This window comes from Acidicapsa dinghuensis (genome assembly GCF_025685685.1).
GTDB lineage: Bacteria > Acidobacteriota > Terriglobia > Terriglobales > Acidobacteriaceae > Acidicapsa > Acidicapsa dinghuensis.
Genome location: NZ_JAGSYH010000002.1, coordinates 863823 through 979165 on the forward strand (window position 1 = coordinate 863823; position 115343 = coordinate 979165).

The 115343-nt window shown below is 58.1% G+C and carries 96 protein-coding genes, 1 pseudogene and 1 riboswitch (2 of these 98 cut by a window edge); of the genes and pseudogenes, 36 read left to right on the forward strand and 61 right to left on the reverse strand.

What is annotated here, in order from left to right:
• On the reverse strand, nucleotides 1-1324 hold the 5' portion of the coding sequence (locus OHL22_RS07265; protein ID WP_263334890.1) for an OPT family oligopeptide transporter. The gene continues 851 nt to the left of window position 1, outside the view; only the first 1324 of its 2175 coding nucleotides appear in the window; it begins with the start codon at nucleotides 1322-1324; its stop codon lies beyond the left edge, outside the window.
• Between the two features lie 168 nt (nucleotides 1325-1492).
• On the opposite strand from OHL22_RS07265, the gene OHL22_RS07270 reads away from it, so the two are divergent.
• Complete coding sequence (locus tag OHL22_RS07270) at nucleotides 1493-2860, forward strand: serine hydrolase (RefSeq protein ID WP_263334892.1); 1368 nt, start codon at nucleotides 1493-1495, stop codon at nucleotides 2858-2860.
• A 14-nt stretch (nucleotides 2861-2874) separates the two neighbouring features.
• Here OHL22_RS07270 and OHL22_RS07275 read toward each other — a convergent pair whose 3' ends face one another.
• Entirely contained in the window at nucleotides 2875-3909 is a 1035-nt protein-coding gene (locus OHL22_RS07275) for a phosphorylase family protein (protein WP_263334894.1), read from the reverse strand.
• Between the two features lie 17 nt (nucleotides 3910-3926).
• Complete coding sequence (locus OHL22_RS07280; RefSeq protein WP_263334896.1) at nucleotides 3927-5531, reverse strand: adenosine deaminase family protein; 1605 nt, start codon at nucleotides 5529-5531, stop codon at nucleotides 3927-3929.
• 243 nt (nucleotides 5532-5774) lie between these two features.
• Between OHL22_RS07280 and OHL22_RS24990 the strand changes: the two are divergent.
• The 3 genes and pseudogenes from OHL22_RS24990 to OHL22_RS07290 form a co-directional block, all read left to right on the forward strand.
• Nucleotides 5775-6164: pseudogene (locus OHL22_RS24990) on the forward strand (double zinc ribbon domain-containing protein); the annotation flags it as partial.
• A gap of 66 nt (nucleotides 6165-6230) precedes the next feature.
• A complete protein-coding gene (locus tag OHL22_RS07285) occupies nucleotides 6231-6827 on the forward strand; it encodes a ComF family protein (RefSeq protein WP_263334898.1) in 597 nt (198 codons plus the stop codon).
• A 106-nt stretch (nucleotides 6828-6933) separates the two neighbouring features.
• On the forward strand, nucleotides 6934-7557 hold the full coding sequence (locus OHL22_RS07290; protein WP_263334901.1) for an HNH endonuclease: 624 nt from the start codon (nucleotides 6934-6936) through the stop codon (nucleotides 7555-7557).
• A gap of 88 nt (nucleotides 7558-7645) precedes the next feature.
• Here OHL22_RS07290 and OHL22_RS07295 read toward each other — a convergent pair whose 3' ends face one another.
• The 3 genes from OHL22_RS07295 to OHL22_RS07305 all read right to left on the reverse strand — a co-directional run bounded on the left by OHL22_RS07295 (nucleotide 7646) and on the right by OHL22_RS07305 (nucleotide 13214).
• Nucleotides 7646-9421 carry a S53 family peptidase gene (locus OHL22_RS07295; protein WP_263334903.1) on the reverse strand — a complete coding sequence of 592 codons (1776 nt, stop codon included), beginning with the start codon at nucleotides 9419-9421 and terminating at the stop codon, nucleotides 7646-7648.
• 143 nt (nucleotides 9422-9564) lie between these two features.
• On the reverse strand, nucleotides 9565-11205 hold the full coding sequence (gene pgi / locus OHL22_RS07300) for a glucose-6-phosphate isomerase (protein ID WP_263334904.1): 1641 nt from the start codon (nucleotides 11203-11205) through the stop codon (nucleotides 9565-9567).
• 224 nt (nucleotides 11206-11429) lie between these two features.
• Nucleotides 11430-13214 (reverse strand): M20/M25/M40 family metallo-hydrolase, encoded by a 1785-nt coding sequence (locus OHL22_RS07305; protein WP_263334906.1) that lies wholly within the window; start codon nucleotides 13212-13214, stop codon nucleotides 11430-11432.
• A gap of 186 nt (nucleotides 13215-13400) precedes the next feature.
• On the opposite strand from OHL22_RS07305, the gene OHL22_RS07310 reads away from it, so the two are divergent.
• Both OHL22_RS07310 and OHL22_RS07315 read left to right on the forward strand, forming a co-directional pair.
• Complete coding sequence (locus OHL22_RS07310; RefSeq protein ID WP_263334907.1) at nucleotides 13401-14570, forward strand: MBOAT family O-acyltransferase; 1170 nt, start codon at nucleotides 13401-13403, stop codon at nucleotides 14568-14570.
• A 196-nt stretch (nucleotides 14571-14766) separates the two neighbouring features.
• On the forward strand, nucleotides 14767-15768 hold the full coding sequence (locus tag OHL22_RS07315; RefSeq protein ID WP_263334910.1) for an SGNH/GDSL hydrolase family protein: 1002 nt from the start codon (nucleotides 14767-14769) through the stop codon (nucleotides 15766-15768).
• A gap of 15 nt (nucleotides 15769-15783) precedes the next feature.
• On the opposite strand, the gene OHL22_RS07320 is transcribed toward OHL22_RS07315, so the two are convergent.
• Complete coding sequence (locus OHL22_RS07320) at nucleotides 15784-16047, reverse strand: hypothetical protein (RefSeq protein WP_263334912.1); 264 nt, start codon at nucleotides 16045-16047, stop codon at nucleotides 15784-15786.
• 115 nt (nucleotides 16048-16162) lie between these two features.
• Between OHL22_RS07320 and folP the strand changes: the two genes are divergently transcribed.
• From folP to OHL22_RS07335, 3 genes are all read left to right on the forward strand, one after another.
• Complete coding sequence (folP, locus tag OHL22_RS07325) at nucleotides 16163-17110, forward strand: dihydropteroate synthase (protein ID WP_263334914.1); 948 nt, start codon at nucleotides 16163-16165, stop codon at nucleotides 17108-17110.
• A 124-nt stretch (nucleotides 17111-17234) separates the two neighbouring features.
• On the forward strand, nucleotides 17235-18572 hold the full coding sequence (locus OHL22_RS07330) for an amidohydrolase (protein WP_263334917.1): 1338 nt from the start codon (nucleotides 17235-17237) through the stop codon (nucleotides 18570-18572).
• Entirely contained in the window at nucleotides 18572-19951 is a 1380-nt protein-coding gene (locus OHL22_RS07335) for an amidohydrolase family protein (protein WP_263334919.1), read from the forward strand. Before OHL22_RS07330 ends, OHL22_RS07335 begins: the two co-directional genes overlap by 1 nt.
• A gap of 617 nt (nucleotides 19952-20568) precedes the next feature.
• Here the strand turns inward: OHL22_RS07335 and OHL22_RS07340 are convergent.
• From OHL22_RS07340 to OHL22_RS07360, 5 genes are all read right to left on the reverse strand, one after another.
• A complete protein-coding gene (locus OHL22_RS07340; RefSeq protein ID WP_263335434.1) occupies nucleotides 20569-20970 on the reverse strand; it encodes a response regulator in 402 nt (133 codons plus the stop codon).
• A gap of 1044 nt (nucleotides 20971-22014) precedes the next feature.
• Nucleotides 22015-22353 carry a hypothetical protein gene (locus OHL22_RS07345; protein ID WP_263334922.1) on the reverse strand — a complete coding sequence of 113 codons (339 nt, stop codon included), beginning with the start codon at nucleotides 22351-22353 and terminating at the stop codon, nucleotides 22015-22017.
• Between the two features lie 269 nt (nucleotides 22354-22622).
• Nucleotides 22623-23153, reverse strand: a complete 531-nt coding sequence (locus OHL22_RS07350) for a nuclear transport factor 2 family protein (protein ID WP_263334924.1) — start codon at nucleotides 23151-23153, stop codon at nucleotides 22623-22625.
• Nucleotides 23154-23257: 104 nt separating this feature from the next.
• On the reverse strand, nucleotides 23258-23545 hold the full coding sequence (locus OHL22_RS07355; RefSeq protein ID WP_263334927.1) for a putative quinol monooxygenase: 288 nt from the start codon (nucleotides 23543-23545) through the stop codon (nucleotides 23258-23260).
• Nucleotides 23546-23586: 41 nt separating this feature from the next.
• Nucleotides 23587-24903, reverse strand: a complete 1317-nt coding sequence (locus OHL22_RS07360) for an adenylosuccinate synthase (RefSeq protein WP_263334929.1) — start codon at nucleotides 24901-24903, stop codon at nucleotides 23587-23589.
• A gap of 256 nt (nucleotides 24904-25159) precedes the next feature.
• Here OHL22_RS07360 and OHL22_RS24995 point away from each other — a divergent pair, with 256 nt between their 5' ends.
• The 4 genes from OHL22_RS24995 (at nucleotide 25160) to OHL22_RS07375 (ending at nucleotide 29003) form a co-directional block, all read left to right on the forward strand.
• The gene (locus tag OHL22_RS24995) at nucleotides 25160-25504 is read left to right on the forward strand and encodes an ArsR/SmtB family transcription factor (RefSeq protein ID WP_377818967.1); all 345 of its coding nucleotides are present in this window, start codon (nucleotides 25160-25162) and stop codon (nucleotides 25502-25504) included.
• A complete protein-coding gene (locus OHL22_RS07365; protein WP_263334931.1) occupies nucleotides 25501-25968 on the forward strand; it encodes an SRPBCC family protein in 468 nt (155 codons plus the stop codon). The genes OHL22_RS24995 and OHL22_RS07365 overlap by 4 nt, the downstream gene beginning before the upstream one ends.
• Nucleotides 25969-26047: 79 nt before the next feature.
• Entirely contained in the window at nucleotides 26048-26884 is an 837-nt protein-coding gene (mutM, locus tag OHL22_RS07370) for a bifunctional DNA-formamidopyrimidine glycosylase/DNA-(apurinic or apyrimidinic site) lyase (protein WP_263334934.1), read from the forward strand.
• 1174 nt (nucleotides 26885-28058) lie between these two features.
• Nucleotides 28059-29003, forward strand: a complete 945-nt coding sequence (locus OHL22_RS07375; protein WP_263334936.1) for a response regulator — start codon at nucleotides 28059-28061, stop codon at nucleotides 29001-29003.
• 72 nt (nucleotides 29004-29075) lie between these two features.
• Here the strand turns inward: OHL22_RS07375 and OHL22_RS07380 are convergent, their stop codons facing one another.
• Together OHL22_RS07380 and OHL22_RS07385 are read right to left on the reverse strand one after the other, a co-directional pair.
• Nucleotides 29076-29414 (reverse strand): histidine triad nucleotide-binding protein, encoded by a 339-nt coding sequence (locus OHL22_RS07380; protein ID WP_263334939.1) that lies wholly within the window; start codon nucleotides 29412-29414, stop codon nucleotides 29076-29078.
• A 27-nt stretch (nucleotides 29415-29441) separates the two neighbouring features.
• On the reverse strand, nucleotides 29442-30848 hold the full coding sequence (locus tag OHL22_RS07385; RefSeq protein ID WP_263334941.1) for a M48 family metallopeptidase: 1407 nt from the start codon (nucleotides 30846-30848) through the stop codon (nucleotides 29442-29444).
• A 101-nt stretch (nucleotides 30849-30949) separates the two neighbouring features.
• On the opposite strand from OHL22_RS07385, the gene OHL22_RS07390 reads away from it, so the two are divergent.
• The 4 genes from OHL22_RS07390 (at nucleotide 30950) to crcB (ending at nucleotide 35406) form a co-directional block, all read left to right on the forward strand.
• Nucleotides 30950-32668, forward strand: coding sequence for a metallopeptidase TldD-related protein (locus OHL22_RS07390; RefSeq protein WP_263334943.1), 1719 nt, complete (start codon nucleotides 30950-30952; stop codon nucleotides 32666-32668).
• The gene (locus OHL22_RS07395) at nucleotides 32668-34335 is read left to right on the forward strand and encodes a metallopeptidase TldD-related protein (RefSeq protein WP_263334945.1); all 1668 of its coding nucleotides are present in this window, start codon (nucleotides 32668-32670) and stop codon (nucleotides 34333-34335) included. Before OHL22_RS07390 ends, OHL22_RS07395 begins: the two co-directional genes overlap by 1 nt.
• A 70-nt stretch (nucleotides 34336-34405) precedes the next feature.
• A complete protein-coding gene (locus tag OHL22_RS07400; protein ID WP_263334948.1) occupies nucleotides 34406-34840 on the forward strand; it encodes a universal stress protein in 435 nt (144 codons plus the stop codon).
• Nucleotides 34841-34883: 43 nt separating this feature from the next.
• Nucleotides 34884-34948: riboswitch (Fluoride riboswitch) on the forward strand.
• 35 nt (nucleotides 34949-34983) lie between these two features.
• On the forward strand, nucleotides 34984-35406 hold the full coding sequence (crcB, locus tag OHL22_RS07405; RefSeq protein WP_263334950.1) for a fluoride efflux transporter CrcB: 423 nt from the start codon (nucleotides 34984-34986) through the stop codon (nucleotides 35404-35406).
• Nucleotides 35407-35408: 2 nt separating this feature from the next.
• On the opposite strand, the gene OHL22_RS07410 is transcribed toward crcB, so the two are convergent.
• The 3 genes from OHL22_RS07410 to OHL22_RS07420 form a co-directional block, all read right to left on the reverse strand.
• Nucleotides 35409-35813 (reverse strand): VOC family protein, encoded by a 405-nt coding sequence (locus tag OHL22_RS07410; RefSeq protein ID WP_263334951.1) that lies wholly within the window; start codon nucleotides 35811-35813, stop codon nucleotides 35409-35411.
• Between the two features lie 75 nt (nucleotides 35814-35888).
• Nucleotides 35889-36779, reverse strand: a complete 891-nt coding sequence (locus OHL22_RS07415; RefSeq protein WP_263334954.1) for a septal ring lytic transglycosylase RlpA family protein — start codon at nucleotides 36777-36779, stop codon at nucleotides 35889-35891.
• Entirely contained in the window at nucleotides 36776-37033 is a 258-nt protein-coding gene (locus OHL22_RS07420) for a hypothetical protein (RefSeq protein WP_263334956.1), read from the reverse strand. The genes OHL22_RS07415 and OHL22_RS07420 overlap by 4 nt, the downstream gene beginning before the upstream one ends.
• Nucleotides 37034-37057: 24 nt before the next feature.
• On the opposite strand from OHL22_RS07420, the gene OHL22_RS07425 reads away from it, so the two are divergent.
• Nucleotides 37058-38197, forward strand: coding sequence for a hypothetical protein (locus OHL22_RS07425; protein WP_263334958.1), 1140 nt, complete (start codon nucleotides 37058-37060; stop codon nucleotides 38195-38197).
• 267 nt (nucleotides 38198-38464) lie between these two features.
• On the opposite strand, the gene hemH is transcribed toward OHL22_RS07425, so the two are convergent.
• From hemH to OHL22_RS07450, 5 genes are all read right to left on the reverse strand, one after another.
• Nucleotides 38465-39478, reverse strand: a complete 1014-nt coding sequence (gene hemH, locus OHL22_RS07430) for a ferrochelatase (protein WP_263334961.1) — start codon at nucleotides 39476-39478, stop codon at nucleotides 38465-38467.
• Nucleotides 39471-40595 (reverse strand): uroporphyrinogen decarboxylase, encoded by a 1125-nt coding sequence (gene hemE, locus OHL22_RS07435; protein ID WP_263334963.1) that lies wholly within the window; start codon nucleotides 40593-40595, stop codon nucleotides 39471-39473. Before hemE ends, hemH begins: the two co-directional genes overlap by 8 nt.
• Before the next feature lie 59 nt (nucleotides 40596-40654).
• Nucleotides 40655-41410, reverse strand: coding sequence for a phytanoyl-CoA dioxygenase family protein (locus OHL22_RS07440; protein ID WP_263334965.1), 756 nt, complete (start codon nucleotides 41408-41410; stop codon nucleotides 40655-40657).
• Complete coding sequence (locus OHL22_RS07445) at nucleotides 41407-42030, reverse strand: energy transducer TonB (protein WP_263334968.1); 624 nt, start codon at nucleotides 42028-42030, stop codon at nucleotides 41407-41409. Before OHL22_RS07445 ends, OHL22_RS07440 begins: the two co-directional genes overlap by 4 nt.
• A gap of 139 nt (nucleotides 42031-42169) precedes the next feature.
• The gene (locus tag OHL22_RS07450; RefSeq protein ID WP_263334970.1) at nucleotides 42170-43294 is read right to left on the reverse strand and encodes a hypothetical protein; all 1125 of its coding nucleotides are present in this window, start codon (nucleotides 43292-43294) and stop codon (nucleotides 42170-42172) included.
• A gap of 140 nt (nucleotides 43295-43434) precedes the next feature.
• Here OHL22_RS07450 and OHL22_RS07455 point away from each other — a divergent pair, with 140 nt between their 5' ends.
• Entirely contained in the window at nucleotides 43435-43788 is a 354-nt protein-coding gene (locus OHL22_RS07455) for a VOC family protein (RefSeq protein ID WP_263334973.1), read from the forward strand.
• A 64-nt stretch (nucleotides 43789-43852) separates the two neighbouring features.
• Here the strand turns inward: OHL22_RS07455 and rfbB are convergent, their stop codons facing one another.
• From rfbB to gatC, 14 genes are all read right to left on the reverse strand, one after another.
• Nucleotides 43853-44938 (reverse strand): dTDP-glucose 4,6-dehydratase, encoded by a 1086-nt coding sequence (gene rfbB, locus OHL22_RS07460; protein WP_377818963.1) that lies wholly within the window; start codon nucleotides 44936-44938, stop codon nucleotides 43853-43855.
• 123 nt (nucleotides 44939-45061) lie between these two features.
• Entirely contained in the window at nucleotides 45062-45892 is an 831-nt protein-coding gene (locus OHL22_RS07465; protein WP_263334975.1) for a tetratricopeptide repeat protein, read from the reverse strand.
• A gap of 205 nt (nucleotides 45893-46097) precedes the next feature.
• The gene (locus OHL22_RS07470) at nucleotides 46098-46532 is read right to left on the reverse strand and encodes an ExbD/TolR family protein (RefSeq protein WP_263334977.1); all 435 of its coding nucleotides are present in this window, start codon (nucleotides 46530-46532) and stop codon (nucleotides 46098-46100) included.
• 36 nt (nucleotides 46533-46568) lie between these two features.
• Entirely contained in the window at nucleotides 46569-47009 is a 441-nt protein-coding gene (locus OHL22_RS07475) for an ExbD/TolR family protein (protein ID WP_263334979.1), read from the reverse strand.
• 216 nt (nucleotides 47010-47225) lie between these two features.
• The gene (locus OHL22_RS07480; protein WP_263334980.1) at nucleotides 47226-47966 is read right to left on the reverse strand and encodes a MotA/TolQ/ExbB proton channel family protein; all 741 of its coding nucleotides are present in this window, start codon (nucleotides 47964-47966) and stop codon (nucleotides 47226-47228) included.
• Between the two features lie 160 nt (nucleotides 47967-48126).
• Entirely contained in the window at nucleotides 48127-48846 is a 720-nt protein-coding gene (locus OHL22_RS07485) for an energy transducer TonB (protein WP_263334981.1), read from the reverse strand.
• Nucleotides 48847-49187: 341 nt separating this feature from the next.
• Nucleotides 49188-50147, reverse strand: coding sequence for a protein translocase subunit SecF (gene secF / locus OHL22_RS07490; protein WP_263334982.1), 960 nt, complete (start codon nucleotides 50145-50147; stop codon nucleotides 49188-49190).
• Nucleotides 50148-50266: 119 nt separating this feature from the next.
• Nucleotides 50267-51883, reverse strand: coding sequence for a protein translocase subunit SecD (gene secD, locus OHL22_RS07495; RefSeq protein ID WP_263334983.1), 1617 nt, complete (start codon nucleotides 51881-51883; stop codon nucleotides 50267-50269).
• A gap of 91 nt (nucleotides 51884-51974) precedes the next feature.
• Nucleotides 51975-52274, reverse strand: a complete 300-nt coding sequence (gene yajC / locus OHL22_RS07500) for a preprotein translocase subunit YajC (protein ID WP_263334984.1) — start codon at nucleotides 52272-52274, stop codon at nucleotides 51975-51977.
• 405 nt (nucleotides 52275-52679) lie between these two features.
• Entirely contained in the window at nucleotides 52680-53306 is a 627-nt protein-coding gene (locus tag OHL22_RS07505) for a formylmethanofuran dehydrogenase subunit E family protein (protein WP_263334985.1), read from the reverse strand.
• A gap of 39 nt (nucleotides 53307-53345) precedes the next feature.
• A complete protein-coding gene (locus tag OHL22_RS07510) occupies nucleotides 53346-53972 on the reverse strand; it encodes a class I SAM-dependent methyltransferase (protein WP_263334986.1) in 627 nt (208 codons plus the stop codon).
• A gap of 93 nt (nucleotides 53973-54065) precedes the next feature.
• The gene (locus OHL22_RS07515; RefSeq protein WP_263334987.1) at nucleotides 54066-54827 is read right to left on the reverse strand and encodes a hypothetical protein; all 762 of its coding nucleotides are present in this window, start codon (nucleotides 54825-54827) and stop codon (nucleotides 54066-54068) included.
• 47 nt (nucleotides 54828-54874) lie between these two features.
• Entirely contained in the window at nucleotides 54875-56344 is a 1470-nt protein-coding gene (gene gatA, locus OHL22_RS07520; RefSeq protein WP_263334988.1) for an Asp-tRNA(Asn)/Glu-tRNA(Gln) amidotransferase subunit GatA, read from the reverse strand.
• Between the two features lie 108 nt (nucleotides 56345-56452).
• Nucleotides 56453-56776 (reverse strand): Asp-tRNA(Asn)/Glu-tRNA(Gln) amidotransferase subunit GatC, encoded by a 324-nt coding sequence (gene gatC / locus OHL22_RS07525; protein WP_263334989.1) that lies wholly within the window; start codon nucleotides 56774-56776, stop codon nucleotides 56453-56455.
• A 624-nt stretch (nucleotides 56777-57400) separates the two neighbouring features.
• On the opposite strand from gatC, the gene OHL22_RS07530 reads away from it, so the two are divergent.
• Genes OHL22_RS07530 through OHL22_RS07540 form a run of 3 tightly spaced genes read left to right on the forward strand, consistent with a single transcriptional unit; the run spans nucleotide 57401 to nucleotide 59749 of the window.
• Entirely contained in the window at nucleotides 57401-58711 is a 1311-nt protein-coding gene (locus OHL22_RS07530) for a Tad domain-containing protein (protein WP_263334990.1), read from the forward strand.
• Nucleotides 58712-58714: 3 nt separating this feature from the next.
• Nucleotides 58715-59176, forward strand: coding sequence for a TadE/TadG family type IV pilus assembly protein (locus OHL22_RS07535; RefSeq protein WP_263334991.1), 462 nt, complete (start codon nucleotides 58715-58717; stop codon nucleotides 59174-59176).
• Nucleotides 59177-59179: 3 nt separating this feature from the next.
• Nucleotides 59180-59749 carry a TadE/TadG family type IV pilus assembly protein gene (locus OHL22_RS07540; RefSeq protein WP_263334992.1) on the forward strand — a complete coding sequence of 190 codons (570 nt, stop codon included), beginning with the start codon at nucleotides 59180-59182 and terminating at the stop codon, nucleotides 59747-59749.
• A gap of 129 nt (nucleotides 59750-59878) precedes the next feature.
• Here the strand turns inward: OHL22_RS07540 and OHL22_RS07545 are convergent, their stop codons facing one another.
• From OHL22_RS07545 to nadD, 10 genes are all read right to left on the reverse strand, one after another.
• Nucleotides 59879-61504, reverse strand: a complete 1626-nt coding sequence (locus tag OHL22_RS07545) for a class I adenylate-forming enzyme family protein (RefSeq protein ID WP_263334993.1) — start codon at nucleotides 61502-61504, stop codon at nucleotides 59879-59881.
• An 11-nt stretch (nucleotides 61505-61515) separates the two neighbouring features.
• Nucleotides 61516-62667: an SDR family oxidoreductase gene (locus tag OHL22_RS07550; RefSeq protein ID WP_263334994.1), complete on the reverse strand. Its 1152-nt coding sequence runs from the start codon at nucleotides 62665-62667 to the stop codon at nucleotides 61516-61518.
• 76 nt (nucleotides 62668-62743) lie between these two features.
• A complete protein-coding gene (locus OHL22_RS07555) occupies nucleotides 62744-63529 on the reverse strand; it encodes a DeoR/GlpR family DNA-binding transcription regulator (protein ID WP_263334995.1) in 786 nt (261 codons plus the stop codon).
• Nucleotides 63530-63638: 109 nt separating this feature from the next.
• Complete coding sequence (locus tag OHL22_RS07560; RefSeq protein ID WP_263334996.1) at nucleotides 63639-64532, reverse strand: copper homeostasis protein CutC; 894 nt, start codon at nucleotides 64530-64532, stop codon at nucleotides 63639-63641.
• Between the two features lie 41 nt (nucleotides 64533-64573).
• Nucleotides 64574-67972, reverse strand: a complete 3399-nt coding sequence (locus OHL22_RS07565) for a TonB-dependent receptor (RefSeq protein ID WP_263334997.1) — start codon at nucleotides 67970-67972, stop codon at nucleotides 64574-64576.
• 393 nt (nucleotides 67973-68365) lie between these two features.
• On the reverse strand, nucleotides 68366-70708 hold the full coding sequence (locus OHL22_RS07570) for a GH92 family glycosyl hydrolase (RefSeq protein ID WP_263334998.1): 2343 nt from the start codon (nucleotides 70706-70708) through the stop codon (nucleotides 68366-68368).
• A 306-nt stretch (nucleotides 70709-71014) separates the two neighbouring features.
• Nucleotides 71015-71740, reverse strand: coding sequence for a copper homeostasis protein CutC (locus OHL22_RS07575; protein WP_263334999.1), 726 nt, complete (start codon nucleotides 71738-71740; stop codon nucleotides 71015-71017).
• A gap of 190 nt (nucleotides 71741-71930) precedes the next feature.
• Entirely contained in the window at nucleotides 71931-72452 is a 522-nt protein-coding gene (locus OHL22_RS07580; RefSeq protein ID WP_263335000.1) for a 23S rRNA (pseudouridine(1915)-N(3))-methyltransferase RlmH, read from the reverse strand.
• A 113-nt stretch (nucleotides 72453-72565) separates the two neighbouring features.
• Nucleotides 72566-73483, reverse strand: coding sequence for a ribosome silencing factor (gene rsfS, locus OHL22_RS07585; protein ID WP_263335001.1), 918 nt, complete (start codon nucleotides 73481-73483; stop codon nucleotides 72566-72568).
• 139 nt (nucleotides 73484-73622) lie between these two features.
• Nucleotides 73623-74360: a nicotinate (nicotinamide) nucleotide adenylyltransferase gene (gene nadD / locus OHL22_RS07590; protein ID WP_263335002.1), complete on the reverse strand. Its 738-nt coding sequence runs from the start codon at nucleotides 74358-74360 to the stop codon at nucleotides 73623-73625.
• Nucleotides 74361-74554: 194 nt separating this feature from the next.
• Between nadD and OHL22_RS07595 the strand changes: the two genes are divergently transcribed.
• From OHL22_RS07595 to OHL22_RS07605, 3 genes are read left to right on the forward strand one after another with little or no spacing between them, the layout of a single operon-like run.
• Entirely contained in the window at nucleotides 74555-75850 is a 1296-nt protein-coding gene (locus OHL22_RS07595) for a GGDEF domain-containing protein (protein ID WP_263335003.1), read from the forward strand.
• Between the two features lie 50 nt (nucleotides 75851-75900).
• Entirely contained in the window at nucleotides 75901-76302 is a 402-nt protein-coding gene (locus OHL22_RS07600) for a vitamin K epoxide reductase family protein (RefSeq protein ID WP_263335005.1), read from the forward strand.
• Nucleotides 76299-76745 (forward strand): DinB family protein, encoded by a 447-nt coding sequence (locus tag OHL22_RS07605; protein WP_263335007.1) that lies wholly within the window; start codon nucleotides 76299-76301, stop codon nucleotides 76743-76745. Before OHL22_RS07600 ends, OHL22_RS07605 begins: the two co-directional genes overlap by 4 nt.
• Before the next feature lie 7 nt (nucleotides 76746-76752).
• Here the strand turns inward: OHL22_RS07605 and OHL22_RS07610 are convergent, their stop codons facing one another.
• The 4 genes from OHL22_RS07610 to OHL22_RS07625 form a co-directional block, all read right to left on the reverse strand.
• On the reverse strand, nucleotides 76753-79458 hold the full coding sequence (locus tag OHL22_RS07610; RefSeq protein ID WP_263335010.1) for an ABC transporter permease: 2706 nt from the start codon (nucleotides 79456-79458) through the stop codon (nucleotides 76753-76755).
• Between the two features lie 51 nt (nucleotides 79459-79509).
• Nucleotides 79510-82206: an ABC transporter permease gene (locus OHL22_RS07615; protein ID WP_263335012.1), complete on the reverse strand. Its 2697-nt coding sequence runs from the start codon at nucleotides 82204-82206 to the stop codon at nucleotides 79510-79512.
• A 15-nt stretch (nucleotides 82207-82221) separates the two neighbouring features.
• Nucleotides 82222-82578 (reverse strand): PadR family transcriptional regulator, encoded by a 357-nt coding sequence (locus tag OHL22_RS07620; protein WP_263335014.1) that lies wholly within the window; start codon nucleotides 82576-82578, stop codon nucleotides 82222-82224.
• Nucleotides 82579-82830: 252 nt separating this feature from the next.
• Complete coding sequence (locus OHL22_RS07625) at nucleotides 82831-83964, reverse strand: esterase/lipase family protein (RefSeq protein WP_263335017.1); 1134 nt, start codon at nucleotides 83962-83964, stop codon at nucleotides 82831-82833.
• 162 nt (nucleotides 83965-84126) lie between these two features.
• Here OHL22_RS07625 and pabB point away from each other — a divergent pair, with 162 nt between their 5' ends.
• Complete coding sequence (gene pabB, locus OHL22_RS07630) at nucleotides 84127-86016, forward strand: aminodeoxychorismate synthase component I (protein WP_263335019.1); 1890 nt, start codon at nucleotides 84127-84129, stop codon at nucleotides 86014-86016.
• A 4-nt stretch (nucleotides 86017-86020) separates the two neighbouring features.
• Here pabB and OHL22_RS07635 read toward each other — a convergent pair whose 3' ends face one another.
• Together OHL22_RS07635 and OHL22_RS07640 are read right to left on the reverse strand one after the other, a co-directional pair.
• The gene (locus tag OHL22_RS07635; RefSeq protein ID WP_263335021.1) at nucleotides 86021-86938 is read right to left on the reverse strand and encodes an undecaprenyl-diphosphate phosphatase; all 918 of its coding nucleotides are present in this window, start codon (nucleotides 86936-86938) and stop codon (nucleotides 86021-86023) included.
• A 75-nt stretch (nucleotides 86939-87013) separates the two neighbouring features.
• Complete coding sequence (locus OHL22_RS07640; RefSeq protein ID WP_263335024.1) at nucleotides 87014-87535, reverse strand: GNAT family N-acetyltransferase; 522 nt, start codon at nucleotides 87533-87535, stop codon at nucleotides 87014-87016.
• Between the two features lie 192 nt (nucleotides 87536-87727).
• Between OHL22_RS07640 and OHL22_RS07645 the strand changes: the two genes are divergently transcribed.
• Entirely contained in the window at nucleotides 87728-92635 is a 4908-nt protein-coding gene (locus tag OHL22_RS07645) for a beta strand repeat-containing protein (RefSeq protein WP_263335026.1), read from the forward strand.
• A 323-nt stretch (nucleotides 92636-92958) separates the two neighbouring features.
• Nucleotides 92959-93207 carry a hypothetical protein gene (locus OHL22_RS07650; RefSeq protein ID WP_263335028.1) on the forward strand — a complete coding sequence of 83 codons (249 nt, stop codon included), beginning with the start codon at nucleotides 92959-92961 and terminating at the stop codon, nucleotides 93205-93207.
• 302 nt (nucleotides 93208-93509) lie between these two features.
• Here OHL22_RS07650 and OHL22_RS07655 read toward each other — a convergent pair whose 3' ends face one another.
• A complete protein-coding gene (locus OHL22_RS07655) occupies nucleotides 93510-94877 on the reverse strand; it encodes a hypothetical protein (RefSeq protein ID WP_263335031.1) in 1368 nt (455 codons plus the stop codon).
• 946 nt (nucleotides 94878-95823) lie between these two features.
• Here OHL22_RS07655 and OHL22_RS07660 point away from each other — a divergent pair.
• Nucleotides 95824-96678, forward strand: coding sequence for a gamma-glutamyl-gamma-aminobutyrate hydrolase family protein (locus tag OHL22_RS07660; protein ID WP_263335034.1), 855 nt, complete (start codon nucleotides 95824-95826; stop codon nucleotides 96676-96678).
• A gap of 11 nt (nucleotides 96679-96689) precedes the next feature.
• Here OHL22_RS07660 and OHL22_RS07665 read toward each other — a convergent pair whose 3' ends face one another.
• Nucleotides 96690-97115, reverse strand: a complete 426-nt coding sequence (locus OHL22_RS07665; protein ID WP_263335036.1) for a hypothetical protein — start codon at nucleotides 97113-97115, stop codon at nucleotides 96690-96692.
• 156 nt (nucleotides 97116-97271) lie between these two features.
• Here OHL22_RS07665 and OHL22_RS07670 point away from each other — a divergent pair, with 156 nt between their 5' ends.
• Entirely contained in the window at nucleotides 97272-97814 is a 543-nt protein-coding gene (locus OHL22_RS07670; protein ID WP_263335038.1) for a TfoX/Sxy family protein, read from the forward strand.
• Nucleotides 97815-97836: 22 nt separating this feature from the next.
• Here OHL22_RS07670 and OHL22_RS07675 read toward each other — a convergent pair whose 3' ends face one another.
• Complete coding sequence (locus tag OHL22_RS07675) at nucleotides 97837-98742, reverse strand: hypothetical protein (RefSeq protein ID WP_263335040.1); 906 nt, start codon at nucleotides 98740-98742, stop codon at nucleotides 97837-97839.
• 63 nt (nucleotides 98743-98805) lie between these two features.
• The gene (locus OHL22_RS07680; RefSeq protein ID WP_263335042.1) at nucleotides 98806-99720 is read right to left on the reverse strand and encodes a LysR family transcriptional regulator; all 915 of its coding nucleotides are present in this window, start codon (nucleotides 99718-99720) and stop codon (nucleotides 98806-98808) included.
• A gap of 106 nt (nucleotides 99721-99826) precedes the next feature.
• Between OHL22_RS07680 and OHL22_RS07685 the strand changes: the two genes are divergently transcribed.
• From OHL22_RS07685 to OHL22_RS07695, 3 genes are all read left to right on the forward strand, one after another.
• Complete coding sequence (locus OHL22_RS07685) at nucleotides 99827-100555, forward strand: SDR family oxidoreductase (protein WP_263335045.1); 729 nt, start codon at nucleotides 99827-99829, stop codon at nucleotides 100553-100555.
• Nucleotides 100556-100605: 50 nt separating this feature from the next.
• Nucleotides 100606-101505 (forward strand): SDR family oxidoreductase, encoded by a 900-nt coding sequence (locus OHL22_RS07690; protein WP_263335047.1) that lies wholly within the window; start codon nucleotides 100606-100608, stop codon nucleotides 101503-101505.
• A gap of 118 nt (nucleotides 101506-101623) precedes the next feature.
• Nucleotides 101624-103993 carry a formylglycine-generating enzyme family protein gene (locus tag OHL22_RS07695; RefSeq protein WP_263335049.1) on the forward strand — a complete coding sequence of 790 codons (2370 nt, stop codon included), beginning with the start codon at nucleotides 101624-101626 and terminating at the stop codon, nucleotides 103991-103993.
• Between the two features lie 27 nt (nucleotides 103994-104020).
• On the opposite strand, the gene OHL22_RS07700 is transcribed toward OHL22_RS07695, so the two are convergent.
• Nucleotides 104021-105895 (reverse strand): sensor domain-containing diguanylate cyclase, encoded by a 1875-nt coding sequence (locus OHL22_RS07700; protein ID WP_263335051.1) that lies wholly within the window; start codon nucleotides 105893-105895, stop codon nucleotides 104021-104023.
• A 324-nt stretch (nucleotides 105896-106219) separates the two neighbouring features.
• Between OHL22_RS07700 and OHL22_RS07705 the strand changes: the two genes are divergently transcribed.
• On the forward strand, nucleotides 106220-108481 hold the full coding sequence (locus OHL22_RS07705) for a xanthine dehydrogenase family protein molybdopterin-binding subunit (protein WP_263335054.1): 2262 nt from the start codon (nucleotides 106220-106222) through the stop codon (nucleotides 108479-108481).
• Nucleotides 108482-108903: 422 nt separating this feature from the next.
• Complete coding sequence (locus OHL22_RS07710; RefSeq protein WP_263335056.1) at nucleotides 108904-109926, forward strand: YncE family protein; 1023 nt, start codon at nucleotides 108904-108906, stop codon at nucleotides 109924-109926.
• Nucleotides 109927-109977: 51 nt separating this feature from the next.
• Here OHL22_RS07710 and OHL22_RS07715 read toward each other — a convergent pair whose 3' ends face one another.
• Entirely contained in the window at nucleotides 109978-110373 is a 396-nt protein-coding gene (locus tag OHL22_RS07715; RefSeq protein ID WP_263335058.1) for a group III truncated hemoglobin, read from the reverse strand.
• Between the two features lie 534 nt (nucleotides 110374-110907).
• Between OHL22_RS07715 and OHL22_RS07720 the strand changes: the two genes are divergently transcribed.
• Complete coding sequence (locus OHL22_RS07720) at nucleotides 110908-112086, forward strand: RtcB family protein (protein ID WP_263335061.1); 1179 nt, start codon at nucleotides 110908-110910, stop codon at nucleotides 112084-112086.
• 93 nt (nucleotides 112087-112179) lie between these two features.
• Here the strand turns inward: OHL22_RS07720 and OHL22_RS07725 are convergent, their stop codons facing one another.
• From OHL22_RS07725 to OHL22_RS07735, 3 genes are all read right to left on the reverse strand, one after another.
• Complete coding sequence (locus tag OHL22_RS07725) at nucleotides 112180-113445, reverse strand: NAD(P)-binding domain-containing protein (protein ID WP_263335063.1); 1266 nt, start codon at nucleotides 113443-113445, stop codon at nucleotides 112180-112182.
• Between the two features lie 126 nt (nucleotides 113446-113571).
• The gene (locus OHL22_RS07730) at nucleotides 113572-115323 is read right to left on the reverse strand and encodes a tetratricopeptide repeat protein (RefSeq protein ID WP_263335066.1); all 1752 of its coding nucleotides are present in this window, start codon (nucleotides 115321-115323) and stop codon (nucleotides 113572-113574) included.
• A 3-nt stretch (nucleotides 115324-115326) separates the two neighbouring features.
• Nucleotides 115327-115343, reverse strand: the end of a protein-coding gene (locus tag OHL22_RS07735; RefSeq protein ID WP_263335068.1) for a tetratricopeptide repeat protein. It continues 1009 nt past the right edge of the window; only the last 17 of its 1026 coding nucleotides appear in the window; the start codon falls outside the window, past its right edge — the gene reads right to left on this strand; it ends in the stop codon at nucleotides 115327-115329.

The window sequence follows — 115343 nt, forward strand, 5'->3', positions numbered from 1 at the left end:
CCTGGCTTGTGTCGCCCGAGTTTGAAGCCGCAATACAAACCGCGCCACCCACCGTGATCGCAAGCGCGCCGTAGGCCGGCGCTGTCCAGCCCTTCACCAGAAACACCGCGGCAGTCGCCATCAGTGTCGCAATCGTCATTCCGCTTACCGGGCTCGCCGAGCTGCCAATCAGGCCCACAATCCGCGAGCTGACCGTCACAAAGAGGAATCCAAAAACCACGATAAGCAGCGATGCCGCGAGATTCGCCATCGGTCCCACGAATGTTCCCGGCACCGGTTTGAACTCAAGAAAGAGAAACATCATGACCACTAGCGCAAGCGAGCCGAGCACAACCACGCGCATCGATAGGTCATCTTCCGTACGAATTGGTTTCGCCGCGCCCGCCTTGTTGCCGCGCATTTTGCTGAAACCGCTACTCAGCGCACTGACAATCGTCGGAATCGTCTTGAGCAGCGTGATCAGCCCCGAAGCAGCGACCGCGCCTGCGCCCATAGGCCGGATATAGCTCGACCACAGCTGACTCGGTCCCATCTGCGCAATCGGAACAGTGCCGGGATAGATAGGATGGTCGATTGTCTTACCGAAGAAGTAGATCAGTGGCATGATCACGAGCCACGACAGCACGCCGCCAGCAAAGATCGTTCCCGCTACGCGCGCACCGATGATGTATCCCACCCCCAGATACTCCGGTGTCGCATCCGCGCGAATGGCCGCGCCCTTCATGATGTGCTGCGGACCGAAATCCGGCTGCCAGTCCGGCGTTCCGGGCCACGCGGCAAAGAGGTTTTCATTCTGAAAGAGCGTATAAAGTCCGCCCAGCCCCAAACCATAAAAGACACGGCTTGCAAAGCTGCCACCGCGGTCGCCGGCAATCAGCACGTCTGCGCAGGCAGTTCCCTCGGGATAGGTCAACGTCCCGTGCTCCTCCACAATCAGCTGTCGCCGCAGCGGAATCATGAACAGTACACCCAGCCATCCGCCAATCAGCGCCAGCATGAAGATCCGTGAATATTCGAGATCGAATCCCAGAAAGATCAACGCGGGCAGCGTAAAGATGACGCCCGAGGCAATAGACTGGCCCGCATTGCCTGTCGTCTGCACGATATTGTTCTCGAGAATCGACGACTTACCGAAGACACGCAGAATACTGATCGACAACACCGAGATCGGTATCGACGCAGCCACCGTCAATCCAGCGCGCAGCCCTACGTACACTGTGACCGCACCGAAGACAATGCCAAAGAACGAGCCAAGCAGCAACGCACGTGCGGTAAATTCAGGGCGCTGCTCCTGGGGAGAAACATACGGTTGAAACTCAGCCAAGCGACGGCCTCCGGCGATTTGGATACTGCGACTATACGGGATCGGTGCGGAAAGTGAGAACGCAATACCCTTCAGCTTTCACCTGGGCCACTTTTTCTGCGATTTTGCTCTCCACCTCTGCTAAGCTTCTCCGGTCCTTCTCAGCTTTGTTTCATTTGGAGGCTATCCATGAAACGATGGACTGCTTGCATTCTCTCTATCCTCGTCAGCGTCCCTTTGATTGCCAAGACTCAGGCCCCCGACGAAGCTGCACGCAACGCGCGCCTCGATCAGATAGCTAGCTCGTACACCAAAGACAATGCCTTCATGGGTACCGTCCTCGTCGCTGAGGGAGACAAGATTGTCCTCGACAAAGGCTATGGAATGGCCAGCCTCGAATGGAATATCCCGGACGCACCAGATGCCAAGTTCCGTCTCGGTTCGCTCACCAAACAATTCACCGCTACGCTGATCCTGCTACTGCAGCAGGATGGCAAGCTTTATATTCAGGACCCCATCGGCCAATACCTCACCGATACGCCGAAAGCGTGGTCTAAGATCACCATCGCCGAACTTCTCGGCCACACTTCCGGAATCCCTAACTTCACGAGCCTCAAAGAATTCGGCAAGTGGAGAATGCCTCCACACACGCCCGATGAAATCCTCGACTTCTTCCGTGATAAACCGCTCGATTTCGAGCCCGGCAGTCAGTTCTCCTACAGCAACTCCGGCTACGAAGTTCTTGGTGCTGTCATTCAGAAAGTCAGCGGAAAGCGATACGGCAACCTGCTGCGCGAGCAAATCTTCGATCCGCTTGGCATGAAAGACACAGGCCTCGATAACGATGAACTGGTCCTACCCAAACGCGCCGAAGGCTATCTGCCGTCGGAACACGGTCTTGAGGTCGCGCGCTCCGAATCCATGACTGTGCCCTGGGCAGCCGGCTCCATTTATTCCACCACGCACGACCTGCTCACATGGGAGCACGCACTCTTCAGCGGCAAGATCCTCTCAGCCGATTCGCTCAAGCTCATGACCACCCCCGGCAAAGGCGACTATGGCATGGGACTCGGCATACAAACCAAAGATGGCGTGCGCATCATCTCCCACAACGGCGGCATCGAGGGATTCAACACCAGCCTGACCTGGGTTCCGGATCACAGCCTTTGCGTTGTGGTGCTCAGCAACGTAAACGGCGGCGCACCAGACCAGATGTCGAGCCAGCTCATCGACGTCATGCTCGGCAAAACCGTGACCCTGGCCGATGAGAGAAAAGCCGTTCCCATCGCGAAGAGTGAGCTATCGGAATTCACCGGCGTCTACGACCTCGCGCCAACCTTCGCCCTGACCGTCGCAGTCTCAGGCGACGGACTCACCGTGCAAGGCACAAACCAGGGCGCGCTTCCCATGATGTATCAGGGAGTAAAAGACGGTCACGCACGATTCTTCATTGCACAGGTGAACGCTGAGATCGAATTTATCCCCGGCCCCAGCGGCTCCATCGATTCACTCATCTTGCACCAGAACGGCCACGACATTCCTGGCAAACGCCATTGAAGCAATGCCTGCTTTCATGAAGTCGTGTACGGAAAGATCGCACGATAGCGCTCTTCTTCGAGCTTGAAGCAGTCGCACGCATGCTTGAAACCTTTGAGTGACGCAACCGTCTCCAGCAGCGTCTCTCGCATTGACTTCGCGCAACGCTGCATATCCAGCTCCGGGATCATGGGCACATCCAACGGCCGCAATCCCTCGCCGTAATTCATCACCATCAGCAGCGTCGCATAGTGAATGCCTGCCTGCTTGGCATACACAATATAGGTCCCATCTAGCGTGCACGTCAGGTCCGCGCCTAGTGTGCGCAGCATGCGAATCTCCGCTGGAGTCTCCCATCGGTCGGTGTGCGTCTGCGCCAGCGTACCTCCGTAATGCACGCGCGCAAAATGATGCGTCAGTGACTGGTCATACATCGCCCTTCGCAGGTCCGGACACATCACCGGATTCATCCGCGTACCCCAGCGCTTCCACGCCACATCCGGCTTGCCTTTGAAGAAGTAAGGCAGTACCGATTGCGGATGATTCGGCTTGAAATCGATGAAATCGTCCGGCAGCGCAGCATCCGCCAGCGCATAGTCCGTGTTCACTGCGCCAATCAGATTGCCATGCAGCACGTTGCGCACGCCCAGCGTCATCAGCGTGACCCATATCTGCACCGAGCGCTGCCCCGGAAATTCCTCATCATCCGTCGCCGCAATCTCACCACTGCCTGCGTCGCCATAGCGCGGCAGGTAGTAAAACGGAACATCCTTGTACCGCAGCTTGCGAATCAGCGGACTCTTGCCGATCGGAGTATCGATGTTGAAGCTGCGCTCCAGCGTCGCCATTGATTCCAGATCAAGCCATTTGCGGTCGCGGTTGATGATGGCCAGATCAACCCGCTCTCCATCGACTCCCGATTCCACAGGTTTCCCCGTGCTTTGCGTCTCGGCTGGCGCAGGAGAACCGACGGCGTTGCGTGCCGATGCCGCCATCATCGCAGTCCCCGTCAGCCCCATCGCTAACACCTCGCGCCGCGTCAGCTTACGCCCCACACCCGATTCCTTCATCGCCGCATCCTCATCCCTCATCGCGCAAACATTGGCGGATTCACCTCGAAGGCGGCAAATCTCCGCTCGAGTTCCCACTGTTCTGTGGCTTTCTCGCTGGTCCTCAAGAATGCAGCGCACTTTGCATCCGGTTTGCTGTTTGCCTCTATCGACGCGGCGCACGCAGCAATGCGATGCGTGAAGACATCGTTCTGCGTCCACAAACTCGCGCCCGGCAGAAACGCGTGCTCAAACGACGTCCGTGCCATCTGCTTCATATCCAGATAACCGAGCCCCTGCTCTTCCGCGCCCTTCACATACTCGTGTGTGAGATCAATGCGCGAGTTGCCCTCATCATCGGTATTCAGCGCCACAGGCACGCCCATTGCGCGATATCCGGCAAGCGGATGGTCACGCCCTTTGACGCCCAGAATGACATCGTTGGAAGTCAGATTAATCTCGACCATGATGTGCTTCGCCGCCATCTCTTTCACGAGGCCCGGCGCATCATCTTCATAAAAGACATCCACACCGTGCCCGATGCGTTCCGCATGGCCCAGCTCAATCGCCTCGCGGATATGGAAGCGTAGCCCTTCCGGCGGCACTAATCCCGGCGCAAGCTCACCTGCATGCAGCGACAGATGCACCTGCGGATACAGCGAATGCAGATAGTCCAGCATCTGCATGTGCAGATGATAATCCCGCATCGCTATTCGGCCATCTTCGGGAGCAGCGATGTTGATGCCTACAAAACGTGGGTCAGCCGCGCACAGCGCAAACCCGATCAGCGCTTGCGCGAACACGTTCGCAGGCGGCTGACCGCGGCCGATGGTGAAGATGTAGCGCAGCTTGATGTCACACGCTGCATCCGGCTGCGCGGTGCGGCACTGCTCGATTTGCCGCTGCGTTGCTTCGGCCTCGTCCATCTGCCTGCGGCCATCCGGGATGCCATTCAACACGCCCGCCGCAACCAACTCGTCGCGCATCTTTGCCAACCGAGCGCGATCCATACCCTCGCCGGAATCTCCAGGCCACGCTACCTGCGAGCTGAGGGCTATCCATTTCCTGAAGTCCGGCGAGGTCATCACTTCGAGATACAGCTCGTTCTGGTCCGCCGCGCGCACGGCTACCTCAGTCAGCCACTCGCCCGTCCAGCCCGATGGTCCATTGGTTCTGTTTCCCGAGAAAAACTGATCATGCCCGGTAAACCCATCGCTCGGCACAAAGCTCCGCATCGAGAGCGCATCCACCAGCCGGTCATAGAGCTTCTGGTCTTCGACCGCTTTGGCTACCGAAATCGTCCCTTCAGGACATGGCTCCGTCGGCAAAGTTGTCGATCCCGCTGGAGGCTTCGCGTAGCGCGCTGTGACCGGATCGATACATAAGTGCTGCTTCACCGCATCCTGAAGAAATGTTTCGGCATAGATGCCGCCGGAGAGGTGATAGTGCAGCTCCGCACCCTTCGGCATCGCTTTCAGAAAGGCATATAGCACCGGCGTGCCTAGCTTTTGCGCAGTTTCAAAAGCTCGCACCGCGCGCGCCTCACCTGCGCTTTGCGGAACCTCCGCCATAACCGCCGTTGCCGCCAGCAAAGACACCACCGCACATCGAGCCGCAATCCGGCCCGCAATCCGCATATCCATGGGAAAGCTCCGTTCTTCGCAGAAACGATCACGCCGCGGCCCACGCACACCGCAACAACTGTGGGGATACTGCGAATATACGGAAGTTGTCCAGCGCTGCTTCTCTTTTTGTGAAACGCATACTCCTCATTCGGAAACTGCCGAATCTTTCGATCAGCATATTCGCGTCATCCCAAAGGCCCCTTCGATTCAGTGCCTTACAGGTACGTTGCCAAATGTTGACCAGATCGTAACCTTCCTCCTGTGGATTCTGCGGAAAACTCTGCGTATACTGAAGCCACGGCAGCGTATCCGTTCGCCCCCTTGCTGCCAGGCTGGAGGTGCGACTTCAGTAGCGACCCTCGTTCCGGGCAAGCACGTCATCCGCAGGACAGCTCCGCTGCGGTAGCATCTCCCTGGAGCCTCGCGGGCCATGCGTCCGCGATCCTGTTCGGACGAATAGGTCACGCTCTAAGTTGCGTCTTTCTCCCCTCCGTATGTGTACTCTGCGACTCGCCACTTCCTGAAATTTCCAGTTCACCCGTCTGCCGCGCCTGCTGGTTAGAGATCCCTCCCCCGCGCGAACACACCTGTACCCGCTGCGGAGAAGACCTGTTCACGCCCGAGGCGGCATCAGGCGGTCAGGTTCTTTGCCGCGCCTGCCGGCTCGCGTCACCCGCATTCCTCCGCGCAGTCAGTTTTGGCGAATACGACGGCTCCTTGCGCCGCGCCATCCACGCCCTTAAGTTTGAGCGGATTACGGCCCTCACGAGCGAACTTGGCGCACGCCTTGCCACCGCCATATCGCAAATGGCGCCGCAAGTTGATGAAACAACACCCTCTGAGCTGCTCATCGTGCCTGTGCCGCTGCACCGTGCACGCCAGGCTGAGCGCGGCTTCAACCAGGCACGCAATCTCGCGATCGAAGCCATTCGCGTGCTGCATCAGTCCCATCCGGAGTGGAGACTCGAACTATCGCCCAGTTCTCTCATGCGGCAAAGGGCTACGGAGAGTCAATCCGGACTGACTCCCCGCCAGCGCCGCCAGAATCTGCGCGGCGCTTTTTTTGTCTCTGATACCCAAGCAATCAAAGACCGTCACATTCTGCTCATCGACGACATCTTCACCACCGGCGCTACAGTCCGCGCCTGCAGCAAGATTCTGATGGACGCAGGCGCAGCCTCGGTTCGCGTCGCAACTCTGGCGCGCGCACAGCTCCGCTTTCCGGCACGCATACCGAACCCGCAGGAAAACAAAGCAACGAACACTGACGGCAGAGCTCAGCGCCAGCCGTCGAAATCCGCAAGCATTCAATAACCAGACGCAGCGAGGCAACAACGAACAGAAATAAGCCGGCAACCAAAGACAGATAACAGGGATTGGAACTCTAGAAAATCAGGATGGAATTCCAAGAGGGGAAGCGATGTCGCTGGGAAAAGCCATGATCCACGCACGTAAGCAAAAGTCTCTCGCCAAGGCAGCGGCGCATGCGGCTCATGCAGATAGCCAAAGCTGGACGCAATCCAACCAGGTTATGCAGATGCCGGTACTGGTGCTCAACGCCTCGTATGAGCCGATCAATATCTGTGGCGCACGGCGCGCACTGGTGCTGGTGCTCAAAGGTGTCGCCAAGACCGAAGAAGAGCACGGTATGATGCTCCACGCGCAGCGCAGCCGCATGGCCATGCCTTCGGTTATCCGTCTGCTCGAATACCGCCGCATCCCCCATCAGACCCGCGCCCTCTCGCGCAAAAATATTCTGCTGCGTGACCGCAACACCTGCCAGTACTGCGGCGTTGTGTTGCCCTCAAGCGAGCTCACGCTGGATCACGTCATGCCTCGCTCCCGCGGCGGCAACTCCACTTGGGAAAACCTCGTGGCCTGCTGCCATGGATGCAACCGGCGCAAGGGCAATCGTCTGCTGCATGAGCTTGACGACATGAAGCTGCTGCGCGAGCCTCGCTCATTCAGCCTGCACACCAGCCGTCAGATCATGCGTATGCTCGGGCGCGGTGACGACCGCTGGCGAAAATACCTCTTCTATTGATTTCGTTTTGTATCAAAATCAAAAGCCCCGGCCACCATCGGCCAGGGCTTTTTTGCGTATCTACTTCGTTCTGGATTTCGCGAGTGATCTAATCGGCTTCTTCCACGCCGATCACGACATATACTTGTCCTTCTCCATGATGGTGCTTGTGATGCTTTCCGCCTCCAGATCCTGTGCCGCCGCTGCCGCCTGAACCACCAGTTCCTCCTGATCCACCAGTTCCGCCCGAACCGCCAGTTCCCCCTGACCCGCCAGTGCCACCGGTACCACCTGAACCGGTGCCTCCACCACCACCACTTCCGCCAGTACTGGACGAACCCCCAAGCAGTGAAGCCAGAGCAGTTCCGATCGGCGATCCCAGACCAGTGCAGGGATCCCATCCCGCGCCCGCAGAATAGGTTCCGTTGTTGCCCTGCGTGATGTCGTTAAAGGCTTGCGTTTCATTCAGAGCATAGAGCGTCGGATTCAAGTAACCGACACGTTTGCCAAGCTGCTGATTCAGCAAAGCTACAAGCCCCGCCCACAAGGGCGCCACCGCGCTCGTGCCGCCGACCACCTCTTGAGTGCCATCTACCAGAATGTTGTATCCGGTATTGGGATCAGCCACGCCCGCCACGTCCGGCACGCCACGTCCTGTCTGGCTTGCATATTGTGATGGGATATTCGACTGATAGCTCGGCTTTGAAAACTGCGTACTAAATCCGCCGCCCGTCGCGCCGCCTTGAGAGCCATCATTCCAAACTGTTTCGCTCGTAATCTGTCCGTTGGAAGAATTCAGCGTCGTTCCGCCACAACCGAGAACATTCGGGCTCGACGCAGGAAAATCAACCTGATCCGATCCGTCACTCGAACCATCGCTCGATCCGTTGTCACCCGAGGCCACCGTAATCGTCACCCCCAGCGCAGCCCCCTCCTGTGCAACCTGATCCATGCTGGTCATCAACTGCGACGTCCAGCTATCTTCCGGGCCGCCCCAACTGATCGAGATCACCGAAGGATTATTAGTCGTGTCATGAATCGCCTGGCTCAACGCATCCTGAAAACCCTGCGATGAGTTGTCCGCAAAATACACAACGATATTCGCACCCGGCGCAACGCCGCCAGCTACCTCGATATCCAGCAACACTTCGCCATCCGCGCTATCTGGCGTCGATGGACTGTTCGTGCCGCCATCTACCGAAACCGCTGTAACGGTTGGCGGCGTCAAACCAAGTTGCTGGAAGTAGGTCGTAATATCTGATTCCTCATACCCGCCACCCAGCTCAATAATGCCGATGGTTTGCCCCGCGCCATTGACGCCTGTCGGAAAGCTGTAAAGTTGTGCAACCTGCGGCGGCGTATACGTCACACCCTCCGCTGCTGCCCGCGGGGTCAGGTTCGACGTGCCTCTATATCGAAAGTGAGCCCTCGCTTGCGGCCGGTTATCCAGGCCAAACACTCCCTGGACAACATCCGCCAGTTCGGCAGGAACATAAATCGATCCCGTACGGCCGCGATATTTGCAAGTCGGATGGCTATAGTCTTCGAGCTTTACCGAAAAGGCATTTTCCATCTGGGCAACAGTGCCGCGCACACGCACTGTACGCCGCGCCAATGCATCTGGCGTCTCAATGACAGTGAGGCCTTGCTCCGAGACAAAAGCCTGCACCCGCTCGATGTGGTTAGGATCCGCCCCATAGGTCGCGGCAAATTCGTCATGACTCAACGTCCGCCCCTGCAAATCGTCGAGATTCAGCTCCCGGCGCTGCTTCAGCAGAATCGAAACCTCAACAACCTGGTTCGGATCGGTAGGGCCGGTTGCCACGGCTCCCGTCATCGGCTGGCGTTCGCTGCCGGGTATCGCAATTCTGGGGGACTCTGCCATCGGTACACTCCTCGGTGAAGTCTTTCCCACATAAGATGCCCGGGCGAGTTTGCGGGACCGTCTCGCCCGGTGCTTCTTTGTGCAGAGGAGCAGTGTACCGTTTCCTGGTCAGGATTGCTTGTGCTTATTGATGCTCTCTTCTGTTAAGACTTGCGCTTGTGCGCGCGGTACCGCCGGATCAGCGCATTCGTCGAGCTGTCATGCTTCAGCGCGGGCTCGTCGGTGTTTTCCAGCTCCGGAATGATTCGCACCGCCAGCACCTTGCCCAGTTCCACGCCCCACTGATCGAAGGAATCGATCTGCCACACCGCGCCCTGCGTAAAGACACTGTGTTCATACAAAGCGACCAGCTTACCAAGCGTCGCGGGCGTGATCTTCTCCGTCAGAATCACTGAGGAGGGACGATTGCCCTCAAAGGTCTTGTGCGGTACCAGCCACTCCGCGATACCTTCGGCGCGAAGTTCCTCCGCCGTCTTTCCAAACGCCAGCGCCTCGGCTTGCGCAAAGACATTCGACATCAGCAGATCGTGGTGCCGTCCCAGCGGATTCAGAGACTTGAAAAACCCAATGAAATCACACGGAATCAGCTTCGTGCCCTGATGAATGAGCTGATAGAAGCTGTGCTGCCCATTCGTGCCCGGCTCACCCCAGAAAATCGGCCCGGTTTCGTACGTCACATGCCGCCCATCCAACGTGACGTGCTTGCCGTTCGACTCCATCGTCAACTGCTGCAGGTAAGCAGGGAAGCGCTTCAGGTACTGGTCATACGGCAGCACCCCTACGGTCTGCGCGTCAAAGAAGTCGTTGTACCAGACCGCCAACAATCCCATCAGCACCGGCAGATTCTTTTCGAATGGCGTCGTGCGGAAGTGCTCATCCATCTCGTGAAAACCCGCCAGCAGCGCACGGAAGTTCTCCGGCCCAATCGCCACCATCGTCGACAACCCGATAGCAGAATCCATCGAGTAGCGGCCACCGACCCAATCCCAGAAGCCAAACATGTTCGCCGTATCGATGCCGAACTTCGATACTTCCGCTGCGTTGGTCGAGACGGCAACAAAGTGCTTCGCAATCGCTGCTTGGTGCTCAAGCTTACCCAGCACCCATGCCCGAGCGGTGTGCGCGTTGGTCATCGTCTCAAGCGTTGTGAAGGTCTTCGACGAAATGATGAACAGCGTCTCTTCCGGATCGAGATCGTGCGTGGCTTCCGCAAAATCCGTTCCATCCACGTTCGATACAAAGCGGAAGGTCAGATCACGGTCTGAATAATGCCGCAACGCCTCGTATGCCATCACCGGACCGAGATCAGAACCACCGATGCCCACGTTCACGATGTTCTTGATCGGCTTATCGGTATAGCCCAGCCACTTGCCCGACCGGATGCTGTCAGCAAAGACCGACATCCTGTCCAGCACCTCATGCACCTCGGGCACGACATCCTTGCCATCGACGAAGATCTTTTCGCTCTTGGGCGCGCGCAGCGCTACATGCAGCACAGCGCGGTTCTCGGTGATGTTGATCTTGTCGCCACGGAACATCGCATCGATCTTCGCGCGCAGCCCTGACTCCTCGGCCAGTTGCAGCAGCAGCTTCAGCGTCTCGTCCGTCACGCGATGCTTCGAATAATCGAGAAATATGCCGGCAGCCTCAGCCGTCAGTCGCTCGCCACGCTTCGGGTCACTCGTAAACAGTTCGCGAAGATGGGTCTCCTTCAGGCTCGCGGCATTCGTTTCCAGCGCCTTCCATGCCGACAGTTGTTCCAGTGGGGTAACGCTCTCGCTCATCGCTCTCTCTCCTGCGCAAATTTCAATTCATCCAAACTTTTTGAATTACCGGAAACGCCGCCAGATCAGCGCATTCCGCCGCATCTCATCGGGGATTATACGCTCCGCGATGACCGGCTTAGGTCAACAGCAGAGACAGCCGGGGCTCCGCAAAAACGAAGCGCCCGCATGAAAGTAGGATTCACGCGGGCGCTCTTTCGCTACATCTGAGTTTGCAATTTGTCTTACTTCGTGGGCTCTTCCACTGCCCCAGGCATAATCTCCAGCGGCTTACGCTTCTCCTGCTCTTCCACCGGGTTCGGCAGCGGCTTGCGCGGTAGCATCTGATCGCGCATCGCCGCGTTATAGACAAAAATCGCCTCCACCGTAGCAATCTGCTTCAGGTCGGCAGGCTGCAGGCGTTCATACGTATCCTCGTTCGAGTGGTGCGTGCGAGTCTCGTAATCCAGATCGTCCTGAATGAACTGGAAGCCGGGAACGCCGACTGCATCGAAGCTCAAATGATCCGTACCGCCGGTGTTGCGGTTGGTAATCGTCGTGACGCCGAGATCTTTCAACGGCGCAATCCACTGCGCAAAGATAGGCGCAATCGCCGAGTTGCCCTGCGTGTATATGCCGCGAATCTTGCCGCTTCCATTATCCACATTGAAGTATCCGGAGATCAGCTTCTGTTCCGGCTTCACCTCCAGCGGGCCCGTCGCACGCCGCATAAACTCCGGCAACGCCATCTGGTCAGGAGCCGTCGAAGTCTTCGCCGAACCAAAGTGCTGTGTGCAATAGCCCTTCGATCCAAAGATGCCCTCCTCCTCACCCGTCCACAGCGCAATGCGAATCGTACGCCGCGGCTTCACGCCCAGCGCCTTCAGAATGCGCACCGCCTCCATCGCAACGACCGTACCTGCGCCATTGTCCGTCGCGCCTTCGCCGGCAATCCAGCTATCGAGGTGACCACCCAACATCACAACCTGATCTTTCAGCGCAGGATCGGTACCCGGAATCTCTGCAACGGTGTTATACCCATGCTCATGCTCGCCCGTGAACTTGGTCTCTACATCAATCTGGACTGACACCGGCACATGCGCGTCAACAAGGCGATACAGACGGCCATAGCTTTCAATCGCCGCTACCGCAACAGGAATTTTTACTTGCTTATCGGCAAGATAGGGAGTGCGTCCCAGCGTCACGCCATTGTCATCGAAGAATGTGCCGCCAGATCCGCCGCCATTTTTCGCATCACGGCTCGGCTCAATCACGGCCGCCACTTTCTCGTCGGCAAAGAACTGCGCAATCTTATCGATCAACCGCAGCCGCTCCATGCGTGCCTTCATTCGCGCCTGCATATCCGGCGGCAGGCCGCCCGCACTGGCGCTTACCGGATATTCAGCTTCCTTGGCGAGTTCCTCGTCGGTAGCACGGTCGAACAGCGGCTTATCCACCGGCGGCACATCGCGCATCGCTCCAAACAACACAACCTTGCCCGCCAGCTTGCCGCGATAGGTGTCGAAGTCCTTATCGCTCTGAATACTCACATACACCACATCGCCAGTCACCGGCCCCGGCGTCGAAGGAGACCACGGCGTAGCCTGCAATATCAGCACAGCTGTATCCGGCGTTACCATGCGCGCCCAGGTGTTGAGCTGCTGCCAGCCAAGGCCGAACTCACCCCAGTCTTCCAGATGCGCATTTTCCAGGCCAATCTTCGTCAACGTATCGCGCGTCCACTCATTCGCCTTCTTTAGATTCGGCGATCCTGTCAACCGCGGCCCGATACCATCCACCAACGCTGAGGCAAAATCCATCACGTGTGAGTGATTCAAACCTTCCTCGCGAATCTGCTGATACATAGCCAGATCCAGCTTCTCCGTCTCCGGCTGTATCTCTGTATACGGATCCGTTGCTGCTGCTGTGGCAACCTTTGCTTTTTGCGGCTTGTCTCCAGGGGCAGCGTAAAGCGTGAATGAGGTTGCCATTACAAGAGGCAACAAACAATGGTGAAATTTATTCGGCATCAATCCTGGCTCCGTCCAAAGTGATTCGATTACATGCAGGCATTGTAGGACACGCCCGCCACTTGACGGTCGACAGAGCAAAGAAACATGGCTTTCTTCATGTGCTCATGCCCGACTCAAACGTAACCTGCTCAAAACCTGAGCATGATACATTGAAACCATTCGAGGGCAGGAGAGCTTGATCGATTGATCTTCAATACTTTCAGCTACTACATTTTCTTTCTCTTGCCAGCAGCGATTCTTTTCCGATTTGCATCGCAGCGTTTTCGACCCTGGGTCATCGTTGTATTTGGCAGCGGCTTCTTTTTCTACTTTGCCTACGGTATGGCTGGAGCCTTTGGTGCGGCCTGCCTTCTCATCTTTCTATGGGAATCGATTGTCAGCCGCCTCTATAAGCCGGGCTCACTCTGGTGTGTGCTGGGGCTTGTTCAGAGCGTGGCGCTGCTCGGTGTCTTCAAGTACTGGAATTTCTTTACCGGTCTCTTCTTTTGGCATGCCGCCAACCCTTTACGATGGCAGGGCGCGTTTCTTCCTCTCGGTATTTCTTTCTTCACCTTCGAGTTCTATCACTACGCGTGGGACAGACGTGCCGGCAAAACCGAGTCCGGTTCGCTGGGTGAATATCTTGCCTTCATCCTATTCTTCCCTACCATGGTCGCCGGGCCTATCAAGCGCTATCAGGACTTTCTCCCTAAACTTCGCAAGGAACTCGGCGCATGGAACGTCGACTGGGAGTGCGGCCTCACACGCATCCTCACTGGCCTCGCGAAGAAATTCGCAATTGCTGATCTGTTAACCGCGTGGACAGATCATCTCAATGCACACGATGTAATGCAGGCACATCGGCCTGTGCTGCTGCTCTGGGGCTTCGCCTACGGCATCAAGATATACGCCGATTTCTCCGGCTACTCGGATATCGCGATCGGCTCCGCACGGCTCTTCGGTATCAAAGTGCCCGAGAACTTCGACTGGCCCTACGGCCGCCGCAATATCCAGCAGTTCTGGCAGGCGTGGCACATCTCGCTCACGCGCTGGCTCATCGACTACGTATACATTCCCCTGGGGGGCTCGCGCGTCTCTAAGCTGCGCATTTATGCCAATATCATGACGGTCATGCTGGTCAGCGGCCTCTGGCATGGCGCCGGGCTCAACTTCATAGTGTGGGGTTTGTGGCACGGACTATTACTCACAGGACATCGGCTCTGGCGTCAGTTCCGCGGCAAACCGAGCAACCACCCAGCTGCCGTATTTTCAAGCCGTGTCCTCACCTTTTTGCTTGCCAATGCGGGTTGGCCCTTCTTCTGTATGAATCTGCATACTGCTATTCTTTTTTATAGGAGGCTTCTGTTCGGCTGATGCTGGCGAATCTGTGTGCGGTGATTGAATACCTATGCGGCGAGCGTGATGATGCCCCTCCTCTTTTGAGTGGGCGTTGGACATGGCTTGCCCGTTGTGCAGTCTGGGCTGTCGCGATACTTCTTATCTACGCCTTCTCTGGCCAGTCATCCAAGTTCATCTACATCGATTTCTAGCGATGATGAGAAAACCTTTGTTGCCGGTCGTGACTGCTGCTATTGCAGTCCTGTTGCTATTGAATTGTGCGCTGATTCAGTGGAGTCACCGGCTGCCATACTACAAGAAACTTGAACAGATTCGCATCGCGCAGAATCCAAATCTTCTGTTCGTCGGCAACTCCCTTCTCGATCATCACGTCAATGAAACAGCTTTTGAACAAGCTGCGGCAGCGCATGGAGCAAACTGGATCGCACTGAACTCCGCGCTCGGAGCATCCCTGGCCCCAGAGCAGCGCTTGCTGTTTCAATACGCCGAAACATGTCATCCAACCATCACTACGGTTGTTATTGGTTTTTATGATTTTCAGTTGACAGATACCGATCATTCACACGTTGCAGATTTAGTTGGCAATCGAATAATCGGCGTCGATCATCGCTTTCCGCTTTCTGAAACGGCTGCGGCATATAACTTCGGTATGATCAGTCGCGCCGAGCTGGAGCTAGTCCGGTCAGTACCCATGGCAGCCTATCGTGCCAATGCGTGGAAAGATGTAGAGATTTTACGCCGCCGCATGGCTGCCGTCGGTATGCCACAGGTAGCCATCAACAGCATGGGCAGAGTCGATGATTTCACCGCCCTTGAAGCTGATTCCACGCAACGCTTTGATGAGGAAGCACAGACGTTTCTCGCTGCCCCCGAACGCTTCAACGTGAGCTTTGAAGCGATTCTTGCGGAAGCACGGCAGGCAAACATGCATGTGGTCCTCTTGGCGATGCCGATGTCGCCGTACCATCTCAAACGGTTTTATTCGCGACCCTCATGGTCTGCTTATTTTTCGGCCCTGAAACGACTCGCATCTACTCGAAACATTCAGATTGTAGATGCAAGCACATGGATGCCAGACGAGAGCGATTTCGCCGATCATTTGCATCTAAGTCCGCAGGCTGTATCTGAGTTTTCAATGCGATTGGGGATATCTCTAGCACACGCAGAAATACCACAGGCGAAACAAAGCGCCGCCATTCATTCGCCTTCTTGAGATTCGGCGAACTAATCACCGTGTACCAATGCCGTCCGCCTGCGCAGAAACAAACTCCCTCTCATACGAGTGGTTCATTCCTTTATCTTGAATCCACCGATACATGGCCAGATCGAACTTCTCTGTCTCCGGCTGCATTTCCGTATACGGATCAGCTTCCGCCGGAGCCGCTTTCGGCTTCTCAGTTTTGTTCTTGTACGCCGCATATAAAGACAACGAAAAGCCAAACGTCGCGGCGGTGCAGCCCGCCAAGACAAAACTCAACAACTTTGTGCGCATCTGGCAGTTTCCTAAATCAGAATTGATCGTGCTTGTGATTGTGCACGATTGTAGCTGTATCTCCGACGGCTTCACTAGTTCGCGAACTCCCGCTATAAAACCGTACGATGGAGAGATGGCGCACTCGCTTTCGAAAACCTCGCAATTGCCAGCGCAGTGGCGTTTACGCAGCCATATCCTCGATCTCAGCCCATCTCCACTCATCATGGGCATCGTCAACATCACGCCCGATTCCTTCTCCGACGGTGGCCTCTATCTCGCCTCCGAACAGGCCATCGCTCACGGCTTGCAACTTCTCGACGAAGGCGCGGACATCCTCGATCTCGGAGCTGAAAGCACTCGTCCTGGCTCTCACGCAGGCGATCCGTCGCATGCAACCGTCTCTGCGAATGAAGAACAGACCCGCCTGCTTCCCGTCATCGAAGGCATCCTCAAAGGCCGCCCCGAGGCCATCCTCTCCATCGATACCTACAAGGCGTCCACGGCCCGCGCGGTCATTACCGCCGGAGCGGAGATCGTCAACGACGTAAGCGGTCTCCTTTGGGATCAACAAATGGCGGAAGTATGTGCCGAGCTGAACTGCGGCGTCGTCCTCATGCACACCCGAGGCAAGCCGGATGAGTGGCGTTCTCTGCCAGCACTTGCCGATGACGAGGTCTTGCCTATCGTCCGCGATGGCCTCGCAGCAAGCCTCGCAATCGCGCGCCAGGCCGGCATCGCAGAAGAAGCCATTGTCCTCGACCCCGGCTACGGATTCGGCAAACGTATGAATGAAAATTACGCTCTGCTCGCGCGACAGGCCGAACTGCTCTCACTTGGCCGCCCACTGCTCGCCGGCCTCTCGCGGAAGTCCTTCCTCATACGCGCATTAACGACCCTGCCTATCTACGCAGATCGCGAGATAACCCTCGACTCTCGCGATAATGCAGGCATCGCCGCTCTCACGGCGGCCATCCTCAACGGAGCCTCCATCATCCGTGTACACAGCGTGCGTCCCGCTCTGGAAGCCGCAGCCATCGCAACAGCCATCCTGGCCCACGCGCCCCACCCTGAATCTCTCTAGCTCCTGCCTCATACCCTGCCTTATGTTGTGATACGATCTCCGCACACTGCATTCCAGTAAAACGTCGTCCGGCACGATCGCACGACATACCTTTCCTTTACATTTCCGACTTTGGAGGCTAATTGTGAAGCTGTCTCTATCGCCACATGTGCTCGCGCTGACCATACTCTGCGCGGCGCTGCCGGTGGTAGCGCAATCTACTGCGCCACCGCCAGACATTCTCATCAAGAACGCCACCGTCATGACCGCTAGCCACGGCACCATCCCGAATGGTTCCGTATGGGTCCACGAAGGCAAGATCGCTGGCGTGGGCACGTCCGTCGATGCACCCGCATCCGCCGTTGTAATTGATGCCTCCGGCAAATACCTGACGCCCGGCATCATCGATCCACACTCGCACTCGGCATTGGATGGCGACGTGAACGAAGCTACCAGCCCCGTCACACCCAGCATGATGATGATCGACGCCTTCGATAATCGCGACGCAGCGCTCTATCGCGCACTCGCCGGTGGCGTAACCACCGAACTGCTTCTGCACGGCTCGGCCAACATGATCGGCGGCCAGGCCGTGGTTATCAAAAACAAGTTCGGCCTCTCGCGTGACGAAATGCTTTTCCCCAACGCACCGCGCTCCATTAAGTTCGCCTCCGGAGAAAATCCGAAGCGCGTCTACGGCAGCCGCAATCAGCTTCCCTCCACGCGCATGGGCAACTTCGAAGTCATGCGCCAGAGCTTTGAAGACGCCAAAGCCTATATGGCAAGCTGGGACGCCTACAACGTCAAAGTTAAGAAAGACCCCACCGCCATCGCGCCCAAGGTCGATCTCAAGCTCGAAGCGCTCGCCGATGTTCTGCGCGGCAAGCTTTATGTGCAAATCCACTGCTACCGCGCCGATGAGTTTCTCACAGAAGAAGCCATCGCCAAGCAGTACGGTTACAAGATCCGCGCCTTCCATCATGCGCTTGAGATGTATAAAGTCGCGCCCGAGATCGCCAAGGACGGCACCGGCATCGCCACCTTCACCGACTGGTGGGGATTCAAAGACGAAGCCTGGGATGCCATTCCGTGGAACGCCGTCATGAGCATGCGCGCCGGCGTTCGCGTCGCACTCAAGAGCGACTCCAACGACCACATCCGCCGCCTCAATCAGGAAGCGGGCAAGATGGTTCACTACGGCGGAGCAACCGAAGACGAAGCCATCCGCATGGTCACGCTCAACCCCGCGTGGATCATCGGCGTCGATGACCATACCGGATCGATCGACGTCGGCAAAGACGCCGACCTCGTCATCTGGAACATGGATCCGCTCTCCACCTACGCACGCGCCGAAAAGGTGTACATTGACGGCGACCTGTTCTTCGACAGCTCGTTACCCGGTCTCGGCGCCACGCATTTCAAAGGCGCCATGCATGACGCAGGCGGCTTCGGCGGTGAAGACGACAGCGAGGGGGGAATGAACTAATGCGATACCAGACTCACTCCATCCTGCTCCTCGCCCTTGCTGCAGCAACAGTACTCTGTGGCTCCAACATCGCGCTCGCAGCCGGACCAACCTCCGTACATCAGACCGGCACAATCGCCATCGTAGGCGGCAAGCTGCTCACCGTCAGCCACGGCGTCATCGAAAACGGCACCGTGATCATCCAATACGGCAGGATCCAGGCCGTCGGCGATCCCAGCAGCGTCAAGATTCCCACCGACGCAACCATCATCGATGCCAAAGGCCTCACCGTCTATCCCGGCCTCATCGATCCCGACACCACACTCGGTCTTACCGAGGTCGCCGCCGATGAAGAGAGCAACGATCTCTCAGAACCTTCCGACGAGATCATGCCCCACATGCACGTCGCTGACGCCTTCCACGCCGAAACAGAGCTCATTCCCGTCGCGCGTCTCAATGGCGTCACCAACGCAGTTGTCGCTCCCGGCACGGCCGACTCCATCGCCGGGCAGGATATCTTCATCCAGCTTGGCGGCGAAAACCGCGACGAGATGATCGTGGGCCGTGACGTAGCGCTCGCCATGAACTACGGTGCAGAACAACGCCGCCGTGGCGGAAGAGGTGGTGGTGGCTCATTCCCTTCAACACGCATGGGCCTCATCACCCAGCTTCGCCAGAGCCTGCTCGATGCTCAGCACTACGAAGCCGAACAGAAGGCAGCGGAAAAGAAGACCGATGCCAAACCCGGCGACGACGCGAAAAGCGGCGACAAGGGTCCTGGCAAATCCGACAAGCGAGATCTCAAGCTTGAGGCTCTGCTGCCCTACCTGCACGGCGAAAAGCCGGTAGTCATTGGCGTCTACGAGGGCTATGACATTGAGAGCATCATGAAGGTGGCTCAGGAATTCCACCTCAAGGTCATCCTCAATCACGTCACTCACTCGCAGGAAGTCCTCGACGAAATCGCAGCGTATAAAGTGCCCGTCATCGTCGGTCCCATCTACGACTTTCCCCGAGCCGACGAACGCTACGACGCCGTCTACACCCTTCCCGCCGAACTCGCGAAACGCGGCATCAAGATCGCCATCTCTTCCGGCGAAGCCGGTGGCCCCGGCGGCGCTCACACTGTTCGCAACCTGCCTTACTCCGCAGGCTTCGCTGTCGCCTACGGACTGCCCTACGATGAAGCCCTCAAAGCCATCACTCTCAATGTCGCCGAGATGTTCGGCTTCGGGGACAAACTCGGCTCGCTTGACGTAGGCAAACTCGGCAACGTCGTCATCGCCAACGGCGACCCGCTCGATGTCCGCACCGATGTCAAGCAGGTCTTCATCGAAGGCGTCTCGCAACCCATGGTCAGCCGCCAGACCAAGCTGCGCGACGAATACAGCAAACCCTAATAGCTTGAACAACAGTGGCTTCAAAGGTAGTTGCTTTTAAAGGGAGTGCCGGGGATTTATCCCCGGCACTAAACCAACAAAGTGACCGGCGCTTCAGCGCGGGCTGCCTGACAGCTATTCAAATAGACTGCGCACCGATGTGAGCAGAAGAGCTTTCCTGCCCAATTCCATGAGCCGATTGGCTGTGAACGATCCTCAAGATTCTTCGGAATGTTTTCGCTTCCGAGCCGGAATGACCAGCACATCCGCGACTCTGCGAGTAAGTTCGAACAGACTGGAGAAGTGTCTTGTTGAAGTGTTCCGCTTGCGGAAGCCGGCACCTACGTCCTTCGCGCTGGCAATTCACGGATGTTCCACTCTTCCTAACTCTTCGCCTGCCCATCCGATGTGTATCTTGCGGGGAACGAGAATATCGGGGAGTCTTGGAGGTCATACGGCTGCGAGGATTGCAGCAAAGGCATCTGACTCGCTAAAACTTCATCTCATCAACACAACGATGCAAAGAGGACTCGTATGAAACCCGCAATCAAAGCGGGTTTCAAGCAGCATCCAGGAACGGCAACTGCATATATGAGATGAGTTCTAACATGGTATCCCATTGAAGCACCGGACCGGTTTCAGGCAACACCAACAAAAATGCCCGACGTAGCAGGCCTCTTCTCGGGGGCTCTTCGCGCAATGCAACCTGTGACTACGCTCATCAATTGATTGATTCCAACCGGGTACGTCAGAAACGCATCGCCGCCATGCAGTATTCCGGGCATCTCGCCCGTTCCGGTGTAGTAGATGAATGCCACACGGTCAAACTTCGGCGTTGCTCTTATACGACGGCAGAACTCGTAACCGTCCATGCCTGGCAGCGATACATCCGAAAGAATGACGTCAACATTGACCAAGTCCAGATCGCGCAACGCCGCTTCTGCACTCGAAACATGCCAGGCCGCATAGCCTCGTATCGATAACAATTCGGCAAGACCTTGAGCCTGAGCCCCATGATCATCGACGATTAAAACCCTCATTTCGGTCACGGCTACGCCCCCTCCTGGGGCTTAACGAATCTCAAAATGATGGCGGAACGGTTAATGGGAACTTAGATATACAGCGGCAACGCGAAAAGTATCCTGCGAAGAATTGCCCTGAATCAAGATCAAAATTGAACACATTTTGGGCTAATCAAAGAGGCTTTCCATTAGCGGTAAATCAACGCTTTTTGTTTTTCTTCTTCGCAGTCTTCGCCGCTGGCTCACGCGCAATGCGCTCCTCATCCGTCTTCGTCACAACCAGTTTCTCCGGGCTCAATCGAATGGACAAGCTCTCGAAAGATCACAGCCACGCGCCTGCTTTGCGCCTGCTTTTGTTCTTGCTTTTGTAGCTGCTTTTAAAGGTAGGCCAGGGATTTATCCCTGGCACAAACCAGCAAAGTGACCGGCGCTTCAGCGCCTGAGGCGAGCTTTTCTGCCTCGTCAGCAATCTGACTCTACAAACGCCGTGTGCCGGCAATTCTCCTGGCTGATCCCACCATAACTCTCAGGGTGCCTCATCCTTCGCGCATTTTGCGAAGGGTGGGAACGCAACAGCCCGCGCCATCCGTGCACATTCGCGCGCAGCACTAATCAATCCTTATTCGGGGTGCGTTCCAGATCTAGACTCAAGCCACCGGCATCGTCCTACCTGTCCATTCCCTAAATCAAAATCTATCCCCGCTTTGCGTTGAATTACCCCCGCATCAGGCACACTGAAAGCAAAGGAAAGCCATGTCACAACACACGGATCAACTCACCCCGTCCTTTACCGTAAAATAAACAGCAACACAAAACCTGTTGCCCGGAAAAATAATCACCCCCTCCCTCTCCCCCTCCCGCTCGCTATCTTCTGTGTTTTCAGTCATCGCGTCGGGTGAAACGCGAGTTGGCAAGCGGCAGCACAACGCAAAAATGCAGGCTTCTCCACGGATGACTCCCCGGAAACACGAGCCTAAAACCTGCACACCGCAACCATGCAACAAAGCAAAAGGCCCGCGAATACACCGCAGGCCTTTGCTGTTTGCTTCGAAGGAAGAGCCGCTAAGCTTCCGCCTCTTCCAGCAGGTCCGACTCCATCTCGGCCTGCCGCACCACAGACCACTTCTCCAGATACACCACACCCAGCACCAGACCCACCAGGAAGATCGAAACCGACCCATACTCCAGCGCCGACAACCGCTCGTCTTCCTTCACCGTCTGGTAGATCACGATGCCATGCACATTGCGCGGCGTCATCCGCTGTTCGCTCGGAGTTGGTGACTTCGGCAGATTTTCCAGGTAATCAGTCGATACCATCGCGCTGAAGACCAGCCCCGCCAAACCCGGCAGCAGGAAAAGCAAAGCGAAAAACTTCAAAATAGCCAGATTCTTATGACGCATCTCAAACTCCTGTCTCGATGAATGGCCGCGCGTCAATAAGGCAGACTGGCGAAACCTGCGATGCCTATGGGGGAGACGCTGCGGCGCGGATTAGAAATCCACTCGATCCCTGGAGAGAAAAAGGGGAAGTTAGTCTGCCTTTAGGAGACTCCAGTCGTTACTCAAGTGTCAATCATTCAAAAAGTAATTGGCAAAACGCCCAAAGGTAACTGTACTTGATGCGGATTTCACCAATTTCGGTGCATTGAAAGCCCGTTGGCTAATAGTGTCTATTTTCGTTCTTCCGTATCTTCAACTCTGCTTGCTTCAAAGCTCACGATCTTCCATTGCCCTGCCGAATTACGCACATACACCCGCGTATACCGGTAGCGCCCTTTCAGCGTCTGATCGTTTCTCGTTCCATCAATATCGGCAACCGAAGTTACCACCGCTGTTGAATGATAGATGCGAACTTTCTTGTCCGAGACTTCCAGGCTGGTCAGCTTGAACTTGCCGGAGCGGACACCGTCCACAGCTTCGTCCTTGGTCTCGATCGTACCCGTCGACGAGATCGCCGTGTAGTCATCGGCCAACAGACTTGCCAGTTCCGTGCTGTTGCCGTTCAGCATGGCTGTTCGCCACGCCTCTTCGCATTTTTCTATCTCATGCTTGTATTCGTGTCGTTGCGCGCGCGGCATGCCGCGCTTCGGCGTCTGGCCTATGCCTTGTGGCATGACGATCGTAAAGACCACAGCCAGCCATGCGGCCCATAGCAGCCGCCTGCTGGCAATCGGCATTTGAGTCAATATTGTCCGGGGCATACGCGTTACGAATCGTAGCCTTGGACGCGATCTCAGGTCAAAAGGAATCGACGGACCAATTGCGGTGCGCACGCTCAGGTAGATGCAGACCGCAGCTTTCGCGCCTATGCCAGAGCGGTTAAATTCTCCACACTCCGGTCACGCATCTTCTGGTAAAGCCCTCCAACAGCAAACTTGTTGAAGTGCTCAGTAGCACGATGCGCCGCCAGCGCCTGTGCATCTTTGTACTGCTCGTAGATGATCACCGTATCGGGGTCATCTTCAACCTGGTGAGGGATATAGCTCACACACCCCGGCTCTTTGCGCGAAGCTTCGGCCAACTGCCGCAGCGTTTCTGCCATGTCGGCACGGTCCTCTGAGGCAAATTTCAGACGTACGGTGAAGCTGACCATTTCGGCTCCTGTATTCCATCGTGCCGTATCCGGCCGGTTCGTTACGAATGCAGAGTTTCCAGCATATCCGCAAAGCCCGGCAAAATCATCGTCTGATCTCGATCCGGTCCTGTGGATACCATGCCGATCTTCGCGCCGCTCTCCCGCTCCTGAAAGCGCAGATACTCCTGCGCCGTTTGTGGAAGCTCGTCAAATTCCTTGATCCCCTCAGTGGATTGCTGCCAGCCCTTGAGCGTCGTATACCGCGGCTTGATCGACTCCAGGCCCTGCACGTCCGCCGGAATGATGTCTGTAAATTTGCCGTCGATCTCATACCCGATGCACACCGGAATTTCGGCCAGTCCATCCAGCACGTCCATCTTCGTCACCACCAGCCACTCCGTGCCGTTGATCTGGTTCGAATACCGCAGCAGCGGAATATCCAGCCATCCACACCGCCGCGGACGCCCTGTCACCGCACCAAATTCATTCCCGCGCGCACGCAGAATATCAGCAGAGCTGTCATGAATCTCAGTTGGGAACGGGCCTTCGCCGACGCGCGTCACATACGCCTTCGTCACGCCGATCACCGTGCCGATCTGCGTCGGACCAACACCAGTTCCGGTCGCAGCCCCGCCAGCGGTAGCGGACGAAGACGTCACAAACGGATACGTCCCATGATCGATATCCAGCATTGTGCCCTGCGCACCCTCGAACATGACGCTGCCGCCCTTGGCAATCACGCCGTACAGCAGATTCGCCGTATCGGTCACAAACGGTCTAACCTGCTCGGCTGCCGCAGCGTATTCGTCATACATCTTTGAGGGGTCGATCGGCTCACTGCCGAAGAGCGCCTTGGCAATGGCATTCTTCTCCTGGCACGCGTTCTCAATATGAGCCTTCAGAATTTTCGGATTCAGCAGATCCACAACACGCAGACCGTTGCGCGCCATCTTGTCTTCATAGGCCGGACCGATGCCGCGGCTCGTCGTCCCGATCTTCTGCCGCCCCGGAGCGCTCTCAGCCGCCAGCTCAATCATGCGGTGATAGGGCAAAATCACCTGCGCGCGGTTCGACACCCAAAGGTGCCCATCCACCTGCAAGCCCAGCTCGCGCAACTTAGCCACTTCCTTCAGAAAAGCAATCGGGTCCAGCACCACCCCGTTGCCGATCACGCCCATGCAGCCGGGCCGCAGCACACCACAGGGAATCAACTGCAACACAAACTTCTGCCCGCTGATGATGACCGTGTGTCCGGCATTGTGCCCGCCGGCATACCGCGCCACAGCGGAAAACTGACCGCTGAGCACATCCACAATCTTGCCTTTGCCTTCGTCGCCCCACTGAGCGCCGAGCACTACCGCTGTCTTTGCATGCATGAATGTCGTTGTCCTGAACTTGAGGGGCTGATCTCTGAGTTGACCCGCAGATCTCCGGTACGCAGCTAATTTACCTACAAATGACTGGAAAACTGCCTGACACTCAGCAAGCCACGGACTCACCGGTCCGAGCCCGCGCCACCTCACATGATATACCGCCCGCACTTCTCGCTGGCTTCTTGATACAGCTTCGTAGAAATCGAAAAGACAGTCAGTGAAGTTGCAACATATAAGTACTTGCTTATATATTGTGGCCATGCACCAACCTGCCGAACTTTTCCGAGCGCTCGCTGACCCTACCAGGCTTGCGGTTTTTGAATCTCTCGCGGCAGCCGAGCTTAGCGTCTCAGAGCTAACGGCAAAGTTCGACGTCTCGCAACCTGCGATCTCACAACATCTTGCAGCTCTTCGCTCCAGTGGTCTTGTGCGCCCGCGCAAGGCGGGCCGCCAAATTTTCTATAGTGCCGATCCCGCCGGCATGCAACCAATTTTCAGTTGGATCGCTCACTACCAGGCCTTCTGGACTGAGAAGCTGCCGCACCTCGAAGCTCTGCTCAAGCAATTACCGGAAGCACCGCCCTCCCAAGGAGAGGATCTATGACCGAAACCACCTCAACTTCCGCCGTCAATGAAAAGCAATCCATCATTGTTGATTATGTTCTCGCCGAGCCACAGGCAAAGGTCTGGCAAGCTCTGACCGATCCGGAGCTTCTCGCTCGCTGGCTTATGCCTAACAACATTTGCGCCGAGGTCGGCCATCGATTCACTTTCACAGCTCAGCCTGTACCCGGCTGGGATGGAATCGTCCACTGTCAGGTGGTCGAGGTTGTGCCCGAACAGCGTCTTGTCTATACCTGGCAGGGCGGCTCGAAAAAGCTCGACGGCTACGGCCATGAAATCGACACAATTGTCACCTGGACTGTCACCCCCGATCCCTCTGGAGGTACCCGGTTGCATCTGGAACATTCCGGCTTCGATCCGAACAGCTTCGCATTCAAAGTCATGGGACAGGGCTGGCGCGGCAAAATTGCCGAGCGCATCAATCAGATTCTTGCGGCAGCTTGAACCGCTACATGCTCCGGACACATCAATAGTGAGGGTGGGCATCTGCCCACTCAATTCACAGGCAACTCAAGATAAAGCTATGCCCGAACTACCTGAGGTAGAAACTATCGCTCGAGGCGTCCACGAGCGTCTGCGCGGCGACCAGATCCTGGAAGCCTGGTTTGGCTCGCATAAAGAGCCATTCAAGAATTCGCCTGGACGGCAGGCGGCAGGCCTCGAAGGCCGCACGATCCTTAGCGTTCACCGCACCGGCAAGCATATAGTCGTCGAACTCGGAAAATCCGGCGCAGGTAATCTGAACGAGCCCACAGCACAGTGGATCGTCCACCTGGGCATGACTGGACGCCTGCTCGTTACAACGCCAGACGCCGAAGTTGCCCCGCATACCCACGCCCGCCTGCGTCTCAAGAGCGGCCGTGAGCTCCGCTTCGTCGATCCGCGCCGCTTCGGCCGTCTTGAATTTCGCGAATTGTCCAGCGATGCAGCATTCACCGGTCCCGGCAAGGAACCAACCACCATTACTCCCGACGACTTCGCAAAGCTCTTCAGAGGACGCCGCCTTGCCATCAAAGCTGCCCTGCTCAACCAGACCATCCTGCACGGCGTAGGCAATATCTATGCCGATGAAAGCCTCTTCCGCGCCGGTATCCGCCCGAAACGCATGGCTGGCCGCCTTAAGCGGGATGAGTTGCTCCGGCTGCATGCGGCCATTCAAGAGGTTCTCGCCCACGCCATCCAGCTCGGCGGTTCCTCGGTTTCCGATTATGTCGATGCAAACGGCGTGCGAGGCTTTTTTCAGCTCGAACACCGCGTCTATCTCCGCACAGGCCAGCCCTGCTTAGTTTGCGGAACTCCGATTCGGCGCATCCTCCTCGCTGGCCGCGGCACGCATTACTGCCCTACTTGCCAGCGTTAGCTACGCTCGATGCGCAGCCCTGTTTCCGGGTTGCCCGTATCAAAAACCGTAGTACCCAAAATCAAAATCTTCTATTTTTAATAGATATTGCGCACCTCGTCCACCGTAAGTTGCACAAAACAATGCATCGTCAGAATGGCGCGTCGATTGCTAATAAATAAGCGCCAGTGATAAGCGGCATGCAAAAATGCAAAGCCGCACTCATCGAGGGCTCCAAACTGAGAAGAACGCCAAAATGAGCGTTCCCCACTGGAGCCACTCAAATCAGCCTGAAGGGTGATCGTTAGAATCACCAACAAAGGCAAAAATCTTGGGAGGCCAGTGCCCAAGATAACCTGAGATTGAATCGCAAGAGCAAACGCCACCGGAACCGGTGGCGTTTCTGCTTTTGAAAAACCGTAAACGCATTCATTCCAATGAGCCTTGTTCTATTTCACAAACAGCTCTCTGCACAAACTCGTTTTCAGGTTGGAACTCTCCAAGGAAATTTGGCTGTGATTCTTCGTTAGCTACTTGCGCGTTTCTGGCTATTGCTGAAATACTCGAGCGCAGCCGGGGTTTCGCCAAGGCAGAGAGATCGAGGGTGGCGGCTCCGGTTAGAGTTAGTGGCGTCTACTGCGACCTTGCCAGTTTCCCCGCTTCTATGTACACTCGGAAATGCCCCATCGCATAGCGATTCGGAGCCTACCTGTGTGACATTGCCGCTGAGTAGAGCTGGATGGCTGCGACCGCGAGAGTGCAATACACGAGAGTACATTGAGCGAGTTCGGAATAGTGCCGATACATTGCTCAACGGAAACCGGCAATTGGGGAGACTCAGTAGATAGTAGCGTGTGCGCGGTTCCGCTGAAGCTTCGTGACGGCTTCCCGGGCTTCCTGAACAGCGACGGACAAGGCAAAAACAATAGTGCGAACAGAAATCTGTAGCCTCGGGAACGCAATAAAGGCGGTCCGAATAGCAGTTTCCTGATCGATCAAAAAAGATTCCTGCATCGGCTGGTTAAGCCGGTCATCTCTGATCCCAGTTTCCACCCCCGAACCGCAGTCTCTTGCGGTGTGGAGCCAGACGGAACAGATATGCCAGTACCGGACGCATCTCCAGGGCCGCAGCGCCCCCGCAGGCGAAGCTGCTGAAAGCATTTGAATTGGTGGATAAGCACCAGGAAGTGCAAGCATGACGACAGAACTGACGCAGCCCCCCTCTGAGGCGGGGCAGGCTCAGGCATCCGCGCCTGGGCAGTCGCAGGAGCACCGGCGTCGTCGCCGGCGCCGCCGCAAAACCAAGTCCAACCCGGCGGCACAGAACCAGCCTCAAAACCAGAACGGTCAGCAGGTTTCCGCTTCTCCAGCGCAACCACCGATCCAGCAGAACCAGCCACGGCCACAGCAGCAGGGTGGTCAGCAACAAGGTCAGGGCGCCTCCGGTCGTAAGAAAAAGAAGAAGCACGGAGGAGGCGGTTTCCAGGGTTCACCTGGCAACAACGCAAACCCCGGCAACTCGATTAACGGCCACGGCGGTGGTAAAAAGAGACAGCAAAAAGGCCCGCGTCAATTCGTCGGCCCTATGGATCACAGCTATCGCGGTGCAAACGGTAATGTTGCCGATTCACCGCCCAGCACCATCCCCGTACACGGCAACGGCAACATTGGCGGCTACTATAGTGACCTGCAGAACGTGCGCATCGCAGCGCCCCCAATCGCTGCCGATAAGCCTCCGCGCATCTATTTCTTTGTGGAAGACCTCTTCTTCGTGGCCAAGATTCAGGAAGTGAGCCGCAAGCTCGGCGTCAAGGTCGAGTTCGTCAAGGGCGACGGCAAAGATGCGCTCGTGCGCATCACCGACGCTCCTGAGAACGAGCGCCCTGGACTATTGGTCTTTGACCTGAATAGCAATACGGCGAAGCCGCTGACGTTGATTCCCAAGGTCCGCACCAAGCTTAAGAAGTCGGTTTCGATCATCGGCTTTCTTTCTCACTTGCAAGGTGATCTGAAGCTCAAGGCCACCGAAGCCGGCTGCGATACCGTCATGCCGCGCTCAGCCTTTTCGCAAAGCCTGCCCAACCTCATCATGCGCTACGGCCTTGAAGAGGATGAGGATAACTACCCGCAGCCGGTGTAGATTTAATCGGCCGAACACGTCAAAGGCGCTCCATACGGAGCGCCTTTTGTTTTTCTCCGAACGCTCTGTGGGCTATCCTGGCGGCCAGTGCATGGGCCGCCCTCCAAGTACATGCAGATGCAGATGATCCACCGTCTGCCCGCCATCCTCGCCGATATTCACCACCACGCGATAGCCCTTTGCCAATCCCTTCGTGCGTGCAATCTCGGCTGCCACCCAGTGCAGATGCCCAAGCAGCCCGCGATCATCCGCTGCAGCCTCAGCCAGCGAAACAATATGCTTTCGCGGCACAACCAGCACATGCACCGGCGCCTGCGGATTGATATCCGCAAACGCGTAGCACTCGTCGTCTTGATAAACACCAGCCGAGGGAATACTTCCCTCGACAATCTTGCAGAACAGGCAGCTCATAACCCCACCAGTGTAATGCTCCCGCACCTACCTCTTGAAGAACTGCGACCGTCGACCCTCAACCCACGGATCATAGTGCTCGGCAAACCGCGCCCGGCTCTGAATCGAAGGATGGTCGTAAGTCCACCACACCACAAATGCATTCGGCTGTTGATCATCCAGATACGCCTCGCCCAGCCGCTGAAACGAAGCCACAGCAGTCTTCTGCGGATCAGCTACAAGGCCGTGAATCGCCTCCTGCCCATATACATCTGCCTCATGCTCAAAGTGCCGGCTGATGCCGTTCTCTATCGGCTCCGCGATCACCTGCACCAGCGAGATCGCCAGCACCAGCACTACCAGCCCCGGCGGGCTCGTCAAGCTTTGCATCTGCCATAACGCGCCGAACTGCCGCTGCAACCTGCGCGCCAGCCAGGCCACAATCCAGAAGAAGAAAAATCCGCCCACCGAAGCCAGCGCAAGACCTTTTGGAATATGCAGCAGCGCATAGTGTCCCGTCTCATGCGCAAAGGTGAAAACAATCTCGTCCACAGGCATCCGGTCTGCTGTCGTGTCCCACACCACAATGCGCTTCGATGCCCCGATCCCTGTCACATACGCATTCAGCCCGTTGCTTTTCGCGCTGGCTTGCATGAGGAACATCCGCTCCGGAGGGATATTCGTTCCCGTCCGCGCGACTACTTTCTCCAGCTGCTTCACCAGCTCCGGATGCGTCGCCGCCAGCGGCTCGAAGTGATTGAACATCGGCTCCACAATTTCCGGCAGCAGAAATGTGCCCAATACCATCAGCGGCACAAAGGCCACACCAAACCAGACCCAGAAACGCCGCGGCGACCACCTCACCAGCCAGGCCGCAAGCAGCAACAACGGCGTTTCGATCGCTACCGCCAGCGCGAGGCTTTTCGCCATATCCAACAACCATGCGCCCCACGGCTCGACACTGATGCCATAACGCAACGTAAAGAAGTGGCCCACAGCTCCAATCGGCGCCTCAACCACGACAAAGATCCCCGCAGCCAGCATCGCGGCAAAGATTGTCGTCTGCAGCCACCAGCGCCTGCTCCGCCGCTCAGCCCATCTCCCCAGCTTCCCGGTTACGCCCGATGCCAGCAAAATCACCAGAAACACCGGCTGCCACAGCTCATCCCCAAAATGCAGCCCAGTGAAAACCCGTCCCAGTAGCTTGGCTTTCTGAAACTCATCCGGAGGCAGTTTGTAAGGCTCGTCCATCGAAGACGGCAAAGCCACTCGCGCTCCAGCCGCTCCAGCTCCGCTCTGTGCCACTGCCCGCTGCCAAGTAAAAAACACACCCAGCAACAGAACCGCAAAGAAAGCCTTTTCGGGGCGGACGCTACGAATCGTAGGCAGCGAAAGCTTCAATCCCTCGCCGATTGCGTCAAACTTCTGCGACAATAGCCGAAAGAAACGGTTCAAGCGCACCCTTTCTCCAGTACACCATGAGTATCCCTGTCTCCCGAGTGCCCTCGCCGTGCCAACCTGGCCGGTCTTCGCTGTCACCGTTTCCGCTCAGGCGATTGGCAGTTGCATGCACTGCCATCCTGCTCGTCGCACCCAACCTCCGCGCCCAGCAATCTGCGCCGCTGCCTCCGCTGCTCGACGTGATGACCTCGGAACTGAACCGTGCCATGGGCTCGCTCGGCAAGCAGCCCGACAAAACAGGCAAACAGATCGCACCTTACTTCATCAGCTATTCCGTAGCCGACGCATCCTCCATGACCATCCGCGCGCAGTATGGAGCATTGGTCGATTCCTCCGATGAGCACTCCCGAGTTCTCGACGTACAGGTCCGCGTTGGAGACCCCACGCTCGACAATACCCACGGTACACATCGCGGCTCCGCCGTGAACACCCTCCAGCTTCCACTGGCTGACGACCGTCATGCCCTGGCCAGTTCCCTATGGCTCGCCACCAACGCCGGTTATGGCACTGCGCTCGATAACTACCTGCGCGTCAAGACCGAAGCCGAAGTTCGTGCAAAGGAAGAAGACAACTCCGGCGACTTCTCCAAGGAATCGCCGCAGGTCCACATCGGCAATCCGGCGTCAACGCCAGTTGTCGATAAGACCGTCTGGGAAGACCGTGTCCGCGCGCTCTCCAAAATCTTCCGCGAATTCCCGGATGTCAACGCCAACATTGTCGCTCTCGCCGCGCAGAGCGAGACCGAATACTACACTTCTTCCGAAGGCTCACGCCTCGCAACGCCCCATCAGCAGGCGCGCCTCATCGTCTTTGCCGTCACCCGCGCCAACGACGGCATGGACCTCTTCCGCGCCCAGACCTTCGAAGCACCCACGGTCGATGCCTTGCCCGCGCAGCCCGAGCTTGAGGTCGCCATACGCGATCTCGGCAAGAGTCTCGAAGCACTCCGCAAGGCTCCCGTCACTGAGCCATTCAACGGACCGGCTATGCTCTCTGGCCGTGCCGCCGCCGTCTTCTTTCATGAAGTCCTCGGCCACCGCCTCGAAGGCCAGCGCCAGCGCGGCGACGAAGAAGGCCAGACCTTCACCAAGAGCGTGAACCAGCCCGTCCTGCCCAGTTTCCTCTCCGTCTCCGACGATCCCACCCGCACCAAATTCGGATCCACCTGGCTCAGCGGCAGCTACGATTATGACGATGAAGGCCAGAAATCTCGCCGCGTCGATCTCATCCAGGATGGCGTTCTCAAGACCTTCCTGATGTCGCGCTTTCCGATCACCGGTTTCGGCAACTCCAACGGCCACGGCCGCGCTCAGGTCGGCCGCGTACCCAACGGACGTCAAGGCAATCTCATCGTCACTTCTACCCACTCCGTACCCGAACCGGAACTGCGCAAGATGCTCATAGAGGAAGCGAAAAAGCAGGGCAAGCCCTACGGTCTTTACTTTGAAGACATCTCTTCCGGCTTTGCCGTTACCACACGCAACTCGCCGCAAGCTTTCTCCGTAATTCCGCTTGTCGTCTACCGCGTCTATGTCGATGGCCGCCCCGATGAGCTCGTTCGCGGCGTCAGCATCGTCGGCACACCGCTTGCCGCCATGAAACGCATCGTCGCCACCAGCGACAAGAGCGAAGTCTTCAACGGCGAGTGCGGCGCTGAATCCGGCTCCATTCCCGTCTCCGCCGTCGCCCCCGCCATGCTGCTTACCGAGCTCGAAACCCAGAAGCAGCCGCAGGGAACCGATCGTGTGCCCATTCTGCCCAATCCCAGCGTCATCGCTGCGAGCCACACTCAGCTCGCTGGAAAGGGGAACTAATGAAACATCTCAGCCTGGCAGCCTCTTTCGTTCTTCTTATCAGCGCCTGCGCAGCTTTGGCCGCTTCACAATCGGCATCTCCGCAGCAAACCCGTGCCGACGCTGAAAAAGACCCTGTGCTCAGCGCCATGCTCGCCGAGCTTGACCGCAACAACAGTGCGCTTCAGCTCAAGGGCTTCGACAAGCCGTTCTTCATCCAGTACCGCATCGAAGATATCGACGACTTCCAGACACACGCCGACTTCGGAGCCAGCCTTGGCCAGGACCATCGCCATCAGCGTGTCGCCCGCGTTACCGTGCGCGTCGGCAACTACAAAACCGACAGCTCCACCACGCGCGGCGACGGCTCCGTCGAGCTAACCTCGCTCGATAACGATCCGCTCGCCCTGCGCGCCGCGCTCTGGCAGGCCACCGACGAGGCCTACAAGGCCGCGCTCTCCGCCTACGCTCGCAAGCAGGCCGAGCTCAAGCAAGTGCAGACTCCGCCGCAGCAGGATGACTTCTCGCAGGAAGCGCCCGTCATCTCCATCGAGCCGCTCGTAAAAATCGATATCGATGCAGACTCATGGGCAAAACGCATTGCGGAGGTCAGCGGGCTTTACCGCACCGACTCCGCGCTTAAGTCCCTCGACACCAGCGTTCAATATTCCAGCGCCGCATTTCAGGCACGCGCCATCAACACCTACCTGGTCAGCAGCGAAGGAGCCATCGTCCGCAAAGGCACAACCTCCTATGAGGAGTCCTTTGCCGTAGGCACGCAGGCCGCCGACGGCATGCACCTCGACCGCTCCTATGGCTCCGACGGTGTTGCACTCACTGATCTCGATTCAGAAGCAGCCTTCAACAGCCACGCCGCCAAGCTCGTCGTCTCACTCGCCGACCTGCGCAAAGCCCCGCTTGTTGAAGAGGAGTATCACGGTCCCGTACTACTTTCCGCAGATTCCTCCGCCGACGCCATCCACACTCTCGTTGCCGGAGCCGTCACTGCAGTTCGTCCTGAATTAGGCACCGAGGCACGCACGCAGGGACCATTCGCCTCCAGCTATCACACCCGCGTTCTACCTGACTTTCTGGACATCGTCGACGACCCAAGCCTCGCCAGCTACAATGGAAAATCTCTCGTCGGCGCTTACAAGATCGACGACGAAGGCGTCCCTGCGCAGACCGTCAAACTCGTCGCTGATGGCCGACTTGAAAACTACCTCATCGGCCGCGAACCTGTTCGCGATTTCCCCAAGTCCAACGGCCACGGCCGTGCTGCATTGACCGGTCCAGCACATCCGCAGATCGGCGTCCTCAACGTCACAGCCCACGAAGGCCTCACCGATGACGAACTCATCAAGAAGATGCTCGCTCTCGCCAAGGACCGCGGTCTCAAGAGCGTCTACTACGTCGATACTCTTGGACCCGAGCTGACCCCGCGTCTGCTTTACAAGATCAGTGAAGACGGCAAGCGCGAGCTCGTCCGCGGCGCAACGCTCGATGATCTCGACCAGCGCGCTCTGCGCTCCGGAGTTCTCGCTGCCGGCAAGGACTCCTGGGTGGCCAACTACGACGGTGCAGTGCCCGAAACCGTCCTCTCACCCGCACTTCTTTTCGACGATGTGACCATCCGCCGCGCCAACGAGAAGAACGACAAACTACCCTACTATCCCGCACCTCAATAGCAATCCAGAGTTAAGATTAATCTGCCGCAAGCATATGCAATGCTCATGTGCTTGCGGTAGGCGGTCGCTCATGTCCGCAGAAATCTTCCACCGCATTCTGATCGCCGATGACGGATCACCCGACGGAGAACGAGCCGCCGAAGTCGCTGTCTCACTCGGCGCCCGCCTTCACGCTGAAGTCATTCTGCTCGGCGTTGTCGAGCTACCCAACATCCAGGCCGAAGGCGAAGGCCTTCCTCTCGAAGATCCCTCCACCACACGCCGCCGCATGGAAGAGCGCTTTGAGCGTTTCCTGCGCCTGGGCCGTGCTCGCGGCATCTCCATGATGGTTGAGATCGTCGAAGGCCGTCCCTCCGAACAAATCCGCAAGCGCGCCCAGATTGATTGTGTTGACCTTGTGATCGTAGGCCGCCGCAAAATCTCCGGTATCCGCCGCTGGTTCGAGGGCTCAACCTCCGAATCCTTGCTTCGCGAATGCAACTGCTCTGTGCTCGTAGCCCGCTGAGAGCGCAGTTCCGATCAGCGACACATCGCGCTGGTGATACGATACATACAACGGGAATGAGGTCTCCCATAACCGCCCGCAGTCCGGGCTGATGACTTCTGCCAAAATCCCGCGTTCCCCTGGAACGCATTACGAGGCGGAAGATGTCCTATCTGTGGGTTGCTATTGGCAGTGCGCTCGGCGGTCTGCTGCGCTACGTCATTACGCGCTGGACCATCAACGTCAGCGCCAATTTCCCTTTCGGCACGGTTCTCATCAACGTCGTCGGATCCTTCGTCATTGGCTACTTCGGCACACTCACGCTGCAGAGTGGCAAGTATCCAGCCTCCGATAACACGCGTCTCTTCGTCATGGTCGGCATCTGCGGCGGATTCACCACTTTCTCCAGCTTCAGCCTACAGACCTTCGACTTGCTGCGTACCGGAGCCTGGGGCAAGGCCATCGCCAACGCTGTCTTTTCTGTCCTGCTCTGCGTAGGCGCTGTCGCCGTCGGACATATCCTCGCCCAGCAATCCGTCGACCGCTGGGCCATCGCCGAGACAGCAGAAGAAGAGCAGACCGGCTGAAGTCAGATCGTCTTCCCGATCTCCCAGTGATGGCCGAAGGGATCCATCAGGCGCCCTATCCGCCAGCCGTATTCCTCATCCTGCACCGGGCAGATTGACTTTGCCCCTGCTGCTATGGCCGTTGCGAACACTGCGTCCGGATCGTCTACCACAAGGACCATGCGCAGCGTTGTGCCGTTCAGCGACTCAGGGCTGTGATTCTGATACTCCAGCGCTTCATCCGCCAGCCAGAAATCTGACTCGCCAATCCCCAACTGCGCCACTACACTTCCGTCCGGAGCATCGAAGCGATGCAGTATCTTCGCGTCAAAAGCAGCCTGATAGAAATCAATCGCCTTCGCGCCCTGCCGCACATTCAGAAACGCCGAGACCTTCGCCGTCGCAAGACTCGGTGAGAACTGGCTCATGCATACGCCTCCGTAATCACCCACCAAAGCTAGCAGAAATCTTGGAAGAGAATTGCACTTCGAGGCAGCTTGAGCCTAATCCAACCTGACCAGATATGCATCGCCCTCTTCCGGCTGCACGCGGTTCAGAATCTCTTCGGCTCGCGTCCGGTCATCTCCCTGCGGCCTGATTCGCACCCAATATCCGGTAGGCCCTTCGAAGTCGATCACATTCGCCGTCTCATAACGCCGCTCAAGCTGGTCGCGCAGCTTCTCCGCCTTGCGTTCGTGCTCAAAAGCTCCGATCTGCACACACCACCGGCCACCCGCTTCCATCGGCTTCGGTGTCTCGTATACATCGATTCGCACATGCGCCGTGCCCGGCAGATACACTCCCGTCGCTTTCGCCGAGGCCAGAGAGAGATCGAGCGTGCGTCCCGGCACAAACGGCCCACGATCCGTCACCCGCACTACTGCCGATTGGCCGGTCTTTTCGTTCGTAACCACAATCAGCGAGCCCATCGGCAGTGTCCGGTGGGCGGCCGTCATCGCGTTCTGGTCATAGATGCGCCCATTCGCGCCTTGCCGCTTGTTGTACGGCGGCCCATACCAGCTCGCGACACCCTCTTCACTGTAGATAGGCCGGTGCGTCTCCACATACTCCGCATCCGCCGACGAATCTGAATCCGACGGCATAGCAGGCGTGGGCCTCGTTGCAGGCGTTCCGGATTCCCCAGGAAATGCAGGATGTACCCGGTTGTCTGCTGTTGCTCCAGAGGGATAGCTGCTTCCGGAACTGTTCGTGATCGGCGGAGCCGAAGCCTGCACCGGATAATTTTGATGATGGCTGCAGCCGGCCATCACCAGCATCGTCAGCCCTGCTATCGAAAAACCGCCCGTGCGGCGCATCCATCCGCCTCGTGTCTCCGCTCGGGGCAGTTGGCTGCCGTCTCGCGTGGCGCGCATCGCTGCGGCAGTTTCCGTCACAGTCCTGAATTCGCTCCCGGCCCGGCAGTCCAGCTACTACCAGCCTGCCGCGCTCCGTTAGGATCGAGCTTATCCGCCAGCCGGTCCAGACACCGCGCCACGGTGCGCGCCGCAGACCCAGCCTCGCGTCGCGCCTCGGGCACAATCACGCGGTCCACATATCCCACCGCATAATGGAACTCCTCTTCGACGTGCTCCCACAGCGACTCCATGCGCTGCCCGAACGAGTCCCCCGCTGTAGCATAAGCATTCATGATGCTCAACACTCCGATCTCAGTTTGACGACTGATTTTCCGCCGCGTCAACGGCTCCGCAGTCACACCTTTGGGGTGGGTGCCGCAAACGTCAACTCCCGCTTCTATGCATCCCAATCCGGAACTGTTCCCTTCCGGCCACATCAAGGCGACCTTTTCCCACCCTTGGGCGTCGAATCAAAAACGGCGGAAGTAAAACATTCAGTGCGGCATAACCGGGATCATCGACTGCATTTCCATGGCAAGACCGCGCTGCTGGTCCTGGTCTTCGCTGTTACCTGCCTTGCCGCCACGAGTGCACACGCTCAAGATCCTCAATCCACTACGCCGGACACGAAACCGGTAGACACCGGCTCATCTCCTGAAAGCCAACAGCCAACGGCTCCTGACTCTCAAAAACCGGCACAAACTACTGCGCCAACACCAGCCACTGCCCCCTCACAGCAACAATCTCCTGCTACTCTTCCGAATGCACCAACCCCAGCCAAACAAAACTCAGACGACAAGACCAATAAGCCCAACTGCGCCAAACTGCCTTGTCCCACTGAGTTCATTAACTGGTACATGCGCTTTGAGAACGGCCCTCAGGTCAAGCCGCTCACGCCCAAAGAAAAAGCCTGGCTCGCCACCAAAAACGTCATCGATCCCTTCAACGCCATCACCATCCTTGGTGAAGCCGGCATCTCCGTCGCAGCCGACTCGCACTCCGCTGTCGGTCCCGGCTTTCCCGGCTGGGGACGCGCCGTGGGCATCAGCTACACCGAAGACATCACTGGCGAATTCTTCGGTACTTTCCTGATCCCATCCATCGTCCACCAGGATCCGCACTACCATCGCATGCCGCAAGCCTCGATCAAGCGGCGCATCTTCCATGCCGCCTATCAGGTTTTATGGACACAAGGCGATAATGGCAAGGGCATGCCTAACTATGCCAATATCATCGGTTTCGGCATCGACGATGAGATCGCCAACCTCTACGTTCCTGGCCGCCGTACCAACGTGCCGGCCAGCGCGCAACGCTATGGCATCGGCCTGGCGACCGCACCTATCGACAACTACATCACCGAGTTTCTGCCCGATGTGGCCAAGCACGTTCACGTTCAGATTGTCGTCGTCCAGCGCATCATCAACCAGGTAGCCAACAAAGACGGCAACGGCTTTTGAGCGATCCAGGCCTAGTGAGCGATCGAATTTGGCACGAAAAGTGCGCCTTTATCCGGGGCAGTGACATCGAAACCGTACTTAAATGATTGATAATGTTACGCTTAAATCGAAATTAAGGTGTGCTTATGGCACGATATGCTGCGCTTTTGCGCCATATTTGGATCAGTCAAGACATGTGTTCGACCGCGTCAACTCTGAAACGATCATTCAGGTGACATTTTCAGTATGCGCCGGAAGAGCGAAATTCCCTGCAAGAGCGGCCCTGCTTCAGTCCTGATGCACTAATCTCTCCAGTCCCTGTCGCGCCAGCTTCTCAAGCGCCTTCGTCAGCAGCGGTGACCCATTCAGCGACTCCGGCCTTTCCAGCCGAATCCCTTTGCCTGCGGCGTACTCACGAAACGCGATGTCGATGTCGTACAGAATTTCAACATGGTCGCACAGGAATCCGACCGGTTGCAGCAGCACCGCCTTTACCCCATCGGCAGCAAGACCCGTCAACGTTTCCTCTACCGTCGGACCAATCCACGGACCGCCGCTCGCACCCTGGCTCTGAAAGGCAAAGACCCAATGTTCTATCTCAGGCACGCGCTCGGCAACGACTTCTGCTGTCCGGCGCGCATCGTCAGCATAAGGATCAGGGCCGGCGGCCGCAGGCCACATCTTCGGCTGGCCCTCCTGCGCCTCCTGTGGCTGCACCGTCCGCGTTGGCACACTGTGAGCCGTGAACAGCACCGGCACCGGTCCATCCACCTGGGCCTTCAGCTTCGCGTAGGCCGTGCGAAGCCGTTCTGCAAACGCATCGGCCAGCAGCGGCTCATCAGCCCAGCCCTCGAGGAAATCGATCCGCATACCGCCCGCCTCAGCCAATACCGCCCGGCGGTACAATCCCACGCTTGTCCGAGAGTTCTGCGGAGCAAGGCAGATGACTGCTGCTTCCTCCACTCCATCCGCGCGCATCTGCTTCACTACATCGGCGATGTAAGGCCGCCAATTGCGCATGCCCAAGTAGACCTTCAGGGGCTCGTCTGATTTAGCAAGCTCCATCTCCAACAATTGAGCCTGCTCCATGGAGAGATCCGTCAGCGGCGAATGCCCTTTCGGTTCGCCGATGAGCGAATATCTATGCTGAATTTCCCCCACCACATGCTGCGGCATTGGCCGCCCGCTAACCACATTCCGCAGATATTCCGGAATCTCCGCCACCGTTTCCGGCGTGCCATGCGCCAGCAGCAGTACCGCCCGCTTGACGCTAAACCCTCCGGTTCCACCAACCCTAGGCAAGCTTCACCTCACTAGCGGCCTCGCCGCCCGCTACCTTGGAACCCACAAACCGCGAAGCCAGTTCCCGCACCATCTTCACCACCGCCTGCACATGTTCCACAGACGTTCCCGGAACAATGCCATGCCCCAGGTTGAAGATGTGCCCAGCGCGGCCGCCTGCCTGCTCCAGGACCTGCCTGACGCGCGTCTCCAGAACAGGAAGCGGAGCAAACAGTGTGATCGGATCGAGATTGCCCTGTACCGCGCAGCCATATCCCATCGACCGCCAGCCCGCATCCAGCGGCGTGCGCCAGTCCAGCCCGATCACATCCGCACCCGTCTCATGCATCGCCGGAAGCAGACTTGCCGTCTCCACGCCAAAGTAGATCACCGGCACGCCCATCTCCTGCACCGCGCGCACCAGCCGCTTTGTCACCGGCAGCACATAATCGCGATAGTCCTCAACGCCTAGTGACCCAACCCACGAATCGAAAATCTGGATGACGTCCGCGCCTGCATCTACCTGCTGTCGGCAATAGGCCGTCAGCACTGTGACCAGCTTGTCCAGCAGCCGCTGCCAGGCCGTCGTCTCGCCATACATCATCTGCTTGGTGAAGATATAGTTCCGCGAACTGCCACCTTCAATCATGTAGCTTGCCAGCGTATACGGCGCGCCGCAAAAACCGATCATCCCCTTCGAATCGCCAAAGTGTCCAGTTACCTTCTCGATCGCCTTCGCGACATACTCCAGTTCACTCGCGCGATCGGTTCTCAGCCGGTCAATGGATTCGGGGCTTCGCAATGGCGCATGCACCACCGGCCCCTCGCCCGCCTGGAACTCGAAATCCAGCCCCATGGGCTCCAGCGGCAGCAGCAGATCGGCAAAGATGATAGCCGCATCCACGTCGAGCTTCTCGGCAGCCGTAATCGTGACCTCGGCTGCAATCTCTGGCCGCTTGCAAATCTCGACCAATGAATGATGCTTGCGTACCTCGCGATACTCCGCCATGTAGCGGCCTGCCTGCCGCAAAAACCACACCGGAGGCCGGTCCACAGGCTTGCGTAGACACGCGCGCAAAAAACGGCTCCCGCCAGTCAATTCCAGCGGCACTTCAGCACTTTCAATCAGAGAACTCATCTCTTCAATTCTATTTGCCGGGAAACCACCTGTGAGCGTCGCCGTAGCTCAACATCGGTTCATCTCGCCATGGGAAAAACCCGGTACTCCACGCTCACTCGGTCCTGCGTCATCCCCACTGCCATCTGTGTTCGATGCAGCACACTGTTCTGAAACACCACTGCATCGCCCGGCTCCATCTCCGGAGCCCAGAACCGAGCCATATCAAACCGCTGGCGTAGGTCGCCGTCGGCCAGCTCTGTAAAATGCAGTAACCCCGGCTGCGGACCACGCACAAACTCCAGCCCAGGCGCATCCACACCACAAGCATCCAGCGGAATCCAACAGGTCACAAGTTCCGTCATCGGCGCAGTAGAAATCCAATATCCGCGCTCATCATAAGAACCCGCGGGCTCCGGGAAGTGCACTCCCAGCCCGCCATCCTGATGCCATCCCTGCGAAACATTCCGCCCATCCGGCGAGTCTCCGGGTGCAAACTTCTTCCGCAGCCACGAGTGCTCCAGCCTGCAGTCCCAATCTCCGCCCAGAGCCTTGGAAAACAACGCCGCCGGCTCAGGACTCGTGACCGGCGCAATCAACTCTTCTTTAGGAAGCGGAGAATCAACGAGCGAGGCATCCGCAAGCGCCTCAATTAGCAGGGAATTGGAAAATCGGTTGAGCCGATGGTGCTTAGCAACCGTGGGCCGATCCTCAACCGCTGTGAAGCAGCTAACCGCGGCGTGCCAGAATCGCTCAACCAGCGAAGACGGCAAAACACCGCGCAGCAGGACGACTCCATCCTCCCGCAATCTTTCGGCAGCTTCTTCGCTGCTCATCCCCGCTCGTAATGGAAGTGCAGTTCGCGCTCGCTCGGCACCGGCACACCGTCTTTCTTAGCCGGCGTGTACCGCCATTGCTCCACCGTCGCGATCACGGCGTTGTCGATCGGCGCGCCCAGCCCTTTTAGCAGCGTCAGCTTCGAGACCTTCCCGGTCTCGTCAATCACCGCATCCAGCACCACATCGCCTTTCGTCCCGGCAGGCATCGTCGAAAGATCCGGCTGCGGAGCAGGGAAGTAGCTTTCCAGCGCAATCGTGATGTCGCCCTCGCCCAGTCCGCTCTCGACAGCGCCACCCACGCCGGGATCGGCCTTGGTTGGCGTCGCGAGATGCGTCTGCGGAGCCTCGGTCTTGTTCTTTTCGATTGAGGTTGGTTTCGCCTTATCCGGGCTCTTTGACTTGTTTTCCGAGGCGACCGCCTGTAAGCTTCCAGGGCTGAAGTACACCAGCACCGTGTTCCCCTTATCCGTACCTGGCAACCGGTAGGGAGCAATCTGCGCAGTGCGGATCACGCCAGTCCCCAAGAACAGCAGCACCGAGAGATGCAGCACCGCCGATAGCACCGTGCCCCGGTTTTGTGCGACGAATTTCCATGCCCGGAAAATAAAACCCTGCACGACGCCTCCGTGCCTAATAGACGAACGCAAGGCCAGTTTAGGTGAATTCCGCTGAAACTGCACCCACGCGCGCTATATTTGCAGGGCCAACTTACTTTTTGTGCCCAAACCGCATTGATTCCGCAACCGGAATTCCGGTCTATTGTGGCGAATCAGGCTTGCTTCCGTCGTCATCCGTGTCCGCGCCGGTCAATAATCGCGCTTCGGAACGAAGCACATGATAATTGTCAAAACGGGCGTCGTTTAGCATTTTTAGAGTCGGCCCCTTTTGGTTTGGTGTCAAAAAACCTCTTTCATCGAGCTGCACTTTCGCGGAGTAACTTTCGGTCATCGCAACCGTTCGCACCGGACAGATGTAGCTTTGTTTTCCTATCTCAACGCGACCGTACTCCACCATCAGATCTGCGCGCTTCATGGGATCGTCGTCGGACAAATCCGCCTGCAGTGTGATTCGCAGAATCGTTCCGTTGGCTGGGTCGATTGCGATTTCACCGTGATATCCCGGTCGTGTCTGCGTCGGTTTACTGTGACCGGCAAGTTCCACTTTGAGCCTGTAGTGAGATTGATGTCGCGGGACAGAATAACGAAATAACGCGGTCTTTGAATCCCCCATCGCCTCCCAGTGGCTCCACGTCAGCTTGCCGCTTCGCGCATCGGTAAGCACCGTGTGCAATACCGGGCCAAATTCACCTGAAGATAAAAGCTGACCGGCAAGAGTGATCGTTTGATCCTGCTCGGAGACTTCACTCGACTTGGTTTCCATCACTTCTTTGCCGTCGCGATAGAGCACCGTAGCTCTCTTGAAGTCCGAATAGTGCATAGGCTGGTAATTCGTGTAGACCCCATAGTCCTGGCTAGCTGGGGTGTCTTCAAACGTTGTGATGGATTCCGACGCGAAAAAGTTAGGCAGCTTGACGAGGGTTGTTTCTACATAGGCCGAGGCCAGCGATAACATCTGCCGTTGCGCTATCTCATTCGGCGGAGTAGTTTGCAAAATCTCGCTGGCTGGCGCACGGAGAAAGGCTGACGCATCCGCCAGCAGCGCCACAGCTTGTTTTGACTTCGGGCCGGGTGCGGTTTTTCTCCATTGCGCAAGCTGCGCTGCGTCCGCGCGTTCGGTCAATTTCAGTCCGTCGAGCCAGTGCGCAACCTCCGCATCTGGTTTATCTTTCCACTCGGTAAGCGCCTGATCGACTTGCTTGATGTCGACGCGCTTTGCAGCGAAGGCGGGCACTGCCAACATAGCGAACAAAAACAGGCTCAAATTTTTCCGCATCGCATAACCCCAGCGAAAGAACTCGCCCATCATCCTATCTCTAAAAGTCTATGGAGGATATGGGCTTTCATATGGAGTTATAAGAGCTCGTTCCCGTCTCAGCTTGCCGATCCAGCTACACTGTCTTCATGTCCAGCCTGGAGGAGTATTCTCTACAATTCGCGCGCGTCATCCTGTTCACGCGCCAAATGGAAATAATGAGTGACTACTACGGCCGCATTCTCAGCCTGAAACTTGTCTCGGAAGAAAAGGGCTGGCGCGAATTTGCTGCCGGCGCCGTCAACATCGCCCTGCACTCAGGACCACCATCGCCCGGCGCAAAAGGGCCGAAGATTGTCTTCCACGCTTCCGACGTTGCGTCTTTGCGGGAAGCACTCGTTGCGCGTGGCGCGAAGTTCGGCAAAGTTCGTCAGGGTGATCCATTCACTCTCTGCGATGGCAAAGACCCCGACGGCAACCCCATCCAGCTATCCAACCGCTGACTCTATTCCCCGTCGCGAAGCCTCATTGACGCGACAGCCTGCCTGCCCCTGCCGCGCCCTCGCCTCAACGAGCCCCGTAATTCGTCTCCATCCAGTCTCGGTACGCGCCTGAAGTCACTTCTTCGACCCACGTCTGGTTGTCGAGATACCAGCGCACCGTTTTGCGCAGACCAGTCGCAAACGTCTCTTTAGGACGCCAACCCAGCTCTCGCTCCGCTTTCGTTGCGTTGATTGCATAGCGCCGGTCATGCCCCGGCCGGTCCGTGACAAACTTCATCAACTGTGCGTGAGGCCGGTGAGGCGAATCCGGCAGGAACTCATCCAGCAGCGCGCACAGTATCTTCACTGTGTCGATGTTTGCCTGCTCGTTCCATCCGCCAATGTTGTAGGTCTGCCCCGGCACGCCTTTTTCCAGCGCCACACGCAGTGCTGCCGCATGATCGCCTACATACAACCAGTCGCGCACCTGCATGCCATCGCCATAAATCGGCAGCGGCTCACCGTGGATCGCGCGGTTCAGCACCAGTGGCAGCAGCTTTTCCGGAAACTGCAAAGGTCCATAGTTGTTTGAGCAGTTCGTGACGACGGCAGGCAGACCGTAACTCTTCACCCACGCACGCACCAGCATGTCGCTAGCCGCCTTCGACGCCGCATATGGCGAATTGGGCCGGAAAGGAAATGTCTCTTCAAACGGAGCATCCCCCGACTTCAGTGAGCCATACACCTCGTCGGTCGAAACATGCAGAAAGCGGAACTTTGTGCGATCTTCAACATCGAGCTTGTCATAGTACGCCCGCGCCGCCTCAAGCAGCGTAAATGTGCCGTGGACGTTGGTATTGAGAAAGTCCTCCGGCCCCATCAGTGACCGGTCTACATGGCTCTCCGCCGCCAGATGCACAATCGCACGCGGCTCAAACTCCTTCAATAACCGATCCACCAGCGTGCGATCCTGAATGTCGCCGCGCACAAAGTGATATCCAGACCGGTCCGCGATCGGCTGCAGGTTCCTCAGATTGCCCGCATAAGTCAGCTTGTCCAGATTGACGAGTGGCGTGCCGATCTCGGCAAACCAATCGAGCACAAAATGCGACCCGATAAAACCGGCGCCGCCCGTCACAAATATGGGAGAGTCTTGCGTAAGCATCGCCATCAGTGTACCCGCTAAGCCCAGACCGCCCTATGCCTGTTTCGTGGCAGTATTGTCCTTTTCCAGCGCAAATAACAAAGGCCCCCATCTGCGGAGGCCTTTGCCATTCGAATCGCGAACCGAACTTTACTTCATGTTGCCATTGGAGTCGAGCGTGATTCCGCCCGATCCCTGATTCTTCTTGTTCTCATTCTCCTTGCGGGTACCCATGGCCTTTGCGCTCCAGTCCAGCGCCTTAGCAACGTCATCCTTAACCGCCGCCGCGTCGCCACAGTCAACATCCGCCTTGCGGCGATACGTCAGGTTCATGTACGACATGGCATCGTCATAGTTCGGACGGTTATCGACAGCCTGCTGCAGGTACTTTATGCCTTCCTCGACCAGCGGACCATTCTCCTGTTGAATCTCTGTACAGTTGGCCTTCGTCAAGGCCTTGACGTTGCCAACGCCGTCATCGTTGTTGTTCAACATCTTCAGCAGATTTTCATGGGCTAGCGTCCAGTCAATCACGCCCACCGTATACGCTGCTTCGGGGTCCTTGGGATCAACTGCGAGAACCTTCTTCTGCCACGTTCTCGCGTCGTCAAATTTCTTCATGTTGAAGTACAGGCTGGCAATACCCTTCATGCTGTTGATATTCGAGGGATCCGCTGCCAATACTTCCTGGAAGGTCTGAATCGCCTGATTTGCAGTCTTTAAGTTTTCGGGGGTTGAGAGTCCAGGTACCACATTCTGTGAGAGCGCCGTTGCCAGATACGCCTTCGCCGTCGGCAGGGTGGGATCGAGCTGTGAGGCCTGCTGGAAGTGGTTGATCGCTTCTTCGTACTTTCCGGCCTTGAACGATTCAACTCCCTTATTTAGCTGGTCACGGGCCTTCAGCTTGGCGCAGCCGGTAAGCGCGACCATGAGGACCACGAGAGACGCCGCAAGCACCGGCAGACGTGCGATTCGATTCATATTCTTATCCTTCTCCTTCGAGTCGTCGCCAGGTGTTACGCGCCTGGTTCGCCCGCGCGGCCAAGTGCAGTGGGAGACTCCCGCCCCAGCCGTTCCATCCTAATCAAACTGCATTCATTTCGAAAAGCTTTTCTGAAAGGCCGCCGGTCCACGGGCAAATAAGGCCCGGCAAGAGCACGGCCCTGCACAGGGCAGGGCCTCTTTTCTATTGACCAGCCAAAATCTTCGGCGTCATGAGACCGACATGATCCACGCCCGCACCATGTCCGATATCGATGACATCAGCAACCGCTGCAAAATCAACATCATCGTCGCCTTTGACGAACATGATGCGCTCAGCGCGGTTCTGATAGATCGCAGTCAGACGCGCCAGCAGATCCCCATGCGCGACGTCATCCTGGTTGATCTTGTACGCGACCCGATTACCAGCCTTTAGCACCGAGACGACGATCGTACGCGGATCTGGCGGTTGAGGCGTTTTGTCCTTGGGCGGCTGCGGCACCAGCGCACCCAGTCCCTTTGGCGTTACCGGCACGATCACCATGAAGATGATCAGCAGCACCAGCAGAACGTCGATGAGGGGAGTTACATTGATGTCCGAGGAAATTCCACCCGGACCACCACCACCTGTCATTGCCATGTCTTGAACTCCTGAAATCTGTGGTCGAAACCTGCTCTACTCGCCGCCTATTGCACCGGGTTGTCGCTTCTCAGTCAGCAAGCCAACTGATTCCACACCAGCGGTGCGCACATCGTCGATCGCATTCTCGACATCGAGATAGCGTGCACGGGCATCCGCGCGGACAAAAATCTGCTTGCCCGGCTTGTCTGCCAGCATGTCACGAATCTTGGCGCCAACTTCGGCGGGATTGATTCTATTCTGGCCAAGATAAAGCGTACCGTCGCGCGTCACCGCAACTACGATGGCGTCGTCTTTATCCGCATCTGGCATGGCCACTGGGTTATCGGTCTTCGCGAGATCGATGTTGACCTTGTTCTGGAGCATCGGAGTGATGACCATGAAGATGATCAACAGCACCAGCATTACGTCCACCATGGGCGTAACGTTGATGTTCGAGTTTACCTTCGCGCCTTCGTTTCTTACTGCAATTGACATTGTCTAAGCTCCACGCATCAAGTTCGAAAGTCACCGATGCAGAGAAGGTGACCAATCGCTCAATCTCGGCCTTTTACGCGCCTTGATTGAGCCGCCGGATCGAAGCTCCTGAGGGTAGTGGTCGGAAAGGCTGGCAGAGGATGCACATTCCACTGCCAGCCAAAGACTCTCGCCCCGTTTCGGTTGCTGCGTCCCGGCAGTTGCCGCTGCGCCTTGTTAGCGCTTGTGGCTCTGCTTGATGAAGTAGTCCACCAGTTCGCTCGACGAGTTGTCCATCTCGACATCGAAGGCTTCAACGCGGCCGGTGAAGTAGTTAAAGGTCATAACGGCCGGAATCGCCACAAGCAATCCGAACGCGGTGGTTACCAGAGCTTCCGAGATACCACCGGCGACGGCAGCGATACCGGAAGACTTCTGTACAGCGATCTGCTGGAAGGCGTTCAAGATACCCATGACGGTACCGAGCAGGCCGACGAAGGGAGCGGTTGCACCAATCGTTGCCAGAACGCTGAGGCCACGCTTCAGTTTCGCGTGAACGATAGCTTCGGCACGCTCGAGAGCACGCTTGGAGCTCTCAATCGTCTCTTCAGTCACCATACCCTGCGAGCTGCGGAACTCCTGCAGGCCGGCGGTGACAACTTCGGCGAGATGCGACTTCTTGCTGCGATCGGCAATCTTGATTGCCTCTTCGAGCTTGGCATCCTTCAGGGCGCCTGCAACCTTGGGAGCAAACTCACGCGACTGCTTACGGGCTGCGGTGAAGTACAGATAGCGGTCAATCATCACGGCCAGCGACCAGATGGACATGATGAACAGTACGACGGCAATGCCTTTGGCAAAGAGACCCATGTTGCCCCAGAGGCCAACCAGGCTGAAATCGGTTGAGGCCTGTTGGTCCTGGAACATTGCCAGGCTGGAAGCATGCGAGGCGAAATGTGCAAACTGAGCGAGAATCACTGAATCGTTCCTCCTGGGGATTGCTCATCTTCTCTTGAGCGAAGATTTGTTTCTGTTTACCGCGGGGCTCCCACGGGTGAGTGCGCACTGTGCTGGCACGCATTCAGAGGATGAGTAAAAAGGGCGGACTTTCCTCATCGGAAATACCGCCCCGCGTAGACTAACCGCCGCCCAGGTTGAAGACGACGTTAATGGTAGTGTCAACCTCGACCGGATCGCCATTCAGCATGTAAGGCCGATAGCGCCACTGCCGCACCGCATCCAGCGCGGCCGACTGCAGCATTGCATTGCCGCTGACTACGCGCAGATTGGTAATGGTGCCAGTCTTAGAGATTGTCGCCTGCAGCACGACCGTGCCGGAGACACGCGCCGCCTTGGCGATTGGAGGATAAATCGGCCGGACTTCCTGAACCAGTAGACCGGTCGCAACGCCTGAAGAGATAGCGATCTTCTTCGGAGGCGCCTGTTTCACTACCGGCGCCGGAGTCGCATTGCCAAACACGCTGCCGATCACGCCGCCAGCCGCGCCTGAGCCCATGCCTTCCATGCCGGCTACACCAAAGCTCTGTGGAGCTTCCTTCTCCTGCACCATCTTGATTTCTTTGGGAATACGCGTAGGAGCCGTGAGCTGATTATTCATCATCATCGGCTTCACCGCTTCCACGTGCACCTGCGGCGGCGGCGGTGGAGGTGGCGGCGGTGGTGGTGGTGGTGCTACAAGCAGCGTTGTCATTGCTGCCTTAGGCAACGCCTCATAGTTGACCAATGGATAGATGATCGCTGCCGCAAGAATCACAGCATTCAGCGAAAACGTTGCGATCACCCACGGATTCCGCTTCTTCAGGCGGTTGCTTGATTCGAATGTTGAATCTTCAAACATGGCCAACCTCGATGCGAGTTGCTCGTTCCTCTCAAGTTAGACACCGATGCCGAACGGAATGTTCCCGGTTGCCTCAATGGCAACGTTTCCGTCTCGTTTTCAGAATCTGTCCCTCTCGAAAATGCCCCGTCGCATCCGCCAAAGCCCTGGGCGGCATGCTCATCTGAATGAGAAGGGAGAATCTTCGTTTAATTCTGAATAACGCTCGAACACGAGTGTTCCCAACCTATATCAGAACAACCGCACACCTGCAAAGCATGCAAAATTGCATGCCCCGAAAACAGTGCAGCCGAAGAAGCATTTCGCTCCTCCGGCTGTACCGTTTTGCACTGTATTTACGCTTATTTTCCGCGCTTCGCAGCAGGCAATACTGCAGCCTTGCCCTTGCTTGCACGATAGTCCTGGTACGCCACAAGCATTGGCGCTGCCACCGCAATTGACGAGTACGTGCCGATCAAAATGCCCACCACCAGCGCGAACGAGAACCCATGCAGCACTTCACCGCCGAAGAGAAACAACGCCAGCACCGTCAGGAATGTCAGGCCCGACGTCAGCACCGTTCGGCTCAGCGTCTGGTTGATGCTGCGATTCACCAGATCCGACAGCTTCTCGCGACGCGACAGCCGCAAATTCTCGCGGATACGATCAAAGACCACGATCGTATCGTTCATCGAGTAGCCCACCAGCGTCAGAATCGCCGCAATCACCGTCAGGCTTAGTTCCTTATCGAAGAGAGCAAAAAAGCCCACCGTGATCAGCGTGTCGTGAAACACCGCCACGACCGCCGCCACGCCATAGATCAGTTCGAAGCGGAACCACAGGTATACCAGCATGCCGATCAGCGAATACAGCGTCGCCAGACCTGCCTGTTTCTCAAGCTGATGGCCTACGGTTGGACCCACCACCTGTGCGCTATCGCTCACGACCGGGTTGTTGTAGTGCGCCGCAAGCGCACCCTTGATTTGCTGCCGCCCGGCATCGAGCGCCGCTTCGTTCATGCTCTCTGGCAGGCTGATCAGCATCTCCCGCTGGCTCGCATCACCAAATTGAACGACGGTCGCATCCTTGATGCCCGCAGCCTCAACCGCCGAGCGAATCTCGGCTTGATTTGGCGGGTTTTGGAACTTGACCTCAACCTGCGTGCCGCCCTTGAAATCCACGCCCAGCGGCACCGGGCTGCCGATCTTCGCCCAGTGCATGCCCATCGAGATCACACCGGACACACTGAAGATCAGAGAAAAGGCGAGGAAGTACCACTTCTTCCCCAGCCAGTCGATATTGACATCATGAAAAAGTTCCACGTTTCTTTACCTTCCTCGCGCCCACTCACCTTGGAGTTTCGGCTTTGGCGTCGTCTGCATTTCACGCGAAGACGCCACGCATTTCTTGATTCCGCAAGCTTTACGGATCGTCAACCCTGCTAAATTGAAACCTTCTGACCCACCGCCTTCGGGTCCACGTGCGAGTCAAAGATCACACGCGACACAAAGACTGCCGTGAACAGGTTTGCCAGCAGACCAAACGTCAGCGTTGTAGCAAATCCCTTCACCGGCCCGGTGCCGAAGAGGAACAGGATCGCCGCCGAAACAATCGTCGTGACGTGCGTATCCACAATCGTGATCCACGCATGTGCGAAGCCCAGATCGATGGCCTGCGCCGCGCCTTTGCCCGCTCGCAATTCTTCGCGGATACGCTCGAAGATCAGTACGTTTGAGTCCACGCCCATACCGATGGTGAGGATCACTCCAGCAATGCCCGGCAGCGTCAGCACCGAGTTGCTGTAGCCCATGAACCCAAGCAGAATCACCAGGTTCAGAAACAGAGCCACATCAGCGTTGATGCCCGCGCCGCGATAGTAGATCAGCATGAAGATCATTACGGCCAGCATGCCAGCTACCGCCGCTGTAACGCCCTCCCTGATCGAGTCAGCACCCAGCGACGCGCCCACCGAACGCTCCTCGATGTAGTTGATCGTCGCCGGCAGCGCGCCTGTGCGCAGTGTGAATGAGAGAGCATCGATCTGCTCCTTCGTAAAGGAGCCCTCGATCTGTCCCTGGTCGCGGATCGCGCCCTTGATGACGGCAACGTTCTTCACCGTGTCGCCCAGAACAATCGCCATGTAGCTGCCAACGTGGCTCGACGTGTAGTCGTAGAAGCGGTCGCCGCCTGAGTTTGTCAGCACAAAGTTCACGCCCTGCGTGCCGCGATCGTTTACGCCAATCGCGCTCGCATCGCGGAAATCTTTGCCGCCCACAATCGAGAGCCGTTTCAACAGAAAGTACCGGTCATTCGAGGTATCGCCCTGCGCATTACCGCGCAGCAGCTCCTCATCTGGAGGAATCGTTCCGCCCAGGCTCGTTAGCGCTTCCTGCTCGCTTGCGTAGCCGGCCGAGTCACCCGCGACCTCATGCACCGAAAGCTGCGACGTCGACGAGATGGTGTCCTTTACTCGATCTTCATCGCTCACGCCCGGCAACTCTACCAGGATCTGATACTGGCCCAATCCGTACGGTTCGACCTTAGGCTCGCTCACGCCCAGCTTGTCCACGCGATCCCGGATGGTTTCTATGGACTGCTCCACGGTGCGGTTTTCAAGATCGGTCACCTGTGTCGGCTTCATCGTCAGCGTCATGGTCTTGTTCGCGCCAGGACCCGTGATGTCATACTCTGCGCCGTACTTGTCGCTCAGCACGTTGCGCAAATCGCCGGCCTTCGACGGATCGACCCCGGTGATCTCCACCACCTGTGGGTTGTTCGGATCCAGCTTGATCGGCGTGCCCTGAAAGTGATTCGTCGCCAAATCCTGCTGCAGACGGGCAACCGTATTGTCCGTCTCAGCGTTAACCGCATCCTTCACGACCACCTGCAGAATCAGATGGGCTCCGCCCTGCAGATCCAGTCCCAGGTGAATATGATCCGTGAGTGAGTTCAACAGAGCCTGCCCCGTCACGCCCTTCGGAATACCGAAGATGCCGTAAAAGCAGACCAGCAGAACCCCAACAATGGCCGCCACTTTGGCCTTCATGTTCTTCTTCATCGTTGCTTTCGCCCATCCCCGCGGGCTGCCAGAGTGCTTCCCGGCTTCTCGTGCTCACGCACCCGCGTTCGCCTCTGCTTGCTTAAATTCTCTACTTGCTTTCTTCCGTGGTGGTTACCGAGCCAATAGAGCCCTTCACCACTTCCAGCTTGATTCCATCCGGCGCAACACGAATGATCAGCGTGTCATCCTTCAGGCTCAGAATCGTTCCCTTGATGCCGCCCGTCGTCGTGACACGGTCGCCGGCCTTCAGCTTGCCCAGCATCTCATTCCACTGCTTTTGTTTCTTCTGCTGAGGCCGAATCATCAGCAGGTACATCGCGCCAACCATCAGCACCATCGGCAGAATCAACGAAAGACCCGCTCCACCCGCCGGCGCCGCCGCAGCCATAGAACTTACCAATCCACTCAACACACTGTTCCTTCATCCGCCCGGCATCGTGCCCCGAGCCTTATTCAAATCCACCTGGAAGACGCACGGAAGATCACTCCATGCCCCTCCAGCCAACTCTCGCTTGTCTCCGGGAACGCTTTCGCACAGGAACCGGCATCTCACTGCCGCACTTCCCGCGCATTCGGCCGGCCCGGCGCGCCATCAATCTGGCTGCCATGCCGCCGTCACTTCCTGTTCGACACTCTCAAGCGCTGCCGCACTCCAGCAAAAGCAAGCACACGAATCCATCCCCAATATGCCGCTGGAGTACCGCCCTAAGTCTAACAAACCCCCAGCCGTCCCCGACTATCCCAGGTCTCGATTTTGGAATCGAGAATTAAATTCGTGCGAAGCACGAACTCCCTATTCCCTCGCCTCTGGTCCCTGATCCCTACTTCTCCAGTACTTCAACCCCGGCTCCGAACAGCTCAAACACAGCCGCACCGTTGTGCCACCCGGAATCACGCGCTCCACAAACCGGTCAAAATTCACGCCCTCGCCGCATTCGTCGCAAGTCATCCGCGCACCCTTGTATCCGGGCATCTCCTGCGGCGGCAGCTCCACCGTAACCCACTGCTCCTGAAAGAGTTCCGCATCGCTCAGCTCGCGATAGGCCGCCAACTGCTGCTTGCTCTTCTCTTGAATCTCCGGAAACCGCTGCGCAGCCAGCTCCCGCGAATTTTCGAGCGCCACAATCCGTATCGCCTTCCCCGACTCCAGATGCACAAACGTTGCCGCCATCTTGCCCCAGTCACGAAACTTCAGCGCTCGCCGTCCCAGCTTGCAGTTCGTGACCATCCCGATCGCATCCGTCGCGCACCGGTCGATTTCCACAAACGTCACCAGCTTCTTCCGGTCCGCACCTCTGGGATCTTCGACACCAAGCTGCCGGCAGCCCAGCATCGCCATCCGCACGCCGAGCACCTGCCCCGCGCACATGTGTCCGTGCGCCTGCTCCGCCATCCCAAGCAGATCCTCAAACGACTCCATACATCCCACTCCTGAGAACAGCCTACGCTTCAGGCGCCCTCAACCCAACCGCGCGAATCTCGTATACAGAAACTCCTGCCCCCCGCCATCAGGCGTCCGATGCTCTATCATCTCCGTCTCGACTACACGAAACTCCGGTGCAAACTCCCGCGCCATCGACTCGGCATCATACCGGCACACCGGTAGCCCGCTACAGCTCTGCGGCCCATTCATCGAAAAAGTCGCCAGTACAACCTGGCCGCGCGGCTTCAGCGCCTTCGCCACCCGCTCACGGTAAGCTGCTTTGTCTGCTTGTTCCGTCAGAAAGTGAAAGACCGCCCGGTCATGCCACACATCAAATGCCACCTCGGGCAGCTCCACTTGCGTGATATCCGCCGCAACCCACCAGATTTCTCGCGCGGCGCTTCCCATCCGCTCCTGTGACTGCCATAGCGCATCGCACGAAACATCCAGCACCGTCAGCGCACGAAATCCCTGGAGATACAGGTCATCTACCAGCGTCGAAGCTCCACCACCGACATCAATCACGGATACGACCGGGCGTGGAACCGGCGCTGCAGCCTCTATCACCCACTCCAGCGAAGTGGCCAGATGAGGCGCATACCAGCTCACCTGATCCGAAGGCGTCGCCGCGTAAACCCGGTCCCAGTGCGCAACCCGATCCATAAATCAATTCATTTTACGAATCCGGTCTCCGGCGGTGCATGTTTCCCTCAAGCAAATGTGCACACACTGATACTGTCGGCTTGTCCTTGGTCTTTATTGGCTGGTCCCTGTCTCATCATCCTCCCCCTCCACCAGCGCCGCCGACCCGCCCACCAAATCAAATCCTGCTGCATCCCGCCCCGCCGGGTGAAACGTTACCCGCAGCGGCTCTCGCTGCCACTCGACCGATCCGCATACCGGCGTTGCATGATCGCCCGCGTCATATCCCTCCAGCTTCTTCGCCAGTACGGGTTTACGCACTCCAAGCTGTGCCACCACTGCATAAAGGCTCTTCCCCGAAGCCGTCACCCCGCAGTACGCCGCATAATCCCGAAACCACACCACCTGGCTCACCCCAGGATCGTAATCCGGCAGCTTCAGCGCCGTGACGTGCCCCGTTATGCGATCCACCAGCAGCCACGGGCCCCGCTGCCATACCCAATGCACCGGTTCAGCGTGCGCTGTTTTCTCGTTCTCAGCTTTGGTGTGGTTCGATTTTGCATCCGGATTGGAGCCCGCAGGCAGCGAATCATTTACCCGCAACGCCCGCCGCACCACAAAGCTGCGGTCCGTCACGTCATGCGCGTCACCGGTCGTCCACTCACTCACCCGGCCATCCACCAGCAGCGGACGCGTCTCCAGCGCCGTCTCATCCGCCGCAGCACCCGCCGGGTCGCCGGCCTTCGAATACGGTACTGTCCTAGCGGCCCCAAGCCCCACCACATGCGGCTTCTTCGGCGCAGCCGCCATCGACGGCACACTCATCCCCACGGCAGACAACACCGCAAGACACACAACAACCCTGAACCGACTCATATGCGAACAGATACTACCGGCAATTGTGTCGAGGAAAAATCCGATATCTATATCGCGTTTGCCGCTTCCACTGCCCGCGCCACGCGAAACGCCGTCGACTCCTGGAAATGGGCGCCAAGCACCTGCATGCCGACCGGCAGCCCGGCAGAAGTAGCACCGCACGGCACCGTCACTCCGCAGATACCCGCCAGGCTCGCCGTCACCGTATAGATATCCGCCAAGTACATCGCCAGCGGATCGTCCGTCTTCTCACCCAGTTTGAAGGCAGCCGTCGGAGCCGTCGGAGTTACGATCGCATCCACTTCGCCAAAAGCAGTTAGAAACTCTTCCGCAAGTATGCGCCGCACCTGCTGCGCCTTCTTGTAATACGCGTCGTAGTAGCCCGCGCTCAGCGCATAGGTACCCAGCAGAATCCTGCGCTTCACCTCTGGCCCGAAGCCCTCTTCACGCGACAGCCGATACATCGACGCCAGATTCGTCGCCTTCGCCGAACGGTGCCCATAGCGCACTCCGTCAAATCGCGCCAGATTCGCGCTTGCCTCTGCCGTAGCAATCAGGTAATACACCGGAATCGCATACTGCGTGTGCTTCAGGCTGATCTTCTTGATTTCGCATCCAGCCTTGCGCAATGAATCAATTCCCGACTCAACCGCGGCTCGCACTTCCGGGTCCAGACCTTCGCCGAAATACTCCTCCGGCACTCCGATCCGCAACTTATCCAGATCCTTCTCTGTCTCACCGATGTAATCCGGTACAGGCCGCGCCGAACTCGTGGCATCCTTGGGGTCCTGTCCGGCAATCACCTGCAGCACCTCCGCCGCATCGCGAACATTGCCCGCAAACGGACCCACGCGATCCAGAGACGAAGCAAAGGCAATCAGCCCATACCGCGAGACGCGTCCATAGGTCGGCAACACGCCGACCACGCCGCAAAAGCTCGCGGGTTGCCGGATCGATCCACCCGTATCCGTGCCTAGCGTCGCGACGGCCAGATTCGCCGCAACCGCCGCAGCCGAGCCGCCACTCGAACCGCCCGGCACCCGCTCCGTATCTACCGGGTTGCGTACCGGCCCATACGCCGAGTTCTCATTCGACGAGCCCATCGCAAATTCATCGCAGTTGATCTTGCCCAGCAGCACCGCACCCGCGGCCTTCAGCTTCGCCACTGAAGTCGCATCGTATGGCGGCTCATAGCCCTTCAAAATTGCCGATCCCGCCGTAGAAGGCGCGCCTTGCATCGTCAGCACATCCTTCACACCGATGGGAATTCCGGCCAGCGGTCCAAGAATCTCGCCCTTCACCGCCGCTGCATCCACCTTAGCCGCCTGCTCCAGCGCCTGCTCTTTCGTGAGCGACAGGTACACATTCAGCAGAGGATTATGTGCCGCAATCCGCGCGTAGTACTGCTCCGCCAACTCCACAGCGCTGATCACGCCCGAAGCGATGCCCTCACGCAGCGAAGCAATTGTCGCCGGCTTCTCCACCAGATCTTTCGTACCTACACCCAACTCGGCCATCCCATCTCTCATGATTCTTGCGTTTGCTTTTCTTGCTGTCATTCCCAAAGGGAATCTGCTGTTGGCGAGCCGGAGCACGAGCACGTTCACCGGCACTCCACACCCACACTAGCGTTCAATCACCTTAGGCACCTTGAAGAAAGCTCCATTCGTCTCCGGCGCTTCCTCCATCACCACCTTGCGATCCAGGCACGGCCGCGTCTCATCCACCCGCAGCGCCGCCCCATCACCCTTGTCAGCAGTCGAGCCCGCGTCCAGCAATTCGCTCACCTGGGCCAGCGGCTCGACTGCCGAAGTATCCAGCGAATTCAACTGCGCCACATACTCCAGAATCGCGTTCAAATCCCGCTGCATGCGCGGCTTTTCATCCTCAGCCAGCTCCAGGCTGGCGAGTTCCGCCACGCGCTCCACTTCTTCCAAACTGACGCTCATACCACTCCTGACCAGTCTGCCCCATACAGACGGAAGACAAATCCCGCACACACTTCACCGAAGACACAGCATCAATGAAAAGACAGGCGAGAGCTTCTGCCATTGCACGCCGCGCCCAAAAACCCTCACGACCTCAAGTATAGCCGCGCCTCGCAATGCACCCCGGACTTCGCCCCGGCCTCTTTCTCACCCGGCAATCCTGCAGGTACACCTGCCTGCGAGTTACATCCATATCCCACATGAACCCCTCCGGTAAGAGCGAAAATGTTACGAATGATGTATTGCCATATCAGGCTCGGGCACTCATAATTGGGAAAATCTGAAAGCAAAGGCTATCTGCTGTACTGTACGGCTGTCACATGCGGGTGACTCTGACCGTCAATTCCCCCAAAAGACGCTATCGGTACCTCAAAAGTGGTTGTTCGTATAGAGCCGACCCAAAGGATACTTCTGTTCAGGCAGCTCGATTTTCCGGAGGACTATAGTACCGCGGCGCATGGCTTGTGAATGTTTATGACCGCGTTATAGGTCCACGGAATTCTTGCGAATACTGGACTGTCTGCAAGAGAGATAGAAAGTGTCTGACCGCCGGCGCATAGGTAACCTGTGCCGTGGGTGAGTTACATGAGATTGTTACGCGACGAGAACGGACAGGCTCTGATAGTGGTGGCGCTGAGCATGGTGTTGCTGCTGGCCTTCGCAGCAATTGCCGTGGATGTAGGGCGGCTTCTTTACATACAGCGCCAGCTACAAACCGCAGCCGATGCCGCCGCAGTGGCGGGCGCTATCGAATTGCAGCAGTGCGGTACAACTGCCAATTGTTCAACCATGCAGACCGCTGCAAAATCGGCGCTCGCCGAAAACAATCTTTCTGTTTCCAGCTCCAACTTACTCACTCAATGCGCGACAGGCAGCACCACGCAGTTAACCTTGACGGTCAATAACGGGCCATGCGCTCTGGGCGCCAGCGATCCCAACCACGGCAATACAAAATATGTGGAGGCAGTTGTTGCTGAGCCGGTGATAACCCTCTTCGCAGGAATTCTCAGCGTCAAGTCATTCAACATCTCCGCGCGTTCCGAAGCTGGTCTCGGTGACCCCACAGACTGCGTATACGTTCTCAACCCGACCGCCACAGATGCCCTGCTGGTCAACGGCAACTCTACCCTCACCGCACAGTGCGGCATTATTGTCGACTCAAACGCGAACACAGCCGCACTCTTCAATGGCCACCCCACCGTCTCGGCATCGGAGATCGATGTCGCCGGAGGCGCTGTCAGCAACGGCAATCCTTCAGTCAGCCCGACCCCAACCACCGGAGATCCTCCGCAGTCTGATCCCCTGGCAGGTCTGCCGGCTCCTCAGGTAGGAGCCTGCGGTGCAACCACATCGAGTCCCTTCACTGGCTCCCCGTCGAGCGGCGCGACAGTCAACGGCAACGGGAGCGCCGTCTTCAACCCCGGAACTTATTGCGGAACCGTCACCCTCAACGGGAGCTCTACTGCCACTTTCAACCCGGGCACCTATATCTTTACCGGGAACTTCCAGGTTAATGGCAACAATACCCTTACTGGAACTGGCGGAGTCACCTTCTATTTCTCCTCCACCGCCGGTTCTTTCACCGTAAATGGCAATTCCCATGTGGATCTCGTCGCCCCCACTTCTGGCACCTACGAGGGCATCCTGCTCTACCAGAACGCCAGCGACACCAACACCGATATCATCAATGGCGACAACACCTCGGTCTGGCAGGGAACCATCTATCTCCCCGGTGCTCAGCTCACCGTCAACGGTAACGGCAACGCCGCCGCCTACACCTTCCTCGTTGTGAACAAGCTTCTCGACAACGGCAACTCCACCTTCACTCTGGGCGATGATTATTCGTCGCTGCAGGACGGCCCTCCGGTTAAGGGTAAAGCTCATCTGACGGAATAACCCATGCGCCTGTTTTCCTATTTTCGTGCTCTCCTGGCCGCGGACCACGGCTCCAGCCTTGTGGAAGTGGCCCTCACTCTGCCATTCCTGCTGTTAATCCTTGCCGGTGCTGTCGATTTTGGCCAAGCCTATCATCTGACCATGGAAATGGCGGGCGCAGCTCATGCCGGAGCCGAGTATGGTGCTCAGAATCCGACCGATACAACGGGCATCACGACAGCGGCACAAAAAGGCGCCCCGAATGTGCCCAACTTAACTGTCACAACCCCCACCTACGGCTGCGAATGCTCAGACGGCACCTCGTTTTCTGCAAATTGCACGACCATCCCTTCCTGCACATCGAATGTGGTTTACCGGGTAACCGTCAGGGTATCGGCAACCTACAAGCCATTGGTGCCATGGGTCGGAGTCCCTTACCCAATGTCCCTTTCCAGTTCCGCAACGATGCGTGAGGGAGGAGCCTAAAAGATGGCTGGAATCATCCCTGGAAATTTTCAGCGTGGCTTACTGACGCAAACGAGACAAAGGTTTGTGTTCAAGCAACACTTCGGCTTTTTGCGTCGCGAAGAGGGCAGCCAGATGGTGGAATTTGCCCTTTCGATATCGGTGTTGTTTGCAGTACTCTGCGGCATCTTTGGATTCTGCGAGGCAATCTACTCCTCCCATTTCGTCGCCTACGCGGCCGAATCGGGAGCGCGCTATGCCATGGTGCGTGGCGCGGAGTGGAAAACCTCGTGCAATACATCGGCGCCGCCTAATTTCACGCTAGGCTATAACTGTCAGGCAGTCGCAAGTGACGTGCAGAATTATGTGCGAAGCATCGCGTTGCCCGGAATCAACCAAAGCGCCGTCACAGTGAGTACCACCTGGCCGGGCACAACCCCCGACTGCACAACGGGCTGCACCGTATGCACTACCACTACTAGTCAGGGCTGTTTTGTCACAGTTCAGGTAACATATCCGTTTCAGTTTCGGCTTCCCTTCCTGTCCCGCTCCACCATGTCCTTGACCAGTACTTCGGAGAAGGTGATTCAGTAGTTCCGTTTGCCGCAGAAGGCTCACGTTGGCCAGCCTACTCGTGTGCGTCACATCTCAAACCTGGTACTGACTCGTCCTCCTACGGACGATCGTTGCAAGTTATCTCAGGTCTCATGCGCCGTGGCGATCTCATCGCGAGACCGCCACGCTTGCTTCCGCCGCAAACCGCTCCCGCAGCTCCCGCCGCAGCATTTTGCCGTTGTGGTTCTGCGGCAACCCGCCAGCTTCGACAATCCATACCCGCTTCGGAGCTTTGTACCCGGCAAGCCGAGCCTTGCACCACGCCACCAGCTCCGCCTCATTCACTTCGGAATCGGCCCGCAGCTCTACCGCGCCTACGGCAATCTCGCCTTTCTCCGTGTGGGGCAGGCCAAACGCCACGGCCCGCGCCACAGCTGGATGCGCAAGCATCGCCTCTTCCAGTTCCCGCGCATACACCGAGTAGCCGCCGGACTTGATCACGTCCTTGCTACGACCAACCAGCTTCACCAGTCCCAGCCGGCTTCGCACTGCCAGATCGCCGGTCCGCAGCCAACCATCTTCCGTGACAAGCTCCGCATCCTCATATCGCCAATACTGCGGCCGAATGCCTCGCCGCCTGATCTGGCATTCCCCGGCCATCCCCGCGCGCACAGGTCTGCCATCCTCATCCACAACCCTCACCTCAAATGGAGGCACCGGCACTCCCCAGTCCCCGCTCCCCGGCGCAAACGAGAGATCGACGCCCATCATCGCGAGGCCGCCCAGTTCCACCATCCCGTATCCATTCAAAATCACGGGAGGAATACGCTTTCCCCCCGGCAACCGCCGAAATGCTCCGTAGTGCCGCAACCGCTCGCGGACAGCGGCAGGCAAAGCATCGCTGGCCGAGAGCCAGACTCGCACTGTCTTTAACCTCTGAGGATTCGGATTGCTGTTCAACAGCCGCGCAAACATCTCCGGCACACCCACAAACGTCGTAATGCCCAGCCGCTCCACCAGCAGCAACGCCCGCTCCACGTCAAACCGCTCCAGAAAGCAGCCCGGAATCCCGGCAATCATCCCATTCAGCGCAATGCTCACCGCCATGATGTGCGACCACGGCAACGCGATCAAAGCGAGATCTTTCGCGCCTAGAAACATCCCAACCACTACAGTCGCTGATCTTGCTCCCAGCAAGGCCCGGCTCGACAACGCCGCGCCCTTTGGAGACCCGCTCGTTCCCGATGTGTGAAAAACGGCCACCGTCGTACTCTGCTCGACCTCCACCGGTGCAAATACCTCGCCCGCCTCTGTCAGCCGCAGAAACCCCGGCATCGTTTCCCGCTCGCCGTCATCCTGAATCCACGTCTCGACCGGCAGCGCTGTGCAATCGTGAATCGTCCGCTCAAACACCGTCTTGTCCGTGATCAGGGCCGCCGTCCCGCTCTCGCTGAGAATGCGCTGCACCTCAGTCAGCGAAAGCATCGGATTCAGCGGCACGGCAATGCCGCCGGCCCTCACAATCGCCAGCAGCCAGTGAAAGCAGACGCGGTCGTTGCTGCGGTAAATCGCCACCGTCTGCCCCGGCGTCAGCCCCACAGTACGGCGTAGAAAGGCGTCCATCGCGCAGACCTCGCGATGCAGCTCAGAGAGATGGTACGCACCATCTTCGTTCACCGAGAGCACTGCATCCCCGCGATGACGCACCAACTCATCCACCAGGTTCGCAACCGTCAGCTTGCGGTCGCGGGCCATCTTCCAGCGGGATGCTATTCCTGTTTTAACTATTCTCATTCTCGTCAAATCTATTTCGCTTGTTCCGCGGGAACCGGCTTTCGTCCCCACTCACTCGCCACGCAAAACTCTAACAGCCGTTCAAAATAATCCAACACCTGCGGAGCCACAATCCCTGCCGGCCGCAGCAGCCGCTCCGCATTCGCCGTATCAAATTCCATCCGCATCGTGAAATACTCCCGGTACGCTTGGCCATCCACAAGTACCCTTCGCTTTTTACCCCATAAGATCAGCATCAGCAAAGGCCGCACCGTCGCAAAAAACAGCCTAGGATCCACATATCGCGGTCCCAGAACGTGAAAGAACTCCGCAGCCCGCTGCGCCAACTCACCCAGCTTCGCACTGGCTCTCGGCCCTGCGCACAGATGCACCGTCTCGCCTAGCGCCGCCTCATCAAAGGTCAACTGCGCCACTGCAGAAGCCACAAAATCTACCGGCACAATATCCAGCACGGCGTCAGGATACCCGGGCACCGTCCGCCACAATCTGCGCGAGAAAATCTTGAGCGGCCAGTAGAGCATCTTGAAGCTCGAAGTCGCTCCCGTCCGCGAATCGCCTACCACGATGCTCGGCCTCAGAATTACGCCCGGTATCGACCGCAGTTTCGATCGCACCAGTGCCTCAGCTTCAGCCTTTGTTCGCTCATAGGTATTGCGATATCCCTGCCCCACATCCAGCTCATCCTCGCGAATAAGCCCGGTCCGCGCCCCCGCAACATAAGCGGTGCCCACATAAGCAAAGCACTTTAGATTCGGAGCGGCCTCGGCCAGCTCCAGCATGCGCCGCGTCCCCTCCACATTGATTGCGCGTGCTTCCTCAAGCGTATGATCGAACCGCACTGTCGCCGCGCAGTGAATCACCCGAGTCGCTTCGCCCGTTATCCGTGACCACGCCGCATCCTCCAGACCGCAGCGCGACAGGCTTACGTCACCCGCATACACATCCACACGCCCGTGGTCCAGCTTCCCGGCAATCTCCGCACCACGCTCCTGCGCGCTTTTATCGCGGCTCGCGCGCACCAGCAGCGCCAGCCGCGCCACCGGATGCCGCTCCAGCAGTTCCCGCACCAGGTGCTTGCCTACAAAACCCGTCGCACCCGTCACCAGGATGACTTCCGGGTGGTCGATCCGTTTACCTTCTGAATTGTCTTTTAAATTCATCATGGACTATGCGCCATGATAGCTTGCGGCCCCTGTGTACTTCCGCATGTGCACGCGCACGGCCCGAGAGCCAGGGCTCCTAAGCGGTAACCACCTGTACACCTAATGCGGTAAAGGCATTCACCGCATCTTCAGCGATACCGTCGTCCGTGATCAGCACATCGATATCGCTCACGGGGCAGATCACCGCTGGACTCGCCAACCCGACCTTACTGGAATCCGCCACCACCACGACCTGTTTCGCACGCCGCACCATGGCTCGAAATACAGCGGCTTCCTCTGGCTCAATGATCGTCGCTCCGTGCTCCGCATCGACGCCGCAGACCCCCAGAAAGACCCGATCCATCACCACCACATTCAGCGACTCAAGGGCCATCGGGCCAATCAGCGAAAACGCGCCCGGATAGCGCAGATCCCCGCCCGTCAGCGTTGTTTCCAGGCCCGCGGTCGAGCTTAGCTCCATACCGATATTCACTGCATTGGTAAAAATGTGCAGCCCGCTGCGGTGCCTCAGTGCACGAGCGACCTGTGTCGTTGTCGTCCCGGCGGTAAAACCTACTGTTTCCCCTTCGCCAATCAGCCCGGCGGCGGCAGCAGCAATTCTTTGCTTTTCGCGCGCGAACCGGTCCTCACGCTCACCGTAGGAAGCATCGAACCGGAATGGCTCATAGGTCGCTTGGCCGGCCAACATCACGCCGCCGTGTGTACGATGCACCAGCCCTTTTTCTTCAAGCCGCATCAGATCACGCCGTATGCTCGCAGGCGACGTAGCAAACCGCGTCGTCAGTTCCTCGACTGACGTCTTACCATGCGATAACAACAGCCGCAGGATCTCTTTTGCGCGCTTATCTGTCTTCGAAGACATACCGGCTCGTTCTTATCGATAAGATCGTTTCGTTGCGGTGCGGTACTGAAACTATGAGGAATGGAAACGATACCATCTACCATTCATGGCACGCAAACCGCTCTCTGTTTTAACCTCGATCTATGCGGAGAGTCTCCGCGAAAGTTCTCTCAATTGCTTCGCGCAACTGTTGCACATCCGAGGTGCGTAATACACAGCGCGCGTAGTCCTCATCGCCTGCACCGCTGATCTTCAGCTCGGGCTTGCGAAATCTGACCGGACCGGGTACCGACCGGCGCAACGACGCGTGAAACTCCAGCGCCCCTGTCGCCTCTACAATCTTCGATACGTTGTGCGGTCGGACGCATCCGCACACCATCACAGCAATGCGTTCCCGCGCTGTTTTTATCAGTCCCGCCATACAATCCAGCCCCAGCATCGCGTTTGGTGCGCCTCCCGATGTCAATACACGGTCCGCACCGCAGTGAATTACATCTTCCAGTGCCGCCTGCATGTTCTGCGTCATGTCGAGCGCCCGATGGAAGGTCACCTCGATTGGAGGTGCAGCTTGATGTGCCACCTCTACGAGCATCCGTGTCGGTTCCACGTCCACATCGCCGTCTGGAGTGAGCAGGCCCAGCACCACGCCGTCTGCGCCAGCCTCACGTGCCGCCTCAATATCCGCGCGCATCACGGCAATCTCTTCGCCGGAGTAGCAAAAATCCCCACCACGCGGGCGGATCATCACCTGCACTTCAATTCCAACGCTCTCGCGCACTGCGCGAATCAAGCCCATACTGGGAGTCAGGCCACCTTCGGACAAGGCGCTGCACAACTCGACGCGTTGTGCGCCCCCAGCTTCCGCGGCCTTTGCCGCCTCTACAGAATCAACGCAAATCTCCAGCTTCCACATCACCCCATCCAATAAAAAATTCCGGACCTCTGGTTGCACCGTGCCCATCGCACCGGGCTTGGTTCGCCAGAGGGCCCGGAAGTTGAAAAGCTTCCAATCAATTTTTGCCATTCGAATCAGGCCACAGCAAGCGCTGCGGCCTTGGCGATGGGCTAGAAGTTATAGTGCAGTGAGAACTGCAAGTGGCGCTCCTGCGAACGAATCGAGTTCTGCTGGGCGATGTATCCGAAGGTCGTGTTGTTGATCCCCGTATCCGGATTGCCGTAGCTCACAATGTTAAATGCGTTGAAGGCATCGAAACGGAAACCAATCGTTTGACTCTCCACGATGTGGAAGTCCTTGAACGCCGAGAGATCGGCATTGAAGTATCCCGGCCCGCGCACCGCGCCGTTCCGCGAAGTACCAAACGTGTTCGTGGCCGGAGCGCCAAAGGCGCACACACCGTTGTCCACACCCGGCGTTGTACAGGGCTGCGCCGAGGGGTCATCACCGAACCAGTGATCGATCGACTGGTGCACGATCCTCATCTTGCGGTACTGGTTTGCGCGCTCCACGCCATACGGATTGCCGGAATTGTTGCTCGTGCTGCTCGACATCGTCTCTGGAAAACCCGTGTAGCCAACCAGCGCCGTCGAGAGCTTCCATCCGCCGACCACTTCATCCAGCGCGCGGCTCGTATTGGGCAGGAACTGCTGTCCCCGTCCCAGTGGTAGCGCATACACCCCTGTCGCTGAGATGTTGTGTTTGATGTCGTAACCCGCCGGACCGTAATCCGCCGCACTGTCATAGTAGTTCTGAAACGCTCCGCTGTATCCGTTCACATTGAGCGCATAGTTACCCAAGCTGTTTGTCATCGCCTTGCCGTACGTGTAGTTAAAGGTGTACTCGAGGCCATGCCACTGGCGTTGCCGCAGAACCACCTGCAGCGCGTTGTAGTTCATCATCGCGCGTGACTCTGTCACGAGTAGGACACCCGAGCCAACCGCCGTTGCCGCAGGCGTATTCACGCCAATATAGGGACTGTTGTAGAAGGGCGCCGAAGTCGGGTCGCCATTTACCGTGTACTGGTTCAGGTCGCCATAGTCCTCAATATGCTGGCCTTGTTCTCCCAGGTAACCCACCTGCAGCGACAGCGTAGGCGTAACCGCGTACTCCGTCGTCAGGTTCCACTCCTGCACGTAGGCTGGCTGAATATTCTTCGGATACACGTTGTACGTGCCGCCGTAGCTGATATTGCCAGTGAACCCCTCTTCCGCAGTGCGCGGCGCTGGAATTCCTGAAGACGAAGGTCCGTTGATGTTGATGTTGATCGCCTGAATGAATGGAGTAATCGACGTCAGGCGCTGGTTTGAAGAGTTGCCTTCGAAGAAGCTGGAAGCGCTGTATCCGCCGCGAATCACAGAGCGTGGCGTCGGCTGATAGGCAAAGCCAAATCGCGGCACAATCTGGTGGAAGCTCCAGTCATAGCAGCCGCGGTTGCTGCACAGCCCCGATCCAGGCGGCACAACGCCCGCCGGAATCGCATGCGCGTACAACACCTGCCCCGTCGTTTCATCCACATTGCCCGTCTTGTTGTTCTGCTCCGCCCACGGCTCGTCCAGCTCCCAGCGAACACCCAGGTTCAACGTCAGGTTAGGCAGCACGCGATAGTCGTCGTTCACAAACTCTGCCACGCGCCACTGTCGCTGACCGACATTGACGCTGGCCAGCGTAACCGCCGCCGTACTCACGCGATCCAGCAGAAAGTCCGCGCCGCCGTAGCCCGAGTTCGCCACCGAAGGATCGGAGCTGAAGTTGCCGTTATAACCTAGTGAGCCGAGGTATCCGTCGTTGTTCGCTGTCGGATAGTTGTTCTGGTAGCGTAGCGCCTGTACGCCGGCCGTGACGACATGGTGTCCATGCTCCCACGTGATGTTGTCGATATAGCTGTAGGTGTTGTCGATCAGCCCACCGCCATACACCGGGTTGCCACCCGCAAACAACCCACCACTGATGCTTTGGTAGGTGTAGCCATCAAACGACTGGCTCGGGAAAGAAATACCCACTACCTGATTGCCGGTAGTCCCGAACTTGCCAGTTGGGTCGGTCGGAAAGTTCTGCGCCCACACCGTTCGCGTAAAACCGATGCGGCCGGTGTTGATGAGATTAGGCGAGAAAGTATGCACCCACGTCGCGCCGCTCAGCTTCGTCGGATACAGGTTTACTCCCGGAAAGCTGATCGGCAGCACCGGCGTCGAGCCATCATACGCTGTCGACATCGAATAGAAGCCCGTCAGCTTGTCTTTAGGGCCCCAGTCGTACTCAATCTTTATGTCGCCCTGGTTATTCGCCTTGTAGCTGCGTGTCGGCGCCTGGTAGTTGCTGTTCGCGATGCCATCCGTCGGCGTCGCATTCGGCAGTGGATACAGGCTCGGGTTCGCAAACAAGAACTTCGCCACCGGGTTCACCACCGGCACGCCCTGGTTATTGGCATACGGTGCGTAGTTATTCAGCGTGTCATACAGATGAACCGGATTATCGCCGGCCAGCAGCACCGAGAAGTCGCCATTGCGCATCGCTTGTGGAAACACGCTATCCGAGCCAGTGCCGCCTGTGTGATAACGCGACCCAAGGTAGTCGACAAAGAAGAATAGCTTGTCATGCAGAATCGGACCGCCAAAGGTGCCCCCAAACTGATCCTGCGAGTACGGATTGATCGGAATAATCGGGCTCTTGTTGTTGTTCTGCCACGAATTGGCATTCAGCCGGTAATCCTGCACATAGCCATACGCTGACCCGTGAAAATGGTTCGTGCCGCTCTTGAGCACGTTCACCACGCCGCCGCCGTTCACATTGCCAAACGTCACTGGCGAATCAGCGGTGACCACATCCACCTCCGCCAGCGCAGCCGGAGCGGGGCTATACGAGATCAGGTTGTTGAACGTCTCGTTCATATCAATCCCGTCCAGCGTGTAGTTATTCGCCTGGGCGCGATTGCCATTCAGGTTGATCGAATCCGTGAAATACGTGCTGCGCTCGATCGAAGTCGGTCCCGAAGTGCCGGCTGTGTTCACCGCGCCGGGGAGATACAGAGTCAGCGCCGAGAAATCCAACCCGTTCAGCGGCAGATTCGAGATCGTATTCTCTGTAAATGTGCTTTGCAGCGTCAGGTCGTTGGTATTCAGAATCGGCGCTGCAGCCGAGACGCTCACCGTCTCAGTGCCGCCGCCCACCGTCAGTTTCACATTGAAGTTTGCAACCTGCACTGCTTCAAGACTGAACTCCGGCAACGCTTGCGAATTGAATTCACTCGCCTTCACCGTCACTGTGTAGTGACCGATTGGCAGTCCAACGATCCGGAAAAATCCGGTCTCATTCGTCGCCGCTGCCGTATCCACGCCGGTCTCTACAGCATGAGCCGTCACCTGCGCGCCCGGCACCGCCGCATCGCTTGTGTCAGTGACTGTTCCGGTAATCGAACCACTTACCGTCTGGCCCATCGCAACAGGCAAACAGCACCACCCCACAAGCAGCATCACCATCACAATGGCTGCATACATTCGTTTCATCATGGCCTCTCCACAGTTCTCTTGCTGCCAAATGCGCCTTTAATTGAGTCGTTCCTTACAGCCAGAGCCGTCCAGCAAGCTCCGGTTGTCTCTTGGTACCCGATTCGCGCCATCCTGCCGCTCTCGCCACATATTTCCGCTGGCGAGGCGGCATCCTTTCCTCCGATGCCAATCGTCCTTGCCGACGCCGGAGAGACTCACCGCATTGCAATCAGACAGTGAGGTCTTTGCACACAAAAACTACGCCGTTTTGATTGCTTTGTCCACAAAAATGATCATTTCAATCAGAATTGGCTGTTTATCCTAAGGTCGCTCTAAAAACAAAACGGGCCGCCGCATCCTGCGACAGCCCGCTAAGGTTGGTATTCTCTGGTCTCTAAGTCATTTTCCTTGTCTTCAAACCGGCATCGACGACTTAGGCCGCGTCTCCTCGGAGCGTCCAAAGCCAGGATCAGCCGCATCCGTCATCTCGACCACGAACCGTCCGCCCTCCGCCACATCCGCATGAGCAAACCACGCATTCGCGTGTGGCTTGCCGTCCAGCTCCACGCTCTTGATGTACACGCTGTCGGCTGATTGGCGCTTCGCTTCGACCACCAGCTTCTTCCCGCCGGCCAGTTGCAGCGTCACGCGATCGAACAACGGTGAACCGAAGACATAATGCGTGCTGACCGGATCAACCGAGTAGAAGCCGATCGAGCTGAGCACATACCAAGCCGACATCTGCCCGCAGTCCTCATTGCCCGCCATGCCGTCGAGCGCATTTGAATACATCTTGGTGTTGAGCATATGAATGCGCGCCGCTGTCTTGTCGGGCCTTCCGGCAAAGCTGTAGAGATACGCGATGTGGTGGCTCGGCTCATTGCCATGCGCATACTGCCCCACCATGCCTGCAATATCCGGAGGAGCATCGGGCGGCAACGTCGAGGGCTGGTCAAATAAAGTATCCAGTTTCTGCACAAACGCCTCATCGCCGCCCAGTACCTGGATATACCCCGTCACATCATGCTGAATGCCAAAAGTCGTCTGCCACGCATTCGACTCCGTGTAGTCGCGCCACTTTTTCGAGTGGCCCAGCTCGATCGGATCGAACGGCACAGCCCACTGCCCGTTCTGAAACTTAGGTCGCAAGAAGCCTGTGCTCTGGTCCCAGTAATTGCGGTAGTTCCGCGAACGCTTGCGCAGCGCCTCGGCATTCGCTTTGTCGCCCAGACGATCGGCCACATGCGAGACGGCCCAGTCGTCGTAGTCATACTCCAGCGTCTTCGAAACCGACTCATCTTCGCGGTCGCACGGAATGTATCCAAGGCTGCGATACCAGTTCAGGCCGCGATAATCGTCGTCAAAGGCGCGCTTCTTCATCGCCGTATACGCGGAGTTGTAGTCGATGCCTTCGAATCCCTTTACCATCGCCTCGGTAATCACGGCAGCGGAGTGATAGCCGGTCATCGTGCCGGTCTCTTTGCCCTGCAGTGGCCAAACCGGCATGCCCGCAGGACTCTGCTCCGCCATGTGAATGAGGCTGTTGATCATATCCGGCACGCGGTCTGCATGCACCATCGTGAAGAGCGGATGCTCAGCGCGGTATGTATCCCACAGCGAGAACGTCGTGTAGTTGTGCTGACCCTTGGGCAGCTGATGAATCCCGCCATCCATGCCCATGTACCGGCCATCCACATCGTCAAAGAGCGTCGGAGCCACCATCGTGTGGTAGTAAGCCGAGTAAAAGACGCGCTTATTGTTGTCGCTCGCCGACTCCACGCGAATCTTCCCCAGCTCCTCGCGCCAGCGTCCCTCGGCAGCCTTCTGCACCGCATCAAAATCCCAGCCATGAATCTCGGCCGCGAGGTTCTTCCGCGCGCCGTCGGTACTCACACCTGACAACCCGGCCTTGATCTGGATTTTCTCTCCGGCCTTCGTCTTGTAGTACACCACGGCCTTGAGATTCTTCGCCTTTTTCGCACCGTTCGAGTCGGTTGCGTTATCGTCTTCGAAGAACTCCACGCGATCGAACGGCCGCGAAAACTCCAGCGCAATGTACATCTGCCGTCCTGCACCCCAGGCATTCGTCGCATGACCTGCAACCAGCATGCGGTCGTTCACCTTCTCCAGCGAGCACCACTCGATGTTGCCCGGCCCCTGTCCGTAAGCATGAGTCAGGTCCAGCACAATGTGGCTCGTATCGCTTTCCGGAAACGTATAGCGATGAAAACCCGCGCGCTCGGTCGCGGTCAGCTCCGCCTGGATGCCGGTGTCCTTGAGCAGGACCGAATAGTAGCCGGGGTGGGCATGCTCATCCTCATGCGAAAACCGCGTGCGATAGCCATCGCCCTTACCCTCAGCCGCCGACTTGCGATCTCCCGGATGCAGCCGCACATCGCCCGTGCGCGGAACAACCAGAAAGTCGAGCAAATCGCCGCATCCCGTGCCGCTCAGATGCGTATGGCTGAATCCCATGATGGACACATCGGAGTTGTGATATCCCGAGCACCAGTCCCAGTCATCGTTGTAGGTGTCAGGGCTCAACTGCACCATGCCAAACGGCATTGTCGCGCCCGGATACGTGTGCCCATGCCCGCCCGTACCCCAGAAGATATTCACCAACCCCAACAGATCCTCATCTGACGGCCCATCTGCCAGCGCAATCTTAGGCAATCCAATCGCAGAAACTGCACCAGCCGCGGCCATCCCCTGCAGTACCCTGCGCCGCGTCCACTTTGAATCAACTGCTTCTTTCATTGAATCCTCATGCATTCGGTAAAGCCGGCAATGCCGGCAAATGAAAAACCTGATCCACGACAAGCGTATAGTCTCGAAACGTATTTCAACCCTCTGTTTACGCGGAAAACGCACGGATCTTCGACGAGCGCGTCTTCCGCTCGTTGGGATAAACAGAAAGGTGCTCGCGCATTTTGCGGAGACAGGACGTCCAGATCCCCTTGCTGCGGACCGGTTCTCGAACCGGTCCAGTTCATGAATCAATCCTGTCTTAATTGTTCACCATTCAGCACAGGAGGATCTTTTCCGTTTATATACCGGCATACCCTATCTTCCCGCCGCAACTGCCGCCATGCTCTCCTGTTGCAACAGACGCACGGCTTCACGCACATCGTCCGTCAGCACTATCCGGTGCGAAGGGTCTTCTTTCGGATGCTGAGAAAGCGATCCATGCAGGCAGGTAATGCCCGTCCGCCTCACCACCTGGGCGAGATTTCCCAGCCTCAGCCCGCCCCCTGCCATGATCTCGATACGTCCGGCGGCTTGTTCATGCAACTTCGCAAGCGCTGTCGAGCCCTCCAGCACATTCGCCGCGCCGCCTGAGGTCAGCAGAGTATCGGCGCCTGTCGCAATTACATCTTCAAGAGCCCGCTGTTGATCGCCGATTTCATCAAACGCCCGATGAAACGTCACCCGCATCGGACGCGCCAGGGCCACCAACTCGCACGTGCGCTTCACGTCTACGTGTCCATCCGCCAGCAGCACGCCAACAACAATCGCTCCCGCCCCGGCAGCCTTGACCCGCAGAATCTCTTCCCGCATTTGCGCAAACTCGGCAACCGAATAGACAAAATCCCCAGCCCGCGGCCTCACCAGCACATGTACCGGAATCTTCACCGCTTGCAGCACGCTCTCCAGCAGCCGCAGCCGCGGAGAAACCCCGCCTACATGCAACTCCTCGCACAGCTCAATCCGGTCCGCGCCGCCAGCCTGACCGGCTTTCGCCGCGTCCAGGCTCTCCGCGCACAACTCAAAAAGAAACGACTTCCGCATCAAACACTCGACGAGCCGCAACCGCAGACACACTCTACTTTCCAGGCCCGGTGAAAATTGAAATCCCTTTCGATCTAAGCCGCCCGCATCGTCACTGTCAAGGACAATAGGCCTAGATCGCGCCGAGCCGTCTCCTTAGATTCACCGGCATCTTAGGATTCGAAACGCCTGACTCTGTCTCGAATGAAATTTAGTGTCCTGAGTGATAAGGATGATTGTGCAGAATTGTGAAAGCGCGATACATCTGCTCAGCCATTACCAGCCGCGCCAGATCGTGAGCCAGCGTCATCGGGCCAAGGGACAACAGCATACCCAAAGAGCTCTCACGTACGCGCGCCAACGCTGTTTCGCTCCAGCCATCTGCCGGACCTATCGCAAAAACCAGGTGCTGCGCTCCGTTATCGCGGCGCGTACCCACCCATGCGGCAAACTCTTCCGAACGAAGCTGCCGTCCCCGGCTGTCCAGCAGCACTGGAATCGGCGCAGCGCGCGATATTTTGCCGGATGATTTGGTCCCTGCAATCCAATCAAGGAATGCTGCCTCTGTCGCGAACCCTTGCATCTGGCACTGCGCATACGGCTGCACGCGCTCAACATAGAGACGGATCAGGGATTCATAGTCGGCTCGCTTCGCCGCGCGCGCTCCCGCAGATTTCGATCCGATGTGGGCAAGAGTAATCAGCATCGACTGCGCCGTTGGCCGGCAAGCCATTGAACCGCAGGCCTTCATGGAGACCGGTTGAGGTCATTCCCGAAGGCCTTTCTGGAAAGTGAAGGCCTGTCTAAAAAGTGACGGCCCATCTGGAAACTCGCGCCAGCGAAAATCTATCGCCGTTTTACAGCCTTCTTGGCCGCTTTCTTAATGGCAGCCTTTTTAGCGGGAGCCTTCTTCACAGACTTCTTAGCTGCTTTTTTCACCGGAGTTTTCTTCGCTGCAGTCTTCTTGACTGCCTTCTTAGCCGCCTTCTTGACTGCCTTTTTCGCTGCGGTCTTCTTCGCGGCCTTCTTTACCGCTTTCTTCGCCGGTTTTTTGGTGCCCTTCTTGGCAGCGCTCGCCGCTACATCAACCGAAGCGGACGCGTCCGGATCCTCGCATCTCACGATTGGCGGTTGAGCGCCAAAGTTCGGAGGTGCTTCTGCTCCTGCCATCACCACGCCACTGGTGTTGCGAAGGATCGGCGGCCCTGCGCCCTCTACCTTCAGCGGTTCGATGGGCAGTTTAGCCGCTGCCGTATCGCTCGAACCACTTGCGGCATTGGCTGCGTTGTTGACACGTCGGATAACCACGTTGGAGTCTCCTTTGGACGATTTCTGTGGCTGCGCGGGGATAGACTTCGCGCTTGATGCAGGGGAACTCTTGCGTACGGCGCGCGTTTTCTTTGCCAGAACATCACGCAACTCAGCCTCAAGCTCGGCCGGAGTCAACGGCCGGGCCGATTTGCGCAGGCGCTCGATGTCGTAAAAGGCGCGCTTTTCCGAGAGAAAGACGTGTATGACGAGATCGACGTAATCAAGCAGAATCCACTCGGCCTGCCGCCGTCCCTCAACCGAGGTCGGATATACCCCAAACTCGCGCTTCAGCCGCATCTCAATCTCATCGGCGATGGCAAGCACCTGGCGATCGTTCGTCGCCGAGGTGATTAGAAAAAAGTCGGCCAGGCCTGAGTCAGCAGGATCGAGCTCGAGAATCCGTGTATCTTCGCCCTTCTTGTCTTCGCAGGCTGCTACGGCAGCCAGAAGCATTTGGCGTGTTTCCGGTGTTGGCATCTTATGTATAAGTCCCTTTGTACCCGAAGAGGCACGACCTATGTTAGCAGGAAGTTCAATGCGTACCTGAATGGAAACGGCTTACTAAGATGGACGGTCCTGAGGCGCGATCCGGCTATCCCTGGTAAAGCCCGTGCTCCCGGATATACGCGAGCACCGCCGGATCGATCAGCATCCGGCCCTGAGCATCCCCGCCGCCCGTCTGTCCGCCATCTTGCAGTTGACCGCGAAGCTCGGTCGCGCTGATCTCGTAATGCAGATCCGGCAGCACCGTCAGCGAAGATTCCCGCCCCGCTCCGTCGGTAATCCTGTACTGATGCGGCCTCCCCGGCATTGGTTCGCACGTAAGCCCTGCGGGCATGCAGCAGAAAAGATTCTCATTGCCGCTCTCTACCTCTTCGGTTGACGCGGGCCGCGAAGCCACAATCAATCTCGCTACAAACGGAATCTCTGCCGCCTGGTGCCAGTGATGCAGCGTCCGGAATGAGTCGGCCCCCAGCAGCAGAAACAGTTCCGATCCTGCCGGCAGCATCTTTCGCAGCCGCCTCAGCGTGTCGATAGTGTAGTTCGCGCGTGTAGCTCCGGTCTCGCCCGGCTTTGGTGCATCCAGAAGCGAAACTTCAAAGCCCGGCTCCTGCGCGATCGCCAGGCGCGTCATGGCCACCCGATCATCAAAGTTGGCCGATGACCCAAGCGGCTTCAGCGGCTGCAGCCCGACCGGCGCAAACAGCACACGGTCCAGGGAAAGAGCCTCGCGGGCTGCACGGGCAATCGCTAGATGGCCCAGATGCGGCGGATCAAAACTGCCGCCAAAGAATGCGACTCGTCTCAGATCGGCAGGCGCACGGAGCATGGGGATATCCTAGCCCACCCGAAAACCCGGAATACCATCGGCAATGAAACCGTTCTCCGACTCAAAAGGTAACAGGTAGCGGCAACCGATTCCAAATTCGTGATTTGAAATCATTTCAAACGAAATTCGTGACGATTTTCCTTGACGAACTCTAGTAACCAATGGCTTACAATTGGACAACCAACCGATTACCAATGTCACTTCTCACGTGGTTCGATCCCCGTACGCTTTACGGCTGTCAGTGCATGCTGGCGGTGATGTTCGCCATCCTATTTCTCTGGATGGGCCGGGCATTCCCCTCGGTGCGCGGCGTCAAGTCGATGGCGCTGGCCTTTGTGTTAGGTATTCCCTGCACATTTTTCCTGATGGGCAGAGGCCATATTCCGGACTGGCTTTCCGTAATCGTGGCAAACCTGTTGGCAGCCACCTGTTTTCTGCTTGTTTATGACGGCATCCTGCGATTCGTCGGTGGCCGACGGCAGCTCGGATTGCTTTGCGCCATCTCCGCCGCCGCTCTCTGCGTGGTCGTCTACTTCAGCGAAATAAAGCACGATATCGTTCCGCGAATCGTCGCCATGGGCATCGCGACAGCCACCATCCGCGCCTTTACCGCGTGGGAACTGCTACGGATCGCTGGATGGAAGTGGCCGGGACGGAACGATCTTCGTGCCCGCTCCTCAGCCTCAGGTAATGAGTCGCGAAAAGTCATCCCCATGCCGCACGTAAACCGCAGCGCCATGCGCTTTTTCGGTGGCTTCCTCGCCATGCTCTCCGCTCTTGGCGTATCGCGTGTCGTGCTGACAATGATCCACGGCGCGCCACAGGATTTCATGCAGCGCGATTCGGTTCAGATTTCCACCATGCTGATGAACGTCGCGTACATCGGCGTCTATGGCCTCTGCTTCCTGACCATGGCCGGTCAGGAGCTCATCCTGCGTAGCCAGGAAGAATCAGAAAAAGACGCGCTATCCGGCGTACTCAATCGCCGAGGCATTGAGGCCCGGCTTTCGACCGAGCTCAAGCGCTGCAGCCGCAGCATGATGAAGCTGAGCATCGCCCTCGTCGATATCGATCACTTCAAGCGCCTCAACGATGCCCACGGCCATGCCGCCGGTGACGCTGCGATCCGTCAGGTGGCCGCTGCCATCGGCTTCAGTCTGCGTGATGCCGATTATCTGGGCCGCTACGGCGGCGACGAGTTCCTCGTCATTCTTCCCATGACCGCCTGCCATCAGGCCGAGATTGCAACCGCGCGCTTTCGCCGTGCGGTCGGCACGCTTCAGCTTGGCAGCTATCCCGGCCTCACCCTCAGCGTGGGCCTCACCGAGGCAAGCCCCGAAGACGACGCCATCAGCCTCATCGCGCGAGCCGACTCCGCTCTCTACCGTGCGAAGAGCGATGGCCGCAACTGTACTCGTTCCGCCGTACCCTCCAGCACCTATCCCGTCATTCCCATCACGCAGCCTGTGCGTGTCCAGGCGCAGTCGTAGCGTCTCCCCGATTGCGCTTTACCGCAAGACAAGCTGCTAGCATCAGAACTATGCGGTACTTGGTTTCCCTGTTGGCAGTCGCCGGATTCGTGGTTTCGATATTAGCGTTTCAGGTTCACTACTCCACCACCACAGCACCCTGCGACATCAATGAGAAATGGGACTGCGGCATCGTCAATCATTCGCCCTTCGCCATGATCGGCCCCGTGCCTGTCGCTGCCCTCGGAATCGCCGGATACGCACTTCTGGCCTTTCTCGGCTTCCGCCGCCACAAGCGCCTGCTCATCACAGCCATCGTCCCGGCCTTCGGCTACTCCATCTACCTCACCAGCATTGAAAAGTTCGCGTTGTCTGTCTGGTGCGTCTACTGCGTGACATCTCTCGGCATCATCTGCCTGCTGACGCTGCTCGCTCTAGCCTGGCAGTTCTTCCCCGATCGAAAGAAACCATGAAAGAACTCAGCGCAAAACTCTTGCAAACGATAGACAGAGCCGAGCCCTCGCTACGCGCTGTGAGCGAATCGGAAAGTGAAACTCCGGCGTTGGCCGGCGGATGGTCGCGCAAGCAGTTGGTATGCCACCTGATCGACTCAGCCTCCAACAACCATCAGCGATTCGTCCGCACCGCACTGGTAGGTGAGCTCGCCTTTCCCCGCTACGATCAGGACGGCAGCGTCCGCATCCAATCCCCAAACAAGGCTGGCTGGTCCCTGCTCGTCGATCTCTGGGCAGCCTACAACCGTTATCTGGCGCATGTTATCGCGCATTTGCCGGAGGAGAGCCTCAACGCCCTCTGCCGCATCGGCGACGGAGAACCCGTCACCCTGCGCTTTCTCGCGGAAGATTACCTGGCCCACCTCAAGCATCATCTGCAACAGATAGGCCTCGCGAAGTGAACCAGCCCTAGTTACTCCGCAGCGCTTGCATCGGATGAATCCGCGAAGCCCGCCGCGCCGGCAAATATCCGCTCAGCAGCGCAATAGCAATCAGACTCGCAGCCATCGCAACGTAAGCCACCGGATCCCAGGGCGAAGTATCGAAGAGCAGCGAAGCAATCAGCCGGGCAACACCCAGCGAAGCCACTGTGCCCAACGCCAGCCCCGCCAGAGCCATCCGCAGGGTCTGCCACAGCACATCGCGCTGCACCCGCCCCGTAGTAGCTCCAAGCGCCATTCGCACCCCAATCTCCTGAGTCTTCTGCGTAATCGAGTACGAGATCACGCCATAAATCCCCAGCGCCGCCAGTAGAATGCCCAGCGTGGCAAAGATCGTCACCAGTAGCACAAAGAATCGCCGCGGCGATACCGAGTGATCCACCAGTGTGCGCAGCGGCCGGAACTCCGACGCAGGCTGCGATGGGTTGAGACTGCGCAGCGCCGCAAGCACCTCCGCTTGATTCACAATCGAGTCCAGCGAGCGCACGATAAGATTCGCACCTTCGACATCCGAGTTCTGCGTCATCGGCACGTAAATCGTTGGACTGGATTCCTGTTCGAGGCTGCTTTCGCGTACATCAGCAACGACGCCAATAATGCGGTCCGAATTCTTGCTGGTCGCGTGCGCAAGCTTGCCGACAGGGTCTTCGCCCGGCCATTCGCGGCGGGCCGCAGCCTGGTTGATGATCAGTACGTGCTGATCGCTCGGCGCATCATGCCAAGTGAAGTCGCGGCCTGCGACAAGGCGCATACCCATCGCTTGCAGATAGCCCGGCGTCACCAGATAGACAAGCGCGCCCCTATCCGCGTCCTTCGCGTGATAGCGGCCATCAGATTCAAGTCCCCATTCCCGGTTGCGATCCAGCGGCAGCAGATCCGTCACACCCACCGCTTGCACACCGGGCAGCGCGCTGACCTTGTCGATCTCAGCCTTGAGAATATTGGTTCTCTGGATGAGTTGATCGTTGTTGTTCGCCGGAGGCAGATCGATCTGCATCGCGACGGCATGGGCAGGCTTGAAGCCAAGATCGACGTCGAGCACGCGGAGGAAGCTGCGGAGGAGTAACCCGGCGCCGACGAGGAGCACACAGGCCAGTGCGACCTCGGAGATCACCAGCGTCGACCGGAACCGCTCATGACTGCGGCCTGCGGCCATACCCGATGCATTGTCCTTGATCGCCTCCTGAAGATTCACGCCCGACATGCGCAGCGCCGGAGCCAGCCCAAACAAAATGCCGGTAGCAATCGCAATCAGCAGCGTCCACGCCAGCGATTCCAGATCCACATGCATCGTCGCCAGCAACGGCAGCGAAATCGAGCTCTGGTGCGCGAGTTCATACACGATCGCGTAAGCAAATCCAAAGCCCAGAACCGACCCCGCCGCCGAGAGAATCAGACTCTCGGTCAGCAGTTGCCGTATAAGCCGCCCGCGCCCAGCGCCGAGAGCGCGCCGCATCGCAAACTCCTTGCCTCGCGTGGCTGCCCGGCTCAACTGCAGATTCGACAGATTCACGCATACAATCAGCAGAATCAACCCGACAGCACACCACAGCACCACCAGCGATCGCCGCAGCTTACCGGCCACATGATCCTTCAGCGTCGAGAGATCCGAAGCATAGTCGTAGTACCAGTCCTGATGCTGCGTCTTCATTAACGGGAAGAGCCGGTTGGCCTCATCTTGCGCCTGAGCCTCGGTCACCCCCGGCTTCAACCGCCCGACCATCGCCAGCGTATTGCCCCAGGTCTTCCAGTAATCCATCACGACGGGCACAAACAGATCGACCTTCTTGCCTGGAGAAAACACCGCCCCAAAATCGAAGCTCGCAGGCAACACGCCCACAATCGTCACCGGCCCATTTACTCCGGCCGGGCTCGTATTGATCTCAACCGTCCTGCCAATCACGCCGGGATCTCCAGCAAACTGTGTCTTCCAGAAGTAGTAGCTCAGGATCGCCGCAGGCCGTCCGCCCTTCAGCGTTTCTTCGTTCGTAAAGTTGCGCCCCAGTGCAGGCGTCACGCCAAGCATCGGAAAGAAATTACCCGCAACCTCAACAGCGTCAAGCTGCCTCGGCTCGCCAACACCCGTCATCTTGTACTGCAGCGAACCATAAAACGTCTGATACGCCGTCACATCCTGAAACGACCGGTTGTTGCGCTGAAACTCGCGATACACATCCACCGTGTATGTATCCGCCGAGAGCCCGCCCGCAGCGCGTATCTTCGCATCAAAGCTCTTGCCCGCCCGGAACCACACCAGTTGCTGCGCTTGCGGAAACGGCAGCGGCCGCAGCAGCATCGTATTCACGACGCTGAAGACAGCAGCATTTACACCCACTCCCAGCGCCAGCACCAGCACCGCAATCGCAGTAAACGCAGGATTCTTGGCCAGCGTACGCAGCGTATACCGCGTGTCCTGCTGACACTCGGCGATGTAGTCGGTGATCCGTCGGCGTCGTTCCATGTGCTCTCCTATGCGCTCGCCTGCTCTCTGCACAGCGAGTATGTTGCCAAACTGCTGTTCGGCTTCTTTACGTGCTGCCTCGGGACGCCAACCACACGCGATCAATTCATCAATCTTGCAATCGATATGAAAGCGCAGCTCAGCCTTTATATCTGCCTTGTTGTCCTGACCGAGTAGCCGGTCATACCTGCGCCAGATAGGTGTTTTCTTCATACAAGTCCGGTCACCGCCGCATAGGGTATAGCTAACTACGCGGCGGCGCCGCTAATTGTTTCGCAGCGCTTCCATCGGATGAATACGCGAAGCCCGCCGCGCCGGAAGATAGCCCGACAGTAGCGCTACGCCCATCAACGCAAAGACCGTCCCGGCATACGCCAGCGGATCCCACGGCGAAGTAGCAAACAGCAGCGTCGCAATCAGCTTTGCGATGGCAAACGATCCTATGCCGCCAAGAATCAATCCGCTGACCGCGAGCCGCAGCGTCTCTCCCAGCACATCGCGCCGCACCCGCGCCGTTGTTGCACCCAACGCCATGCGCACGCCAATCTCCTGCGTCTTCTGCGTCACCGAGTAAGAGATGACGCCATAGATGCCAAGCGCCGCCAGCGACAACCCAAGCAGCGCAAACGCCCCCACCAGAATCATGAAAAACCTGCGCGGCGAAACCGAACGATCCACCATGCTTTGCAGTGTCACAAACTCCGCCGCAGGCTGATTCGGATTCAGCTCGTGCAACGTCCGCAGCACACTCGACGCCACAGCCGACGGCTCTTCCACATTGGTACGAATCACCAACTCCGCGCTGTTGGGGCCAGCCTGCATAAATGGGTAGTAAATCTGCCAGCTTGTGGAGTTCTCCACACTGTCGGCGTGAACATCATCGACGACCCCGGCAACTGTGGCGTCACCGGTTCCAGTTCCGACGAGAACCTTGCCGACGGCATCTTCGCCAGGCCAGAAAAATTTGGCCATGGAAGAGTTGATGATTACGACATTCTGACCGTTGGGATCATCCGACCAAGTAAAGTCCCGGCCGTGCAATCGCATCCCCATGGCCTGCACGTAACCCGGAGTAATGACATACACCAGTGGATTCGGTAGTGATCCGTCCTTGTACTGGTGCCCCTTGGCACGGGGCGCACCCCACGAGCGATTAGCTCCGAGTGGCAGATAATCTACAACGCCAGCGGCTTGCACTCCTGGAATCGCAGATACCTGGCTGATCATCTGTCGGAAGATCGCGCCGCGCTTCATCGCGCTGGTTTTGCCATCCGGAGCGCTGTCGTCGTACTCGGCCTTGACGGCAATCGCGCGTGACGGCGCAAAGCCCAGATCGATATCCAGCACCTTCATAAAGCTGCGCAGCAGCAGTCCGGCGCTTACCAGCAGCACACAGGCCATCGCCACTTCCGTCAGCACCAGTGCCGCGCGTACGCGATTATGCTTGCGGCTCTGTCCGCTGCCCGCTCCCGAGTCCTTGATCGCTTCATGCAGATTGCCCGAAGCCATCCGCAGCCCGGGAATCAAGCCAAACAAGAGTGCCGTAACCACAGCCACCAGAATCGTCCAGCCAAACGCCTGCCCATCCAGGTGCAACAACTCCAGCATCGGTAGAGCAATCGCACCCTGGTGTGACAGCCACCCCACCAGAGAATACGCAAGCGCGAGCCCGAAGGCCGCCCCCGCAAATGAAAGCATCAGGCTTTCCAGCAGCAGTTGCCGTATGATCCGCCCACGGCTCGCTCCCAGTGCTCCGCGAATCGCAAACTCCTTCGCCCGCGTCGCCGCACGCGCCAGCAGCAGGTTCGAGAGATTCACGCCCGCAATCAGCAGAATCGCACCCACCGCGCACCACAACACGACCAGCGAGCGCCGCAGTCTCCCACTTACGTAATCCTTCAGCGTACGCAACTGTATCGATGAATCCTTGCCACCATACGTCCCGCACGACTTCGGCTGCTTCACATTCCAGCAGAGGCTAGGCTCAACTCGCAGTGCATCCGACTGCGCCTGCGGCAGTGTGACACCGGGCTTCAAACGGCCAAGCAGTGTAACGATGTTGCCCCAGTTCCGCGAAGCATCAAGATCAAGCGGCGTAAACAGATCGATCTTCTCGCCCGGCGAAAAGAACGCGCCAAAATCAAAGCTCACAGGCAACACGCCCACCACTGTGTACGGCGTTTTGTTCATGTCGATGACCTTGCCGACAATCGCCGGATCGGCATTGAACTGATGACGCCAGTAGGCATTCGAAAGCAGCGTTACATGGTGCGCTCCGGGCCGCGTCTCCTCCGCGGTAAACAACCGCCCCATCGCCGGCTGCACGCCCAGCACCTGAAAGAAATTGCCGATTACGTCAATGCCCGTGGCGGGCTTCGCATCCGCCTGCGCCGTCAGCCGCACATTCCCCGGCCCCGAAAACGCAAAGTACCCTGTCACGGCCTGATACACGCGGCTGCCATCGCGAAACTCCTCATACGCATCCGACGAATACGTCGCGCACGACAACCCGCACTTCTGTGGTGGCGGAGCAATCCACACCAATTGCCGCGACTCCGGGAAGGGAAGTGGCCGCAGCAGCAGATTGTTCACCACGCTGAAGACTGAAGTGTTGGCGCCAATCGCCAGCGCAAGAATTAGAACCGATACGATGGTGAAACCCGGATCGCGTCCCAGAGTGCGCAGCGTATAGCGCACATCCCGCACGGTATCTGACCAGTGATCGCTCAGGCGTTTACGTTGTTCCATCTTCCCCCCTATGCGCTCGCCTGCTCTCTGCACGGCAAGTATGTTGCCGAACTGCCGTTCGGCCTCTTTGCGGGCTGCCTCGGGACGCCAACCTTGAGCGATCAGTTCATCAATCTTGCAATCCACGTGAAAGCGCAGTTCAGCCTTGATATCGGCCTTTTTGTCAGGACCGAACAGTCGGTCGTACCTGCGCCACATCGGAACTTTCTTCATGCGCTCTCGTCTGCTCTACGCAATCTCCTGCGCCGGCGGATGCGTCGCTTCCAATACCTTTGCGACCGCCATCGCATACGCCTGCCAGATCTTCGTCTCCGAGCGAAGATGACGCTTGCCCTCGCTCGTCAGGCTGTAATATTTCGCCTTGCGATTATTCTCCGACAATCCCCATTCTGACTCGATCATCTGTTTGCTCTCTAGCCGCCAAAGAGCCGGATACAGCGTGCCCTCTTCGACCAGCAGCGCATCGTCGCTTTGCCGCCGAATCAGGCTGGTGATCGCATAACCATGCAGCGGTCCCCAGATCAGCGCCTTCAGAATGAGAATGTCGAGTGTTCCTCGGAAGAGTTCAAGACGGGTCTTTTCCATATCGTTGGGGTTCTCCCCTTTGGTTTCATGGGAAGCATGCCACGATCTCCCCTTGCATGGCAAGGGGAAACTTTGCAGACCTCGCCTCTACCCGGCAACCGTGCAATTCGACTTCATCTTCGCATCGACGGTTAGGTAGAAAAAGGTAGGCCGGGATTTATCCCGGCGCAAGATCCAACACCACCATCGGGCTTTAGCCCCTGAGGCGGGTTTTCCGCTTCTCGTGGGACGGCATCCACAAGTGCGAGAATGCTATTCCTTCACCGGCACTTCGCCCCGCACATGAAAATGCACCAGGATCGATGCATGTCCCGTCGGACATCCAAGCAGCAGACTGTGCCCGTGCCCCTTGAAGGCATAGGAGATATGCGCAATCCCACCGGGATCAACCCGCGTCACCACTGGCGGCGACGTCTCCTTGATCTTGTCCTTATCCACCAGCTCCACTTCGGCAGAGATAAGCTGTTCGTGCAGCGAAACATCCAGCGCAATCGGCACCTGCAAATCGCTTCCCGCATTGGTCCGGTTGCAATCTACATTCAGCCCTGAAATCTTGTTATCCCGCACGCTCTCCACCACATTGATCACCGGATTGTTCCGGTACATCCGCGCAAAAAACGTGTACGCGTCCGCCGACCGGTTCGCAGGCCGCACAATGTTGATGTGGTCCGCCATCACCTTCTGCGGAGCCACATCCCCATCGCAACCATACGTCGCGCTGTAGTAACTCACCACCCGCGTGTGTGCGTGAAAATACTTCCCCACACCTTCGCCCGCCGCCGTATCCAGCCCCTCATATGCACAATAACGATGAATTCCAAAGACCGATGGCGTACTCCTCCACCTCTGCTCCAGGTCCATGAGAAAGCTATTGTCGTTGCTGTCGCTCAAATCCGCCAGCAGCGGATCACTGTCGTAGATCTTCGCCAAGTTTGCGACAAATGACCCCTCATGCGGCGTCGCATACGAAACAACAAACCGCACATGCGCCGCGTCCGTGGGATGACTCAGCAGCATCTCTTCCGTCAGCAAACCGCCCAGGCTATGGGCAATGATGACAATATCCTTGTGATCCCACACCCGCTGCTGCTTCAGGCCCTTGTACAAGATTTCCGCAAGCTGCACCGTCGTGTACTGCCCATGCTTCGAAGGCGTCGGATACTGCGCCACCACCACATCGGATTGCTGAAAGTGCGCATCCGTCTGCACCATCTGCGGCCAGTACGCACCATTCGACGCCCGCCATGTCTCACGATCTCCATGCAGACCATGCACAAATACGATGACTCGCGGTTTGAGATCCTCGGCCTGAGCCCGCGTCGAGCCAAAACCGGTTGCCAGAAAACTTAGAAATAGCGCCCAAACAAAGGCGGCAGCGCTGCGCAAGGCAAGATTCTCCTGTATGCCAGATGCCTGACAATTGGACGGTCTAGGAAAAGATTAGCTCTTTTTCCCGAGCCGATAAAACTCCGCCGCCGTCAGACAGGCCGCATTGTGAAAAGCCCTCCGGTCTCCACCTTACGCAACTCAATGCCGTAGCCTGAGAACATGCAGCAAGTTGTTCGTCACCCCAGCGAATGGAGCGCAGCCGCTGCGAGCGAACCGGGCTCAGTGCTGTTGCAGCGCGTGCCTTCACACGGTGATTTGGGCCGCAGCATGCTCTTCTCCAACCCCGCGCGCATCATCGCCGCACATCATCCTAAGCACCTCCCGGAAGCTCTCGACGCCGTCGAAGAAGCCCTCGCGGAAGGCCTGTACATCGCGGGATACATCGCCTACGAGGCCGGTTTCGCATTGGAACCATCCCTGGCAAACCTCAGCAGCACTCTGCCGAACAACGAGCCTCTTCTCTGGTTCGGCTGCTATCGCTCTCCCGAAATCTCTCAAGAAACTATCGTCTCTCAAGTCGCCACCACTCCGTCCGTACACCCACAGTTCCTTCTGTCAGCCGACGAACACGCAGATAGAGTCGAAGCGATCCGCAGCCTCATCGCCGCTGGAGAAACCTACCAGGCCAATCTGACAACCGAAGTGCTGTGGCACACGAACGAATCGCCAGCAGAGATGTATCAGCGCTTCCTGCGCGCGCAGCCCGTCCCCTACGCAGCCATGCTGCACCCCATCCCCGGATGGCACATTCTCTCGCTCTCTCCCGAGCTATTCTTCGCCCGCCATGGCGATCGCATCATCACCCGTCCCATGAAAGGCACAGCCGCGCCAGGAATGGACGCAGCCGAACTGCGCGCCAACTCAGCATGGCTTCAATCCGACGAAAAGAATCGCGCAGAAAATCTCATGATCGTCGATCTGCTGCGCAACGATCTCGGCCGCATCTGCAAAATGGGCTCCGTTCACGTCTCCGATCTCTTCAAAGTCGAACAATACCCGACAGTCCTGCAGATGACTTCCACCATCGAAGGCACGCTGCGCGAAGGCGTCGGCTATCCCGAGATATTCCGTGCTCTTTTTCCCTCCGGCTCCATCGTTGGCGCACCCAAAATTCACACCATGCGCCTGCTGCACGCCTTGGAAAATCAGCCCCGCGGCGTCTACACCGGCGCCATCGGATACATCTCTCCCCACGGAGAAGCCGAATTCAATGTAGCCATCCGAACCATCTCACTACGCGGAAACGAAGCGCGCCTCGGCGTCGGCTCCGGCATCGTCTACGACTCCCGTCCCGAAACCGAGTACGCGGAGTGCCACACAAAAATCAATTTCCTCACTCGCGAACCGGTCCAGGACTTCGAGCTGATCGAAACACTGTTATTGCATCGGGGAAGCTACACATTGCTCCCCGAGCACATCGAGCGCATGCGGCAATCAGCGGATTATTTCGACATGCCCTTCGACATAACCCGCGTGCACGAAGCTCTCGAAGAAGCCGCTCAAGCCAGTCCGAGCGAAGCACAAACCCGAGTGCGCGTGCTGCTACGCCAGGATGGCGCGGTAACGTGGACCGCATCTGGCATCACCGGGCAGCCGGAGACACCCGCAACACTTCTGCTCTCGCCCGAAAAGACCGACCCATCCGACCGTTTTCTTCGTCACAAAACCACACGCCGCGCCTTCTATGACGAAGCCTTTCGTCATGCACAAACGCTCGGACTCACCGACGCCCTCTTCCGCAACACGCGTAACGAGATCACTGAGGGCGCAATCCACAACATCATCGCGGTGGTTGATTCACTCTGGCTTACACCGCCGTTAGCCAGCGGAGTTCTGCCGGGAGTGTATCGCCAGCACCTGTTGCAACAAGGTCAACTCACCGAGCGTGTACTGACCATCCACGATCTGATGCAAGCCAGCACAATTTACATCTGCAACTCAGTGCGCGGCCTACGTCCCGTCGAACGAATCGTAGAACACATTGTCGAGCAAAGCGGCCAGGATGGCTTTGAAACCATCTGGCACGATCCCACGCTTTGCTCTGCGTGAGCGCTCAGAATCCGTGCAGGTACAGCGCAAAGACGCCAGCCGACGCCACCAGGCAATAGATCCCGAACAGATACCACCGCCCATTCTCCAGCCAGCTTGAGAGCCAGCGCAGCGCCACCAGTCCCGCAAGGAACGAAAACACCATCCCCAGCAGGCTCGCCAACAGCGAACCATGCAGATCCATCATCGACCCCGCAGGCGAACCGGCGCTGATCGCCACCGTGTGCGCCTTTTCCAGCCGCAACAGCTCCATGCCCACCACCACCGGAGTCAGCACCACCGCCATCGCAAAGCTGAAGCGCTCCGCAGGCGCCTTCTTCGCGCCCGCCAGCATTGCCGTGGAGATCGTCGATCCCGACCGCGAAAATCCGCGGAAGGGCAGCGCCAGCCCCTGCACAATCCCCATCCAGGAGGTTTGCGCCAGATTCACCGTGCCTTCACTCTCCGGCTTGAACGCGGCATACGATGGAATCCGGTTCGCAAGCTGCCGCCGCTCCATCAGCCCCGAAATGAGAATCAGCAAGCCAGCCGCCGCCAGTGCCGGCGCAATCAGATCAAGCCTGCTGAAAAGGTTCTCGATCTCCGCCTTGGGCTGATGGGCAAACAGGGTCTTCTCAATCAGCTTCTTCAGCGCCTCGCCCACAATACCGGTAAGAATCGTCGCCCAGATCACTAGGCCAGCAAAACGATTGAAGTTCTGGCTAGACGAGAAGTATGCCTCCTTCCACGTCCGCCAGAAATAGACGATCACAGCAAACATCGTTCCCGTATGCAGCATCACCAGCAGCAGCGTCATCTGCGGCGCAGACGGATCAAGTCCCATCAGCTTCTCAGCAACAATCACATGCGCTGAGCTTGAAACCGGTAAAAGTTCGGCTAGGCCTTGCACAATGGCCAGAAGAATCACTTTCCAAATCGGCATAGCCTCTAGTGTATTTGCCTCAAGCGCAAAACCATATGAATCTGCGGCCAGTAAAGAACAGCCCCGCTCCACCCGCTACAGCAACGCCCTGAGATCCAGCCATCCCAACGCAATCTCAGCCAGCCTTGCACCGCCAATCTCAATCTCTCGCGAAGCAACATCCACAGCCCCAAGCCGCCGGTAAAACCCCGCCGCGGAATTCGCCTCCAGCAGCCACACCATCATGCCCTTTCGCCCCTCATCCCGCAGAATAGCCGCCAGCGCCTGCACCATCGCTCTGCCAATTCCACTGCGCTGATACTCTTCCAGCAGATAGACCGCGTATAGCTCCCCATCGTAGACATCGCTCGGGTCCGGTTCGCGATTCAGGCCGCCGCTGATAAAGCCAAAGACCGCCACATCGTCTCCAGCTACCAGAGTCGTGACTTTCTGTTCACCAAGCCATTGCTGCCATCGGGAAGCGAAGACAGTTTCCTCAAGCGAATCAAGATACGCCTGCGGCACAATGCCGCCGTAAGTGCTGCGCCAGCTTGCCACATGCACCCGCGCAATCGAGGCGGCATCAGCTATCTCCGCCCGGCGAATCGTGAATCGCATATCTGTACTCCAAAGCAATCCAAATGAGGAACAGTCGCTCGTCCTATAATGGGCCCATCGACTTAAAAGAATCTTAGAAACATCTGAGCACACCCCTGTCTCTCTTTCCCTCCGGATTGCTTCCAGATCTCTGTTGAAGATGCCATCGGGCCTCGCCGCCCGTGCGCAGCCGTACGCAGATTGGAGCACTCTGTGCGCAGATTGGAATGGATAAGTCGATGGGTGGCGCTGTGCCTCGCCTGCCAGGCAGCAATTGCAATTGCTGAACCCCCACAAACCCAAACATCGGCCCAGCCGCCCCAGGTCCGCGCAGCGCAGCGTTTCCTCGCCCACCGAGGCGGAGCAAAACAGCTTCGCCAGCGCGCGTTAGCAGCCACACATCAGGCCGCAACAGCCTCGCGCAGTCTGCTCCCAATGGCCTCAACAAACTCCACCTGGACCCCCGTCGGTCCGCTCGCCGTCAGCTCCATCACATCCGGCCTCGTCACCGGACGCATCTCCTCCATCGCCGTCGATCCCTCAGATAGCTCCGGAAACACCATCTACGCCGGCACCACCGGCGGCGGTGTCTGGAAGAGCCAGAACGCCGCCGCATCCACCGCGTCGAGCGTACAGTTCACCCCACTCACCGACGGCATAGCCGGGCTCTCCGGCTCGTCCGACGCAGGCGCGAGCATCGGCGCTGCCACAGTCCAGCCTGGCGGCACGGGCATCATCCTTGCCGGACTCGGCGACCCCAACGACGCGCTCGACTCCTACTACGGCGCAGGCTTGCTCCGTTCCACCGATAACGGCAAAACCTGGTCCCTTATCACCCAGACCGACGATCTTGAAACCGGCCTCAGCACTCAGGACTATGCCTTCACCGGCGAGGGCTTCGCCGGTTTTGCCTGGAGTACCACCAACACCCAGCTTGTCGTAGCCGCCATCAGCCAGGCCTTCGAAGGGGCCATCACCAACGCCACCATGCAGGGGCAAAGCTACGAAGGCCTCTACTACTCCAGCGACGCTGGAGCCACCTGGCATCTCGCCCAGATCACCGACCTCGACGGCCAGGATGTGCAAGGTCCTGAAGACGCCTTCATCCTTCCCGACGGCAACGCCGCGACATCAGTCGTCTGGAACCCCATCCGCCAGCTCTTCTTCGCTGCCGTCCGCTATCACGGCTACTATCAATCTTCCGACGGCATTCACTGGACGCGTTTCGCCAATCAGCCCGGAACCAATCTCACCATAGCCGTCTGCCCCACCGGCGCCAGCGTCCTCGGCTGCCCCATCTTCCGCGGATCACTCACTGTCAACCCCCAAACCGGCGATACCTTCTCCGCCACCACACTCAGCTTTCCCAACACCGTCGAAGGCCAGCCATCCGCTCCGCTCACCGTCACCCTCACCAACAGCGGAGGAATCCCACTCACCAGCATCAGCACCTCCGTCACCAACAACCAGGGCAGCTCCGATTTCCAGGCGATCAGCAGTTGCGGCACCCAGCTCGCAGCTAACTCTTCCTGCACCATCTCTGTCACGCTCACGCCGAGCGTAACCGGCACAGAGTCTGGAACGCTCTACATCGGCGATGCCCTCAAATCCCAGTCCGTAAAACTGAGTGGTTGGGGACTGTCTCCTCCCCTGATCTCTTTGTCCACCACTTCATTTGCCTACGGCAGTCAGGAGATTGGTGTTGCAACTGCGGCAAAGTCTCTCAATATCTATGACCGTGGTGGATCTTCGCTAGCTCAGCCCAGCGTATCGATCTCCGGATCAGGCGCGGCTGCATTCTCCATTGCGGCAAATAACTGCACCGCCTCCGTTGCCGTCAGCCAGTACTGCACAGTGCAGGTGGTCTTCACCCCCGTCATAGCGGGCTCCGTTACCGCGACCCTCACCGTTACCAGCGCCAGCCCGAATGTGGCCCCTGCGACCCTCGCTCTCAGCGGAACCGGCCTCACGCCCCCGATCCTCGGCGTACAACCCGCATCCATCAATGTGGGCATCGTAGACGTGGGATTTTCGAGCAACGCCTACTCGATAACAGTCCAAAACCTGGGCCAGATCGCCATGACTGCGCCCACCTTTGCCCTCACAGGATTCACCGGTCCCAGCGGTGCATTGCCGACCGACTTCGCGTTGAGTGCTCCCTCCGATGTAACGGCCTGCACCGCCAACCTCAGCCCCGGCGGCCTCTGCTATGAGCAAGTCATCTTCTCTCCCTCGGCAATCGGCACCGAGAGCATAACTCTTGTCGTCTCGAATCCGCAGGCCAATCCGTCCTCCGCGACTGTCACTATTACCGGAACAGGCTCACCGCCCATCTCGCTCCAGTCCAATGTCTCGCAGCTCGAGTTCGGCCAGGCCACGGTTGGCTCCGCCAGCCTGCCTCTCACGCTCACCATAAGCAACGTTGGCCGTCAGGCGGCAAACGGGCTCACCTTCGCCCTCACAGGCCCATACAGCCTCAACGCCAGCCCCACCGCCTGCGGCAGCACGCTGGGCGGACAGGCTTCCTGCAACGTAGCGCTCGTCTTTTCCCCAACCGCCAGCGGCGACCAACCCGGCACTCTCACCGTAGCCGCCGCCAACCAGGGCGTAGCCCCTCTGGTCGTAGCGCTCGATGGAACAGGCCAGGCAGTCGGCGGATTCTCCGTCCAACCCTCGCAATTGACCTTCGGCAGCGTGCAAACCGGAACCATTTCCGCATCCCAGACCCTCACCATCACTAACTCCGGCGGTGCCACCCTCGCCGGAATCCAGCTCAGCATGGCCGGCGACTTTTCTCTCACCGCCGACGGCTGTTCCGCCACGCTCGCCGCAGGAGCCACCTGCACCACCGGAGTGGTCTTCAAACCCTCCACCACCGGCAATGAAACTTCCACCCTGACCCTCACCTCAACCTCCGCAGGCACCACTCCCGCCGTTGTCCCCATGAGCGGAACCGGCATCCCCGCAGGCTCCATCTTCGCCACCCCTGCAGTCCTCGGCTTCGGCTCCGTTACCGTCGGTGGAAGCGCTGCCGCACAGACCGTCTCTCTTCAGAACACCGGAGCAATCACGCTTTCCGGACTTCAGTTCTCCGTCATCGGCGACTACAGCCTGCTTTCCAACACCTGCGGCACTGTCCTCGCACCCTCCGCTGCATGCACCCTGAGTGTCAGCTTTGCTCCCTCTCAAGCCGGCACCCGCATCGGCTCCATCACTGTCAACTCCGCGGCAACCGGCTTCACCCCCACCGTCATCGGTCTCACCGGCACCGGACTTCCCGCCGCGCAGCTCGCCGTGACCCCATCCCATCTGACATTCAGCACCATCCCGGTCGGCAGCAGCAGTTCTCCGCAAACCATCACCGTAAGCAATCCCGGCACTGCTGCTCTGCAAGGCCTCACAGCAACAGCAACTGGTCCCTTCACCACCGGTTCCGGAAGCTGCGGTTCCACCCTGGCCGCAGGCGCGAGCTGCGCGATCACCGTCACTTTCTCTCCAAAAACCGCAGGCGTCCTGACCGGCGTCGTCACCCTGTCTTCCTCATCGGTCGGAGTTCCTTCCGTTGCCATTCAAGCAAGCGGTACTGGTCTCGCCCCTGCTTCTCTTGCGCTCACACCCTCGCCAGTCAATTTCCCGAGCGTAGAACTCGGCGTCACCAGTCCCTCACAGACCGTCACGGTAACGAACAGCGGCGGACAATCCCTCGGCGGCCTCGCCATCTCCCTTACCGGTTCCGAATCGCAGGACTTCGTCCTCGGAGCCAATACATGTACGGCCACTCTCGCCGCGGGTGCAAGTTGCGCCGTCTCCATCACCTTCACACCGACCCTCGCCGGAGGTCGCCAGGCATTCCTCACCGCAGCGTCCACCACTTCAGGCGTCGCCAGTGTGACCACAACCCTCTCCGGTGCCGGGCTCACTCCTCCAGTGCTTAACTTCGCTCCTACCCAGTTAAGCTTTCCCACAACTCAGATCGGCCAGTCCAGTGCCGCGCAACAACTCAATCTCACTAACTCTGGCCAGTCCGGCATCTCCGATCTCCAGCTCACCCTGACCACCGGCTTTGTTCTGAATGCGGCGCAAACTACTTGCACTGCCGCATTGTCGGCAGGAGCATCCTGCATCGCGGCCATTCAGCTCTCGCCGGCCAGCTCAGGAACCACGACCGGAGCTATCTCCGCAGCCTCCCATCTCACCGGCGCATCCGCCACCGCGGCCCTCACCGGTAACGGCTCCGTTCCTCCATCCATCGTTACGTCACCGGCCAACACCATACAGTTCGGCACCACAGGCGTTGGATCATCCTCCCCGCAGCAAACCGTTACCGTCACCAACCCCAGCGCCGTCAGCGCAGTTACCGGCCTATCCCTAACCCTCGATGCCAATGCCCAGCAAAACGGTTTCGGCCTCGGCTCCAATAACTGTGGCAGCACAATTGCCCCTGGTGTAAGTTGCACTGTTAACATAAATTTCTCGCCCGCCACTTACGGCCCGCTTACCGGCATACTAACCCTTCAGGGAACAAATGGCGTCGCTCCGGTTCAATTGCAACTCGCCGGCATCGGTTACAGCTTCCAGTTCACCGTTAACGGCGACAACTCCGCCACGGTGGTTCAGGGCCAATCCGCGAACTATACGCTATCCCTCACCTCATATGGCAGCGCAGCGAACTCCGGTACTAACTTCAGCTTTGAGTGCGACAACCTGCCTGCCAACGCTATCTGCGTCTTCAATCCTGTTCAGTTACCGGTGCAGCAATCAAACGTGACCGGTCAGGTCCTGTTACAGATAGGCACGGGCGCACCGTCGATCGCCGCTGATAGGAATCCCCCTCGCAGCGGGCCAACATTTCCGTCACATAATCTGATCGTTTTGGCTTGCGGAATTTGCTGCATTCCGTTCACCCTGCGCTGGCGAAAGAAGATAAGTAGCCTTCTCGTGATTACCCTGGTTTTCGGTGCAGCCATCGCCATAGCCGGTTGCGCCGCGTCCAGCGGCAGTGGCTCATCCGGACAGCAAAAGACCGGTGGAGGCACGCCTCCAGGAAGTTATACCGTCACAATCTCCGCAAATGCAAACGGAGTAACGAAGAGCCTCACTGTAACACTGGCCGTCAACTGATTTCCGTCCGCGAGAAAGATCAAGGCCGTCGTGCGCAGCAAAGCACAACAAGGAGTGACCCACGCAGTAGTATTCAACACACCGCTGGAACCGTTGCTTAGAACTCATCTCATATATGTCGTTCCGGTTCCGGGCTGTTTCCTGAAACCCGCTTTGATTGCGGGTTTCATACGAGTCCTCTTTGCATCGTGGTGTTTATGAGATGAGTTCAACGCTTGACTTAGTTCGTGAAGCCGATTCCTCAGATGTGCAAAAGTGAACGAGAGGCGCATTTTCGCATACTGCAGATCGACTTACCCACAGAAATGGGATATGCTCTCGCTATGGCTATAGAAACTATTATTGCTCAATTGGATGCGGAGATCGCGCGGCTCTACCAGGTGCGTAATCTCCTGTCTTCGACCGGCAAGGTTGAAGGAAAAATTAACACCACAAACGGAACCGTAACAAGAAAAACTCGTAGTTCGGCAAGCGGAAAAGGCAAAGGGAAGCGCGTACTTAGCCCTGAAGCTCGTAAGGCAATAGCAGATGCACAACGCCGCCGCTGGGCCGCACAAAAGGCTAAGGGATAAAAAAGGACGCATAAAGTATTTTTCGGAATTATTGCGGAGCAAAACCCTGAATCGCTAATCCTTGATCGCTAAGTGGGTCGTTGATTAAGAGAAATGGAACTGCTCTCGTTTTATAAGCATGCACAGTAATTCCGAAACAGGATTAAATCCTGAGCTACCGCATCCTATTTGCCGTCCTGTATGTGCTGTGGAAGATAACCTTCCCGCTCCCACAGCGAGCCCATTCATAGGATTCAGTCTTGTCCCAAGACAAAAACCGGGGCGCCGATTTTCCCGGCAATAAACAAAAACTTCCTGATTAGCTACCAGATCTCCACAGCGCGAAGCTGCGGCGGCCCCGCGTGGCCGTCGATAACCTGCGTCTCGATGACTGCTTCAATATTCTTGTTGCGCCAGTCCGGCGGCGCATTGTGCAGCAGTGCTTCCAGATCGGCAGGATTCGAAATCAGTTCACCCGCCGCTTCTGTTCCTTCTTCTGAAATTCCCGACGCAATCACCACCGGTTGTCCCGTAAGGGTGTCACGATAGCGGGCGACTATGGCATAGTCCGCCGCCAGTTTCTCATACGGAATCGTCCACGCAAACGTCCAGCTCGTTTTTGCCTTGCTCTTCCGGTCGACAATCAGCGCGTTGCCATCCACGGAGTCAAACCCAAACCGCAGATCCCGCGTCAGTCGCATCGTCCATAGATTGTCAAAGGCGCCGATAAACACCGCCGGCCCCTCGCGTAACTGGGCAAAACTCGCCTCCGAGGCTGCTGAAACCCGGAAAGCCTTGTGCTCCCGTTCCAGCACCGGCACAATACGGCTCAATGTCGTCACATCGGCCAGAGCAAATAATCCTGACTGCCGCAGCCGAAAGTACAAAGGCTCCGTCAGCTTCGGATGCTGGATCACCTGCGCCGGGTCCGTATCCTGGCTCGAATCGCGCGCCGGTTCGCCCAGGCAGATCGTCACCGTCGCCGGCCCCGCCGTTAGCGGCCTCCAGAAATCGTCCACGATCTGCGTCGGTGATTGCGGAGGCGGCGTATGAGCCTGGCGGTACTGCCGGAACCAGTAGCCAGTCACCAGCCCCAGCACCAGCGTGATCACCACCAGTAAAACCGTCAGAAACGGGTGCCCCGCCGGATGCGCCGAAATAGGATGTGCCGAAACCGTGTATCGAGGCTGAATCGGATCCACTGCTGCCGATTGTGCCGGCGCCGGCAGCGTCTCCCACGCCTCAAATGGCTGAGCCGGAGCCGTCTGTACCACCGGCTCAACCACGCGCTGAAACACGGGAACATAGGAGCCAACAGGCAGCTCGATCCGCAGCTCGTCGGCATGCGAGGGATCGTAATAGTATTGGGCGAGTCGTTTTCGGGTCTCACCCGCCGTAACCCTCACCACCGGATCGGCGTTCGCGTCGTACTCAGGCGGCCGTCCGAAAACCTCGATCCCGATCAACCGCTCCTTTATCTGATCCGCATTCCCTTCCAGCGTCTGCTCCACCACAAAGCGCAGCAATGCCGGGTAGCGTTTGCTCTGGAAAAAAAGTGGGTGAGTCAGCAGCAGTTCAAGTTGTGCCCGCACCGCCTCTTTGTCGGTCGCCGATACAGGTGCCCACGGCTCCAGCACTGTGCGGGAAGCAGTCGGAGAGGTCTCCTGCGTCGTTTTTGGTGAGGTTTCCACGCCTTGTATGGGTCTCGAAACGGTATGATACGGGGCCGTTGAAGTATGTGTCCACGATCTTACCGCCAAACCTGCCGAAATCCATAGAAAGAGCTCCCGGCCTATGATTTTTGCGGAGATACAACGAAACTTCCAGCCAATCACTGTTGTCCAAACAGCCTGGACCTACGTATCAAACGAGCCACGCTACCCGAAAGACCTTGCCGGATTCCTCACCATAATTAGGATCAGGGTGAGCTTCACTGGAACCTCCGCGGTGAAGAATTGGCAGTTTGAGCTCGAGATCTGTTTTCCCCGCAGGTCGGCCTTATGTCATCCGGGACAGCGGTCTGTTCGCAGGATGTACGTACGTCGACGTGGAAAGCCAGGTATAGGGAAGAGGAGCCCTGTGCCCGGTGGTGTGGATTGGGTTCACGGGTGACGACAGCTGAGAACGGCTAAGCCGCTTGTCTTCGGAAGAGCTAATCTTCTGCGGCAAGCGGCTCTTTTATTTCTCTTGGATTTTTCGCCAGCGCAACGTTGTAAAAATGAGCTGAACCGGAGCAGGTGCCTGTCCCGTCCGGTTCAGCTCCCCCAATTGGTTACTGCACGATCGACCATCTCTCCTGCTGCAGTCTTCGCCGCTACATCTTTGCCGTTGCTTCCCCTGCGCAGTGCGCATGTCCACACTTGCACACTACCTCAGTCTGTTTGCCCATTCCCTCGCAATGCGCGCTACAGTACTTTTCGTTTTTCTCCGGTACACAGCTACACGCCGGATTCGCACATTTCTTTGCATCTGTCATGATCTGTACCTCGCTCGCCCAGGCATGCCACCCGGACAGCCAATTGCCCGGGAAGCCTTCTCCTGCAAGCCGGGCAACTCATTCCCGCAATAGGATGCATGCCCTCTCACCCGCGTCCGCGCCCGGCGTTACAATTTGCACAGTCCGCCATGTCAGATTTCATGCCAACGCAGTCCGTGCACATCGCCATTCCCGAGCCTACCTCCTTCGACACCGCCTACAACCAGCGCGCCCTGCCGCAATACCTCCATGCGCTGCATTCCGCAGGAGCCACCCCCATCCCTATTCCGCTCCATGAGTCACCTCAGCGCGTGGCCCGCATCCTTTCAACCGTCCAGGGCATCCTGCTGCCAGGCAGTCCAGCCGACATCGACCCGGAAAAATACGCAGCCGCACGCCAGCCCCACACGGCACCACCCGATGCACCGCGCACCGCCGTAGACGAACTGCTTCTGCAAGATGCCTTCAATCTTCACAAGCCCATCTTCGCCATCTGCCAGGGTCTGCAATCTCTCAATACATGGTGCGGCGGCACGCTCATTCAGGACATCCCCACCGAAGTCGGCACCATCGTCAATCACGCTCCCGGCCGCACAGTCCTGGAAGCCCATCCCATCGCCGTCACCGTCAACACATGTCTATCGGCCTTGATTCCGGGCGCTCCGTTAGCAAACGGCTCCAGCCACCACCCCACGGCCTTCCGGGCACCACATCATCACGACCCGAATACCGAGCCTCTTCGCGAAGACCCCGCCCACCTCTACGTCAACTCCAGCCATCACCAGGCCATCCGCACCCCGGGCGACAATCTCATCGTCTCCGCCATCAGCCCGGCAGACAACGTCATAGAAGCCGTAGAACTCGCCTCACCGCATCACTGGGTTGTCGCCGTTCAATGGCATCCCGAGCGCACTTATAACCAGTCCACGCTCAGCCGCAACCTCTTTCACGCCTTTGTCCACGCCGCTCAGTCATGGACCCCGCGCAAGATCGAGGACTCCGTCGTTACCGCCTGATAATAGCTTCGCTAATTCTTGATTTCTGCTTTCACAGTTTCCGATGATCTGCTACCACTCGTAGCAACTTCTACTTCCCAGCTATCGCCAATAGAATCCCTGCACGCGTGGGCTAAATCGAGAGCGGACCCGCTCAGGTCGTCAGAGCGATGCGGATTCTCCAAAACCTTGGAAAATTGCACCATGGCATCTTCAACCCTGTCGTCTTCCACCACCGCCATTCGCCCCCAATAAAGTATCCAGAATCTCTCCGCCGCTTTCTGCACCGCTTCTTTGTCGGTGCTTACAGCGATCGTTGCCGCGCAATCAGCAGCCTCAATGTAAATTTGGAGCCTCGTATCGAGAAATTTCTGTTGCGCCGCTAACTTATCGGCAGCAATCTGATGTTTACGCGATATCCGGTACACCGTCAGGGTCCATATACCCGCTGCAATCAATCCCAGAGTAGTGGCCCATTTCGAAAGTGGATCTGCCATGGAAGTCCACGAAGAGGGGGAAACGCTATGTTGTAGGAGCATAGCCACTGCTTATAGCACACCAAAACAAAGTTCCGAAAGTAACTATTTCAATCGTTAAATGACCAAGCCTGATAAATGAAAAATCGAGAACTAGAGCTCCCAGGCTCCTACTCATTCCGCGTTCTTCGTGAAAAGTGGGCAACCCCGCCCACAAACACGCCCCAGCCGCCCACTCCGCGCTATCCTGTCGCCATGCCTCGCAAGCCCACCGCCACGAAAAAACGCAAATCCCCACCCTACCCATTCCTCACCGAAGCTCTCGCGCCTCTCGATCCAGAGATCCGCCCCATGTTCTCCGGATACGCCGTCTACATTGGCGACAAGATCGTCTGCATGCTGCGCGACAGCGCCAAAGCTACCGAAGACAATGGTCTCTGGCTCGTCCTGTCCGAGTCCACCGATCCCGCAGACCCCAGCCTCCGCAAAGAATTCCCCTCGCTCCGGCGCATTGTCCTGCTCGGCGACAAAATCAGTCACTGGCTGCTCATCCCAGCCGATGGTCCAGACTTCGAAACCGAATCCCTCCACGCCTGCGATCTCATCCGTAGACACGACGCGCGCATCGGCCGCATCCCAGAATCCCGCAAGTCCAAACCGAGCAAACCCAAAAATCGCTGATTTGCCAATCGCAAAACATCGGTCAGATAGTCCCGGTCCCCATCGCAGCCTTCAGCGACTGCGCAATCCGCGCCGTGCCCTCCACATTCGGATGTCCCACGGAAGCCCGGTCGCAGATGATCCACGGAAACGCGTCCACCACATCTCCATACAGATCGCTGCATTTCGCATCCCGAATAGACTTCACCTCATCTTCCGCATTCAGATCCCACGTCAGTTGCCATAGCTGTCCCTGCGGAGCCCACAACGCGTTCTCCTCCTTCAACGGCGACTCCACAAACACGCATACCTCGCGCCCCAGCGTTGCATTCGTCTTCGCAACCGCATCCTTCAGGCACGCCGTCGAGGTCTGCCAGAACGCCATCGAATTCGCAACAATCGCGGGTATCAGCTGCTCCGCATTCGCGCTCGCTCCAGTCACTGACGAGGTTGTCGGCACTCCATGCATCTCCAGCAGCATCTTCGGCTGCCTCTCGTTATCGAACTTCGTTAGCGGACTTACGATCGGGAAATACCCCATCACTGCAACCTTCGCTCCCGGCTTCATCAGCTTCCCCGCCAGTACAGGCAATAACTCCCCCATCACCTTGCCGCAATATTGCTGCGTCAGCTGCGTAATTACATCCGTCGCAACCCATGGATTGATAATCCGCGTCACGGAAACATCGTTGATCCCGCCATTCACAATCGCCCAATCCACATCCGTCCACGGCTCAAATTCAAGCACCTGCTGCCACACCGATGGATATCCCACCGGTATCTCCGGATACACCAACTGCGTCGAGTTATCCGTCTCCGCGCCCAGCAAAGCCCCCGAATGCGCCGGACGCAACAGCAACCCCTCTGGCCCCGCTACAATCCGGTCAAACTTATGCACATCCAGCAGTCCCTGCCCCCATGTCACCGAATCGCCAAACGTAACGATCATGCTCTTTGTCCCTCCGTTTCGCGTTCCGCAAAGATACCATTGCAGCGTAACGCGCCAGCCTGATCAGCGCGACAGCTTCGCGCCTAACTCCCGCATCGTGGCGCGCAGCCACCCATGCGCAGCATCCGTAGTTACTCGCGGATGCCAGTTCATCACATAACGAAACCCCGCTATCTCCACCGGAGGCTTCAACAAGCGAATCGCTGGATTTGGCGCTGCTGTCTCCGCGAACCAGCGCGGCACCGTTGCGATATATCGCGTACCCTCCACGCAACGCACCGCCGCCTCGTGATACGGAACATGCATCGCAATCTTGCGCTTGTATCCCATCGCAGCCAGAGGCTTGTCCGGCGCAACCTGCATGCCTCCAAAGAGACTCACGCTGATATGCTGCGCATCCATATACTGCTTCATCGTTAGCGCCCGCTTCACAGGATGCTTCGCATCCACCGCGCACACAAACTGCTCGTCATAAAGACTCTGGCTTTGAATTGGCGGCGGTGCTTCCACACTGCTCGCGCTGAGAATCAAATCCAGGCTGCCATGCACAAGCTGCTCGTAGATCGTCGGATGCCACGGCACAAAATCAACACGAACCTTCGGCGCTTTCGGTAGCACATCGCGGCACAGAATTGGCGCCAGTATCGCTGTCGCGCTATCCGTAGCCGCAATACGAAACGTCGCAGGCTCTGTCTCTGGATCGAACCCGCGCCCGCTCAACAACCGGTCCAACTTAGGCAGCATCACCTCCAGTTCGCCCAGCAACCGCTGCCCCTGCGGCGTTAACTCATATCCCGCAGCCCCGCGCACAAACAGATCGTCGTGAAACATCTCTCGCAGCCGCTGCAGTGCCCGGCTCACCGCAGGCTGGCTCAGCAGCAACCGCTCCGCTGCCCGCGAAACATGCCGCTCTTCCGCGAGCACAGCAAACACCACCAGCAGATTCAGATCAGCCTGACGCAATTGCGTTAAACGCATAACACATATTATCACTATGCATTGGATTTATGACCTGCACGAGCGCATGCTCTTTTCATAAGCGGCTTCGATGCACAGATAAATCGAAGCCCGGAGGATAAGAATCATGGCAAAGACAGCAATCGTTACCGGAGCATCCCGCGGCATCGGCCGCGCTATCGCAAAGCGCCTCGCCGCCGATGGATTTGCAGTCGTCATCAACTACGCAGGCAACAGCAAAGCCGCGCAGGAAGTCGTCGATGAGATTCGCCACGCAGACGGTGAAGCAGTCGCGCTGCAAGCCGATATCGCCAACCCTGAGCAGGTCGCGCAGCTCTTCGACAAAACCATCGCCACCTACGGCCACGTCGATGTCGTCGTGAACAACGCCGGCATCATGGAAAACTCACCCATTGCCAAAGGTGACATCGCCAGCTTCGACCGCGTCATCGCCACCAACCTGCGTGGTAACTTCATCGTCTTCTCCGAAGCAGCCAAGCGCATCGCCGAGGGCGGACGCATTATCGGCTTCTCCTCCAGCGTTCTTGGCCTCAATCTGCCCAGCTACGGCGCTTACATCGCCTCCAAGGCAGGCGTCGAAGGCCTCGTGCGCGTGCTCGCCAACGAAATGCGCGGCCGCAAAGTTACCGTCAACGCCGTAGCTCCTGGACCCGTCGCAACTGAGCTCTTCCTCACCGGCAAGACACCCGAGCAGATCGACCACCTGAGCAAGCTCAACCCCCTCGAACGCCTCGGACAAGTAGAAGATATCGCCAACGTCGTCTCCTTCCTCGCTGGCCCAGACGGTGCATGGATCAACGGACAGATTCTGCGCGCCAACGGCGGGATGTCCTAATTCGCAATCCGCAAACAAAGACCTACGAGTGAAAGAAACAGGAGACCGTCATGAAATACGTAATCGTCATCACCGGGGCATCGAGCGGATTCGGAGCACTTGCAGCACGCTCACTCGCCAAAGCCGGACACACCGTCTACGCCAGCATGCGCGATACCGCAGGTCGCAACGCTCCGCAGGTAGCAGCAGCAAAGCAATTCGCAACAGACAACAACGTTGACCTGCATACCGTCGAGCTCGATGTCGCATCGCAGGCATCAGCCAACGCAGCCATCGCGCAGATCATCGCCGAAGCAGGCCGCCTCGATGTCGTCATCCACAACGCAGGCCACATGGTCTTCGGTCCCACCGAAGCCTTCACGCCCGAACAGCTAGCCGAACTGTATGACGTGAATGTACTCAGCGCCCAGCGCGTCAATCGCGCTGCGCTGCCGCAACTACGCAAGCAGAAGCGCGGCCTCGTCGTCTGGATCGGCAGCAGCACCGCCGGCGGAGTGCCGCCTTACCTCGCGCCCTACTTCGCCGCCAAGGCAGGCATGGAAGCACTCGCCGTCAGCTACGCACGCGAGCTTTCACGCTGGGGCATCGAGACAACCATCGTCATCCCAGGCGCATTCACCAAAGGCACCAACCACTTCGCCCACGCCGGCAAACCCGCCGACGCAGCGCGCGCAGCCGAGTATCAATCCGGCCCCTTCGCAGGCTTCGAAGAGCCGCTGCTTAAAGCCCTCGCCGCCACCGTTCCAGACGATGCCGATGTGCAGGCCGTCGCCGATGCCATCGTCAAAGTTGTCGACACGCCATTCGGCAAACGTCCCTTCCGTATCACCGTCGATCCCGCGCAGGACGGCTCCGAAGTGGTCAATGCAGTCATGGACCGCGTCCGCGCCGAGATGATTCGCCGCCTCGGCTTTGAAGACCTGCTGCATCCGGCCAATCTCCTCGACTAAAACCGAATACCGTTGCCCACATCGAGCCTCGTCCCACTAACATGAGGGCGAGGCTCTTGTGATCCCTTTCTTCCAGTACCATACTGCTCTTTTTGCAGCCACAGTCTGCGTGGCTGCCATGGCTCCACTTTCACAGGCGCAGGATGTGCAATACAGCCCCCAGGGTGAACAGATCTCCGGTCCCGCCTGCGCTAACCTGCCGCAGTGGTATCAGGGCAAACCGCGCAACTGCTCTGCTGGCGAGCTGACCTTCTGGCTGCATGACATCGAACACTGGCGCGACGAGCGCCGCTTGCGCGTCGGCTACGATCCCTCCGCCTACGACAATCCCGCGCTCAAGTGGACGCAGTCCAGCTTCATTCAGCCTCAGATGATGATCCACGATCGCTACTTCTACGATCCCGTAGCGCACAAATACACAGTCGATAAATACCTCGCCGATCTCGACACCCGCTACGGTGGCATCGATAGCGTCCTCATCTGGCCCACCTATCCCAACATCGGCATCGACAGCCGCAATCAATTCGATCTCTTCGCCGATCTCCCCGGCGGTACCGCAGCGGTCAAACAGATGGTCGATGACTTCCACCGCCACGGCGTCCGAGTCCTCTTTCCCGTCATGGTCTGGGACCAGGGCACGCACCTCGATCCGCACATGTGGCAAACTCTCGCCAACGAACTCGCAGCCGTAGGCGCCGACGGCGTCAACGGAGACACCCTCGACGGCATCCCCATGACCCTGGCCATCGACTCCGCCAAGAGCGACCATCCTCTCGCCCTTGAGCCGGAAACCGGCCTCGCCGCCGACGAAATGGTCAACTACAACACCATGACCTGGGGCTACTGGAACTACGGCTTCGTCCCCGCCGTCAGCCGCTACAAGTGGCTTGAGCCGCGTCATATGGTCAACATCTCCGACCGCTGGGCACGCGACCACACCGACAATCTCCAGTTCGCCTTCTTCAATGGCGTCGGCTTCGAAAGCTGGGAAAACATCTGGGGCATCTGGAACCAGATCACCCCGCGCGACGCCGAGGCCCTGCGCCGCACCGCCGCCATCGAACGCACCTTCGCCGCACTCCTCATCAGCCCCGACTGGCAGCCGCACGCGCCCACCCTCAACTTCGGCGTCTTCGCCAGCAAATGGCCCGGCAACGGCCAAACCCTCTGGACGATCGTCAGCCGCAACGCCTACGACATCGAAGGCCGCCAGATCCAACTCCCTCGCGAAGAAGGCGTTCACTACTACGACCTCTGGCACGGCGTCGAACTTCAACCCCGCATTGAAGACAACCAGGCCACCCTCGACTTCGACATGGAAGCCCACGGCTTCGGCGCAATCCTCGAAACAAAGCAATCCCTCGCCGAGTTATCCCCCGAGGTTCAAAAGCTGATCAGCGAAGAAAAGCAGTGGTCCGCTAAACCCCTCAGCGAATACTCCCACGAGTGGGAACCGCTCCCGCAGAAGCTGGTCGACATAGCAAAAACCACCCCAGCATCATCCACCCGCAAATCTCCCGATAACATGATCCTCATCCCCGCCGCTGACTACACTTTCCGCGTCAACGGCATCGAGATCGAGGGCTCCAACGACGACGGCGTCGACGTGCAATATCCTTGGGAGGACAGCCCGCGCCGCTTCCACGACCACCGCATGCACATCGATACCTTCTGGATCGACAAATACCCCGTCACCAACGCAGACTTCAAGCGCTTCCTCGACGCCACTCACTACCGTCCAGTCGACGATCATAACTTCCTTAAAGACTGGCAGCAGCAGAACGGCGCACCCACCACTTATCCCGACGGATGGGCCGGTAAGCCCGTCACCTGGGTCAGTCTCGAAGACGCCCGCGCCTACGCCTCCTGGGCCGGCAAGCGCCTTCCTCATGAGTGGGAGTGGCAATACGCAGCGCAAGGCACCGATGGCCGCCGTTATCCGTGGGGCAACTACGAAGGCCCCGCAACCCCCAGCACCCCCGCCGTGCAAACCCAGGTCATCTCACAACCTCCGCCACCCTCCGCCGCACCTGAATCCGCACCCACTCCCGCGCCCATCAAAGGCTCGCAGCGCAAGTCTCGCCAGAATCCTGCCCCACCACTCGTAAAGCCAGCCACGCAAGCCACCACAGCAACCGCCGCAGAAGGCTGCCCTACTTGCCCGCCCATCGCCATGGGAGCCACACCAAATCCCGATCGCGGACGCGACGCTCTCCCGCCCAGCGAGGTCTACACCCACCCCAACGGGGCAAGCCCCTTCGGAGTAATGGATCTGACCGGCAACGTCTGGCAATGGACCGACGAATACATCGACGAGCACACCCGCTATGCCATCCTCCGCGGAGGCAGCCACTACCAGCCGCAAGGTTCACGCTGGTACTTTCCCCAGGCCTACGAGCTCTCACAGCACGGCAAATACCTGCTCATGGCCCCCAGCATCGACCGCAGCGCCACCATAGGCTTCCGCTGCGTCAAAGACGCCAACTAGGCCTCTCACCTTACTGAGAAATCTCCCTCAGATTTCCCAGTAAGTGTCTTCTTCCGCGGATGAGACCGCAAGCTCCTCTTCCCATAGAACGATGGTGTTCCGGCCGCGGCTTTTGCATTCGTAAAGAGCGCGGTCGGCCTGCTGAATCAGGTATGCAGTTTCAGAGGTGTAGCGCAAGGGCCATAAAGAGATGCCAATGGAAACCGTGACGCGACGAAACGGACTGTCTTCGTGCTCAATGTTAAGCCCTGCAATGGCGTCAATCATGTTGCGGGCAACAAGTCGCGCACCGTTGGCATCCGTGCCGGGCAATAGCGCGGCAAACTCTTCGCCGCCGAGACGAGCCACATGATCCGAGGCGCGCCCTGCAGTGCTGGCAATTGCCTGAGCAATAAGCTGCAGGCATTCGTCACCCGCAGGGTGGCCATAGCGGTCGTTGTATTTCTTAAACCAGTCGACATCGATCATGAGCAGCGCGATAGGCTTTTCAGAACGGGTCTGACGAGCCGTCTCGTGCTGCAGAACCAGCTTGAATGCACGGCGATTGGCGATACCCGTAAGTTCGTCGCGATTGGCGATATGAGCCAGGTGCTGGTTTTCCTGAGCCAGCACAGCACGTTCCGCCATCCAGTTTTCCTCTGTCTCCTTAAGGCTGGAGATGTCGCGAACCGTGGCGACATATCCGCTGACGGTTTGTGAGTTGGGCTCGTAAAAGCCACGGACAAACCCCTCAACCCATCGCCACGAGCCGTCCTTGCACGGGATGCGATAGCGGAAGGTATGGTCGAGCTTGCCGGCGGCGAGGCTGGCGATCACAGTGCGAGCAAGGTCACGGTCCGCGGGGTGCACGGTCTCGAGATGGCGCAGGGCGAGGAACTCTTCTTCCGTAAAGCCGGTGAGCTTGCGCACAGCAGGCGAGACGTAACGGCGGCGACCGTCAAGAGTGGAGAGGATGATCATATCCTCAGCGTTCGCGATAAGCGTCCGATAGATGGACTGTGCCTCTTCCGCAGCGCGCCCCACGCGGCGGCGTTCGTCCAGCAGGGCTCCAACCGCGAGCGCAACAGCGGAGACGGCGCAGAGAAAGATCTGCAGCACAAGCGTGCTGTGATGAATGTCCGTGCCGGACTTGAGCCAGATAGGCCCGCGGCCTTGGGCAGTAGCAAGACAAGCAACAACGGTAACGATAGGCAGGGCAAAGACCGCGCCTTCAAGGCCAAGCGCAAAAATTAGCAGAATGAGTGGCGGAAAAATGAGGAACAGGAAAGGATTGGTGTCTTGAAAAAAGATCGCGATAGAAGCGGCGACAAAGAGCAGGATCGACGGCGCGGCGCGAAGCAGATGCGGCAGCAGCTTGCTCGGTGAGCGGTATTCGCCGGTAAGGAGAAAGAAGAGGGCGGGGAAGACGACGGCGTAGCCGAGCGCGTCCGAGGGCATGACGGTAAGCCATGCGATTCGGACAGTGACATGAGTAAAGGCCGCGACAGGAAAGGCGACAGGGATCAGCGCAATCGCTGGGACGACCACCGCTGCGGTAGCGAAGCGCAGAACCTGGGAACGGTGCTTGAGCCGGTCAAAGCTTTGGATGCCTGGGGATAACAGGTAACCCATGACAAAGAGTTCCGCGGCTCCTGCGACGGAGAAGCTCAGCGCAATCCAGATCGGCACGGAGAGCAAAAGTAGGCTGCTGAGCTGTCCTGCGGCAGCGGCAGCCACCTGGCGATACCGGGAGACAGGATCGCTCCACCAGGGAAGAAGGAAAGCGATCTGGATGGCTCCGATTGGCCAGACGTAGAGCAGATGCTGCCGGCCGCCAAGCCACACCATAAGCGCCCACATGACGACGCCCGTAACGGCGAACTGAATCAGAGGCAGCACTACGCGGGCTCGGGGGAAAGCCATGGTTCATTCTCAGAAGAGATTTAGATCATCAGCAAGAATAATCGGCCTGAAGTGGGCACTTGAGTACCGAATCCGCACAAAATTCTTACGAAGGATAAAAATCAGCAGCAGATTGGGGCGCACGACAAACCTGCAAGACAGCCGTTTGATACCGGATGCGGTTTTCGCCTCGGAGCACTCGTCGAGCTGCCTCGAAACGTCTTGTTTCCGTCATCAAAATGTCAGCCGTCTTTCTCCTTTCGCTCTCTTTCCCGCTCCACCCAATCGGTTTATCGTGAATTTCAGTAAGAGCACGCGGCCCATATTCCCCAAGGAGATCACTCCATGCCCGACGCCGCCCTTTATACTCCCACGGCCATCATCGGCTCTGAACTTCCCCGCATTGACGGCCCGCTCAAGACCTCCGGTACGGCCATGTACGCCGCCGACTATCACTTCCCTCATCTTGTCCACGGCGTCCCCGTCACCAGCACCGTAGCCGCCGGCAAGATCCGCTCCATCGACACCTCAGCAGCAGAAAAAATGCCCGGCGTCCTGCTCGTCATCACGCATGACAATGTAGGCCCACTCTTTCGCATGGCCCCCGGCGGCCACGACGGACGCACCAGCGAATCCCGCCCGCCCCTCGAAGACGACATCGTCCGTTACTGGGGCCAGTACGTCGCCATGGTCGTCGCCGAAACTATCGAACAGGCCCAGATCGCCGCCCACGCCATCAAGGTCGACTACGATCCGTCCTCGTTCAATGTGTCGAAAGTCCTCGACGACTCGCCGACAGAGGAACTGCCTCTTCACACCGAATCCAAACGCGGCGACGCCATCTCCGCATTCGCCTCAGCACCCGTCAAGATTGACCAGACCTACGTCACCCCCGCCGAAACCCACAACCCCATGGAGATGCACGCCACCGTTGCCGTCTGGAACAACCCCAAATTCACGCTCTACGAAACCACACAGGGCGTGATGAATCACCAGCACGTCATGGCCGAAACCCTCGGCGTTCCCCGCGAGAACATCCAGGTCATCACCCGCTTCCTCGGCTCCGGATTCGGCGGCAAGCTCTTTCCCTGGCCCCATTCGGCACTCGCCGCGGCAGCAGCCCGCCAGCTCAATCGCCCCGTCAAAGTCTCCACCAATCGCCAAATGATGTTCCAGAACGTCGGCCATCGCCCACGCACCCAGCAGCATATGCAGTTCTCCGCCACCCCTGACGGCAAACTCGTCAGCCTCCGTCATGACTACCGCAATCACACCAATCTAGGTGACGACATCCACGAAAATTGCGGCGAGGCCACGCCCTTCATCTACTCCGTGCCCAACCTGCTCCTAACCTCCGCGCTTGTCCGCCGCAACGTCGGCACTCCCACCCCCATGCGTGGCCCGGGTGCAGTCCCCGGCCTTTTCGCCGTCGAATCCGCAATGGATGAGTTGGCCATCGCCCTCAAAATGGACCCCGTCGAATTCCGCCTCAAAAACGACACCCTCACCGACGAGTCCAACGGCAAGCCATTCTCTTCACGCCATCTCAAGGAGTGCCTCCAGCTCGGCTCCGAAAAATTCGGCTGGTCAAAGCGCAACCCCAAAGTCGGCTCCATGTGCAAGCCCGGCGATCCAGATGTAATCCTCGGCTGGGGCGTTGCCGCAGCATCTTGGGGAGCAGGCCACGGCCCATGCCAGGCCTCCGTCGCGTTGCTCAATGATGGTACAGCCCGCGTCTCCTGCGGTACCCAGGATGTTGGCACAGGGACCTACACCATATTTGCCCAGATCGTCAGCGACCGCACCGGCATCCCCATCGATAAAGTCCGCGTCGTCATTGGCGACAGTGCACTCCCGCCCGGACCCACCTCCGGCGGCAGCACCTGCACCGCCACCGTCCTGCCCGCCATCGCCGAAGCTACCGACAACGCCATCAAAGTCGCCCTCGCCACAGCAGCCACAGCCAAAGACTCACCCTTCCACGGCAAGAAGCCCGACGGCCTCGCTTTCCACGAGGCACGTGTCCACCTCGAGGACCGGCCCGCCTCCACCGGCACACCCTACCAGCAACTCCTCAAGATGGCCAACATCGACGCCGCAAACGGCGAAGGCAGCACCAGCGCGCTCAACTCCAATCCCGAAGCCCGCAAATACTCCACCCACTCCTTCGGCGCACAGTTCATCGAGGTCGAGTGGGATCCCGGTATCGCCCGCCTCCGCGTCAGTCGCGTCGTCTCCGTCATCGACGGCGGCCGCATGATCAACAAGAAGACCGCTGAAAACCAGATCCTCGGTGCCGTTGTCATGGGCATCGGCATGGGCATGCTCGAAGAGACCATCTACACCCCCAAAACCGGCCAGCCCCTCAACTCCAATTACGCCGACTACATGGTTCCCACCCACGCCGACTCCCCCAGCATCGAGGTCCACTTCATCGAATACCCCGACCCCATCCTCGGCGAATACGGTGCACGAGGCATCGGCGAAATCGGCCTCGCCGGCGTAGCCCCCGCCATCACCGCCGCCGTCTACCACGCCACCGGCGTCCGCGTCCGCGAACTCCCCGTCCGCATCGAGCGGTTAATGCAATCAACTGTCCAGGTATAAACTTCTGGAGAATCAAAAGCCGCGGATTCGAGGTGTTCAGCTGTGACGGGTGACCCGACCATCGTGCTTGATATCTACGGCAACAATGCCGCCGTCATTTGCCCGTCATGCGGGAAGGTCTTTGTCTTCTCTGGTTTCTTGGATAAGAAACGAGGACGTGTCTGCCCACACTGCATGGGTTCAAGAGCCACGGTCTATGACAACAAGCTTTCGGTAACGAAACACTGATTGGTAAAGTCGGGACTCCAGCCTCGGCTTCAAAACAAGCCTATCCGGCTCGGCTAACTGGCTACCACCTTCTACCGACTTCCCATCCGATTCGACAATTCACACCCTAGCAAACCTTTCCCACCATACTTAAGGCTCACTTCAGCTTCACTGCGTTACCGTAAATACGCTGTCATTCAAGAAGGAGCCTCACGATGCGCCTCGCAAAACCCCTTTGGATCGCTGCTGTCATTCTCTGCAGTCACACTCTGCTCTCTGCTCAATCCACCTGGCATGTTGTCAAAACCCTGCCCATTGGCGGGCCCGGCGGCATGGATTACATCACCATCGATCCTGTTTCCCATCACCTATACGTCACCCGCTCCACCCACACTCAGGTCATCGACCCGGCATCCGGCAAAGTCATCGCCGATATCCCCGGCCAGCAGCGTTCGCATGGTGTAGCCCTCGTTCCCAAGCTTGGCCGCGGATTCATCACCGACGGCGGTGGCAAAGGAGCCATCGTTGTCTTCGATCTCAAAACCAACGCCACTCTCGGCACTATTGCGGCCGTACCGGACGCCGACGGCATCATCTATGACGCCTTCACCAACCGTATCCTCGTTTCCGCCGGTGACAGCAACGCCCTGCTCACCCTCGACCCCAACATCGATCCTAAGACCGGTAAGATCGACACTCCCATCGCACTCGGAGGCGCGCCCGAGTTCCTTGCCACCGATGGCGCAGGCAAGGCCTTCGTCAATCTCGAAGACAAAAATCAGGTAGCCGTCGTCGACCTCAAGGCCCGCAAAGTCATCGCTCGCTGGCTCGTCGCTCCTGGAGGCCACCCCGTCGGCATGGCCATCGACCGCAACAGGCACCATCTCATCCTCGGCTGCCGCAATCCGCAGAAGATGATCGTCCTAAGCACCGAGACCGGCAAAGTTCTCGCCGGCCTGCCCATCGGTCAGGGGGTCGATGCCGACGCCTTCCACAACGGACAGCTCTTCGCCAGCACCGGAGATGGCGCCATGACCGTCGCCGCCGAAACCGCCCCCGGCAAATTCGAAGTCGTCCAGTCTGTGCAGACCCGCATCGGAGCCAAGACCATGGGCATCGATCCCTCTACCAGCACCATCTACCTGCCCACCATGGAGTTCGAGCCGCAAGCCCCAGGCGCAACCGGCCGCCGCACCCCCAAGCCCGACTCCTTCATGATCGTCGTCGTTGCAAAGTAGCCACAACCAGGCGTCGGGCGCGTGGATCACAATCCATGCGCCCAGCCATCGTTAGCTTCGCGCAGCCACCATTCCCAGTCCCGTCTTCTTCGCCGCAATCACCCGCTGAAACGTCTCCGCAATCCGCTGCGACTTCTCAATAAACACCTCGGCCTTCTCGCGCGGCAGTATCTCGATCGCAGTCTCGCGAAACAACCCTAGCCACCGTTCAAAGTGCTTCGGCTCCAGCTCCATCTTCAAATGCGTCTCCAACGGATTCCCCCGGAACGTTCCCGCCGCCAGAATCACCGTCGCCCAGAAATTCTTGAGCAGCGCCAGATGCGCCGGCCAGTCCTCAACCTGTGCGTTAAAGATCGGCCCAATCACCGGATCTCGCTGCACCCGCCCGTAAAAGGTGTCTACCAATACATCGATTTCGCCTTCGCTGATCTTCACCGTTTCAACCATTTGCTTGTCCCCAATTCAAAGATCATTATGGTCTTGCTCAATCTCATAGGTTTCAAGTGATGGGAATCCACAGCAATGCGCGCGTTCCAATGCGCGTGTTCCAATGCATGAGCGCTGCATGAATCGAATCCGGCTTCGTCCTGGCATCTCTGACATCCACGGCCTTGATCCCTGCGCTTGAAATAGAAGCTCGCAATAACTTATTTCCACTTATGACTTGCTAAATACATTAATCTATGCTGTAGTAGTCAAGTCCAGAAAAACTCAGGAGAAACTCATGCAGCCCCAATATCTCAATCCACGCAGCCATCGCAGCGAAAGCGGCATAAACAGCCGTTTTATGCTCGATCTGCCGCGTCTCAACTGGGGCATCTTGAGGACCTGAATCGCATCGCGAGTCTAAGTCCACCGCGCCCCAGCCCACAGCTGGGGCGTTTTATTTTCGGGTGCCGCATAAGTCGTGTTTTTACGGCTGCGGGATACCTGCGCTTTGAAGTTATCCTGAACTTATCCGGACTAGAGGAGAGAACTAACATGAAAATGGTCGGAAACATCCCCGTGTGGGGAGCGCACGAGTCAAAGACTCTGCGCCAGATCGAAACCTGCGCCGCTACTGCCGACCGGGCCGCGCTCATGGCCGATGGACACCTCGGCTATGCCGTTCCCATCGGTGGAGTCGTCGCGTACAAGAACGCCATCAGCCCCTCGGGCGTCGGCTTCGATATCGCCTGCGGCAACAAGGCAGTGCGTGTCGATATGCCGGGCTCCGAACTGCGCGCCCGCGTCGCAAAGATCATGGATGATGTCTGGTCCACGATCAGCTTCGGCGTTGGCCGGAAGAACGCCGAAAAGGTCGAGCACGCTATCTTCGAACCCAACCACCCCGGCTGGGACCTCGAATCCGCGCAGCCTCTGCGACAGAAAGCGCAGAACCAGCTCGGCACCGTTGGCTCCGGCAACCACTACGTCGATCTCTTTACCGATGAGCAGGACCGCGTCTGGATCGGCGTACACTTCGGCTCGCGGGGCTTCGGCCACGGCATCGCAACCTGGTTCCTTAAAGCAGCAGGAGCTAAGGACGGCATGGAAGTCGAGCCCTGCGTCATCGGCACGGATACGGATCTTGGCGAGCAGTACATCCGCACCATGACTTTGGCCGGTGAATACGCCTACGCAGGCCGCGACTGGGTCTGCGACAAGGTCACATCCATACTCGGCGCTCCCATCGTTGAGAGCGTCCACAACCATCACAACTTCGCCTGGCGCGAAGAGCACGGTGGCGAACAATACTGGGTAGTGCGTAAAGGCGCAACTCCCGCATTCCCCGGCCAGAAGGGATTCGTCGGCGGCACCATGGCTGAGCCTGCCGTCATCCTCGAAGGCGTCGATAGCGAAGAGTCGCGTACCGCGCTCTACTCAACCGTCCACGGCGCAGGCCGTGTCATGGGCCGTCGTGAAGCAGCCGGAGTATTTCACCGCAAGTCGGGTGAGATGATTCGTCCGCCCAAAATCACGCAGGCCATGATGCGCCAGAAGGTCCGTCAGGCCAACGTCGAGCTTCGCGGAGCAGGCGTCGATGAGTCGCCGCACTGCTACAAGCGCCTCAACGAAGTCCTCGAAGCGCACGGCGAAACCATCCGCATCCTGCATACGCTCACGCCAGTTGGCGTAGCCATGGCCGGAGCCGATGAGTTCGACCCCTACAAAGACTGAGGCAGCTTGCACGTCAAGCTGTCTTCTGTTGGCGAAGCAATTCAGATCCTGAGAGCACTGCACATAGCGCTCTCAGGCTTTTCTTCTGGAGTCTTAATCCCGTTGCAAGCTGGCGCTGGCCGCCGCCTCTGCATGTTCCACGAGTGCAGGGGACGCTGCCCGCAGCTTCTTCTGCAAGGACTTTGAGATCCGCTTCGAGGTAAATTTCGCTCCGCATGCAAAGCGGCACATCGGCCCAAAGTTGTTAGCCGAGGCAAGACCGGTCATGTACAGCCCTTCGACAGACGACTCAAAGTAGGTGTTCAGTACCGGTGTCTCCTCCGCGGTACGGATCTTCGCCGCAAGCTTTTCATCAAGAAACTTTAGCGCGCTCAACAACGGCTTAAATCCTGTTCCCGCCATCACGTGATCCACCAGCATCTCGCCCGGCTTGCCATCAGGACCGGTGTAGCGCACCTTCACCTTCGAGCCAGCCTCAGTTGAACCCGTCTCCGTCACCTCTTGCAGATGACATTCGAGATGAGCCGGCACATGCCCTTCAAATCCATCTCGCGAAAACCACCCTGGAGCCGGCCCCAGATGCAGCGCCACCACACGGTGCCGTAGATCTTGCGGCAATGCGTGGAACACGAGAGGCAGTTCGACAGCCGCCTTCGATCGCCAACCGGTTCCGATCACCGAGCGCGGACGCCGCAGCCTCTCGATCAGCGACCTCACATCATCAGACTTGGTATGAAAATTGATCCTGTTGGTTCTGGCGATGAGCTCCGGCATCGCCCCCGCCTCTCTTAGCGCCACCGCCGCATTCACAGACGACGCACCAGCTCCGATCACCAGCACTCGCTTTCCTGCAAATGCATCCATCGGTCCGTGATCAAAGGTATGGCTCACCAGTTCCCGAGGCCGCCCCTCAAGCACCTTGGGCAGATATGGAAAGTGCGTAATACCGACCGCCAGCACCACGCGCCGCGCCTGGACGCGCTCTCCCTCGGCGGTTTCCAGCTCGAACCCACCAGGAACCTCGCTGAGCCGGACAATCATCGTCTCTTCCAGACGAGGCACAAGCCGCCGCTGGAACTCCTTGCCGTAATCGACAAAGGTGGCTCGCTTCACCGGCATGCCTACCGGCGCGTATGGGATGCCATATTCCGCGCAATACTGCGAAAGCCTGTACCCCTTTCCCGGCGCATACAGATCGGAAGCAAACCCGTCCGATTTCAAAAACATCCCGGGAGGCATATGCTTCTCCCATGCCTCCATGCAGGGACCAAAGATGCGGTAGCTCACATCCAGAGGATTCAAGTGCGCGGCAAGCGACAGACCGTATGGACCGGAACCGATAATGGCGACTGAGACCATAGCTATTTCCAACTTCCCATAAGTAGGAACACCTGTGCGAACCGAATAAGTCTAGTTTTACGAAGAAAATAGTAACCTTACGACCGTTGACCCGCTATACGGGATGCTTCTCCATCACATCGAAACCTACTTTGACTGGCTGAAACTTCCAGCAGCGTCAACTTTCCGTCTCTCCGCCGCCGCATCTTCTGTCCGCCCCTGCCGCTCATATGCCACCGCAAGCTGCGCATGTGCCTCGGCATAATCCGGATCAGCCGCAATCGCATCCTGGAACTTCGAAACCGCGTCCGCAATCTCGCCGCGCTGCAACAACTGGCTTCCTGCATTCGTATTCAGCATCGCCCGCTGCCGATTCACCGCGGTCCGGCTCAGATTCGCGGCAATTTTCCTCTCCGCCGTTGCCTCATCATGCTTGCCTTCTTCAGCCAGCACCGCCGCCAGAGTAATATGTGCGCCCGGCTGATTTGGCATCAGCTCAATCGCCTTGCGCAGCGCAGCCTCAGCTTCATCACGCTTCTCAATCTGCTTCAGCACACTGCCCAGAATTGCCCATCCATCCCCATTCCCGGGCCTCAGTGTCAGCGCCGCGTGCAACTGCGTAGCAGCATCCTCAAACTTGCCCATCTGCATATACAAAATGCCCAGCGTATACGGCGGATCGGGCAGCATCGGATCAAGACTCGCCGCCTTTTCCAGCTCCTGGATCGCGTCGTCCGTCCGGTCCTTCAGCTTGTAAGCAAGCCCAAGGTCGTAATGGAACTGCGGATTGTTCGGATCGAGATCCCGCGCTTTCATGAACTCCACAATCGCCGCGTCAAAATCCGACATCTGCAGCCGCGCCGCCCCCATATCCTGGTGCACCACCGGATCGTTCGGCGTTTTCGCTAGTGCCTGCTGTAGATATGGCAAAGCCTCTTTCGCCTTACCCGTCTGCGTCAACGCCAACGCCAGATTCGTGAGCGCCTCCGCATTCTGCGGCTGCTGTGCCACAGCCTTTTCAAACAACGGAATCGACTCTGTTTCTTTGCCCAGCCTCTGCTGCGCCACCGCCAGCGCCAGCCAGCCACCGGGCAGATCGGGACTCAACCGCACCGCTTTTTCCAGATGTGGAATCGCCTCCTCATCCTGCCCTGCGGTGGCCAAACCACTTCCCAGTTGAAACTGCACCATCGCATTTTCAGGCGCAACTGCCTCCGCTGCCTTCAACTCCTCAAGCCCCACCGCAACGTTCTTCGCCGCAATGAGCGCGACTCCCAGGTGCATATGCGCAGCCGCTCCATTTGGCATCAGTCGGATCGCCTCGCGAAACGCCGTCTCAGCCTCCGTCCATCGTTTCTCCTGAGCCAGCACCGAACCAAGCTCATCCTGCATCCCCGCAAGCATTGCGTTTCGCTGTGCAGTTGTTGCCGCATCCGAACCATCCGCACTCGCAACCGCCTGCATCAGCGGAATCGCCTTCAGCAAGTGACTCTCTGCCTCTTCCGGGCTCCCTTTGCCAGCAGCCGCTTGCGCAGCCGCTTCCTGGGTCTGCGCCAGATCCGTCTCCGTCAATACATCTCCAGGCTTCAGCTCCAGAGCTTTCTGCAACTCAGGAATCGCCTTCGCATGCTGCCCAAGTTGTTCCAGAATCGCGCCAAGCGCCAGATGCGCTTCCGGCACCTGTGGCGCAAACCTCACAGCCCTGGCAAAATCGGCTCGCGCCTCTTCCAGTTTCCCCGCCTGCATCGCCGCATATCCGGCCTTGAACGCAGCATCCGCCTGCTCCAGCGCCACTCTGGTCTTTGCATTGTCAGGCGCAGCGGGCTTCTGCGCCATCCCCGCGCTCACTGCAACCACTCCGGCCCCGGCTGCCAACACAAATCGCAAACAATACCGCATTCGCTACTTCACCTGCGCCG

Coding starts and splice junctions, on each gene's coding strand:
- OHL22_RS07270 (WP_263334892.1), top strand. CDS start 1,493: ATGAAACGATGGACTGCTTGCATTCTCTCTATCCTCGTCAGCGTCCCT.
- OHL22_RS07275 (WP_263334894.1), bottom strand. CDS start 3,909: ATGAAGGAATCGGGTGTGGGGCGTAAGCTGACGCGGCGCGAGGTGTTA.
- OHL22_RS07280 (WP_263334896.1), bottom strand. CDS start 5,531: ATGGATATGCGGATTGCGGGCCGGATTGCGGCTCGATGTGCGGTGGTG.
- OHL22_RS07290 (WP_263334901.1), top strand. CDS start 6,934: ATGTCGCTGGGAAAAGCCATGATCCACGCACGTAAGCAAAAGTCTCTC.
- OHL22_RS07295 (WP_263334903.1), bottom strand. CDS start 9,421: ATGGCAGAGTCCCCCAGAATTGCGATACCCGGCAGCGAACGCCAGCCG.
- pgi (WP_263334904.1), bottom strand. CDS start 11,205: ATGAGCGAGAGCGTTACCCCACTGGAACAACTGTCGGCATGGAAGGCG.
- OHL22_RS07305 (WP_263334906.1), bottom strand. CDS start 13,214: ATGCCGAATAAATTTCACCATTGTTTGTTGCCTCTTGTAATGGCAACC.
- OHL22_RS07320 (WP_263334912.1), bottom strand. CDS start 16,047: ATGCGCACAAAGTTGTTGAGTTTTGTCTTGGCGGGCTGCACCGCCGCG.
- folP (WP_263334914.1), top strand. CDS start 16,163: ATGGCGCACTCGCTTTCGAAAACCTCGCAATTGCCAGCGCAGTGGCGT.
- OHL22_RS07335 (WP_263334919.1), top strand. CDS start 18,572: ATGCGATACCAGACTCACTCCATCCTGCTCCTCGCCCTTGCTGCAGCA.
- OHL22_RS07340 (WP_263335434.1), bottom strand. CDS start 20,970: ATGAGGGTTTTAATCGTCGATGATCATGGGGCTCAGGCTCAAGGTCTT.
- OHL22_RS07345 (WP_263334922.1), bottom strand. CDS start 22,353: ATGCGTCATAAGAATCTGGCTATTTTGAAGTTTTTCGCTTTGCTTTTC.
- OHL22_RS07350 (WP_263334924.1), bottom strand. CDS start 23,153: ATGCCCCGGACAATATTGACTCAAATGCCGATTGCCAGCAGGCGGCTG.
- OHL22_RS07355 (WP_263334927.1), bottom strand. CDS start 23,545: ATGGTCAGCTTCACCGTACGTCTGAAATTTGCCTCAGAGGACCGTGCC.
- OHL22_RS07360 (WP_263334929.1), bottom strand. CDS start 24,903: ATGCATGCAAAGACAGCGGTAGTGCTCGGCGCTCAGTGGGGCGACGAA.
- OHL22_RS24995 (WP_377818967.1), top strand. CDS start 25,160: ATGCACCAACCTGCCGAACTTTTCCGAGCGCTCGCTGACCCTACCAGG.
- OHL22_RS07365 (WP_263334931.1), top strand. CDS start 25,501: ATGACCGAAACCACCTCAACTTCCGCCGTCAATGAAAAGCAATCCATC.
- mutM (WP_263334934.1), top strand. CDS start 26,048: ATGCCCGAACTACCTGAGGTAGAAACTATCGCTCGAGGCGTCCACGAG.
- OHL22_RS07375 (WP_263334936.1), top strand. CDS start 28,059: ATGACGACAGAACTGACGCAGCCCCCCTCTGAGGCGGGGCAGGCTCAG.
- OHL22_RS07380 (WP_263334939.1), bottom strand. CDS start 29,414: ATGAGCTGCCTGTTCTGCAAGATTGTCGAGGGAAGTATTCCCTCGGCT.
- OHL22_RS07395 (WP_263334945.1), top strand. CDS start 32,668: ATGAAACATCTCAGCCTGGCAGCCTCTTTCGTTCTTCTTATCAGCGCC.
- OHL22_RS07400 (WP_263334948.1), top strand. CDS start 34,406: ATGTCCGCAGAAATCTTCCACCGCATTCTGATCGCCGATGACGGATCA.
- crcB (WP_263334950.1), top strand. CDS start 34,984: ATGTCCTATCTGTGGGTTGCTATTGGCAGTGCGCTCGGCGGTCTGCTG.
- OHL22_RS07410 (WP_263334951.1), bottom strand. CDS start 35,813: ATGAGCCAGTTCTCACCGAGTCTTGCGACGGCGAAGGTCTCGGCGTTT.
- OHL22_RS07420 (WP_263334956.1), bottom strand. CDS start 37,033: ATGAATGCTTATGCTACAGCGGGGGACTCGTTCGGGCAGCGCATGGAG.
- hemE (WP_263334963.1), bottom strand. CDS start 40,595: ATGAGTTCTCTGATTGAAAGTGCTGAAGTGCCGCTGGAATTGACTGGC.
- OHL22_RS07440 (WP_263334965.1), bottom strand. CDS start 41,410: ATGAGCAGCGAAGAAGCTGCCGAAAGATTGCGGGAGGATGGAGTCGTC.
- OHL22_RS07455 (WP_263334973.1), top strand. CDS start 43,435: ATGTCCAGCCTGGAGGAGTATTCTCTACAATTCGCGCGCGTCATCCTG.
- rfbB (WP_377818963.1), bottom strand. CDS start 44,938: ATGGCGATGCTTACGCAAGACTCTCCCATATTTGTGACGGGCGGCGCC.
- OHL22_RS07465 (WP_263334975.1), bottom strand. CDS start 45,892: ATGAATCGAATCGCACGTCTGCCGGTGCTTGCGGCGTCTCTCGTGGTC.
- OHL22_RS07470 (WP_263334977.1), bottom strand. CDS start 46,532: ATGGCAATGACAGGTGGTGGTGGTCCGGGTGGAATTTCCTCGGACATC.
- OHL22_RS07475 (WP_263334979.1), bottom strand. CDS start 47,009: ATGTCAATTGCAGTAAGAAACGAAGGCGCGAAGGTAAACTCGAACATC.
- OHL22_RS07485 (WP_263334981.1), bottom strand. CDS start 48,846: ATGTTTGAAGATTCAACATTCGAATCAAGCAACCGCCTGAAGAAGCGG.
- secD (WP_263334983.1), bottom strand. CDS start 51,883: ATGAAGAAGAACATGAAGGCCAAAGTGGCGGCCATTGTTGGGGTTCTG.
- yajC (WP_263334984.1), bottom strand. CDS start 52,274: ATGGCTGCGGCGGCGCCGGCGGGTGGAGCGGGTCTTTCGTTGATTCTG.
- OHL22_RS07505 (WP_263334985.1), bottom strand. CDS start 53,306: ATGGAGTCGTTTGAGGATCTGCTTGGGATGGCGGAGCAGGCGCACGGA.
- OHL22_RS07510 (WP_263334986.1), bottom strand. CDS start 53,972: ATGGATCGGGTTGCGCACTGGGACCGGGTTTACGCGGCGACGCCTTCG.
- OHL22_RS07515 (WP_263334987.1), bottom strand. CDS start 54,827: ATGAGTCGGTTCAGGGTTGTTGTGTGTCTTGCGGTGTTGTCTGCCGTG.
- gatA (WP_263334988.1), bottom strand. CDS start 56,344: ATGGCCGAGTTGGGTGTAGGTACGAAAGATCTGGTGGAGAAGCCGGCG.
- gatC (WP_263334989.1), bottom strand. CDS start 56,776: ATGAGCGTCAGTTTGGAAGAAGTGGAGCGCGTGGCGGAACTCGCCAGC.
- OHL22_RS07530 (WP_263334990.1), top strand. CDS start 57,401: ATGAGATTGTTACGCGACGAGAACGGACAGGCTCTGATAGTGGTGGCG.
- OHL22_RS07535 (WP_263334991.1), top strand. CDS start 58,715: ATGCGCCTGTTTTCCTATTTTCGTGCTCTCCTGGCCGCGGACCACGGC.
- OHL22_RS07540 (WP_263334992.1), top strand. CDS start 59,180: ATGGCTGGAATCATCCCTGGAAATTTTCAGCGTGGCTTACTGACGCAA.
- OHL22_RS07545 (WP_263334993.1), bottom strand. CDS start 61,504: ATGAGAATAGTTAAAACAGGAATAGCATCCCGCTGGAAGATGGCCCGC.
- OHL22_RS07550 (WP_263334994.1), bottom strand. CDS start 62,667: ATGATGAATTTAAAAGACAATTCAGAAGGTAAACGGATCGACCACCCG.
- OHL22_RS07555 (WP_263334995.1), bottom strand. CDS start 63,529: ATGTCTTCGAAGACAGATAAGCGCGCAAAAGAGATCCTGCGGCTGTTG.
- OHL22_RS07560 (WP_263334996.1), bottom strand. CDS start 64,532: ATGGCAAAAATTGATTGGAAGCTTTTCAACTTCCGGGCCCTCTGGCGA.
- OHL22_RS07565 (WP_263334997.1), bottom strand. CDS start 67,972: ATGATGAAACGAATGTATGCAGCCATTGTGATGGTGATGCTGCTTGTG.
- OHL22_RS07570 (WP_263334998.1), bottom strand. CDS start 70,708: ATGAAAGAAGCAGTTGATTCAAAGTGGACGCGGCGCAGGGTACTGCAG.
- OHL22_RS07575 (WP_263334999.1), bottom strand. CDS start 71,740: ATGCGGAAGTCGTTTCTTTTTGAGTTGTGCGCGGAGAGCCTGGACGCG.
- OHL22_RS07580 (WP_263335000.1), bottom strand. CDS start 72,452: ATGGCTTGCCGGCCAACGGCGCAGTCGATGCTGATTACTCTTGCCCAC.
- rsfS (WP_263335001.1), bottom strand. CDS start 73,483: ATGCTTCTGGCTGCCGTAGCAGCCTGCGAAGACAAGAAGGGCGAAGAT.
- nadD (WP_263335002.1), bottom strand. CDS start 74,360: ATGCTCCGTGCGCCTGCCGATCTGAGACGAGTCGCATTCTTTGGCGGC.
- OHL22_RS07595 (WP_263335003.1), top strand. CDS start 74,555: ATGTCACTTCTCACGTGGTTCGATCCCCGTACGCTTTACGGCTGTCAG.
- OHL22_RS07600 (WP_263335005.1), top strand. CDS start 75,901: ATGCGGTACTTGGTTTCCCTGTTGGCAGTCGCCGGATTCGTGGTTTCG.
- OHL22_RS07605 (WP_263335007.1), top strand. CDS start 76,299: ATGAAAGAACTCAGCGCAAAACTCTTGCAAACGATAGACAGAGCCGAG.
- OHL22_RS07610 (WP_263335010.1), bottom strand. CDS start 79,458: ATGAAGAAAACACCTATCTGGCGCAGGTATGACCGGCTACTCGGTCAG.
- OHL22_RS07615 (WP_263335012.1), bottom strand. CDS start 82,206: ATGAAGAAAGTTCCGATGTGGCGCAGGTACGACCGACTGTTCGGTCCT.
- OHL22_RS07620 (WP_263335014.1), bottom strand. CDS start 82,578: ATGGAAAAGACCCGTCTTGAACTCTTCCGAGGAACACTCGACATTCTC.
- pabB (WP_263335019.1), top strand. CDS start 84,127: ATGCAGCAAGTTGTTCGTCACCCCAGCGAATGGAGCGCAGCCGCTGCG.
- OHL22_RS07635 (WP_263335021.1), bottom strand. CDS start 86,938: ATGCCGATTTGGAAAGTGATTCTTCTGGCCATTGTGCAAGGCCTAGCC.
- OHL22_RS07640 (WP_263335024.1), bottom strand. CDS start 87,535: ATGCGATTCACGATTCGCCGGGCGGAGATAGCTGATGCCGCCTCGATT.
- OHL22_RS07650 (WP_263335028.1), top strand. CDS start 92,959: ATGGCTATAGAAACTATTATTGCTCAATTGGATGCGGAGATCGCGCGG.
- OHL22_RS07660 (WP_263335034.1), top strand. CDS start 95,824: ATGCCAACGCAGTCCGTGCACATCGCCATTCCCGAGCCTACCTCCTTC.
- OHL22_RS07670 (WP_263335038.1), top strand. CDS start 97,272: ATGAAAAATCGAGAACTAGAGCTCCCAGGCTCCTACTCATTCCGCGTT.
- OHL22_RS07675 (WP_263335040.1), bottom strand. CDS start 98,742: ATGATCGTTACGTTTGGCGATTCGGTGACATGGGGGCAGGGACTGCTG.
- OHL22_RS07680 (WP_263335042.1), bottom strand. CDS start 99,720: ATGCGTTTAACGCAATTGCGTCAGGCTGATCTGAATCTGCTGGTGGTG.
- OHL22_RS07685 (WP_263335045.1), top strand. CDS start 99,827: ATGGCAAAGACAGCAATCGTTACCGGAGCATCCCGCGGCATCGGCCGC.
- OHL22_RS07690 (WP_263335047.1), top strand. CDS start 100,606: ATGAAATACGTAATCGTCATCACCGGGGCATCGAGCGGATTCGGAGCA.
- OHL22_RS07695 (WP_263335049.1), top strand. CDS start 101,624: ATGGCTCCACTTTCACAGGCGCAGGATGTGCAATACAGCCCCCAGGGT.
- OHL22_RS07700 (WP_263335051.1), bottom strand. CDS start 105,895: ATGGCTTTCCCCCGAGCCCGCGTAGTGCTGCCTCTGATTCAGTTCGCC.
- OHL22_RS07705 (WP_263335054.1), top strand. CDS start 106,220: ATGCCCGACGCCGCCCTTTATACTCCCACGGCCATCATCGGCTCTGAA.
- OHL22_RS07710 (WP_263335056.1), top strand. CDS start 108,904: ATGCGCCTCGCAAAACCCCTTTGGATCGCTGCTGTCATTCTCTGCAGT.
- OHL22_RS07715 (WP_263335058.1), bottom strand. CDS start 110,373: ATGGTTGAAACGGTGAAGATCAGCGAAGGCGAAATCGATGTATTGGTA.
- OHL22_RS07720 (WP_263335061.1), top strand. CDS start 110,908: ATGAAAATGGTCGGAAACATCCCCGTGTGGGGAGCGCACGAGTCAAAG.
- OHL22_RS07725 (WP_263335063.1), bottom strand. CDS start 113,445: ATGGTCTCAGTCGCCATTATCGGTTCCGGTCCATACGGTCTGTCGCTT.
- OHL22_RS07730 (WP_263335066.1), bottom strand. CDS start 115,323: ATGCGGTATTGTTTGCGATTTGTGTTGGCAGCCGGGGCCGGAGTGGTT.